Genomic DNA, 115,343 nt, shown 5'->3' with positions numbered 1-115,343 from the left:
TCGGCGATCGCCGTGACCGCTTCCATGAGGCCGTCGACCCCTGCGACGAGTACGTCTTCTCGGCCGCTCTCGCGAAGCACCTGAAGCGCACCGAGCGCCATGTCATCGTTGTGCGCGTAGACGACCTTCACATCGGGGTTCGCCTGCAGCAGATCCTGCATCGCGGTGACCGCATTCGCGCGGATGTACTCGGCATACGGGCCGGCCACGATCTGCACGGCGTCGTTGCCCTCGAAGGCGCGGTGGAATCCTTCGGAGCGATCCATCGCCACCGTTCCGCCGGCGTCGCCCTGGATCTCGATGATCTTGCCACCGGCGTCGCCGAGCGCGTCGCTCACGGCTTCGCCCACAAGCTCGCCCATGGCGACGTTGTCGCGGCCCACATGAGCCGCGGCGCCTTCGGCCGAGCGGTCGACCGTGACCACGGGAATGCCTGCGGCCTTCGCCGAGGCGATGCTCGGCGCGATGCCCTGCGGATCGACCGGATTGATGAGGAGCACGTCGACCCCACGGGTGATGAGGTCTTCGATGTCGTTGTTCTGCTTCGTGACATCGCCGTTGGCATCGACGTATTCGAGCGATGCACCGCTGCTCTCAGCGGCGTTCTTCACGCCCTCGCCGAGTTCGACGTAGAACGGCGACTGCTGCGTCGCCTGGCTGAAGCCGATCGAGAGCTCGTCACTCGACGAACCCGCCTCGTTCCCGCTGCCGCCTCCCGGGGTGGTCGAAACCGAGCAGCCCGACAGCATGAGTGCCGCCGCAGCGAAGCCCGCCACGAGCAGACCTGTTTTCCGAAGTTTCACCTGAGCCTCCTTGATCAGTAACTGGTGTCCCTCGGGAAGCGTAGGTGCGGTTACGAGCGTGTTACAACTTATGAGCACCGCTTTGCTCACATGAGCAGAAAGTGTGTTTGTAAGTGCTCGTACGAGCAGTCGGAGATGGTCCCTCACTCACTCCAGCGACTCTCGGCTCCAGCGGCGCCCCAGTGTCGACACCAGTGCGCGCCGGTAGACTGACCCGGTACTCCGACCGCCGCACGCCGAGAGAGGCTCGTTCCCGATGCCGACCATTCTGCAGAACGTTGTGTTCCCCGTTGCCAAGGACCCCGACGTCCTGCCGCTCTACGCCGACGCCGAGACGTGGACGACCGTGCGAAGCAAGCCGGTGCGCCTCAGCGAGAACGCGCACATCGACAACGTGCTCTCGCGCGAGAGCACTCGAGTACGGTCGGGCAATCGCGTCTCGTTCGCCAGCTACTTCAATGCGTTCCCGGCGTCGTACTGGCAGCGGTGGACGGTCGTCGACCAGGTGCAGCTCGAGCTGCGCACCACCGGCCCGGGCACCATCATCGTCTACCGCTCGAACGCATCTGGCGTGCAGCAGCGCGTCGACTCCCGCAGCGTGACCGGCGAAGCCACGTCGACATTCGATTTGTCGCTGCGTTCATTCAGCGACGGCGGCTGGTACTGGTTCGACCTCATCGCCAGCACGGAGGATTTGGTGCTCGACGGCGGCAGCTGGTCGACGGAGGCCGAAGCCGTGGAGACCGGCAAGCTGAGCCTCGGCATGACGACGTACAACAAGCCCGACTACTGCGTCGGCACCCTGCGCAACATCTCCGAGAACCCGGAGCTGCTCGAGGGCATCGATCGCATCTTCCTCGTCGATCAGGGCACGCAGAAGGTGCGCGACGAGCAGGGGTACGACGACGTCGCGGCTGCGTTGGGCGAAAAACTGCAGGTCATTGAGCAGGGCAACCTCGGCGGCTCGGGCGGCTTCGCTCGTTCGATGGCCGAGACGCTGGAGCGCGAAGACACCGACTTCCTCCTGCTGCTCGACGACGACGTCGAGTTCGAGACCGAGAGCGCCCTCCGCGCCCTCCAGTTCGGCCGGTTCAGCCGCACCCCGGTCATCGTCGGCGGGCACATGTTCGACCTGCTCGACAAGCCCGTGCTGCACGCGTGGTCGGAGGTCGTGCGTCCCGGCCCGTTCATGTGGGGCCCGTCGTTCGAAGAGCAGTTCCGCCACGACTTCCGCAAGCGCAACCTGCGACAGACGAAGTGGATGCATGCGCGCCTCGACGCCGATTACAACGGCTGGTGGATGTGCATGATCCCGAAGAAGATCATCGCGGAGATCGGGCTCTCCCTCCCCGTCTTCATCAAGTGGGACGACGCTGAGTATGGGCTTCGTGCGCGCGACGCCGGGTACCGCACGGTATCGCTGCCGGGCGTCGCACTCTGGCATATCTCGTGGCTCGACAAAGACGACTCGCAAGACTGGCAGGCCTATTTCCACACGCGCAACCGCATCATCGCTGGGCTGTTGCACTCCGACCAGCAGGGCGGTGGCAAGCTCTTGCAGAACAGCGGCCGCCAAGACATCAAGAAGCTGCTCAACATGCAGTACTACGCGACGCAACTCGCCGTCGATGGCATGCGTTCGGTGCTGCGCGGGCCGGAGGGGCTCCACGACGACCTCTCCAGGGTGATGCCCGACGCCCGCGCCCGAGCCGCAGAGTTCCCCGAGACGAAGGTGTACCGACCGGGCGACCCCGAAACGCCGCACGCCCGCGGCGGGCGCGCATTGCCACTCCTCGAGAAGCCGAAGGACTACCCGACCGGAGTGCGCCTCGCGGCCTTCACCGCACGCATGCTGCCGAAGCATTGGCGTCGCACGGTCAACGAAGCCGACGCGCAGACCCCGGAACTCGAGTACGCGAAGGCCGACGCGCTGTGGTGGCGCATCCCGTATCACTCCAGCGTGATCGTCGGCGCCGCCGACGGCAGCGGCAAGATGTGGTACCGGCACGACCGCGCGAAGTTCCGCCGTCTCCTCAAGGAGTCGCGCGCGCTCACCCGCGAGATCGGAAAGAACTGGGATCGGCTGGCAGCGGAATACCGCGCCGCTCTTCCGCAGATCACCTCGGTCGACGAGTGGAAGCGCACGTTCGAGGGGCGCTGACCCCGGGTCTTTCGAAACGCTCGGCCACACCATGCAGATGGCCCCGGTTCTCCAGTCGGAGAACCGGGGCCATCTGCATGGTCGCAGCGAACTCTACGAACGGGACGAATCGGCCAAGAGCGATTCGAGCTTGTTGCTGTACATCGACAGCGCGGAACCGATCGCCATGTGCATATCGAGGTACTGATACGTGCCGAGACGACCGCCGAAAAGCACCCGGTCTTCGCCCTCGGTCAATCCGCGGTAAGCCAACAGGCGCTCACGGTCTTCGGGAGTATTGACTGGGTAGTAAGGCTCGTCTTCGCGGGTAGCGAAGCGCGAGAACTCGCGCATGATGACGGTCTTGTCGTTCGGGTATTCGCGCTCAGGGTGGAAGTGGCGGAACTCGTGAATGCGCGTGTAGGGCACGTCTGAGCCCGCGTAGTTCATGACGCTGGTGCCTTGGAAGTCGCCGGTGGGAAGCACCTCTTGCTCGAAATCGAGCGTGCGCCAGGCGAGCTCGCCCTCTGCATAATCGAAGTAACGGTCGACCGGGCCGGTGTAGACGACGGGCACGGTGCCGACAACGGCGTTCTTGTTGAGCGGCTGGCTCTCGTCGAAGAAGTCGGTGTTGAGGCGCACCTCGATATTCGGGTGATCAGCCATGCGTTCGAGCCACGCGGTGTAGCCGTCGGTCGGCAGCCCCTCATGCGTGTCGTTGAAGTACCGGTTGTCGTACGTGTAGCGCACGGGTAGGCGGCTGATGATCTCGGCGGGCAACTCCGTCGTGGGCGTCTGCCACTGCTTCGCCGTGTAATCGCGAATGAACGCTTCGTACAGCGGGCGCCCGATCAACGAGATGCCCTTCTCCTCGAGGTTCTGCGCCGACTTCGTGTCGAACTCGCCGGCCTGCTCGGCGATCAGATCGCGCGCCTCTTGCGGGCCGTGTGCGGCACGGAAGAACTGGTTGATGGTGCCGAGGTTGATGGGCAGCGGGTACACCTCGCCCTTGAAGTTCGAATACACCTTGTGCACGTAGTTCGTGAACGTGGTGAACCGGTTCACGTACTCCCACACGGTCTCGTTCGACGTGTGGAAGAGGTGCGCCCCGTAGCGGTGCACTTCAATGCCCGTTTCGGGCTCGGCCTCGGAATAGGCGTTGCCGCCGATGTGCGAACGGCGATCGATCACGACGACGCGCTTACCCGCTGATGCGGCGCGCTCGGCAATGGTCAGCCCGAAGAAACCTGACCCGACGACAAGAAGATCCATGCATTCAAGCTTACCGAGTCACTTGGATTCCCCTGCACGTCGACTCGCATGGCGACTACTCGCGCGCGCTCTGCCCGGCTTCTCGGAGCTCGCAATACACTTAACTCATACCCCGCGCAAAGGAGCGACAATGTCAGAGAATGTGAAGCATGCCCTCGGCTTATTGTTCGCCGGAGTCATCGCGTTCGGTGGCGTCGGGGCGGCAGCGGCGCTGAGCCCAACGACCGCCGCTCCCGCTCACCACGACAGCGATGCCGATTCCACCGCGGAGCCGACCGAGCTCTCGACCGCACTTCTCGGGCGTTGGCAGGCTCCCGCTCCCGCCAACCCAGACGCGTTCGTCGAGTTCACGCAATACGGCCTGTGGTTCGCCTCCGACGGGTGCAACGGTCTCGATGGCACGTGGATCGTCGATGACGACGGAGCGCTGCAGGTTCAAGGGTCGAAGGTGATGACGCAGGTGTGGTGCGACAACGTCAACATTCCGATGGTGGTGTCCGATGCCGTCTCGGCGGAGGTCGGAAACGATCAGGTCACGCTCACGACGTCCTCGGGCGACGACATGGTGCTCGACCGCACTCGCACCGAGAGCGTCTCGCTCGTCGGTACGTGGGCACCCGAAGACGGCGCGAGCGGACCGGAGGTCACGTTTTCATCCGAGAACGAGGTGACCGCGACTGACGGCTGCAACGGCTCGTTCGGCGAGTGGTCGCTCAGCCCCGAACTGGAGTACGGGTCGACGAGCTCGATGGCGCCGCTCCTGCAGGGTCGCTTCTCGGCTGGGCTCCTGGGGTACACGCAGGTGGGATGCCCAGGGAACGCCGAGCGCGACTTCCTCGGGATTCTGGGTGATGCCACACAACTGGGTTTCATCGACCCAGACCGGGTGCTGATCGCCCACCCATCCACGAAGACCGACGACCCGTTCGGCACCGACTCGTCGGTGATCCTCAAGCGCCAGTCATAGCGGCGGCACTCGCTCGGTGCGGGCTCGCCCTACGCGAGCGCGGCGGCGATGATGCGGTGAGCCGGCAGAATACTGCGACGCTCCTCGTCGGCGTCGATCTTACCCTCGACGAGGTCGACGAAGTGGTCGAACTGCGCGGCGAGCGGCTCGAGCCCGGAGACCTCGGGGACCTCCATCTCGGTCATCTGCTTGAACCCGGCGCGCCCGTCAGTCCCCTCGATGTTCGCGTGACGGTACTTCGTCACGCCGCGGAGCAGCAGGTCGACCTCCACCATCGAGTCGAGTGACTGGATCGTGAGGCGACGCACCTTGCGCTGACCGATGCGGCTGGCCGAGGCCGAAGCGATCCCGTTGCCCGGGAACCGCAGGGTGAGGTCGATCACGTCTTCCGCACCCTCCAGCGACTCGGGGTGGAAGTAGCCGAGCTCGGCGTTGACGCGCTCGGGCGTCTGCGAGCCGAACATGCGCGAGATGAGGTCGGCGTCGTGCACGAGCACGTCCCAGGCCACACCGGTCTTGATGCGCGACCAGTAAGGCGAGTGGCGCTCGGCCCGCACGTACACCGGCTCCGACTCGATCAGCGACTGCGCCGCGATGACGCCGGCATTGAAGCGCTCGAGGAAGCCGCACTGCACCGGCACGCCGCGCTGCTCGGCCGTCGCAAGGATCTCCTCGGTTTGCTCGAGCGAGGGACAGATCGGCTTTTCGATGAGCACCGGAAGCCCCGCATCGAGAATTTCTCGCGCGATGTCGTAGTGGTATTCCGTCGACGCGGCGACGACGACCGCGTCGGCGTGCTTCAGCGCGTCTTCGGCGGCGGCGTACCATTCGCCGCCGTACTGCTCGGTCGCCGCCCGTCCGTTCGCTTCGAACGGATCGACAATGCCGACGAGGTTGGCACGCGCTGACGTCGAGATGATACGCGCGTGATTGCGCCCCATCGTGCCAGCACCGAACAGGACCACATTGGGTTGCGCCACGGAATCATCCTCCAAGTCGACTGCGTTTCGTACGGCTCGCCAGAGGCGAACCCTCACAGTTTACGGGGCAGGCGCCGACAACCAGGGTTTTGGCGCCAGAGCTCGCACTCCCAACTCACCTGACGTGTGCTCTGATACCCGCAGGCGCCCCAGCCTGCAGACAATTAAGATGGAGAGCATGCAGTTGCGGCGCGGTGGGAGTGACGAGTGGTGAACCGCAACCGGTTGCCGCGCTGGGTGAACTGGGCGATTGATCGACTCGCAGATGCGCCGATGAGTCCGCTTGGCCGGATCGCCGCTCGCCGGCTCGGTCGGCCCGCGCCGCGAGGCAGCGTTCTCGCGACCGAGTTCGCTCCGAAGCCGATCCGGGTACTCATTGCCCCGGTGAACTATTCGGCCCAGGGCATCGCGTGGGCGCGCGCGCTCGAACGCACCGAAAGCGACATCTCCGCGCGGAACATGGCGATCGATGTGCCCGGCGGGTTCTCGTTCGATGCCGATCTCGTGGTTCCGCAGGGCACGTATCACAATGATCCCGACTGGCAGCGACGCCAGTTCGCGGCCGCCACGCAGGCGACCCACGTGCTCATCGAAGCCGAGGAGCCACCGTTCGGCCGCCTGATGCGTCGCTCGGTCGTCGCGCAGGCACGGGCGCTCGAGGAAGCGGGGGTGAGTGTCGCCTTCTTGGCGCACGGCACCGATGCGCGGCTTCCCTCGCGCCACATCGCGCACAACCCGTTGTCGTATTACGCGGACGATGCGGTGTACCTGCCCCGCGCGGAGCAGTTGGCCGCGCGCAACATCGCGCTCGTCGAAGCGAGCGGACGCCCGGCCTTCGTGTCGACCCCTGATCTACTCGTGGATCTGCCCGGCGCGACCTGGTGCCCGGTGACCGTAGACCCCGAGAGATGGGCCGCGCCGACCCGCACCGAGCGGCAGCCCGGTGCGCCACTGCACGTCGTGCACGCGCCATCGGTCGCTGCCTACAAGGGCACGCCGTTGATCGTCCCCGTGCTGGAACGCCTGCGCGACGCCGGCATCATCTCATTCGAGCTGATCCAGGGCGTCCCGTCGCGCGAAATGCCTGCGAAGTTCGCGACCGCCGACGTGATGCTCGATCAGTTTCGCGCGGGCTCCTACGGGGTCGCGGCGTGCGAAGCCCTGGCGGCGGGCTGCGTGGTCATCGGGCAGGTCTCAGAACAGGTGCGAACGGCCGTGCGCGACGCTGCCGGGAGCGAGCTCCCGATCACCGAGGCGACACCGGATACCCTTGAGGCGGCGCTTCGGAGCCTCGCCCAAGATCTCGATCTCCGAGCCGCTCGAGCCCGTGGCATCGCATTCGTGCGGCACGTGCACGACGGCGCATTCGCAGCACGTGCGCTCTTGGACCACTGGATTTCGCTGCCCGACCGAAAGGATGGCTGAAGTGCACCCCGTCGCTGAGCGTCTCTGGAAGATCTCCCCGAAGTTCGCGCAAGACGCCATTGCATCCGCGGTCGATCGCGCGCAGGGCATCGTTCCCCCGGCTCCCCCGGTTCCTGACACGGCGCGGCCCACTCGGATGCTCGTCGGACCGGTCAACTACGCGGGTCAGGGATACCAGTGGTCTCGTGCCGTCGAGACGACCGGACGGGTATCGGCTCGGAACTACGTGCACGAGGCCAACAACCCTCTAGGTTACGCGGCCGACTACACAGTCTCTTGGCGAACGGCGGAGCACTCTCGTGCCTGGCAGCGCGCGATGATCGAAGCGCTGCGAAAGAACTACACGCACGTACTCGTCGAAGCGTGCTTCCCGGTGCTCGGTGGGCTGTACTCCGGCGACATGCGCAAGCAGATCTCGCTCATGCAGGATGCCGGCCTGAAGATCGCTTTCGTGGGTCACGGCACCGATGTGCGGCTGCCGTCTCGGCACGCGGAACTCGAGCAGTGGTCGTTCTTCCGCGACGACGAGTGGGTGGCGCCCGAACTCGTCGAAAAGGTGGTCGCTGAGAACCTGCAGCTCATCGACGAGCTCGCCCTCCCCACCTTCGTGTCGACGGCGGGGCTCCTGCTCGACCTGCCAGCTGCGCACTTCCTCGGTGTCATCATCGACCCCGAGAAATGGGCCAACACGGCACCCCTGCTCGAACGTCCGAGGCTGAAGGTGGTGCACGCACCGACCAACCCGATCGTCAAGGGCACGGGATTCATCGAGCCGATTGCGCGCAAACTGCACGATGAAGGCCTGATCGAGTACGTCGAGCTGCGGGGCATTCCGAACGATCAGATGCCGAGTGTGTTCGCCGACGCCGACATTGTGCTCGACCAGTTCCGTATCGGCGACTACGGGGTCGCGGCCTGCGAGACGATGGCGTCCGGGCGCATCGTGCTCGCGCACGTGAGCGACCAGGTCAGATCCACGGTCGAGGCTGCCGCAGGCATGCCGTTGCCCATTCCCGAGGCCACGGTCGAGAATCTGGAGTCGGTCATCCGCGACATCGCCGCCCGTCGCGATCACTACCGCGAAGTTGCGACCCAAGGCCCGGAGTTCGTGCGCCGCGTGCACACCGGGGAGTTCTCGCGCGAGGTACTGATGCGCGAATTCTTGGACCTCGACTGATGCGCATCACGATCGCGAGCCGCATCTACCGGCCCGAGCCTTCTGCCGCCTCACTATTTCTGGGCGGCGTGGCAGATTCGCTTCTCGCGCAGGGACACGAAGTCGACGTCCTGACGGCGCGGCCGCTTCCGGGGCAGGGCAGTGGCTCCCGTGGAGAACGTGTGCGCACCTTTCCCGTGCTGCGCGATCGCACCGGCTACGTTCGCGGATACCTGCAGTATCTGAGCTTCGATGCGCCCCTGGCGTTCCGTCTGCTGTTCTCTCGGCGATCCGATGCCGTCTTCGTCGAGCCCCCGCCCACCACAGGAGCGGTCGTGCGCGTCGTCTGCGCGCTGCGCCGCATGCCGTACGTGTACGACGCTGCAGATGTGTGGTCGGATGCCGCGTCCGGCGCCACCGGATCGCAAGTCGTGGTGAACGTGCTGCGCGCGTTCGAGCGGTTCGCGATGCGCGGTGCCGCTCGCATGGTGACGATTTCCGATGGGGTCGTCGAACGCGCACGCGCGCTCGGAGTGCGAACGCCGATGGCGGTGACGGGTTTCGGTGCCGATACCGAATCGTTCGTCTATGAGGAGCGGCCCATTGAGCGCACCTTCGTGTATGCCGGCACCTTCAGTGACCTGCACGGCGCGGTCGTGCTCGTCGATGCATTCGCGGAGTTCTCGCGCACGCACCCCGGGTTTACGCTGCGATTCATCGGCAACGGCACGGAACGGCAGGCGATTGAGGATCGCGCGCACGACCTCGGGGTCGCCGCGCAGGTCGAGATGCGCGATTCCGTACTCCCGGAGGCGCTCCGCCCTGAGCTCGCGGCGGCAACCGCCAGTCTGGCCACGCTGCTGCCCGGAGGCGGGTACGAGTACGCGTTCACGTCGAAAATCTACTCGTCGCTGGCGTCCGGATGCCCCGTGATCTTCGCCGGCCCCGGCCCCACCGCAGCGTTTCTCGATCACGCCGCCACCGACGTGGCTGTGGGCCGGGCCGTAGCCTACGAACCGTCGGCAATCGCCGAGGCGATGCGTCGGGCGGCTGACCGACCACCGACCGCGCAGCAGCGGCGAGAACTCGCCGACTGGACAGCCGCGCACCATTCGATGCAAGCGGTGACGGATCGGGTCGCACGCGAGATCGTCGCCGTCGCCGCCGAGCGGAGCACCTCGTGAGCGGCTGGTTCGCGCGAGCCGCGGGCTGGGCGGTTTCGCACCGCACCAAGCTCCCCCGATGGACGCAACGGCTCATGGAGTCCGCGGCCCGCAACCCGGACGGCTTCGTAGGTCGTATCGCGGGTCGTCTGCTCGGCGGGGGCGGCCCGGCGCCCACCACGAGCGTGCCTGATGCCGGCACCCGCGTGTACATCGCACCGACGAACTACGCCGGCCAGGGCTTCCGCTGGGCCCGAGCGCTTGAAGAGTTCGGCACCGATATCGCTGCGCGCAATGCCGCGATCGAGCTGCCGGGCGGGTTCGCGTTCCCTGCCGACACCCTCGTGCCCATCGCCTCGGTCAACGCGTCGGGCGAGTGGGCCGAGGCCGAGTGGGAGGCCGCACGGCAGTTCACGCACGTGCTGGTCGAGGCCGAACGGCCGATGTTCGGCAAACGTTTCCAGCGCGATCTCGCCGCCGAGATTGCGGCGCTGGGCGACGCCGGCGTGAGCGTCGCGTTCCTCTGCCACGGCACCGACATACGCGACCCCGAGCGGCACGCGGAGCTCACCCCGTGGTCGATGTACCCGGAGGACCCGCGGACCGCCCAGCTTCAAGCCGACGCCCGCGCGAACGCCGCACTCATTGCCAGTTTCGACGTACCGGTCTTCATCTCGACTCCGGACCTCGTCGCCGACGTGCCCAATGCGCACTGGTGCCCGGTTGTCGTCGATGTCGAACGCTTCCGCGCACCCGTGTCTCCGAGCTTCTCCGGTCGACCGTTGCGGATCGCCCATGCGCCGAGTGATCCGCTCGTGAAGGGCAGCAACTACATCGAGCCCGCCCTCGCCCCGTTGATCGCATCGGGCGCGGTCGAGTACACGCTCATCACCGGCACCCCGTCGGCGCTCATGCCCGCAGCGTTTGCGGCGGCGGACGTCGTGATCGATCAGTTCCGAGCCGGGTCTTACGGCGTAGCCGCCTGCGAGGCGATGGCGGCCGGTCGCGTCGTGATCGGGCACGTCATGCCGTTTGCGCGCGAGTACGTCCGGGCACAGTCCGGGCTTGAGCTCCCCATCGTGGAAGCCACCCCCGATACTCTGCTCGCCGTGGTCGAAGAGCTCCTCGCCGACCCGGTGCGCGCGCAGCGGATCGCCGCTGACGGACCCGAGTTCGTGGAGGGCGTGCATTCGGGGCGCTTGAGCGCCGGAACCCTGATCGAGCACTGGATCACGGACACCGGCACCGCCGAATAACGACCGGCTACCAGGTCAGCACGAGCCCGCCCCAGGAGAGGCCGACGCCGAACCCGAGCAGCATGACGCGCATGCCCGGGCGCAGCGCCCCCGCTGATGCGGCATCGGCGAGCGCTATGGGAATCGACGATGAGACCGTGTTACCGGTCTCCGCAAGTGACACGAAGAACTTCTCCTGCGGCACCGCGAGCTTCTTGCGCAGGTGTTCAAGCATGAACGCGTTGGCCTGGTGGAAGACGAAGAGATCGATGTCGTCGAGGCCGGCCTGCGCCTTCGCGAGCACGGCGTCCACGGACTCGGGAACGACGCGCAGTGTGAAGTTGAAGATCTCGGGGCCGTCCATGTAGAGGTCGTACCCGTTGCTCTCCAGCTCACGCGCTGCGGCGGTCGACCGAGGCTCGAGATCGGCACCGCCGCGGAGTCCACCGTGGGGCACGACGAGACGCCCGGCGCCGCTGCCATCCGTGCCGTACGTCATCGCAGTGATGCGCTCCACGGCCTCGTCGGCCGCATCAGCCTCGACGAGGGTCGCTGCGGCACCGTCACCGAAGATCGTGCGCACACTCTTGTCACGCGGATTGACAAGCTTCGTGTAGGTGTCGGCGGTGATGAGCAGCACGCGCGACGCCTGGCCCGACTCGATCAGCCCTTTAGCCTGGCCCAGACCGTACACGTACCCGGAGCAACCGAGATTGATGTCGGCAGCGCCCGCCGAGGAGCGGAGCCCGAGCCCCTCGTGCACGATGCAGGCCGTCGTCGGCAGCAGATAGTCGGGCGTCTGGGTGACCACGAGCACGTAGTCGATCGATTCGGGGTCGATGCCGTCGCGTTCGATCAGTCGGCGGCCAGCAGCTACCGCGAGATCCGAAGAGTACTCGTCAGGCCCGGCGATATGTCGCTGATGAATGCCGGTCTTGGCCGCGATCTTATCGACGCTCCACTCGGGAAACTCCTCGGAGAGGTCTGCATTGGTGAGCACCCGCTCGGGCAAATGATAATCAACGGCGGTGACGCGCGCGTACACTCCGGGCTCCGGCCGAGGATCGGGGCTTATGCGCGCTGCACGAGAGCGAACAGATCCTCCACCGTCTGAGCGTCTGCCAGCTCATCGGCATTGATCTCGATGCCCGCGCGCATGTCGGCTTCCGCGATGAACGACAGGTTCGCCAGCGAGTCCCAGCCCTGATTCTCCAGGTTCTCCGTCTCAGACACGGCATCGACCTCGAGGATCTCCGCGACGAGCTGCAGCAGGCTTTCTTTTTCCATGAGAATGAGACTAGCAAGCCCAGCCCGGGCCACCGAACCACCGTGAATCGCCTCGCGAATCGCCGCTACCATCGACGCATGAGCCACGCCCTCGTCGACGTCATCGTTCCCGTGCACACGCCGACGCGCCCCATCGCGCGCGCGGTCGCCTCAGTGCTCGACCACACGGCGGCCGAGGTGCGCGTGCTCGTGATCGCGCACAACACCCCGGTCGCGGGCATTCGCGAGGCACTCGGGGGCGCGGCTGACGACCCCAGCGTCGAACTGCACGAACTCGGTGACGGCGTCGCCTCGCCGTCGGGGCCCCGCAATCACGGTCTCGGTCTCGTGTCGGCTCCGTGGTTCAGCCTGCTCGACTCCGATGACTGGCTCGCACCCGGCGCTCTCGATTCGTGGCTGCGTCTCGCGTCGTCGAGCATCTCCGACGCGGTGCTCGCACGCATCGAGCGCCAGGGCTCAGACACGCCCGACCCGCTGCCGCCGACACGCCCCGGCCGCACCCAGCGCCTTGATGCGGTGCGGGACCGCCTGCCCTATCGCTCCGAACCCGTGGGGCTGCTCTCTCGCGACCGCTTCGGCGATCTGCGATATACCCCGTCGTTGCGCTCCGGCGAAGACCTCGAGGTCTCGGCGCGCATCGCCTACAGCGGGGCGTCTCTCGCCTACGACCGCACCGGCCCCGCATACGTCTTCGGAGCCGATGCCGGTGACCGCGTCACCGCGGAACGTCGCCCGCTCGCCGACGACTTCGCCTTTCTCGAAGCGATCGTCGCGAGCGACTGGTTCCGCGCACTCTCGCGGAGCCAGCGACTGGTATTCGGGGCGAAAGTGTTTCGTCTGCACTTCTTCGATGCGGTGCTCGCGCGCCTCGACACCGATGGCGGGCTCGCGGCGCACCGCGGCGAGTTCGCGGCTCTGGTGCAGCGCATTCGGCGTACTGCGCCGGGCGCGATCTCAGTCCTCTCGCGCCGCGACCGGGCGGCTATCGACGCCGTACTCGATCCCTCCGGCGACGCCTCGACGGTGCGGCACTTGCTGGATCTGCGCTGGGCCGGCGGCATCGACTCCCAGCTAACGCGCAATCCGCTGCTCTCGCTGCACCGCCAGGGGCCTCGGCGCACCCTGCGCGATATGACGGTCTAGCATCGAAACATGACCGAGCCGCTCGTCGACCTCACCATCGCCGTCCATTCAGCCTCGCGGCCGATCGCCCGGGCTGCGGCCTCAGTGCTCGATCACACACGGGCGGCCGTGCGCGTGAACGTGGTCGCGCACAACATCGACCCCGAGATCATCCGAACGAACCTGGGCGCGTACGCCAATGATCCCCGGCTGCGGCTGCTCGAACTGCGCGACGGCATCAAGTCGCCCGCTGGGCCGATGAACCACGGCTTCGCGAGTTCTACCGCTCCCTACATCTCGGTGATGGGGTCTGATGACGAACTCGCACCGGGCGCCATCGATTCGTGGCTCGCAATCGCGCAGCGCACAGGCGCCGAAGCGGTGCTCGCCAAGATCCAGCTCGACACCGGTCGCACCGATCCGTATCCGCCCGTGCGACTCGGCCGGCGTACCGAGCGCCTGCACCCCCGCAAAGATCGCCTCGCCTACCGCAGCGCTCCCCTGGGTTTGATCAGTCGCGCACGGTTCGGCGAGCTGCGTCTCACCGAGGGACTGCCATCGGGTGAGGATCTCACGTATTCGCTCACCGTCTGGTACACCGCACACGCCCTCGCGTACGATTTGCACGGCCCGGCATACGTGATCAATGCCGACGCCGGTGATCGCGTCACTTTCGCGCCGCGACCGGTCGCCCAGGATTTCGCGTTCCTCGACGAACTCGAATCGCTTCCCTGGTTCGTGAGTGCCGCAGCCGCGGATCGGCTCGCCATCGTCGTGAAGCTCGTGCGCATCCACGTGTTCGACGCGATTCTCGCCCGAGCACGCTCGATCGAAGATGTGCGAGCCAATCGCGCGCCGCTGCTGTCGCTCATCGATCGACTTCTGGGGCTCGCTCCGGGCGCCGCAGAGTACTTGTCGCTGGCGGATCGCGCGGTCTTCGACGGTCTTCGTGACCCGGGGGCCACGCCCGAATCGATCGCCGCGCTGCTCGAGGTGCGTCACCGGTACCTGTCGATACCGACTCTGCTCACACGCAGTCCCCTCCGCGCACTCCACGCCCAGGCGCCGTTCCGCACGCTCTTCGCGGGCTACCGCATCATGCGGGGCTGAGCCCTCTCCAGACCCGCCTCGGCGTCGCCCACACCTGCACCGGGCGAGCTCACGCTCGCTAGCGCGTGGGCAACGTCAGGATCTCAGCGCCGTTCTCCGTGATCGCGACGGTGTGTTCGGAGTGCGCGGTGCGGCTCCCGGTCGCGCTGCGCAGCGTCCACCCGTCGGCGTCGAAGACGAGCTTGTCGGTGTCGGCCATGACCCAGGGCTCGATGGCGAGCAGCAGGCCAGGTCGCAGGCGATACCCGCGACCGGCGCGGCCGCTGTTCGCGATATGCGGATCCTGGTGCATGGTCGACCCGATGCCGTGTCCGCCGAACTCCATGTTCACGGAGTACCCGGCACCCTTGAGCACTTTGCCGATCGCGTTCGAGATATCGCCGATGCGTGCGTCGGCCTTCGCAGCTGCGATGCCCGCGCGCAAAGCCTCCTCGGTCGCGGCGATCAACGCCTCGTCTGCGGGGTCGCGTCGCTCGCCGACGATGAAGCTGATCGCGGCGTCAGCCGCGATCCCGTCCACGGTCACCGCGAGATCGAGGGTCAGCAGGTCGCCGTCGGCGAGTGCGTAGTCGTGCGGCATGCCGTGCAGCACTGCGTCGTTCACCGCGGTGCACACGTAGTGCCCGAAGGGGCCGTTGCCGAACGACGGCGCGTAGTCGACGTAGCACGAGACCCCGCCGCCCTCACGAATGAGCTCACCGGTGAGACGGTCGAGTTCGAGCAGGTTCACCCCGACGGCGGCGCGCTCGCGCAGCGCTTGGAGGATGTTACCGACGAGCGCCCCCGCGCGTCGGGCTCGGCTCAACTGGTCGTCATTCAGGATCTCAATCATCGGGGTCCATCGTACTCTCCGCTGTCGCCCCCGGGATCCTGAGATTCGTCCGATGTTACTAGAGACACAGGCGGCAGCGGCGCTACGGTGAGACAGTGAATGAATCCGCTCCCCGCCGTCGCGGCGGCCCCGCTCGTGTTCTGACCGTCGACCGGACCGAGCGCATCAGCCCGCACCTGGTACGCGTGCACCTCGGAGGCGAGAACTTCGCGGCTTTCCTCGGTGAGGCCGACCCCGAGCGGCTCGCCCAGACCGATAAGTACGTGAAGCTGCTGTTCGCGAAGCCCGAGCTCGGCCTGGAACCGCCCTACGATCTCGAAGAGCTGCGCGAACGCCTCCCGCTCGAAGATCTGCCGGTGCGCCGCACCTACACGATCCGATCGATCGACACGGCGACCGACACCCTCGCGATCGACTTCGTCGTGCACGGCGACGAGGGCATCGCCGGCCCCTGGGCGGCCGCCGCGCAGCCGGGCGACCTGGTCACCTTCTCGGGCCCGGGCGGGCAGTTCGCGCCGACGCTCGATGCACAGGTGCCCCGTCTGTACGTGGGTGACGACTCAGCGATTCCTGCGATCGCGGCGGCGCTCGAAGAAGTGCCGGCGAGCGCACACGGGCTCGTGCTCATCGAGGTGGGGAACGCCGACGACGAGATCGAGCTGCGGCACCCGCACGGCATCGAGGTGCGCTGGCTGTACCGCGAGCAGCCTGACGGGACGCACGCGACGCACGGCACCGTGCTCGTCGCGGCCGCACAGGCTCTGCCGGTGCCCGAGGTACTCCCCGAGGTCTTCGCGCACGGCGAGCGCGGGGCGATGAAGGAGCTCCGCGTGCTGCTGCACAACGGTTGGGGCATCGAGCGCCGCGCGCTCTCGCTCTCCGCATACTGGGCGCTGGGCCGCGCGGAAGACGGGTTCCAAGCGGAGAAGCGCGAGGCGGTCGGCCAGATCTTCGAGGCCGCCGAGTAACGCACCCGATACGTCGAGAGTCGCCCTGCTGCATCACAGGGCGACTCTCGACGTCATCGCCTAGGCGCCGGGGCCTGCGGGTGGTTCGCTATTGCGCAGCAGCGAGCCGAGCCCAGCGAGCGCGACCTGTTCGCCGAACGGCGGGTGCGCTTTCGCGACCTCGGCGAACGTACCCTGCGCCACAATGATGCCCTCATCGAGGTAGCAGATGCGGTCGTAGTCCTTGATCGTCGACAGGCGATGCGCCACCGAGATCAGCGTCACCTCACCCTGCAGGCTGCGAATCGACTTCGTGACCTCGTCTTCGGTCTTCGTGTCGAGTGAGCTGGTCGCTTCGTCGAGCACGAGCACGAGCGGGTCGGTGTACAGCGCGCGAGCGATGCCCAGGCGCTGCTGCTGGCCGCCCGAGAGCGACATACCGCGCTCGCCGATGCGCTCATCGATGCCGCCGGCGCGGTCGGCGATGAGCGAACCGAGCTGCGCGCGCTCCAGCGCGTGGATCACCCGGTCGCGATCGATCTCTTCGCCCCAGGTGAGCGCCACGTTCTGAGCGATGGTGCCGTCGAACAGCGCCACGCGCTGCGGCACGTACCCGACCCGGCCGCGCCACTGCCGCAGCACGGACTGCATGGGGTCGCCGTCGATTTCGATCGCGCCCTGCGAGGGCTGGCTGAGCCCGAGCAGCAGATCGATCAGCGTCGATTTGCCGGCACCCGACGGGCCGACGATGCCGACGGAGCTTCCAAGCGGCACATCGAGCGACATGCCGCGAATCACGTCGGCGTCCGCCGACGGGTAGCGGAACTGCACATCGTCGAGGCGCAGCAAGCGCGGGTTCTCAGCAAGCTCGGCGGTGTCGGCCGGAGTCTGCGAGGTCTGCACGTCGCGCTCCGAGGCGATCAGGTCACCGACCACGTCGCGGGCACCCGGCAGACTCGCGGTCGCCTGAACGATGCCGCCCTGCAGCGCGGTGAGCGCCGGAATCAGTCGGAAGCCCGTCGTGGCGAAGAGCGCGACCGACGAGAGCGCACCCTGCACACCACCCTGGAAGAAGTACGCGCTGACACCGATGAGCGCGATGCCGCCGAGCAGCGCCATCTCGAACGCGAAGCCGGGCAGCACGCCGAGAAACGAGCCGTTCGCGCGCGCACGAGTGCCGTGACGTCGGTTGTCGGTCACGAGGTCGGCGACCTCGCCCAGCCGGTTGCGCAGGCTGAGTTCTTTGAGTGCGTCGATCATCTCGGTCATGAGATTCGCGACGCGGTAGCTGTAGTCGCGGTTCACCTGGCCGGCCTCGAGTGAGCGGTTCGTGACCACGAAGTGCACGAGGAGCATGACGAGCGAGAGGTAGACGAACGCGATGACCGAGGTCGCCGGATCCGAGACCACGAGCACGCCGAGCACCAGGATGAAGGTGAAGAAGGCGCTCGGCACCCGCATGAGCGGCAGCACGAACCCGGCCATCGCGTTCGCGATGCCAGCGTCGGCGATTCTCGTGATCTCCGCGACCGTGCGCTTCGAGCGCTCCTCCCAGCTCGCCCCGATGTACGCGCGGAACAGGCGGTCGCCCACCTCGAGCTCGTACTTCGCGAAGCGGCGCGTGGCGAACCACTGCAGAATGACGTTGAGCAACGACTTCAGCATCATGAGCGCGAGCGCGATGAGCACGAGCAGCGGCGCCGACTCGACGCCGATCTTGCCGAGCACGGGCACGGTGATCGCGTTGCCGGCGAGCATCGGGCCGATGGTCACGGCGAGGATCGCCATGCCGATCGCGTCGAGCGCCGTGATGAGGCTCGTCGCGACGATGTAGCCGACAAAGTAGCGCTGCGCGCCATCCGGCAGCAGCGGCAGCAGTTGACGGAGAGTGGTCCAGATGTGTTTCATGATGCTGTCAGGCGACCCGCGAGCGCGGGCGTACCCGGCTTAGGCTCCGGCTCGCAGTACCGCGGTCACGCCGGCGATGATGCGCTCGAGGTCGCCCTCGGTCAGCGAGGGGTGCACGGGCAGCGAGAGCACCTCGGTGGCGGCGCGCTCGGTCTCGGGCAGGTCGAGACCCGGGGCGAAGTGTGCGAGCGACGGCAGGCGGTGGTTCGGGATCGGGTAGTACACGCCCGAGCCCACCTGATGCTCCTCCTTCAACGCGTCGCGCAGACGGTCGCGCTCGTCGGCATCGACACGGATCGTGTACTGGTGGTAGACGTGCACCGCACCGTCGGCGACGATCGGAGTGGTGACACCGTCGAGGCCCGCAAGACCCGCGTTGAGCGCCGCGGCGTTCGCCTGACGCTGCGCCGTCCAGGCGTCGACCTTGGTCAGCTGCACGCGGCCGATCGCGGCATGCACATCGGTCATGCGCGCGTTGAACCCGATGACCTCGTTCGCGTACTGGGTCTCCATGCCCTGGTTGCGCAGCAGGCGCACTCCACGAGCGAGTTCCTCTGTGGCGCACGTGACCATGCCGCCCTCACCCGAGGTCATGTTCTTCGTCGGGTACAGGCTGAACATGGCGAAGTCGCCGATGGTGCCGACCGGGCGTCCCTTCCAGGAGGCGCCGTGAGCCTGCGCAGCATCTTCGTAGATTGCGAGGCCGTGCTCCTGCGCGATCGCTTCGATCTGGTCGACCAGGAACGGGTGACCGTAGAGGTGCACCGGCATGATGCCCTTGGTACGCGGCGTGATCGCAGCACGCACCGACTCGGGGTCGAGCGTGAACGAGTCGGGCTCGATATCGGCGAAGACCGGGGTGGCCCCGGTCAGCGCGACGGAGTTGCCGGTCGCGGCGAAGGTGAATGACGGCACGATGACTTCGTCGCCCGCACCGACGCCCGCAGCGAGCAGGCCGAGGTGCTGACCGCTCGTACCCGAGTTCACGGCCACCGTGGGGCGGCCCTCGGCAAAGTGCGCACCGAATTCCTGCTCGAATGTCGCGACTTCGGGTCCCTGCGCGATCATTCCGGAACGCAGCACCCGGTCGACCGCCTCGCGCTCCTCGTCACCGATCAGGGGCTTGGCAGCAGGAATGAAGTCAGACATAGAAGTATCACCTTTCGCGCACGGTTATGCGGATCGTCAGCTGCCAGGATACCGGCACCGCCGCGCTGCGCCCTGTTAGCCTGGTCCGATCGACTCCCAGCACGCACCACTGCAGACCACCCCGCGACACGATCCTGCCCCGGCAGCGGCCTCGTCCCAGCGGGGCAAACGGCGCGACATCCAGGGTCTCCGCGCACTCGCTGTTGCGCTCGTCGTCGCTTTCCATCTCTTCCCAGACCGGCTCCCCGGCGGCTACATCGGCGTCGATGTCTTCTTCGTGATCAGCGGCTTCCTCATCACTGGGCACCTGCTGCGTGAAGCAGAGCGCACCGGCCGCGTGCGAGTCGTGGAGTTCTGGGCCCGGCGAGTGCGGCGGCTGCTGCCCGCGGCGCTCCTGGTGCTGGCGGTCTCCGCGATCCTGACCCTGACCGTCATGCCCTCGATCAGCCGGACGCAGAATCTGGGCGACATCGGGTTCGCGGCCGGCTACATCGTGAACTGGCACCTCGCGGCCGACGCGGTCGACTATCTGAACGCCGCGAACCCGCCGTCGCTTGCGCAGCACTACTGGTCGCTCTCGGTCGAAGAGCAGTTCTACCTCGTGATGCCGATTCTCATCGCCATGGCCGCGAGTCTCGCGTTGATCGCGGCGAAGCGCGGCGGCCCGCGCCTGCGCACCATCGTGCTCGCACTCCTGCTCGTCGTATTCGTCGCCTCGCTCGCGTACTCAATGATCGAAACCGCACGTTCGCAGCAGACGGCCTACTTCTTCACCACGACCCGGGCCTGGGAATTCGTGCTCGGCGGGTTGATCGCGCTCATTCCGGCGTCGCGCTGGGCTCCGGGGATGAAGCTCGTCGGCAGTTGGATCGCACTCGTCGTCATCGTCGGGTCGGCGGTCGCGTTCGACGCGGCGACCGCCTTTCCGGGATGGATCGCGCTGCTGCCGGTCGGCGCGACCGCCGCACTCATCTGGCTCGGCGATCGCTCCCCCGGCGAGGCGGCATTCACCGGGAGCCCGCAGCGCTTCATGCATCTGCGACCCGTGCAGTTCATCGGCGACACGTCGTACGCCATCTACCTCTGGCACTGGCCGTTGATCGTCGCCGTGCCGGCGCTGCTCGGTGATACCACCGGCGCGATGGCACACTGGCGGCTCGCAGTCATCGTGCTGCCGATCACGATCGTGCTCGCGTGGCTCACGCAACGCTTCGTCGAAGAACCCGTTCGCCGAGCCCCCGGGCTGCTGCGCACGCGGTGGGCGACATTCGGCGGCATGACGATCGCGGTGCTCGCCATCATCGGCCTCGTGGTCGGGCAGACCGCGGCGATCAACGCTGACGTGGACCATCGGCGCGCGCAGATCCAGGCACTCATCGAAGGCGAGCCGCTCGACGGAACAGGAACGTCGACCTGCGTGGGCGCCTCGGCGTTCATCGACGACTGCGCAAACCCCCATGAGTACACCGCCGCGATCGATCCGGCGTTCGCCGAGCAAGATCTGCCCTGGTACTGGTTCGTCGACGGAGCCGGCAAAGACCATTGCACGTGGCAGACCGTGGGGACGTGGACCGAGCGATCCTGCGACTTCCCCGCACCGTCCGCGCGCGACGGAGCGCCGGGGGTCATCGTCGTTGGCGATTCGCATGCCGAGCAGATCTTCGCACCGCTGCAACGCGTCGCCGCGGCGAACGACTGGTCGCTCCGGCTCGAAAGTCGAGCATCGTGCGGGCTGTTCACCACGCCCGCCGACAGCGATGACGAGAACACTGCCCGCTGCGCGGAGTGGGGCTCCGCCCTGCGATCCGACATCGCGAATGACCCGAACCTCACGACGGTGCTCATCAGCCTGCGCACCAATCTCTATGAGCTCGGCGACGAGGCCCGACTCGGTATGCAGCAGCTCGTCGACGCAGGCAAGCAGGTCATCGTGATCCGCGACCTGCCCTCGGTCGGCGCCCGCGACGTCAACGGCGACGCGTTCACCGGCCCCGCCTGCGTGCTCGCGTTCCCCGCTGCCGACGACATCTGCGCCTGGCAAGACCCCCAATTCGACGACTGGCTGGTCGACGACGCCAATGCCATCGAGGTACCGGTCATCGACACCTATGCCGTCAGTTGCCCCGACGGCACCTGCCATATGATCACCGGCGATCTCATCATGTACACCGACGACAATCACCTCACAGGGATGTACGCGCTCTCGCTCGCGAGATGGTTTGACGCGCAACTCGCACCACTCGTCGCCCCGGGTGCGGCCTGATTGCAGCGCCGGTCTGTCAGAATGGACGCATGACGCTCGACCCCGCGCTCTCAGGCGCGACCGCCAACACCGACACGTGGGTCGTCATCCCACTCTTCAACGAGGCGACGGTGATCGGCGGAGTCGTTTCCGAACTGCTCCCCGTCTTCCCGAACGTCGTCTGCATCGACGACGGCTCGCGCGACGGTTCAGCCGACGTCGCGCGCGATGCCGGAGCCCGCATTGTGACGCACCCCATCAACCTCGGTCAGGGAGCAGCGCTGCAGACCGGCTTCCGCTACGCGCTCGAGCGCGGTGCGCAGTACATCGTGACCTTCGACGCCGACGGCCAGCACCGCGTGGTCGACGCCTCGGCGATGCTGCAGGTGTCGCGCGACGAAGACATGGCGATCGTATTCGGTTCGCGGTTTCTCGACGACCGCACCAACCCTGGAATCCTGAAGAAGATCGTACTCAAAACGGCGGTGTGGGTGACGAACGTCACGACCCGTACGCGCCTCACCGATGCCCACAATGGGTTGCGCGTCATTCGCGCCGATGCGGCATCGCGCATCAAGTTGCGGCAGGATCGCATGGCGCACGGCACCGAGATCGTCGTGCAGCTCGGCAAGACCGGCTTGCCGTACACCGAGTTCCCCGTCGAAGTCATCTATACCGACTACTCGAAGGCCAAGGGGCAGTCGCTGCTCAACTCCGTGAACATCCTCGTGGACCTCATCATTCGTTAGGCGCCCATGTCTATCTTCCAAGTTCTACTCATTGCGGTTGTCGTGGTCGCCGCGTCGCTCGCGGTGCGGTTTCTGCCCGGCGAACGTTCGCTGGCGCTCAAGCGCATCTTCGCAATCCTCTTCGTGCTGGCCGCCGCCGCCGCGATCCTCTTCCCGGGTGTGCTCACCGCGATCGCGATCTTCTTCGGCATCGGCCGCGGTACTGATCTGCTCCTCTATCTCTTCATTGTCGCCATGCTCATCTTCGCCGCGACGGTCGTCCGCGCGAAGGCTCGCAGTGACGCCCGGGTGACGGAGCTCGCTCGGTCAGTTGCGCTGATGGAAGCGCGTATTCTCGAGGATCAGTCGGCTCGGGATGCCGCTGCCTCGACACCCCCAGGGCCCGGAACACCCGGCACGGACGGGGCACCGCGAGCATGACCGCTTGGCTCGCATTCGGCATTCCGATCGCGACTGCGCTCGCGATCATCGCTGTTTTGGGACTGCCGGCAGCGTTTGCGCTGCGCCTGCGCGGCTTCGCGCTCGTCATCGTGGCCATTCCCGCTGCATTTGCGGTCATGGCGCTCGCTTCGATCGCCACCCCGTTCGTCGGGATCCGATGGACACTCCTCCCGCCCCTGATCTTGGCGGTCGTGCTCGCCGCCGTGCTGTTCGTGCTGCGGCGCTGGATCGGGGCAAGACCCGGAGTTCGAGGAACACGGCCGCGCGCGCGACGGGAGCTCTGGGTCGCTCTGGCCGCAGCCGCGATCGGCGGGCTCGTGGTCGCGATCTCGCTCGTGTCGTCGATCAAGCAGCCCGGCGCCATTTCGCAGACCTTCGATGCGAACTTCCACCTCAACGCGGTGCGGTACATTCTCGACGGCGGCTCGGCGTCACCGCTGACCATGGATCTCACCTCACCCGGCAATCCGGTCTTCTACCCCACGCTGTGGCACGCGTTCGTCGCCCTGGTCGTGCAGATCACCGGCGTCGGTATTCCCGTGGCGACGAACGCCGTGCTCTTCGTCGCATCGTGCGTCGTCTGGCCGATCGGGGCGGTCGCGCTCGGCCGCGCTATTGCCGGGCCGAGTATCGCCGCGACGCTGATCTCGGGCGCTGCCGCAGCCGCGTTCCCGAACTTCCCGCTCTTCCTCGCGGGGTACGGCGTGCTGTACCCGAATATCCTCGCGTTGACCCTGATGCCGTTCGCACTGGTCGCAGGTCTGCAGCTCCTCAACCTCGGGCCATCGCGTCGTGCCGATCCGCTGTCTGTCGGCTCACGCTGGCTGCTGTTCGTGGGAGCGCTCGGAGGTGCGGTGCTCGCGCACCCCAACGTCGTGCACGCGATCCTCGTTTGGGCCGCGTTCCCCGTTCTCTTCACCGCGATCCGAGCGATCCGCGGAGGCACCGTGCCCGGCCGCGACGGCCTGCGCGTCGTTCCTAGGGCCTCCCGTGAAGTGCGTGGGGTCCTCGCCCTCATCGGGCTCGGGATCTTCGCTGCGGCCGTCGTGGCGGCATGGGTGGGTGGCCGCACGACCGACAACTCCTGGCAGGGGTTCTTCCTTCCCCATGACGCCGTGCTGCAGTTGCTCGGCGGCACACCGCACATCACCGGGCACGCCTGGGGAGTCTCGCTGCTCATCTTGCTCGGTGCGATCATGGCCTGGCGCTTCCGGTCGATGCGATGGGTGATCGGCAGTGCTGCGGCACTCGCGCTCTTCTACGTGATCGCCGACGGCTTCCCGACCTCGACCTGGCGCACGATGTTCGTGGGCCCCTGGTACAACGATCCGCGTCGTCTTGCCGCTCTGGTGCCGTTCGGTGCGCTGCCGCTCCTCGTGCTCGGGGCGCGTGCCGGATGGGCTCTGCTGCGACCGACGCTGCGTCGAGCAGCTCGTGCGTTCAGCCGTTCGCCGGGGCGCGCGATCCGGGTGCTTTCGGCCATCGCCGTGCTGATGCTCGTCGCGATCGGGCAGTCCGGTGCCTTCCGTTTCCTGCAGATCGTGCAAGAGAGCTACGACCAGAATCGCGGCATGCTGGTGAGCAAAGACGAGGTCGCGCTGCTCGACCGCCTGGACGACGAAGTGCCCGAGGGCGAGGTCATCGCGAACAACCCGTTGAACGGCAGTTCGTTGAGTTACGCCCTCGCCGACCGCCAGGTACTCTTCCCGCACTCCGGAGGAATCTACGACCCCCGCGACTACGCCCTGGTGCAGTCGCTCGTGAAGCACCCGGAACAGGCCTGCCAGGTGTCGCACGAGCTCGACGTGCACTACGTGCTCGATTTCGGAACCAATTTCGTTCTTCCCGACCCCGCAGAGCGAGGCATTCCGTTCAAGGACATGCAGCATCTCGACAAGTCACCGGTACTCACCGAGGTCGATCGGCAGGGCAACGCCGTGCTGTATCGCATCACGGGCTGCTGAACCCCGGACCCTCAGGAGAATCATGAACGACATCAGCCCGCTCGCATTCATCGGCGAGGGCGTCTCACTCGGCACCAACGTCACAGTCGGGCCGGGTGCTGTACTGCTCGGACCCTGCGTCGTCGGCGATAACGTATGGATCGGACCCGGCGCGCAGATCGGTGCACCTCCCGAGATGTCGAGCCTGCCGCAGAACACAGCCTGGAACGGCGATCTGCAGCATGCGGGAGTGCGCATCGAAGACGGCGCCGTCATTCGAGAGGGCGCAGTCGTGCATCAGGGCACCTACCGCGAGACCACTGTCGGGGCGCGCAGCTGGGTGCTGAATCGCGCGTACCTCGCGCACGACGTGCTGCTCGGAGCCGACGCGACGGTGTCGGCGGGGGTCTCGATCGGGGGCCACTGCGTCATCGGAGATCGGGTCAACATCGGCATGAACGCAGTGGTGCACCAGCGACGCGTCATTTCCTCGGGGGCGATGGTCGGTATGGGCACGCCGGTCACCCGCGACGTACCGCCGTTCGCGAAGGTGTACGGCACTCCCCCCAGACTCACGGGCGTGAACGCGGTCGGCATCGAGCGCGCCGGCCACGATGCCGCTCTCGCCGAGGCGCTCATCGCTCACTACTCGAACGGTGAGTTCTTTACCGGCGACGCCGCACTGCCCGAAGATCTCGGGACGCTGCACAGCGCGGTGACCTGGTGGCGCGCACAGGGCGAACTGCGACCGGTGAGCTCGGCGCTCTGAAGCAGGGAGCATGGTGTCGTCCGGCGAACGACCAGTGCCGTGCGCCCGTCCGCGCCACGATGCTTACGGGTGGTAGATACCGCGCAGTGTCTTCCACTCTTCGCGACTGATCATCGCCTCCGTCGACCCGAAGCGGTTCGCGAACTCAGCGGCCTGACGCCCTTTCTCGTCTCCCGTGAAGTGCACGAGAAAGTGCTCATCGAGCTTCCGCTCGAAGTGGAACGGGCGGGCATTGAATGCATCGTAGGGCAGACGTTCGACGAAGCCACGCTTCTGGTACTTCGGATTGGTGTTCAGGTGGTAGACGAACGCGTCCTGATCACCGTGGGTGTAGTACCCAAAGCGCTCGGCATCCCACCACTCGCGGATGCGCTCATCGCGATAGCTCTCAGCCACTGAACGCAGCACCTCGAATGCTTTCGGAGTGTTCCGTACGAAGAAGTTTCCCGAAGAGATCCACGTCTGCTTGCCTGCATTCACCGGGCTCTCGCAGAAGATGAACCCGGCGCGCTCTCGGCGTTCGAGAAACTCAGTGAGCTCGGATTCGGGTCGCGTGAAGAACGCGTCATCGTCGATCCAGAACACCCAGTCGAAATGGGGAAGGAATTTCAGAATCTTCTCAATCTTCGCATTGTGGCGATACGACTCGACCGGCGCGATATCAAAGATGTATGTGTAGTCGTGGCGTCGAGCGTAGGTCTCGTGGTTGAGGTGCGCGTACGTACGAAGATGATCGCAGTAGCTGATGATGGCAATGCGCGGGCGGCGTCGAGTGAGCGGCACGGATTCTCTCATTCTTTCAAGACTGCGGCAGATATGCTTCCTCACGAACGTACCATCAGGTATTCGACCTCGCCCGATCAGGTGCTGATCCATCGCGCTGAGTGCTCGCCGTCAGCTGTTCCAGCACAACGGGCTATTCTTGTCGTTCGTGACTTCTGTGCGACCACGTGCCAATGTTCGGCTCGACATCCAAGGGCTGCGAGCTCTCGCGGTCATCCTCGTGATCGTCAATCATGCTTCGGAATCATGGCTCCCCGGGGGGTTCATCGGTGTCGATGTCTTCTTCGTGATTTCAGGGTTCATCATCACGTCGACGCTCGTTCGGGAGTGGGATGCGACCAAGCGCATTTCCTTCACGAACTTCTACATCCGCAGAATCAAGCGGATTCTCCCCGCCGGCCTGTTGGTGATCGCGGTGACCGTTGCGGTCGCGGCGCTACTGCTGCCGGCTGAGCGCGCGCAATCGACGGCGGTGGACGGGATTTGGGCAGCACTCTTCGCCGGAAACTGGCATCTCATCATCGAGTCCACGGACTATTTCGCCGGAGGGCTGACCCCGTCTCCCCTCCAGCACTACTGGTCGTTGTCGATCGAGGAGCAGTTCTACTTCATCTGGCCCTGGTTGATGCTGGCGGTGCTGCAGATCGCCGGACATCGCACCCGTGCGGCGGAGGAACGCGGCCGCCGTAGCCTGATAGTGATCATCGGTGCCGTCATTTTGCTGTCATTCATCTGGGCGTTGCTGCAGACCGCGACGAACCCTTCAGCGGCATATTTCTCATCCTTTACGCGGTTCTGGGAACTCGGCGCCGGCGCACTCGCCGCCATCGCCTTGAGCCCGATAACGCGAGGGTTGCGGCCAACCGTTGCCGCTGCTTCGACCTTCGCGGGTATTGGGATCATTCTCGGGTCAGCTTTCGCACTTTCAAGTTCAACTCCGTTCCCCGGCTGGGCAGCCCTATTGCCGGTAACCGGCGCCCTTCTCGTCGTCGTCGGTGGACATGCGCAGGGCGAGACGTATGTGAACTCCGTACTCCCGTTGACGAACCGTGTCTCGGTGTACCTCGGCAATATTTCGTACAGCCTGTATCTGTGGCACTTCCCCGTACTCATCTTGCTCTACGCGGTGCTCCCCGTTGGCCGCCGGTATTACGCCCTCGCATTTGGCGCGACCTTGCTCCTCTCCGCGCTGTCGTATCGGTTCGTTGAAACACCATTCCGCCGACTCCCCTGGGGAACGGCCGCTCCGCGGAACGCGAGACCCGTGTGGGAGAAGGGCGCCGTGCTCGCCACAACCGCAGCTCTGGTCGCATGCTGCGTCGCAGCTCCAGTCGCCCTCGCTTCGCGAGCGGCGGGCACGCAGACTGCTGCAACGGGCACGGTCTCAGAAGCCACGCAGGCCATGATTGACCGCTGCAGAGGCGCTGGCTCATTGGACACCGCGAATCAGCCCTGCGACCCCGCCGAGATTCCGCTGGCCCCTTCACTCGATGCGTTTCAGAACGACGTGGGAAGCGACGAAGACCTCGCCTGCAGACGCGGCGAGCACGATGGCCCCGTTGTCTGCAACATCGGTGACCCGGCTGCGGACTACCGCATCGCGATCGTCGGTGACAGCCACATGGGGAACTACCTGGGGATGCTCCGTGCTCTCGCACTCAAGAACGATTGGTCGGTGACGACCTACATCGGCTGGAGCTGTCAGTGGACGCCGCACCCTGCACAAGACTGCGGCACCCAAATCGAACAGGCGAATGCTGACTTCACCGATGGGACGCCGTATGACGTCATCATCAGCACTTCCGCGAGACAGGCGATGGCGAAGGTTTCCGACGCCACACTGCGAGGGAGCCAGGAGATGATGTCGGCAGCGGTTGCCGCTGGAAACCGAGTCGTGCAGATCGAGGACGTGCCCATCCCGTCTGAGGAGTCGCTCCTGTGCCTCCAACGCCCGGGAATCGACCCCCAGAATGCCGAATGCAGCACTCCCCGAGACGCCGCGTTCTCGACTCCGGACGTGCTCACCGATGCCGCGCGTGAGGTCGACGGCGTCGAGATCGTATCTTTCAACGATCTCGTATGCCCGGAGGGCAGCTCATGCCCGGCCATATCCGGGGGTACTGTGGTGTTCCGCGATACCGTGGGGCACCTCACGGTGACGTACACGAACACGCTTGAGTCCGCTTTTGTCTCCCGTATTCTCCCCGACGCCCCGGTTCTCGGCGACTGAGATCGCTCACGCCGGCGGCGCTCCGGTCAGAAGTCCGGCCTAACGACCCGAACCCGTGTATCGGCGCACTGCCTGTTTGAGCAAGCGGGGAGCACGCTTTGCCGCGCGCAGCACGAGCGGATATCGGCGACGAATAATGATTCGCCCCGGGGCGAGTTCGAAGAGCACGGCATCGGTTGGCCGGAATAGCGGCGTCGGCGCCTGAGATGGGAGAGAGGCGATCGTTTTCGCCTGTTGGGCAAACCGCATCCCCGGGGTCCATCGACGGTGACGGGTCAAGTCACTGATTCGGAACTCTGCGGTCCATGACGCACGCTCTCCGCTGGCAGTGTCCCAAGTTACCGAGACGGGCGCGATGACGTCGCTCGTCTCGCCACCGGCAGCATGCAACACCGGCTCGAATCCGGTCACCTCGCCCGTACTCTCGCCATGAACGACGAGACTCGCTCCGCGCTGGAACAGACCGGTGACCCGCGCTGCTGCCTCTGCTTTACGCTGCATCACGTCGCGGAGTTCCGGTTTCGCCGCCCGCGACTCGGGGAGGAACGCGAGCGCCTCGTCGCTCACACGATGCGAGAGGGAGTCCACAAGAGCTTTCCACCCGCGCTGGTGCTCCGGTTCGATCTCGAGTGTCAGCGCGGCAACCAAGAGGTCTGCAATGCGGTGCTGCAAACGTGGTTTCAGGAGTCCGCGCTCATGCAGCACCTCAATCGCATGGCGAGATTCCGCGAGGTCGTGTCCGTCGAGTACTCGTTCACCTGCGGATTCCCAGCGCGTCATCGACCGAGCCGCGCGCAGCTCGCCCAGTCCGGCGAGCCGCACGATCGCGTGTTTCAGGGGGCTCACCCACTTCGGCGGTCGCGGTGTTGCACGCACCAGCTGATCGATCGCCGCGCAGACCGCCTCGTCGGCATCAGTCGGCTCTTCCCATGCTGCGAGGTACTTGACCACTTGCACATAGGTGTCTCGGTCGTACACCAGTGACGCGTACACATTGTTGAGTTGTTGATGGTGCGCAGTCACGATGAGTTGCGCGCACTCTCGCTCCTGCGACAAATAGCTGAGCATTGATGTCGTGCTCGCAGACTGCGAGGTCATTGACGACCCACCTGGTCGCTCGCGATAGACATAGACGACTTCCGGGATGAAGTCGATGCGTCGCGCGAGGAGATACGCCTGCACCATCGGCACGATGTCGTTCGACCGGGGCACATCAGGGAATCTGATGTGCCTGGATTCCCACCAGCCGCGCGAGAACGCTTTATTCCAGCAGGGCCGGCTGTAGAGCAGCGACGGTTCTTTCGTGAGATAGGTGCGCTGCTGGGGGCGGTTGAATGCCGCCATGCGCTCCGTCGGACGCCACGTGTCAACGGGGCGGAACTTGAGATAGTCACCGACCGCAATATCAGATCCACTGTCCTCGAGGCTCTTCACCAGTGCCCGATAGGCGCCGTCCGGGATGATGTCGTCACCATCGCTGAACACGAGATACTTGCCCCTCGCGTGATCGACTCCGACATTGCGCGCCGTGCCCCCTCCACGACTCAGACTCCGAATGAGGGTCACGCGCGCATCGCGCTGCACGTACTCGGCGACGATATCCGTCGTTCGGTCAGCGGAATGATCATCGACGACGATGACTTCCATTCCTTCGACGTCCTGCACCAGAATGCTGTCGAGTGTTTCGGCGATCCAGGGTTCCACGTTATGCGTGGGAACCACGACCGAAAGCATGACATCCGGCGAGGTCACGAAGGATTCAAGATGCGGCAGATTCAGCCCGAGAACGCGGGCCTCTTCGCGGGTGATGCCTGACTCGATCGGTTCGCTCGAGAGCAGCTGTTGCGCGCGCATCAGTGCATCGACCGAACTGCCGGCTCCCGCCTGGGCAGCAACTCGAGCGAACTCGTCTCGGAGTTGTGCGCTGCGCACCAGCAACTCCGAGTACCGTTTCGCCTTCGGCGGCGTCGACAGCGGCGCCTTCGGCAAGTCCCAGAGGTCCCCCGGGAAAGAGGCTTCCAATACGTCGAGATCGACACGCGCGGGCCTCGTCGCGCCGAGTGCAAGCGCTTCGCCGGCATCGGCAGCGAACGACACCTCAGGCCGACCGGTGCCAGCGTAGTAGTCGAAGTACTTGAAGGAGTGCTCGATGCGGGGAACCACCGGACGCGCGGGCACACCGTAGGCATCGGCAACGATCAGCCCGTGCAACGATGACGCCGCAACGAAGCTCGCACGCGCGATTCGACGTACGATTTCGAGAGGATCGCCGTAGGGATCAACGGTCACGAAGCCGTCGGGCGCAGATGCGTGTTCATCCCATTCATTGAGGTTCGGAATCCAGAGGTGCTCGCCACTCCCCTCCTGCTCGCCGAATTCGGGGAAGAGCCGGGCGAGCAGGAGTGCGGGGTCTCCGTACACTTCAGGAGCATCGATTCCGTACGACATCAGCACCGCGGCGCTCAGCGGCCCCCGAACCGATCGGACATCGAGAGCCTCGGGAACCTCCATCGCTCGCTGTTTGCCGTTGATGCCGCTGCCCCAGACGACGTCTCCGCGTCGCGCGAAATGCATGATGCTCCCCACGGAGAGCAGACGTGTTCCTGAAATCGTCGCTCGCGAGCCTTCGACTCCGCGGCGAGCGAGCATCGCACGGATGATCAGCGGTCCGAGTTCGTCTCCGAAGTTCATACGCTCTTCGCTTTCCGAGTGCGCGGCTGGCCGCCAGCGAAAGCAGGGGACGCCCGATAAGTCAGTCGTAAAGCTCACCAGTCCATCCTAACCGGGGCGACTTGGCCGCTCCCGATCCGGCGCGTGCCCCGGCGCACCCGGCGGAGCACTCGAGCGAGTTGAATCGGTGGACGTTCATTCCCAAGTCATAGGGGTACACTTTCCTGTCGTGACTCAACACCTCGCCCTTTCAGACCCGGAGTTCGATACTCCCGGGAAGAGCAAGGGGCTCTTTGACGTCTTCCGTCATCGATATCTGCTCAGCCTGCTGCTTCGCAAGGGCATCTCGACCCGCTACCACGGCTCGGTGCTCGGGTGGGTCTGGTCGTATGTGCGACCGGGTGCTCAATTCTTGATGTACTACCTGGTCGTCGGCATCGTCATGGGTGTGAACCGCGGATTCGAGTTCTACCCCGTGTATCTGTTCTCCGGGATCGTAGCCGTGAACCTCTTTAGCGAGGCGCTGCGCAACACGACGAGCGCGATCACCGACAACGGTTCGCTGATCAAGAAGATCTTCCTTCCGCGGGAACTCTTCCCCGTATCCGCTCTCGGGGTCGCACTTGTGCATTTTCTGCCGCAGGCTGGGCTTCTGCTCGCCGTCGCGCTCTTTTGCGGTTGGACCGTGGGATGGTTGCAGGTCGTCGGTTTCCTTGTCGGTGTCCTGCTCATTCTCTGCTTCGCGCTCGGGCTGGGCTTGTTCTTCGGATCCATCAACGTTGCCTATCGCGACGCTCGTAACTTCGTCGACCTCATTCTCATGTTTGCAACGTGGGCTTCGCCGGTGCTCTACTCCTGGACAATGGTCCACGATCGCGCCGCGAGCTGGTTCTTCCACCTTTACATGATCAATCCGATGACCGCCGCCGTCGAAATGTTCCACGACGCGTTCTGGTTGCCGCTCGAGCCCGACTCCGCGCGTCCTGGCAATCTGCTCCTCTACATTCTCATCGCCGCCGGCATCGCACTCGTGACCTTGCTCATTGGGCAGATCACCTTCAATCGCCAGGAGAAGACCTTTGCCCAAAACCTCTGATGGAGTGACGGCGAAGCCCGCCATTGTCGTTCACGACGCGCGTAAGACCTTCACCATCAAGCACACTCACTCGTTCAAAGAGACGTTCATCTCTCGTCTGAAGCGTAAAGAGACTTCGACGAAGTTCAATGCGCTCGAAGGGGTGTCCTTCGAGGTCCCCGAGGGTCAGTCGGTTGCGCTCCTCGGGTTGAACGGTTCAGGTAAGTCGACGACCCTCAAGCTGCTGTCAGGCGTGCTGCAACCCGATCAGGGGTGGGTGCGCACGAGAGGCCGCATTGCGGGGCTTCTCGAAGTCGGGGCGGGCTTCCACCCTGACTTGACCGGGCGCGAGAACGTGTATCTGAACGCTGCGATCCTGGGCATGTCCAAAGAGGAAACCGACCAGCGCTTCGATGAGATCGTCGAGTTCTCGGAAATTGGGGAGTTCATCGATACCGAGGTCAAGCGCTATTCGTCCGGCATGTATTCGCGACTGGGATTCTCTGTCGCGGTGCACACGAAAGTGGACACGCTGCTGGTAGACGAGGTTCTGTCGGTCGGAGATGCGCCGTTCCGCGAGAAGTGCAACGCCAAGATGCTCGACATGCGAGCGAGTGGCACCACCATGTTCATTGTGAGCCACAATGCGGCTCAGGTGAAAAAGATTTGCGAGCGCGGCATCGTACTGAACCGTGGAAAGGTCGTATTCGATGGCGATATCAATGAAGCCGTCGATGTCTTGAGCCGCTGACGCCGGCAGGGGCTGAACCCGCATCGACGCAGCAGCGAAAGCGAAAGCGCCTACCGGCGAAGCTTGCGCTTGATGCGGTTCAATGCGCTCTGCTGACGCACTTCGTGGCGCACTCCCGCCTCGACCTCAACGAGACGCTGATCGATGAACTTGGTGAGGTAGAGCACCAATCCGGGTCCGTGCTCCTGCACGTGTTCACGCAGCGCCGCATCACGGATGAGAGCGTCGTATTTGGCGTGATCACCGCTCGCGGAGATCACGCTGTTCCCTGCGCTCCCCGATGCATCGGCGCGCTGATGCCAGTACGCATACGGGATGTCGCCGAGATACTCGAGCGGGCCGCGCGCGAGTACCTTGAGATTGAAATTCCAGTCACCGACGACAGGAAGGCTCTCGTCGTACAGTCCAAGTTCTGCGTGCAGTGCGCGACGGTACAGAAAACCAATCGGCACGAAACGGTTGTACAGCAGCATGTCGCTCAACAGCGGCGCAACGAGGTGCGACTGAAACTGCTCGCGCCCAGTCTCGACAAAGGCTTCACCCTGAGATTCTTCCCAAATGATCTCAATGCGAGAAACCACGGCGCTCCGATCCGCATGGGCGTCGAGATAGTCGACGCCCGCGCGCAGAAACTCCGGGTGCCAAGAATCATCATCATCGTGAAGCACAAGATACGGAGCGCTGGTTTCGAGCACGCCCGCGTTGGCGCTCACCCATCGTCCACGAGATTGTGGTGCGTGGACAGCTCTGACGCGCGGACGAATTGAGTCGGGAAGCTCCGCGAGCAACGACTCCACGACAGCTTCGTCGCCGCCGTCGTTGACAACAGCGACTTCCCAATCGGTAAACGTTTGAGCCGAAATGCTCTCCAGTGCGCGCCGGAGGAAATCCGGGCGATCTTTCGTCCGCACGACGATCGCAACACGAGGGGTTTCAGTCATGCTGTTATCGCCCCATCGAGCGGAAGTTCCAGCCCGCGGCCCGCCATGCCTCTGGTTCGAGCACATTGCGGCCGTCGATGAAATTCTTGGCCGAAACGAGTTCGCCGATCGCAACCGGGTCGAGCGACTTGAATTCTTGCCACTCGGTCGCGAGTACCACGGCTTCGGCCCCGGTTACGGCCGATTCGACCGATTCGGCATACGCCAGATCGTCGAAGCGCCGGCGAGCGTTGGCGTTCGCTTCAGGGTCGTACGCGACCACATCGGCGCCGACCGCGGCAAGCGAGCGAGCGACATCGATGGCCGGAGAATCTCGGATGTCGTCGGAATTGGGCTTGAACGCCAGACCGAGAATCGCGACTCGTTTGCCGGCCGCGCTTCCGCCGACGGCTTCAATCGTGAGCTGCACCGCGCGCTGACGTCGCCGCAGGTTGATCTCATCGACATTGCGCAGGAAATCGAGCGAGCCGCCGGTACCGAGCTCATCAGCGCGGGCGACGAACGCACGAATATCCTTCGGCAAACATCCTCCGCCGAAGCCGAGGCCCGCTCCCAGGAACTTGCGGCCGATGCGATCATCGTGACCAATCGCGTCCGCAAGCTCTACGACGTTGGCGCCGACGATTTCCGATATCTCTGCCATTGCATTGATGAAGCTGATCTTTGTCGCAAGAAACGCGTTAGCCGCGACTTTGACGAGTTCGGCGGTCGCAAAGTCCGTGGTCAGACGCGGGGTTCCCGTCGCGAGCGCCGCGGAATACACCTCGTCGAGGATCGCCCGGTCGCGATCGCGGGATTCGGGGTCCAATCCGTAGACAATACGGTCAGGCGCGATCGTGTCCTGGACCGCGAAGCCTTCCCTGAGGAACTCGGGGTTCCAGGCCAGCGTCGCTCCGCGCTCGCGTACGACGTCTGCAAGGCGGGCCGCCGTCCCCACAGGGACCGTCGACTTTCCGACCACAAGATCACCCGGTTTCAGGATGGGCATCAGATCGGCGATGGCGGAATCGACGAATGCGAGGTCTGCACCGAGTCCATCGGACCGCTGCGGGGTTCCGACAGCGATGAAGTGAACGGTCGCGTCTTTCGCGGCCTCGGTGTCGGTGCTGAAGGAGAGCAGCCCTGAGGCGAGTGACTCGCGCAAGAGATCTCCGAGGCCTGGCTCGAAGAACGGGGTCTCACCTGCCGAAAGTGCGGCGATCTTCTGCACATCCGGATCGATACCGACGACCTCGTGGCCCAACGATGCCATTGCTGCAGCGTGCACCGCACCGAGATATCCGCATCCCTTGACGCTCAGCTTCATGTCATGGACCTCCGATGCCTGCGAACGTGATCGCCGCGAATGCATTCCGCCGCGACTCTCAAAGACTCAATTATCCCATATCTCTCTGGGGAAGTTTGGAATCAGGATGCGAGGGACGCCGTCAGGGCGCCTCCTGAGACCTCATCCAGCAGCTCCCGGTACATGCGTGCCACCCGCCACGGTGAAATCTCACGGGTAAATGCGTCGAAGTCCGCGTCCGTGACTCCGGCGAAGAGATCCGCATCGCTCAGCAACTCCGCAATGGACTCCGCAGGGCGGTCGATGTCGAAGTACGCGATCCAGGGCTGCCCCGCAAACTGCTCACGCAGGTGCGATTCGCCCGGCAGCAGAACCGGTACGTGGAACGTTGCCGCGAGATGCAAGCTGCCTGAGTTCAGAATTGCGCGATACGGGAAGACCGCGATATCCGCAGCCGTGAACCACCGCGCCAGATCGCCATCGGGCACGAAGCCGAACTCCGTGACACGCTTGAGGTCTGGGCGCAGCGTCGCAAGAAACTCCTCAAGTGGAACGTCTTTCACGGCTCCCGCAAGCATCAGTGCCAGCTCGCGCCCGTCGTCGCGGCGAGCCAGACCCGCACCGGCCACCAGGGCGTCGACGCCCTTGTACGGGCGAATCTGACCGAGGAACAACACACCGACGTCGGAGTCTTCGAGCGCAAAACTATTCCGGGCCTGCGCTCGGGTAATGCCACTGTCATACACACCCGCATAGCTCGGATGCGCGATGACGCGTGTTTTTTCCGGACTGAGACGCACAACGTCGGCAACGACCTCGGCCGATTGCGGCGACATCACGTGCACGGCGTCCGACGCCGATTCGAGCACACGATACAGCGCGATCTCGGCTTCGCGGTACGCCAATTCGTGGGGCAGCCGGTTATGAAGTGTCCAGATGACACGCACCCCCCGCGACTTCGCCTCGGTGAGAATGCGTTCGAATTCAGCGACACGTTCCACTGCCTCGTCTTCCGAACCAGCCGCCTGCACGATCGGGGTGGTCCAGTGCACGTGCACGATGTCATTCGGCAGCAATCGGGCAATCTGCTCGATGAGCCCCGAATAGCTTGTGGAGCGGAGAAACTGATAGCCGGCTGCTCGAGCGTTGAGCTCGAGCAGATTGAGAAACGGATTGTCCCGCCATGCGGGGAAGACGAGTACCTGGTGGCCGAGTTTCATAGTGCTTAATTCTCCCATGCAAGCTGACGCACGCTGTGCTGCACTGGTAAAGGCGTGCGTACGAGAGTTCTGGTCTCACTCGTGACGCGAAGTTCCGGTGAGCCCGGCCGGAGAACCATCTGCACTCCGCTCGGGTTCATTGCTTGGCTGCTCGACCTCCGGCGAAATCGCGTCCGCCGTTGCGCTCGCATCCGGTTCGGAGTTCGCAGCATCGGCAGACGTCGAACCTTCTGGGGTCACGTTCTCGTCTGAGTTTCCAGCACCGCTGGCGTCACTCGCTGAAACTTCCGACGCATCGGTATCGGTGAGCTCGGAACGCGGTACCTCCGTTTCAGGGGCGGGAACTGCATGAGCAGAGGTGGAGTAGGTCACTTGTCCTCCGACGCCTGACGTCCAGGTAATGACTCCAAACTGGAACTGCTGCACCGTCTTGCCGCCGCCGAGCTTCTGCTCCGCTCCAAGTGGGCTGCCGAGTCGACCTGTATTTCCGCCTGCCTGCAGATACGTGGCCAGAATGCCACCGCGCACGACTTGCGCACCAGTGGTTGAGGTCCAGAAGATGTCACCGCCAAGGAAGCTCTGACGTTCAACGGTATCGCCCGCTCGTGTTCCCTTGATTCCGTCAGACGTTGGCACCCCCAGTGCTCCGGTGAAATCGCCGAGGCTCGAGTAGGCATCGGCGATCGGTCCGGGCTGAATCGTCGAAGCCCCGTGCTGACGCGACCAGTAAATACTGCCTCGTTCGAACGGCTGCTTGGCGGCACCTGACGCAGATTTCTGCTCCGCCGAGGTCGGCACTCCGAGATAGGCGGCGTCTGCGAGGTCACCCCCGTCGCGATACTTCGCGAGAATCGCGCCGCTCAGAGTCTGCACACCGTGGGATGAACTCCAGAAGAACTGGCCGCCCTCGAACTCGCGATAGGCGACGCCGCTCCTGGGTTTGATCTCGTCGCTTACTGGTACTCCAAATTTTCCAGTGGTCTCGCCCAAACTGATGTATTTAGAAAGCATCGAACCGTTCGTCATCGAGAACGCCCCCTGCTTCGACCAGTAGATCGCTCCCTTCGCGAACTGCTGCTTCGCAGCACCCGTGCGAGGCTTTGTCTCCCAGGATGTGGGAGATCCGAGCGCTCCGCTTGTACCGCCGACGCTCCGATACGCCGTCAGCATCGCTCCGCTCTTCACCACATATGTGCCGATGTTCTTTGTCCAGATCATGACTCCGCCACGGAACTCTTGACGCGCCATGCCCGGGGCACTTGATGAGGAGCCACTCAGCGGCGCGCCGAGATACCCGGCGATTCCGCCCGCGTTCAGGAACACGCTGTGGAACCCAGACTCGATCGCTTGCGCGCCAGCCTCGCGCGACCACGCGAGCGTTCCGTTGCGGAAGCGCTGCCCCACGTCGCCGTTCGCGAGCACGACTGCCTGACCGGTCACCTCACCGAGACTGCCCTGCGGTCCACCCATCTGCTGATAGAGGGCAGTCAGTTTGGCATGCACTGTAAATACCGGCGATCCGAACCACGTCTTGTAGAAATTGTAGAAGTTTCGATTGCCATAGCTCGAGCAGCTGTCGCCCGTTCCCCATCCGGCGTTCAGCGCAGCCTGATTGGGTCGATACGGCGTGTAGATGTAGAGCGCAGCAGTGGCGTTGTTCTCGATGTACACCTGCGAGGTACCGCATCCAGCGTTGGGATGCCATTGGATGGTGTTCGTGCGGTACGCGCGGTAATTGTAGTTACCCGGGTTCGCCCGGTACACGTTGAGTTGCCACGCTGCTCGATACACCTGCGCGGGGAATCCCCCGGCACCGCTATTGCAGTTCGCACTGTTTCCCGGCCCGGAGTCGGGGCAGTCGTAGCCCATGGCGAAGTCGAACTGGCGGATGGTCGGCCAGGTATCCGAGATCAGGCTCTGTTCTTTTTCAAGCATCACCAGGAGCACTCGCGGGCTGATACCGCAGGCCTGAGCAACCTTGACGATGATCGCTGCAGAGGATTCGTTCGAACCTCCGGGATACGTCTTGCAGTAGGCGTTGGCGGGTCGCGATGCCGTCGACCAGATCGCCCCGTTGAGGCACGACCACGCGAGTGTCGTGCTGCCCCATGTCGATCCCGGCGCGCGCCCTGGGTCGCCGATCGTGCAGCGCCCGATCTTCTGGTTCAGGAAGCTTTGCACCTGCGATGTCGACATCGATCCACCGTTGTAGAAGTTCTCATCGGAAACGATGTTGCCCGGTTGGAATCCTTCGACCGGAGCAGCTTCTGCAGCACTCGGGCCGAGCGCGCCGGCCCCCAGTACGAGAAACGCGACAGCGAGACAGGAGAGCAGACGCCGAACACCCTGACGCATCACTCCAGCGTCGGGCGCTGCGTCGTTCGAACGCGTGCGCAATCGGAGCCCCATGACATCCTCATCCCCTGATCGAAAGCTGCGTTCAGCTTACGTGCATGTTCCGGCACCGTCCGAGCGACACGGGCACCGCCGCCACTGATCGGTGCGAGAACCAACGTGCCAAATCCGTCCGGTAAAGTTCCATTCGGTAGACCCCCTCCTTTCGAGAACAGGCCATTCACCCGAATATGCAGCCGCACACAGAGTCGAGCACCGCCGTGCAAGGTGCAGATGCGGTGACCTATCGTCACGATGTCGATGGGTTGCGAGCGGTCGCGGTGCTCCTGGTCGTCATCTACCACGTTTGGTTGGGGCGCGTCTCGGGTGGCGTCGACGCCTTCCTCATGATTTCCGCGTTCCTCCTCACCGGGTCGCTGATGCGTCGGCTCGAAACCCGGTGGCAAGTGGGCGTGTTGTCTCAGTGGGTGCGGAACTTCAAGCGCATGCTTCCAGCGGCCGCAATCACGATCGTCGCCACAGTGCTCGTCGGCCTCGCACTGCTCCCCGCATCTACTCACGCATCCCTCTGGAAAAATGCCTGGGCATCGGTGCTGTACGTGGAGAACTGGTTGCTGGCCGTGGAATCGGTCGATTACTACGCGGACACCTCTCTGGCGAGCCCGATGCAGCATTTCTGGTCGCTGTCGGTCCAAGGTCAGGTCTTCATCCTCTGGCCGCTCCTATTCCTGCTCATCGCTGTGCTGTACCGCGTGTTCGGTGGCGGCCTTCGACCGCGCCGCATCGCATTCGCCCTCTTCGCGCTGATCTTCGCGGTCTCACTCACGTATTCCATCGTGTCGACGGCTTCGGACCAGTCCTTTGCCTATTTCAATACCGGTGCGCGGCTCTGGGAGTTTGCGGCCGGATCCATGCTCGCCCTCGTGGTGCCGAAGCTGCATGTCGGGGTGACGTTTCGCGCGGTCATCGGCTGGATCGGAATGGTGGCACTTGTAGCGTGCGGCATGGTGCTCGACGTCGAAGGTGGTTTTCCGGGATATCTGGCGCTGTGGCCGGTCCTCAGCGTTGCGGCTGTGATCATTTCGGGCAACGGATCGGATCGTCGTGGAGGGCCGGCCATGCTGCTGGAGAAGCCCCCAGTACTCGCCATCGGCAAGAGCTCATACGCGCTCTATCTCGTGCACTGGCCGATTCTCGTCTTCGTGCTGGTCGTACGCAATGGTGAGCCGTTGAACTTCGTCGAGGGACTGATCGTTATCCTGCTGTCTCTCGTGCTCGCGATGCTCGTGACGAAACTCGTCGATGCCCCGCTTCGGCAGAATTCTTGGATCGGACGATCGACATGGCGTGGATTCGGAGTGATCACGGTTTCGATTGCGCTCGTCGCGAGTGTGGTGACGCCGCTGCAAGCGCAGTCCGAGCAGCGAGCAGCGGCCGAGCTCGCAGCGATCGAAGCTTCGTCCGCAAATGTGCTTGACCTCCGTAATCCGGGCGCCGCAGTCCTTTTCGACGAGGGGGTGTCGAGCGAGAGCGAGAGCGGGGCCGATGCGCCGCGCCGCCCGCTCCCCTCTGAAGTGCCTACCCAATGGGGCAGCCTGCGACATGACTGCTCCGATGGCAGTCTCATTGATCTGCCCCGCACCGTCGAGATCTGCTGGGACAACGGCATGAATTCGACAGACGCTCAGAAGACCGTCGTTGTTGTGGGAAACTCGCACGCGCAGCAGTTGCTGGAGCCGATGCAAGTGGTTGCCGATGCGCGAGGTTGGCAGCTCGTGTCATTCCTCTACGCTGCCTGCGCTTTCGGGGTGCGCGAGGTCGATGAGGATCGCGGCGTCTTCTACAGCGAAGAATGCCGCGACTGGAATGAGGATGTCCTCGATCTCATCGAAGAAATTCGACCGGCGGCGGTGATCTCGATCGGGAGCGAAACGGTCGCTGCCGATTCTGACAGCTCGGCGGTCGCCGGTCGCCGAGAACGTGTACTCCCCGGCGTCGCGCAGTCGGTCGAGCGGCTCGAAAGCGACGGCATTCCCGTGGTGCTCGTGCGCGACAATCCTCGATTCGAATTCAATTCCTACCAGTGCACCGAGCGTTCGGATGACCCCGCCCAGGAATGCTCAACGACACAGTCGCAGGCGCTTGCGCCATCGAATCCGATCGAACGGCTGGTGCGTCGTGGCGTCGCCACGATCGATCTCAGCGAGTACTTCTGCCCCGACGAGCAGTGTCTGCCAGTGATCGGAAATGTCAATGTCTACATCGATGACAATCACATCAGTCTGGTCTACGCGAAGTCGCTCGCACCCGTGCTCGGCGAAGCACTCGATGATGTGTTCTTGCGGATGCAACGGGGTCAGTGACTCACGTGCCGACTCGACTACCCGCGCGTTTCCATGCGGTAGAGGAAGGCCGCCATCTCTCCCCGGCTCACCGTTGCTTTCGGCGCGAATAACGTTGTGCCGTTCGACTGTTTGAAGCCGGAAGATATACCCGACGCGTGCATCCAGGATATCTCGCGATAGAACGGATGTGTGGTCGGCACATCGGCGAACGGCGACTGCTTCGGCGGTGTGAAGTTCTGAGGCGCGTCCAGCCGGTACAGGAATGCGGAGAGCTGTTCTCGAGTGACTACCGCATCCTTGGTGAACACGTATCCGTCTGCTGTGCGTGAACCGCTCGCCAGGCCCGCAGTATTCATCCAGGCGATCTCGGTGTAGTACTTCATTGAAGTCGGAACGTCGACGAACGGGCTCTTCGCAGGCGGTGCCTCGCTCTTCACCGCGGCCAGCCGATAGAGGAACAGCGCCGTCTCCCAGCGCGAGACCGCAGCATCGGGCAGGTATTTCGGCTTCCCTGTCGACTGCTTCACGCCCTGCGTCATCCCGGAGGTGAACATCCAGTTGATTTCACGAGAGAACTTGTGCGTCTTGGGTACGTCGGCGAATGGAGGCACCGTCGGCACCACTGGCGCACCTGCGACCTTGATGCTTGCCGAGCTCCGCGACGCGGTCGTGTACCCGGGGGCCGCCCCGGTGACCGTCACCGCGATGCGATGTGCGACATCCCCGGGCTCGAGGCGATACGTGGCTCGTGTCGCTCCGGAGATCGGGTTCCCATTGCGCAACCACTGATAGCTGAGCTTCGTCGATCCCGGAGCCCAAGTTCCCGCGGTCGCCTGCAGTGTTGTGCCCGCCTTCGGCGTACCGGTGATCTTCGGAACCTCTGCGCGAAGTTGCCCAGCTGCCACCACGGTTGCCGCGGAAGTGCGAACCGCGGTTGCGTAGCCCGACTTCGCGCCAGAGACTCGGAATGACACCTGCGTGCCAGCATCTTCTGCCGTCAACGTGTAGGTGGTCGCCGTCGCCCCCGCGATCGCTTTTCCGTTCCGGAGCCACTGGAACGTTTGCGCAACCGGACGGGGCTGCCACGCTGACACACTCGCCGTGAGCTTCTCACCGACGCGCACCTGCCCTGCGACCGTCGGCACCTTGACCGACGAGAGCGACTGAACGCTGACCGAACGCGGGTGAGATTCGACCCTCCAGCCCCCTGCGGAATACCCCATTGTCGCGAGTTGCAACTGAGACGCGTTGAACCGGCTGCCCGAGCTGAGCGCCACACGCACTCCCCCCGTATCGAACGCGACGATATCTGCTTTACCGTCGCCATTCGCATCGGTCACGATGCGTGGTTGGCGATCGGCCCGCCAGGTCGAAGAAGCGAACTCGCTCGACCATCGGGCCCCAGCCGAGAACCCCGATCCGGTACTCATCGCGACGGTCACTCCCGCGTCATCGAAACCGACGACATCGGCCCGACCGTCTCCGTTGATGTCAGCGAGCACTCGCGGGTGCTGTCCGACCTTCCATCCATTCGTGGTACCGAACCCGCCCACCCAACGCTGCATCTGTTGGAACGACGACCCCGTATTCACGGACACATAGACCCCATCGCCGGCGAATCCGACGACGTCGGGCAGACCGTCACCGGTGACGTCAGCGATCATGCGAGGGTGACTTTTCGCGGTCCATCCTCCGGCCAGGCCGAATCCGGTGCCCCATCGTCGCATCGACGAAAAGCTGTTGCCGGTACTCAACGAAACATACAGACCGTCCGACGCGATACCGACCACGTCGTCCTTGCCGTCGCCGTTCACGTCCTCGAGCCAGCGCGGATTCTCTGCAGTACTCCACCCCATGATCGTCCCGTACCCGGTGCTCCACCGCACCGGGTCGCGAAACCCCGACCCCGTATTGACCGCGACGTAGACACCGTCAGACGCGAACCCGACGACATCGGGCAGTCCGTCGCCTGTCACATCGGCGAGCGTGCGCGGATGCGATTGCACGGTCCATCCTGCGTTCTGACTCATGCCGACGAGCCATCGGGAGGCCGTGTTGAACTTCGTGCCGGTGCTCGTCGCGACGTAAACACCGTCATTCGCGAACCCCACAACATCCGCTTTGCCGTCACCGTTGACGTCGATGAGCGAGCGGGGATTCGTGCTCGTCGACCAGCCCAGCGCCGTGCCGAACCCGTTGACCCACGTCTTCGCCGCGCCGAATCCCGTCTTCGACCCGAGCGAGACGGTCACCCCGTTCGCCGCGAACCCTACGGCGTCGGGAAACCCGTCACCATTCACGTCGGAATTCCACGGCAGAAGCTGCTGAGAATCGTCGATTCCGTCGCCGTTGACGTCACTCATCAGTACTGCAGCCGTGGAACTCGAGATCGCCGACGATGCGCGATACTGCGATCGGTTTCCGGTCACCTCGACGGAGATCTTGTTGCCGAGGTCGGCGAGCGTCGGCTGATACGTCGCACTCTTGGCCCCTGCGATCACCGTGCCGTTTCTCATCCAGCGGTAGGTATAGCTGGTCGCTGCCGGCGACCAGCCGGACGCGGAAGCCGTCAGTGTGCCGTTCACCATCGCGACACCGCTGATCGAGGCCGTTCCCGTTTTGGTGAACGGCTTCACGATGTCGGCGATGTGAATGTACCCCTGGAACTGCGAGCGCGACACGGTTCGCGTGCTGTAGGCGCCCGCCCATCCGGCGTTGTACTCCTCGATCACGACGCGGCCGTCGCTCAGTACATCAGCGACCCACCCCACATGACCGAACGCAGAGGCGTCGCCGTAGTACGGTCCGCTCCACGCGACGGCGCCGACCTCGGGCGTCGTATCGACGCGAATGTTCAAACTGCGAGCGGTCGCCGCCCACTGCCCCGCGTCGCCCCAGCGCGTCACCCCGCCGTATTGATTCGAGAACGGAATGCCGTTGGCCGAGTTCAACCGCCACGAGACGAACGAGGTGCACTGACGGTAGGCAAAATTCCACTCATCCCAGATGTTGTTCGTCTGGTACGGCCACGGCAGATTCTTGTACTTCGCGGGGTAGTTGTCACCGATCAGTGCCGTCGTCGCAGCGGCGAACGCGCGCATGCCCTGCTGCTCAGTACCATCGGGCGTCTGCTGATTTTCGGGTCCCGGCGAGTTCGATGCCAGGCCGCCGTTCGGGCCGCGCGGTGCTCCATCGTCGGGTTCATTCTGCGCAGCAGCGTCAGTGCTGGCTTCGGTATCGCTCGGGATCGCTGGGCCCCCACCAGCCGCACCGGCCCCGCTGTCGGCGCCCGCTGATCCCGCATCTGCTGCGCCGGAATCCGCGCCGGTCGCCGCAGCATCGCTCCCGGCCGCAGCAGTCGCATCGACAACGACGCCGTCAGCGGCGCTTGAGGCGTCGCTCGCCGCACCGGCGTTTGCGCTCGCAGTGCCTGCGGCATCAGCAGATGCATCGGCCGCTGGTGTCGTCGGCGTGACCGGGGTCGTCGGGTCGGCGTTGGCGGTCGCGTCTGCCTCGGCACGCACGACACCCGGGCCGACGGCAGCGGCCGGAGCCGCGGAAACCGCGGGGGTCAGCGACGGCAGCGAGAGGGCGAGAGCCGCAGCGATGCCCAGCACGCAGGCGCGACGAAGGTGCACGAAACGTCGTGTACCCCGTGCAGTGCGGCCTGCACTCCCCATCGTCCCTCCTGACGCGAGCGATCCACTCACGGAATCGCTCAGTCGCCGAGCCCCCACCCGGCAGGGCTAATGTAACATCTCAGGTTTCCGCGGCGTACACCGCGCGCCGTGCTACGCCCGGTCGCCCGGCAAACCACCGCTGATGAGTCCTCGGAAGAGCACCCGCTTCACGCCGGCCGGCAGCAGCCGGTACACCCCCTTGATGACGACGTTGCGCAGGTACTGCCCGCGAGTCACGAACCCCATGCGCAGCAGTTCACGCTGCAGGCGCCATTCGGTGCGGGCCTCGGTCCAGCCTCCGCGACGAGCGAATGCGCCCGCGCCGACCCGGTAGCGCAGCAGCGGCTCCGGAATGTTGTCGACCTTTGCCCCTGCGGCGATGAGCCGCACCCCGAGCCAGTAATCTTCCATCTTGCCGAACGGCTGGTAGCGGCCGACCCGATCGAGGGCTGCGACGCGGTACATCATCGTCGGATGGTTGAACGGGTTATGGGTGCGCGCGTGCTCGCGAATGCGCTCGCTGCCCACCGGCGGGGTGCGCACAGAGATGGGGCGATCCGGATCGGACTCGAACTCTGCCATGCCCGTTCCCACCAGGTCGAGGCCGGACTCGATGCGCGCCCACTGCCGTTCGAAGCGCTCGGGAACCGAGACGTCGTCGGCGTCCATGCGCGCCACGACGGGGGTGCTCACAGCGTCAAGCCCCTGGTTCAGCGCCTCGGTGAGGCCGCGATTCTCGGGGAGCTGCACGAGCCTCACCGGGATCGGGCTCTCGATCACGATCCGCGCGAACTCGGCCGCGAGCGCGTCGGACACCGGGCCGTCTTGCACGATCACTGCCTCGGTCGGGCGCAGCGTCTGGCGGTCGACTGAGCTCTCGAACGCGGCGCGCAAGTGTGCCGGATCATCACCCGCGTAGACCGGCAGCAGCAATGAGAATTCGGGGGTCGTCACGGAGCCAGCCTAGCGTTGTGCGCGCACAGCGTTCCCCGTGCTCCACATCTCGATGGCACTCCACAGATCACGTCGTTCGGTCTGGCTCGGGGCTCGGGTACCCGCAGCATGGGACCATGTCTCGCCCGTTCGCCCCACTCCCAGACGTGCTCGGAGCAACGTTCACGGCGGCCGCGGCGCGAGCTGCTGGTGTCAGCTCTCGGCGACTGCAGGCGCCCGACGTGGAGCGCGTGCTGCGCGGGGTGTACCGGCGCGTCGGCGCGCACCGCCCGCCCGCACCCACGACCCACCCCTCCGAGAGGTGGCGTATCGACCAGGTCGCGCGGGCACATGCACTGGCTGCGGGGCTCGGGCCCAGCGAGTACTTGAGCCACCGTACCGCAGCAGCACTCCTCGGTCTCCCGGTGCCAATGCCGGCAGATCGCAACGACGCACTCGACGTAGCGGCAACACCGCCCGCGCGGGTCTCACGACGCAACGGCATTCGCGGCCATCATCTGCGAGCTGGACTTGCCAAGGTGCAGACCCTCAATGGCATTCGCGTTGCATCTGCTGCCAGCGTGTGGGCGATGCTCGCCGGAGATCTCACCCCACCCGATCTGGTAGCCCTCGGAGATGCGGTGATCCACCGCGCCCGGATACCCGGCACCCATCGGCTCACGCACCCACCACTCGCTGCACTCGAAGAGCTCGGAGCGCACGTGGCTCGCGGACAGCGGCACGGCATTGCCGCGTTACGTCGAGCGTTTCGCTTGCTTTCCACAGCGAGCGCTTCGGCTCCAGAAAGCCACCTGCGTCTGAAGGTTGCCGAGTGGGGGTTTCCCCCACCGGCGCTCGACTATGACGTGTACGACCACCACGGCGCTCTGCTCGGCGCGAGCGAGATCGCGTTTCCCGAGTATCGAGTAGCGCTCGAATATGAAGGAGACCATCACCGAATCGAACAACGTCAGTGGAACCGCGACATCGCAAAGTACGAAGCGTACGCACGTGCGGGCTGGCATCCGATCCGCGTCACCGCGTCATTGCTCTATCGGCCGTCTTCGCCACTTCGCAGCACCATCGCCACGACCCTGCGCCAGCGCGGCTGGCGCCCTCGCCCCTAACGCAGATTTGGTGGCAGTTTGGTGTCGCAAAATCGCGAATACAACACCAAACTGCCACCAAATCTTGTCAGGGCACGGGCAGCGCGGCGCGGGCGCTACTTGGCCGCGGCGCGCTCAGCGCGGAGGCGCGCGATCTCGTAGAGCGAGACACTCGCCGCGATACCCGCGTTCAGCGACTCGGTGGCCGAGGAGATCGGGATCGACACGACCGCGTCGCAGGTCTCGGTGACGAGGCGCGAGAGCCCCTTGCCCTCGCTGCCGACCACGACGAGCAGCGGGCGATCCGCGAGGTCGAGCCCGGGCAGCGAGACGTCGCCGTCGCCGTCAAGACCGACCACGAACACGCCCTGCTTCTTGAACTCCTTGAGCGTGCTCGTCAGGTTCGAGGCCATGGCGACGGGGATGCGTGCGGCGGCTCCGGCCGACGTCTTCCAGGCGGCCGAGTTCAGGCCGGCCGAACGACGCTGGGGCACGATGACGGCCTGGCCGCCGAACGCCGCGACCGAGCGAATGATCGCGCCCAGGTTGCGCGGGTCGGTGACGCCGTCAAGGGCCACGATCAGCGGGTTGTCGCCGCGAGCGATGACCTCGTCGAGCACCTCGAGCGGGTGCGCGTATTCCATCGGCGGCACCTTGAGCACGATGCCCTGGTGCACGGTGTCGCGCTCGAGCATGCGGTCCATCTCGGGGCGCATGATCTCGAGCACCGGCACGCGGCGGTTCGTCGCGAGGCGCAGAATCTCGCGCATGCGATCGTCCATCTCGACGCGCGCCGCGATGTAGAGCGTCGTCGCGGGGATCTTCGCACGCAGCGCCTCGAGCACGGCGTTGCGGCCGGTCACGAGCTCCGACTCGTCTTTCTTCGCCGGCCGTCCGCCTGCGGGGCGTCCACCCGTGGGGCGACCGCCGGCGGCACCACCGGTGCGCTCGGCGTATCGAGCCTTCGCAGCGTCGTAGCGCTCGCGGGCCTTCTTCTCCTTGTACTTGGCGTGGTACTCGCGGTCTTCGGCCTTGGGCGTCGGGCCGCGGCCCTCGAGCGCCTGGCGCCCCTGACCGCCCGAGCCGACGGCCTTGCCGAGGCCCTTCTTGCGTACGGCGCCGGTGCGGCTCTTCTTGTTCGTCATGTCAGGCTCCAGCGGGGTCCAGTTGGGGTGTCTTCGAGCGCGATGCCGGCTGCCAGCAGTCGGTCGCGGATCGCGTCGCTCGTAGCGAAGTCTTTGTCTGCGCGCGCTTGGGTGCGCTGCGCGAGGAGGTCGTCGACCAGGGAACCGAGTGCCGCATCCGCAGCACTCGAGTCTGCGCCGCTCGCGGCCCAGTGCGGGTCGCGGGGGTTCAGGCCGAGAACGTCAAGCATCAAGGATACCTCAGCGACGACGCGCGCAGTTTCGAACTCATCGGCACCGGCGTCGAGCAGCGCGTTGCCGGCACGTACGGTGCTGTGCAGCACGGCGAGCGCCTGCGGGATCGCGAAGTCGTCATGCATCGCAGCCACGAAGGCAGCGGGGAGCTGCTGCAGGCGTTCGTGCCAGTCGTACGAGATCACGACCGGCAGCGCACGCTCCCCCGCGCGCTCCAAGAACCCTTCGATCCGCGAGAACGCGGCCTCGGCCTCGGCGAGCGAGGTCTCGGAGAATTCGAGCACGGAGCGATAGTGCGCCGATCCGAGGAAGTAGCGGAGCACGATCGGCCGTGCTTGCGCGAGCAGGTCGTGTGCGAAGAGCGAGTTGCCGAGCGACTTCGACATCTTCTGGCCGCCCGTGTTCACGAGGCCATTGTGGATCCAGTGCCGCGCGAAGGGGTGGCCGGCGGCCTGCGACTGCGCCAGCTCGTTCTCGTGGTGCGGAAAGCGCAGGTCGAGACCGCCGCCGTGGATGTCGAACTCAGTGCCGAGGTAACGCGTGGCCATGGCCGAGCACTCGATGTGCCAGCCGGGGCGGCCGAGGCCCCAGGGCGACGGCCAGGCGGCGGTCGCGGGCTCGCCCGCGCGGTGCGCCTTCCAGAGCGCGAAGTCGCGGGGGTCTCGCTTGCCGACCGGCTCGGAGTCGGTCGCGTCTTCCATCTGGTCGCGCTGCTGACGCGTCAGTGCGCCGTATTCGGGCCAGCTCGCGGTGTCGAAGTACACGCTCGCCGATCCGTCGGCCGCGGGGTACGCGTGTCCGCGCGAAATGAGCAGCTCGATGAGCTCGACCATTTCGCGAATGTTCGCCGTGGCCCGGGGCTCGTAGGTTGGCGCCTGTACGCCGATCGCGTCGTACGCGGCGGTGAAGTCGCGTTCGACCCGATACGCCAGCGCCCACCACTCTTCGGTCGATCCTGCCGACTCGCGAGCGACGCGCGCGTTGTCGAGAATCTTGTCGTCGATGTCGGTGACGTTGCGGATCAGCGTGACGTCGTGCCCGGTCGCTTCGAACCAGCGCCGCATCTGGTCGTAGACCAACGCGCTGCGGAGATGCCCGATGTGGGGAGCCGACTGCACCGTGGGACCGCACACGTAGAGGCCGACCTTGCCCGGTTCGAGGGGACGGAAGTCGACGACCTCTTGCGCGCGCGAGTCGTAGATGCGTTGGTTCACGGGCACCAGCCTACCGTCGGCGGGCGGGGGCGGGCTGGTGAGGTGATCCGCTACGAAATCGAGTGCGAACGGGGTCGGCATTGCACGCAGCACAGCGCCCCGCCTGGCGAGAAGCCGAACGGGGCGCTGTGCGCGACCGAAGCCGCAAGAGATCAGGGACTAGTCGAGCGAGCCGCTGATGAAGTACTGGATCTGGCGGGCGATGCCGACCGCGTGATCGCCGAAACGCTCGTGGTAGCGGCTCGCGAGCGTCGAATCGACGACGTTCGCGGGGGTCTCGGCGAGGTTGTCGCTGAGCACCTTCTCAAACACCTTGGCGTGCAGCTCATCGAGGTCTTCGTCGAGGTCGCGCACCTCGGCGATGATGCGGGGCTCCTGCGTGCGCAGCAGCTCGACGATCTTCTTCGCCATCTCGACGTCGAGTGCACCCATGCGGGCGAACGTCTTGGTGAGACCGGCCGGAATCGCGCTCTCGGGGTAGCGGTAGCGGGCGAGCTGCGCGATGTGCTGCGCCAGGTCGGCCATGCGCTCGAGCGACGCGCTCATGCGCAGCGAACCGACCATCAGGCGGAGGTCGGACGCGACCGGCTGCTGGCGGGCCAGAATGTCGATGGTGAGCTGATCGAGCTCTGCGGCCAGTACTTCGATCTCATCGACGCGGTCGATGACCTTCTCCGCGATCGACACATCCGACGTGCCGAATGCGGTCGTCGCCTCGGTGATGGCCTGCTCGACCAACTCGGCGATCAGTACCAACCGATCCTGCACATCGCGAAGCGACTGCTGAAAGACCTCACGCATGGGGTTTCCTCTCCTCTGTCTGCGCCGACGCGCAACCTCAACCAGTTTGGGCGCGGCCGATGAACCGTGTCGCACCAATAGGTAAACAACAGTTGAACTCTGGGGTCCCGAGTGATGGCGCGGCTCTACGATGAGAGACATGGATCCGACTCTGCTCGTTCTCGCAGCGACAGCACTCGGCATACTCATCGGCGTAGGCACCACGATAGCAATCGTCGGGGCCCGCGCGGCTGGGGTACGCCGCTCGAAAGAGATGCGGCCCGAGCTGCCAGAGGTCGCGACGTCGATTCTCGATGAAGTGGACACCTTTGCGGTGATTCTCGACTCGGCACTCGCTCCGGTCTACGTGAACCCGGTCGCGCGGCATGAGCGCCATCTGAGCGATGAAGAACTGCAAGACACGGATTTTCTCGCTCGCGTGCGCCGCGTGATGTCGTCGGGCATCCCCGATACGCATGAGCCGGATCCTGCCGATCCCACCGACACCGTGCGCATTCACATCGTGCGGCTGCAGCAGCGCTTCGTGGTCATTCTCGCGGAGGATCTGGGCGAGGAGCAGCGCGTGAACGCGATGCGCCGCGACTTCATCGCGAACGTCAGCCACGAGCTCAAGACCCCGATCGCGGCGATCGGGCTGCTTTCGGAGGCCGTGCAGGAGGCCGCCGACGAGCCGACGCTCGTGCGCGACTTCGCGAAGAGCCTGGTCAAGGAGTCGCGTCGCCTCGGTGAGCTCTCTCGCGACATCATCCAGCTCTCGGAGGCGCAGTCGACACTGCGGCCTGAGGATCGCGAATCCGTCTCTCTCCGCGACCTCGTGCGCGCGGAAGTCGAGACGCACCGCGCATTCGCCGAACAGCATCACGTCGACCTGGTCGTCACCACTGACGCCGGCAAGGAGCGGGAGACCACGATTCTGGGTCGACCGACCTCGCTGAGCTCCGCGATCGCGAACCTGCTGAGCAACGCCATTCGGCATTCGCCCGAGGGCGGCCGCGTCGGTGTCGGCATGCAACGCGAGAAGAACCGTTTCGTCGTCACGGTGACCGATCAGGGCGAGGGCATCGCACCCGAACACCTACCGCGCATCTTCGAGCGCTTCTACCGGGTCGACGGCGCGCGTACCCGCGTCGAGGGCGGCACGGGGCTCGGGCTCAGCATCGCCCGCCACACCATGCGCGCCCACGGCGGCGACGTTGACGTGTGGTCGCAGCAGGGCGTCGGTTCGAGCTTCACCCTGACCTTTCCGCTGCAGCTCGAGAACGAGCCCGGCAAGAACGCGAAACGCGTGAAAAAGGCCAAACGCGCGGTGCAGGCCGCCGAGCGCTCGACGCGTGCGTCGCGCTCGCCGATCACCGCGCCCACGAAACTCCCGACGTCGCAGACATCGGACCACCAGAAGGGATCCCACTAGTGGCACAGCACATCCTGCTTGTCGAGGACGAGGAGTCGATCTCCCGGCCGCTGTCGTTCCTGCTCGAGCGCGAAGGCTACCGGGTGACCGTGGTCGACGACGGCGCTGAAGCGGTGACGACGTTCGCTGCCGTGCAGCCCGATCTGGTGCTGCTCGACCTCATGCTGCCGAGCCTGCCGGGCACGGAAGTCTGCCGTGCGATTCGCCAGACCTCGCAGGCCCCCGTCATCATGCTGACCGCGAAAGACAGCGAAATCGACATCGTGGTGGGCCTCGAACTCGGCGCCGACGACTACATCACGAAGCCGTACTCGACGCGCGAACTGCTCGCCCGGGTGCGCGCTGCCCTGCGTCGATCGGGGTCGACCGAAGAGGAGCGCGTCGACGATTTCGATGCGCTCGTGCTCGACGAGCTCGGGATCCGCCTGGACTCCGAGCGCCACGCCGTCGCCGTCCGCGGCGACGAGATCGCCATGCCGCTGCGCGAGTTCGAGCTGCTCGAGATGCTGATGCGTCACGCCGGGCGCGTACTCACCCGCGGCCAGCTCATCGACCGTGTCTGGGGCAGCAATTACTACGGCGACACCAAGACCCTCGACGTGCACATCAAGCGCATCCGTGCGCGCATCGAGGAGGAGCCATCGAAGCCGAAGCTCATCTCGACCGTGCGCGGCGTCGGCTACCGCTTCGGGTAGGCCGAGCGCCTGCGCGACGCACGCGCCGGCGCCGACACCGGCGCTGAACGACGAAGCCCCCGCGATCCTGATCGGATGCGGGGGCTTCGTCGTGTGGCGCTGTGCGCCGAGTGCGCTGCCTACTCGGCTGCCTCCGTGGCTTCGGTATCGGTGACGTCGTCGCCGATCTTCGACTGGTCGGCTGCTTCGTCTTCGGCAGTCGTGGCGTCGCCCGACTTCGAGGTGTCGGCTGACTTGCTGAAGTCTGCGGGGAGCACGTAGTCGCGGTACTCCTTCAGCGTGCCGTCGAGCACGGGAATGTGGTACGGAACTTCGGCTTCACCTGGGATCTGGAAGTACGCGCTCACCGTCGAGCCAACACGGAGGTTCTCGAGCGTCACGAGCACGGGGGTCTCGTCGCCCTCGGGGTTGCCGAAGAGCGTGTTGCCGGTCGGAATGGTGAAGTCGGCCTCTGCGGACTGCGACTCGGTGCCGGTGAACGAGATCGTCAGGTCCTGTTCCTCGCCCGAGCGGTTCGCTGCACCGAAGACAACGTTGAAGTTCTCACCCGACTCGTCGGCCACGAGCATGATGTTGCGCACGTCGATGCTGCCGACGTTCACATCGACGCCGTCGCTGGGAGCGTAGGGCGTCAGCGTAGCCTGCGGAGCGATCAGGGTGCAGCCGGTGGCGCCGAGCGCGAGGGCCGCCGCAAGCGCGACAGACGATGCGATCCGAATCTTCAAGGTGGTCCTCCGAGTCGGTGGGTGATCCGAGAAGCGCGCAGCACCGAAGTGCACGCACATACGTGCCTCCATAATAGCCGCCAGCACAGGGCACTTGCAGCTTAGGCAACCCTAAGTCAGTGCGCGACGCCGTGGTATTCTGGAGGAGATCGCGAAGGAGTCGCTCGATGCAATTTGAGGTCGGAGAAACAGTCGTCTTTCCCCATCACGGTGCGGCGAAGATCATCGAGGTCAAGCAGCGCAAGATCGGTGGAGCAGAGAAGCTCTTCCTGAAGCTGCACGTCACCGATGGCGACCTCGTCATCGAGGTGCCCGCCGAGAATGTCGACCTCGTCGGGGTGCGCGACGTGATCGGGCACGACGGCCTCGAGCAGGTGTTCGACGTGCTGCGCGCCCCGTTCACCGAGGAACCGACGAACTGGTCACGGCGCTACAAAGCCAATCTCGAGAAGCTCGCCTCAGGCGACGTCATCAAGGTCTCCGAGGTCGTGCGCGACCTCTGGCGCCGAGACCAAGAAATCAAGTCGTTGTCTGCCGGCGAGAAGCGCATGCTCGCGAAGGCCCGCCAGGTGCTGATCTCGGAGCTCGCGCTGGCCGAGCAGACCGACGAGGAGCAGGCCGGGTCAATGCTCGATGGAGTGCTCGCCTCTGATGCGCCTCCCTCTGGTGCGAGTAGCCTGACCCCATGAGCAGCTCACCCTTCGTGTCGGGCGCCGTCGACACCGCACCGCACGCCCTCCCCGATATCGGTGTCGTGCTGGTCGGGGCCGGCCGCGGCGAACGTCTTGGCGCCGGCGCACCGAAGGCTTTCGTCGAGCTGCACGGGCGGCCGCTCATCGAGTTCGGCATCGGCGTCGTCACCTCCCTTCCCCACGCCGGGCATCTGGTGCTTGTCGTCCCCGAGGAGCGCGCAGCACAGGCGCTTGACATCGTCGACGCCGTCTTGCCCGAGCGGTCGCGCTGGGAGGTGTCCGTGGTACCTGGCGGGCGCGAACGGCATGAGTCGGTGCGGTTCGGGATCGCTGCGCTCCCCGCCTCGATCGACACCGTACTCGTGCACGACGCCGCCCGCCCGTTCGCGACCATTGACCTCTTCGAGCGCGTGCTCGCCGAGGTGCGTCGCACCGGGGACGGCGTCGTTCCCGCGCTGCGCATCGCAGACACGTTGAAGCGGGTCGATGTCGACGGTCTCGTGCACGAAACCGTCGATCGTGCACCGCTCGTCGGGGTGCAGACCCCGCAAGGATTCCCACGTGAACTGCTCGCAGCCGCCTACGACGACGCGGAGCTCGCCGAGACACCGCCGACCGACGACGCCGAGGTGGTGCAGCGCGCCGGCGGGCGCGTGCGCACCGTCACCGGCGAGCTGCGCGCCCACAAGCTCACGACCCCCGACGACCTGCCGGTGCTCGAGTACTTCCTCGCGGCGAACGCGGCCGGGCTCGAGGCGGCGCAGTGATCCGCATCGGCACCGGCGTCGACGTGCATGCGTACGCGGCTCCCACAGCGCGGTCCACTGATGTGCGGCCCGAAAAGGCACTGCCCGAACGTCCCCTGCGCCTCGCCGGCATCGACTGGCCCGGCGAGCCCACCCTCTCCGGGCACAGCGACGGCGACGCCGTCTGCCACGCGATCGTCGATGCACTGCTCTCGGCGGCCGGGCTGGGCGACATCGGTGAGCTCGTCGGCGTCGACCGCCCCGAGACCGCCGACGCGGCGAGCACCGGGTTCGTGAGTGAGGCGCTCGGGCGCCTCACGGCCGAGGGCTGGGCCCCCGTGAACGTCTCGGTGCAGATCGTGGGCAATCGCCCGCGGTTCTCAACGCGCCGCGACGAGGCTCAGCTGGTCATGTCCGAGCTCGTCGGTGCGCCCGTCTCGCTCGCGGCGACGACCACGGATCACCTCGGCTTCACGGGTCGAGGCGAGGGGCTCGCGGTGATCGCGACGGCGCTGATCGAGCGCACCGCGAGCTGAGGGCGCCTGCACGCGCGAGCCGAAGCCCGCGCCCGCACGCCCGCTCCCCTTAGTTCGCGAACTCGCCGACGAGGCGCACTGCCCCGCCCTGCACGCCCTTGGCGCCCTGCTCGAACCCGGTGAAATCGCGCGCGGTCGACTGCACCGTGCCGGCGACCCACGTGTCGAGCCCTTCCGCGGTCAGCGCTGCAGCGACCTGATGCGCCTGTCCGCCGTCGACCACTGCGAACATGCCGACACCCAGGTTCCAGGCACCCTCGACCGACTCGAGCGAGTGGCCGCCGAGTTCGGCGAGGTGGCGGAACACGGGCAGCGGCGACCAGGTGCTGCGGTCGACCTCGACCCAGGTGCCGACGGGCAGCACGCGGGCGAGGTTCGCGGCGATACCCCCGCCGGTGACGTGCGAGAGCGCGTGGATCGCCCCGTCGAGCGCGGGGTCGTCGATAACGCGCAGCAGCGGCGAGGTGTAGAGCGCGGTCGGCACGAGCAGCGCCTCGCCGTAGCTGGTGCCGAGATCGGCGCTCGCGTCGGTGTACGAGACACCGGCATCGGCGAGGATGCGGCGCACCAGCGAGAAGCCGTTGGAGTGCAGACCCGAAGCGCCGAGCGCGAGCACGACGTCTCCGTCTGAGACGCGCTCCGGCCCGAGCACGCGGTCGGCCTCGACCACGCCCACCGCGGCACCCGCCACGTCGTAGTCGTCGACGCCGAGCAGACCCGGGTGTTCTGCGGTCTCGCCGCCGACCAGCGCGGTACCGGTGGCTTCACAGGCCTCGGCGATCCCGCGCACGATATCGGCGATGCGCTGCGGCACGACCTTGCCGCAGGCGATGTAGTCGGTCATCGCCAGCGGCTTGGCACCGACCACGACGATGTCGTCGACGATCATCGCGACGAGGTCTTGGCCGATCGTGTGGTGAATGTCCATGGCCTGCGCAATCGCGACTTTAGTGCCCACCCCATCGGTGGCGCTCGCGAGCAGCGGGCGGCGGTACTCTTTGAGCGCCGACACGTCGAAGAGCCCGGCGAAGCCACCGACCCCGCCGACCACCTCGGGGCCGTGCGTCCGCGAGACTGCGGACTTCATCAGTTCGACGGCCAGGTCACCGGCTGCGGTGTCGACTCCGGACTGGGCATAGATCGACGCGTTTTCGCTCACCCGATAAGCGTACCTTGCGCATGCGCGCCCTCGGCCACACGGTGATCATCACCCGTTCGCGTGTGGGACACTAGACGGTGCGTCCCTCCGACGCACCACCCACCTCGCAGGGAGTATTCACTACAGCATGTGCGGCATCGTCGGTATCGTCTCGTCCGAACCCGTCAACCAGCAGGTCTATGACAGCCTGCTCCTGCTCCAGCACCGTGGTCAGGATTCCACGGGCATCGCCACGCTCGACGGCGACTTCTTCCACATGGTGAAGGCGAAGGGCCAGGTGCGCGAGGCGTACCGCACCCGCGACATGCGCAGCCTCACCGGCAACGTGGGCCTCGGCCACGTGCGATACGCGACCCGCGGGTCGGCCGCCGCCGAAGACGAAGCGCAGCCCTTCTACGTGGGCGCGCCGTACGGCATCATCCTGGTGCACAACGGCAACCTGACGAATACGCGTGAGCTCACCGCAGATCTCTACAACGTCGATCGCCGTCACCTCAACACCCACTCGGACACCGAGCTGCTGCTCAACGTGCTCGCAAACGAGCTGCAGGCCGGCATCACCAGCCTGTCGCTCACGGCCGAGCAGGTCTTCGCCGCCGTCTCCCGAGTGCACGAGCGCGTTGAGGGCTCGTACGCCACCATCGCGATGATCGCCGGGTACGGCCTGCTGGCCTTCCGCGATCCGTTCGGCATCCGCCCGCTCGTACTCGGTCGTCGCACCAGCGCCGGCGGCAGCGACGAATGGGTCGTCGCCTCCGAATCGCTTGTGCTCGAATCGGGCGGCTACGAGTTCGTGCGCGACGTCGAACCGGGCGAAGCGATCCTCATCTCCCCCGACGGCACGATGCAGTCGCAGCAGTGCGCCGCCGAAACCGAGCTCGTGCCCTGCGCGTTCGAGTACATCTACCTGGCCCGCCCCGACTCCGTGCTCAGCGGCATCTCGGTGTACGAAGCCCGTCTGCGCCTCGGCGATGTACTCGCCGAGCAGGTGCGGGCCGAACTCCCCGACGTCGAGATCGACGTTGTCATGCCGATTCCTGACTCCGGCCGCCCGAGCGCCATGCAGCTCGCCCAGAAGCTCGGCGTGCAGTACCGCGAGGGGTTCTTCAAGAACCACTACGTGGGCCGCACATTCATCATGCCCGGGCAGGCGGTGCGCAAGCGCAGCGTGCGCCAGAAGCTGAACGCGATGAGCTCGGAGTTCAAGGGCAAGAACGTGCTGCTCGTCGACGACTCGATCGTGCGCGGCACGACCTCGCGCGAGATCGTCGAGATGGCCCGGGCCGCCGGCGCGAAGTCGGTGATCTTCGCCTCTGCCGCGCCCCCCGTACTCTTCCCGCACGTCTACGGCATCAACATGCCCTCGCGCAAGGAACTCATCGCGCACGGGCGCACGCCGGCAGAGATCGCGGAAGAGCTCGGGGCCGACCATCTCGTCTACATGAGCGTCGACGGCATGAATCGCGCCATTCTCGCGGGGCAGGATCGCGTCACGTCGCTGGAGCAGAGCTGCTTCACGGGCGAGTACATCGCCGGCAACGTCGATGCCGAGTACCTCGCCTGGGTCGAGGCGACACAGGAGAGCTGAGGATCGGCGGTTCGCCGCCCTCCCCACGCGCATCATGCCGCACACCGCATTCGACCACTACGTCACGCACGCGCTCGCACCGACCGCGCGGGTGACGACCGTCGTACCCGAAGAGCAGAACAGTGACTACGAAGCCGGGCTGGCCGTGATCGACGGGGAGCGCTGGCACATTCGCACCGCGCGCATCACCCCGACGAAGCCGGGCGCGTTCGTGGCGCTCTGGCGCCGCGACGCCGACGGCGATACCGTGCCGCTGCCGCACGACGACGACGCGCAGGGCGCACTGATCTTCGTCATGGAAGGCGAGCGCCGCGGCGTCTTCCGCTTCACCGCGGAGCACCTGCACGGGCTCGGCGTCACCTCATCCGAACGACGACCGGGCAAACGAGGGTTTCGGGTCTATCCGGCCTGGTGCGACGATCTGAATGCGCGAGCCACCGCGAGCCAGACCGCACAGGCCTCGGCCTTCACCGAGCTCGTCTGAGTCGGTCGCCGAGTCGGTCGCCGCGCCTCGACTGCACGCAGAAGCCCCCGAGCGCGACGCGCGTCGGGGGCTTCTGCATGATCGACTGCTTACGCGCCGGGCTTCTCGCTGGCGCCGGGCGCCTGAGGATCAACCGGGCTCTGCGGCACCGCGGGCGGGGCCTGCGGTGTGGCAGGTTCGTCGGGGTGCACGGGGCTCTGCGGCACCGCTGGTGACGCCGGAGCGGGCGCTGCCGGCTCAGCCGGCGACGCGGGAACGGCCGGGGCTGCCGGAGGCGTCGCGGGCTGCTCGGGTGCGACCGGGCTCGCCGGCACCGCAGGCGACTGCGGTTCGGCCGCCTGCGACTGCACGGTGTTCGGCGCTGCCTGAGGCGCTGCCGCATCGGAATCGCCGCTGGAGCTCACTTCCTTGCGCAGAATCTTCATCGACTGGCCCAGGCTCTTCGCCAGAGCTGGCAGCTTCGGCGCACCGAACAACAGCAGCACGATGAACAGGATGACGATCAACGTCGGTCCCGAGAGATTTCCGAGCATTGGGTGGTGTCTCCGTTCGTTACCGCGAAAGAATCAGGACGCGTCGGGTTTCTGCGGCGCGGGCTGCTGCACCTCAGTGGTTGCAGCGGGCGTCGTCGCAGCGGACGTCGTCGCGTCCGAGTCGCCGCTGACCTCCTTGCGGAGAATCTTCATCGACTGGCCCAGGCTCTTGGCGAGCGCGGGAAGCTTCGGCGCACCGAACATGAGAAGAATGACGAAGAGGATGGCGATGAGGTGCCAGCCGCTGAGGTTTCCGAGCATGACTGCTTCTTTCGAATCGTAGGTGTCTGGATTATCGCACGTCGTGCTGGATGGCGACACCGGTGCCCTGCTGGCGCCTCACGATCAGCCCCAGTACCAGCGCGACGATGCCACCGACCCCAGCTCCGATCGCAGCACCGATGAGCGCCATGAAACCGGCCACCTGCGCCAGGGTGTACTCGGCGCCCTCCACGATCGGGAAGAAGAAGCACGCGATCATCGCGACCACCGCTCCGATCACCAGACCCGCGACCAGCAGGCGCGTCACGCGCACCGAGCGCTGCAGCGTGACCTCTTGCTGCACCTCGTGCACGACCGGCTCGTGCACGGTGGGATCGGCAGGTGCGGCCACAGCAGCGGCCTCGTCGTCTGCGGGTGAAGCTGGTGTCGCCGCAGGGGCGGCGGGTTCGACGGGCTGCTGTGCGGCAGGCCCCGACGACGGATCGGACTGACTCATGCCTCCATTGTCTCAGCCCCGGCTGGGTGCGAGCGCACGAGCGGCAGCAGTCCGTGCAGCGCGGCGCGCGATCCCGATGCGATGACGAGCGCCTCGGCGATCGCGGTCTCCCAGTCGAGATCACCACAGGCGAGGCCGATCCAGGTCTGCGCATCAGTTTCGATGACGTTCGGCGGCGTGCCGCGCGTGTGCCTCGGGCCGGCGACGCACTGCGTTGCACCGTAGGGGGGCACGCGCACCTCAACCGAGTTTCCGGGCGCCCGTTCGGCAAGTTCTTCGAGGAGGTATCGCACCGTCGTCGCGAGGTCACTACGCGCCGTGCCACCCGCGCGCACCGCCGCAAGAGCTGCACGCCCGTCTTCGATCGAGATCTTCCGTTTCGCCACGTGAGCAGCCTATCCGCGCTTCGGTAGTCTGGACCGCGTGAAGATCCTCGTCTTGGGCCCCGGCGCCCGCGAACACGCCATCGTCCTCGCCCTGCTCGCCGAGAGCGGCGCACATGAGATCGTCTGCGCTCCGGGCAACGCGGGCATCGCCGCCAGCGGCGTCGAGACGCCCGAGCTCGCCTACTCCGATCCGGCTGCGGTTGCCGAGTTCGTGCAGCAGCGCGGCTTCGACCTCGTGGTCATCGGGCCAGAGGCCCCGCTCGTCGCAGGGGTCGCCGACCCGCTGCGTGCGGCGGGAATTCCCGTGTTCGGCCCCGACCAGGCCGCCGCACAGCTCGAGGGGTCGAAGGCGTTCGCGAAGCGCGTCATGGATGCCGCCGAGGTGCCGACCGGACGCGCCGCGCGGGTCACGTCGGTGGAAGAAGCCGGCGCGGTGCTCGACGAGTTCGGAGCCCCGTACGTCGTGAAGGCCGACGGCCTCGCCGCCGGCAAGGGGGTGCTCGTCACCGAAGATCGGGACGCTGCGATCGCCCACGTCGCCACCTGGGCTCCGCACGGCGAGGTGCTCGTCGAGGAGTTCTTGGACGGCCAGGAGGTCTCGCTCTTCTTCTTCGCCGACGGGCACGACGTGCTGCCGCTCAGCCCGGCGCAAGACTACAAGCGCATCTTCGACGGAGATGCCGGCCCGAACACGGGCGGCATGGGCGCCTACTCGCCGCTCCCCTGGGTGGCCGATGATTTTGTCGACGAGATCACCCGCACCGTCGCGCTGCCGACCGTGCGCCAGCTCGAATCCGAGGGCACGCCGTTCATCGGCCTGCTCTACTGCGGTTTGATCGTCACCTCGAAGGGCGTACGCGTCATCGAGTTCAACGCGCGATTCGGCGACCCCGAGACGCAGGTCGTGCTCGCGCGGCTCGAATCACCGCTCAGCCAGTATCTGCTCGCGGCTGCGAACGGCGAACTCGCGGCGCAGCCCGAGCCCGTGTTCTCGCCCGACCCTGCCGTGATCGTGGTCGTGGCGAGTGAGGGGTACCCCGGCGACGTCGTGACGGGTCGTGAGATCACCGGCATCGCCGACGCCGAAGCGCTCGAGGGTGTGCACGTGGTGCACGCGGCCACGGCGCGCACCGAAGACGGCGGGTGGATCGCCACCGGCGGTCGTGTGCTCGGCGTCGTGGCGCGCGGGGGCGATTTCACCGAGGCCCGCTCACGCGCCTACGCCGGTGTCGCGCAGATCGGGCTCGACGGCGGGCAGTCGCGCACCGACATCGCCGCACGCGTCGCAGAGTAGCTCGGCGCCGGTCGCATCAGCGCCGAAGGCCCCTGAAATCGCCGAACGCCCCTCATCTGCGCGCGCAGGTGAGGGGCGTTCGGCGATTTCAGGGGCGTTCGCGGGGCGGGCGGCCGTGGGCCGGGCGCTGTGCCGGGCCGCCGCGGCCGTGGGTGGGGCCGGGCCGCCCGCGGCTAGTTGCCTCGGATCAGCGCGTCAAAGTCGGGATCGCCCGACGAGTCATCATCATGCTCGTCATCGTTTTCGGCGGCGTCGTTCGCAGTCGCGTCAGCGATCTCGGTCGCGTCCGCAACGTCGGCTACTTCCGCTTCACCTGCGGCGAGCGCCGCATCAAGCTCTGAACGATCGATACGAATCGTCTGGTCGAGATTCACCTCTGCGGTATCCGCCGCATCCGTCTCGACCGCACCGTCGCTCACGACCTCGATCGGGCCGGTCTCGAGCTCGGGGTGATCCCCCACCTGCGGTTCGGCTTCGACCTCGATCTCGGCGACGGACTCGGCGTCGTTCGCGGCGTCGATCTCGCCGTCGATCTCAGGTTCGACAAGCTCCAATTCGGCACCGAGCTCCAGCTCGGCACCGGACTCAAGTTCGGCACCGGGCTGCTCGGAATCGCCGTCACCCTCCGCCTCGAGCGCGGCACCCGCGCCGCTCCCGGCGACAGCGGCAGCGAAGCTCAGCGTCTCTCGCTCGCCGAACGCTCCGGCCGCCTGCGCCGCTTCCAGCGCCACTGTGAGGTCGCGCAACAGCACCTGCCATCCCTCTTGCGACGCCGCCGCCCGCTCGGCCGGAGCCGGCAGCGCGTCGAATCCGGTCTCGGTCACCGTGATACCCGTGTCGAGGCCCTGCGTGCGCAGCGTCACCAGCACGGCCGTGTCGCGCTCGTCGCCGGCCTCGCGCCAGGTGAACCCCACCGCGTGCCCCTCGACCCAGACGTCGACCGTGCCCGAGGCATCACGGCTCACCGCGTCGTCGCCTTCGCCCTCAGACCACCGCTCGGCGACTTCACCGCCGACGCGCGCATCAAGCCGCAGCTCGGGCCACCACTCGGCACGGCGTTCGGGTTCCACGAGATACGACCAGGCTGCAGCTCGGGCGACGCCCACTCGACTTCGCGCCACTACCGGACCCAGCGGGATCATAGCTCTCCTCCGAACTCACGCACCGACCGCCTCGATCGGGCTTCCATTGCAGCGCACAGACGCGCGGCATCGGCCTCTTGAGACGAGCGTAACCGGCTCCCCTGACATCCGGGTTCCCAACACGTGGAATTTCGGAGCTTTTCAGGCATTTCCCCCGTAATGATGCGCGATTCGCAATGTGTGGCATGCCACACACGGGGATGTGCGTAGACACACCCGATGGCCGCCCGAGAGGGTGGAGAGCGAAGGGGAGTAGTTCCTCGCGGCCCAGCCCTCGCGGCTCGGCCCGAGCGGCACGTCGACATACTGGCCATCACGGAGATGCGCCCGGCGTGGCACCTCACTCGATTGAGTTGAGGCGAACGAGACCTTCGGCCGTTTGCCGTGGCCGGAGTCTCTCCGGCGCGGCGTGTTGTCAGGAGCTCACATGCCAGCCGCACTGATTCGCAGACTCGTGCTGTGCCTCACCATTGCCGCCCCAGCCCTCGTGCTTCGATTCAGCGGGATTCATCTTCCCGCCGTGCTCGAACTGCTGGTCTACGGGGCCGCCGTGGTCGCCGCCGCGTTCATCCTTGCGTGGGCCGCTGAGGCCGCGCAGAAAGACATTTCGGGGGCGCTCGCCATCGCGCTGCTCGCTCTCATCGCGGTACTGCCCGAGTACGCCGTCGATCTCTACTACGCGTTCCGTTCGGGATCCGACGCCGAGTACCTCCACTACGCCGCTGCGAACATGACCGGTTCGAACCGATTGCTGCTCGGCTTCGGCTGGCCGCTTGTCGTCATCGTGGCCCTGTTCGTCGCCCGTCGCATCGCGAAGCGCTCGGGCGGTCGTGCGACCGGCTTCCTGACGCTGCCGAAAGAGAATCGCCTCGATATCGGGTTCCTGGCGATCCTCGCCGTGATCGCCTTCGCGATTCCGCTGATGGGGAGCATTCCGATCTGGTTCGGCGCCGTGCTGATCGTCATCTTCGGCCTGTTCCTGTGGCGCGCGGGGCAGACGCACTCCGATGACGCGGAAGAAGAGTTCGTCGGTGCGGCCGCGATCATCGCGGACATGCCGCAGCGCCCCCGCCGCATCACGGTCGTCTCGCTGTTCGTGGTGTCGGCGGCGATCATTCTGCTTTCGGCGGAGCCGTTCGCCGAAGCGCTCGTCGAGTCGGGCACCGCGCTCGGCATCGACAGCTACTTCCTCGTGCAGTGGCTCGCCCCACTCGCTTCGGAGGCCCCGGAGTTCATCATCGCCGTCATGTTCGCGCTGCGCGGCATGGGTGCGGCCGCCATCGGCACGCTGATCGCGTCGAAGGTGAACCAGTGGAGCCTGCTCGTCGGATCGCTGCCGATCGCCCACTTCGCCGGCGGTGGCCCCGCAGCGCTCGCGCTCGATGCGCGTCAGGTCGAGGAGTTCACCCTGACGGCGACGCAGACACTGCTCGGTGTCGCGATCATTCTGGCGTTGCGATTCCACTGGTTCTCGGCGATCGGGCTCGCGGCGCTCTTCGCCTTGCAGTTCTTCGTCACCGACACCTCAGGGCGCTATGTACTGAGCGCGATCCAGGCTGTGCTGGCCATCGCATTCCTCGTGGTGCACCGTCGTGCGATCCTGCCCACGCTTGCGGCCCCGTTCCGCAGAGCACAGCCATCGAATTCTGTGAAGCATGACTCGGACGACGACCCGGTCTCTCGCGAGCCGGTCGGGGCGAACTCCTAGAATGGGGCGCGTGCCCCGCCCCGTCGTCACCCGCATGGTCGAGGATTACCTCACGCTCGTCTGGAAGGCGTACGAGTGGCCCGGCGGCGAGCCGTCGACCACCGACCTCGCCGAACAGCTCGGAGTGACCCCCTCGACTGTCTCAGCGAACCTCAAGAAGCTCGCGCGCGATGGATTCCTCGCCTACGAGCCCTACGGTCGTATCGAGCTCACGGATGCGGGGCGCGAGGTTGCCGTCGCGATCGTGCGTCGGCATCGCCTCATCGAGACCTACCTCGTGCAGCAGCTCGGACTGGGGTGGGACGAGGTGCACGACGAGGCCGACAGCCTGGAGCACGCGGTCTCCGATCTCGTGCTGGCGCGCATGGACGCGGTGCTCGGGCATCCGGTGGCGGATCCGCACGGCGACCCCATCCCCGCACCCGACGGCAGCCTGCCCGCCGACGACACGGTGTCGCTCGTGGATGCGGAGGCCGGTGCCCTCGCGTCGGTCGCGCGGGTGTCGGATCGCTCGCCCGAGCTGCTGCGGCACCTCGAGAGCCGAGGGATCGTCGTCGGCGTTCCCCTGCGCGTCGTGTCCGTGGCGCCGGCCGCGGGCACCGTCGAGGTGCTCGTGTGGGGCGGCACCGATGCGGCCGCATCGGGCGGGGAGCGGGTCGAGCTCAGCCTGGTCGCCGCGGCGGCGATCCGCCTGCGGGCGCGCGAGGCGTGAGCGGCACGGCGATCCCGCACGAAATGCGAGAATGATTGGGTGACCCATCTCCCCGCACCCACGCAGCTCGACGGCTGGACCCACATCTACTCGGGCAAGGTTCGCGACCTGTACACCCCCGCCGACGGCTCGGACGCGACACTGCTCGTCGTCGCGAGCAACCGGGTGAGCGCGTTCGACCACGTGCTCGAGCCGCCGATCCCGGGCAAGGGTGCGCTGCTGACGGCGCTGTCGAACTGGTGGTTCGAACGCATCGAGCTGCCCAACCATCTCGTCTCCGATGAGAGCACCGCCCCCGAGGTTCCCGCGGAAGTGCGCGACCGGGCGATGCTGACGCGCAAGCTCGAGATGTACCCGATCGAGTGCGTGGTGCGCGGCGCGCTCACCGGCTCGGGGTTCGCCGAGTACCAGCGCACGGGCGCCGTGTGCGGCATCGAGCTGCCCGCCGGGCTCAGCGACGGCGACCTGCTCGACGAGCCGATCTACACCCCGGCCTACAAGGCCCCGCTCGGCGAGCACGACGAGAACATCACGTTCGAACGCAGTGTCGAGCTCGTCGGCCTCGAGATCGCGACCGCCCTGCGCGACGCCTCGCTGCAGATCTTCACGGCCGCGCGCGAGCTCGCCGCCGCCCGCGGCGTCGTGCTCGCCGACACCAAGTTCGAGTTCGGCCGCGACCGCGAGACTGGCGAGCTCGTACTCGCCGACGAAGTGCTCACGAGCGACTCCTCGCGGTACTGGGACGCCGCGGTGTACCACGACGAGTCGCTTGCCGCGCAGGATCGCCTCGCCTCCTTCGACAAACAGATCGTGCGCAACTGGCTGTCTGCGAACTGGGACAAGACCGGTGAGCCTCCCGTGCTGCCCGAGGAGATCGTCACACAGACCTACGAGCGGTACCGCGAGCTGTACGTGCGCCTCACCGGCGGCGAGCCGCCCTACGCCCCCGTCGCGGTCTGACGCCGGGCGCCTGGACAGCGTGCCGGGCCCCTGCGCGATCCGTGCGAGAATATTCAGAGCTTCACCACGAGAAATTGGAGACCGGGTGCCCACGATTGTCGTTGATGTCATGCCCAAGGCCGAGCTGCTCGACCCGCAGGGTAAGGCCACCACGGGGGCGCTCGCTCGTCTCGGCCACGAGAAGTTCGAGAACGTGCGCATCGGCAAGCGCTTCGAATTCCAGGTCGCCGATGCCACCGCTGAGGTGCTCGACGAGGTGCGTCAGGTCGCCGCCGATATCCTGTCGAACGACGTGATCGAAGACGTCGTCGCGATCAGCGTCGACGGTGCACCCGTCGACGTGGTCGTCGGCGAGGCTCGCTGATGCCGAAGATCGGGGTCGTCACCTTCCCCGGGTCGCTCGACGACCGCGACGCACAGCGCGCGATCCGCATCGCCGGGGCTGAGCCCGTGGCGCTGTGGCACGCGGATCACGATCTGCAGGGCGTCGACGCGATCGTGCTGCCCGGCGGCTTCAGCTACGGCGACTACCTGCGCCCCGGCGCGATCGCCGCGGTCTCGCCGATCATGACCGAGGTCGTGGCCGCCGCGAACCAGGGGCTGCCCGTGCTCGGCATCTGCAACGGCTTCCAGGTGCTCGTCGAGTCGCACCTGCTGCCCGGCGGACTCATTCGCAACGCGCACCAGCAGTTCATTCGCCGCGATCAGAAGCTGATCGTCGAGAACGCCGACACCGCGTGGACGCACCGCTTCGCCCCCGGTGAAGAGATCGTCATCCCGCTCAAGAACGGCGACGGCGGCTACATCGCGAACGACGAGACGCTCAAGTACCTCGAGGGCGAAGGTCTCGTGGCGTTCCGCTACGCGGAGGTCAACCCGAACGGTTCGCTCAACGACATCGCCGGCCTCACCAACGAGCGCGGCAACGTGGTCGGCCTCATGCCGCACCCCGAGCACGCGGTCGAGGCCGGGTTCGGCCCCGATACGACCGAGGCCATGCGCTCGGGCATCGACGGCCTGCGCTTCTTCGAGAGCGCCGTCGAAGCTCTGGTGGCGCGCGCCGCGTAACCGGCACTGCTGTACTGCAGAGAGTGGCGGGCGACCTTCGGGGTCGCCCGCCACTCATGCGTTCGGGGTGCGGCAGCGGGTGGGTTCAGGCCGCCGCTCCGCCTTCCGCGGGCTGCAGGTCGAGGCCGTACGCGAAGATGCGGCGCGACCCCGTGGGGGTGGGAATGTCGAACTCGCGGTCGGGAATGCGTGTGTATCCGAGGCGCTCGTAGAGGCGCTGCGCCGCGCGCATCTGCTCGCCGGTGTGCAGCACGATTCGACCGAGACCGCGCGACCGCGCGATACCGGCCGAATGCTGCATGATCGCTTCGCCGACGCCGCGACCCCGCGCCGCGTGCGCGACGCCGAGCAGGCGGACGTCGAGTTCTCCGTCGACGGTGTCGTCCATGAGTGCGCGACCGGCGAGTGGAATGGTGATCGTGCCGAGCACGTCTCCGGTCGCGCGGTCGGCGGCGACGAGTACCTCGGAGTCGACATCGCGCGCGGCGACATCTTCGATCTCGGCGAGGTACTCCGGGCTCAGCGTGTAGTCTCCCTCGTACGCCGCCCGCACCAGCGCACCCACGGCGGGGTACTCCTCGGGGCGCACGCGACGGATATCGATCGTTTCATGCACCCCGGAAGCCTACTCCTGGCCGGCGAAGCCCCGACAGTCGGGCGCTCAACCTGCCGTAACAGCCGCGGCGGCGCGGGCCGCATCGGGCAGCGCCTCCACGATGCGGGCGAGCGCCGCGTCGTCGTGCGCGGCCGTCACGAACCACGCCTCGAACGCGCTCGGCGGCAGGTTGACCCCGCGATCGAGCATCGCGTGGAAGAAGGCGCGGTGCGCCGCGACGTTCTGCTGCTGCACCTCCGCGTACCCTCGAGGCGCCTCGGGAAAGTCGCCGAACAGCACGCTGAAGAGGGTGCCGGCGCGCTGCACGCGGTGCGCGACACCGGCATCGGTCAGCGCGGCCGAGACCGCACCCGTGAGCACGTCGGCCGCGTGGCCGAGACGCTCATACGCGGCGGCATCAGCGTGACGCAGGGTGGTGAGCCCGGCCGCAACGGCGAGCGGATTGCCCGACAGCGTGCCGGCCTGGTACACGGGGCCGAGGGGCGCGAGCAGGTCCATGAGTTCGGCGCGGCCACCCAGTGCCGCGAGCGGCAGCCCCCCGCCGACGACCTTGCCGAACGTCAACAGGTCGGGCGTGACGCCCCCTGAGATGCGCGACTGCTCGATGCCCCAGAACCCTGACGGGCCCGCACGGAACCCGGTGAGCACCTCGTCAAGAATGACCAGCGCACCGTGGCGATGCGCGATCTCGATGAGCGCCTCCGTAAAGCCGGGCAGCGGGGGCAGCACGCCCATATTCGCGGCAGCGGCCTCGGCGATCACTGCAGCGATGCGGTCGCCGTGCTCGGCGAACGCGGCCTCGAGCGCGGCCAGGTCGTTGTATGGCAGCACGAGCGTCTGCCCGGCGGTCTCGGCGGTGACGCCGGCCGATCCGGGCATCGCGAGCGTGGCGAGCCCGGAGCCGGCTTCCGCAAGCAACCCGTCGGAGTGGCCGTGGTAGTGCCCGGCGAACTTGATGATCAGCGGGCGCTGGGTGGCGCCGCGGGCGATGCGAATCGCCGTCATCGTCGCCTCGGTACCGGTCGAGACGAGACGCAGGCGCTCGATAAGCGGCACGCGCGCGATGATTTCTTCGGCCAGCTCGGCCTCCTGCGGCACGGAGGCGCCGAAGCCGAGGCCGCGCGCCGCTGCCTCTTGCACCGCTTCCACGACCGCGGGGTGCGCGTGACCGAGCAGCGCGGGCCCCCACGAGGCGACGAGGTCGACGTACTCGTTGCCGTCGACGTCGGTGACAAGCGGGCCTCGACCCGATACGAGGAAGCGGGGGGTGCCGCCGACCGAGCCGTAGGCGCGCACCGGCGAGTTCACGCCGCCGGGAATCACGCGCGAGGCGCGCTCGGAGAGGGCCGCGCTGCCAGCGGCCTCGGGGTGGGGAATCAGCGGTGCGGTCATCGGTTCCATCCTGCGATCTCGGTGGCGAAGTAGGTGAGTACGGCGTCGGCGCCCGCACGCTTGATGCTGACCACCGACTCCTCGATGGCACGCTCGCGGTCGATCCACCCGTTGGCTGCGGCCGCTTCGATCATCGCAGCCTCCCCCGACACCTGGTAAGCCCAGACCGGCACGGGGCTCACGGCGGCGACGTCGGCGAGCACGTCGAGGTAGCTCATGGCCGGCTTCACCATCACGATGTCGGCGCCCTCGGCGAGATCGAGTTCGGCCTCGCGCAGCCCCTCGCGGCGGTTCGCCGGATCTTGCTGGTACGTGCGGCGATCGCCGACGAGCTGCGAGTCGACGGCCTCGCGGAACGGCCCGTAGAACGCCGACGCGTACTTCGCGGAGTAGGCGAGGATCGCGGTGTCTTGGAACCCCTCCGCGTCGAGGGCCTCGCGCACGGAGGCGACCTGGCCGTCCATCATGCCCGAGAGCCCCAGCAGCGCGGAGCCCGCGGAGGCCTGTGCCAACGCCATGGCCCGGTACCGCTCGAGCGTCGCGTCGTTGTCGACCACGAGGTCGTCGCTACGATCGGCGTTCACGCGGAGCACGCCGCAGTGGCCATGATCGGTGAACTCGTCGAGACACAGGTCGGTCTGTAAGACGAGCGCGTCGCCGACCTCGTCGGCCAGCGCACGCGTGGCGACGTTGAGGATGCCCTGCGGATCGTCTGCAGCGCTGCCGACCGCGTCACGCACTTCGGGTACGCCGAACAGCATCACGCCGCCGATGCCGAGTTCCGCGGCCTCGGTTGCGGCGCGTCGCAGCGAGTCGACGGTGTGCTGGTACACGCCGGGCATCGAGGTGATGGCCTGCGGTTCCGAGATGCCCTCGCGCACGAAGAGCGGCAGCACCAGCTCGGCGGGGTGGATGCGGGTCTCTGCGGTCAGCCGGCGCATCGCGGCGCTGGTGCGCAATCGGCGCGGGCGAACAGTGGGGATCATGCGGGGGCACCTCCGAGGTGGGGCAGGGGGAATTCGCGGGCGTGAGCAACGCGGGCGAGCAGATTTGAAACGGTGTGCGGGTCGGCGACGACGTCTGCGGCGAGTCCGTGCTCGGCGAGAGCGCGTGCGGTCGGTCCGCCGATCGCGGCGATGAGCGGCCGGGGCGCCGTCGCGGCTGGACCGGCGGGGTCCGCGAGTTCGGGCACCCGTCGCGCCAGCTCGCGCGCCGCGGCGCCGCTGAGCACGAGCACGACGTCGATCTCTCCGGCGGTGATGAGCTGAGGGATCACCTCGCCGGCGGCAGCGACAACACTGCGGTAGGCCGTCACTCGCGTCACCGAGTGCCCGGCCGCCTCGAGCGCCGACTCGACGGTGCGATCGGCGATCTCCGAGACCGGCAGCAATACGCGTGCACCGCGAGGTGCTGCGGAGCTGGTGTGCGACTCGGCAGCGATGCGATCGATGACGGCGGCCGCGATGCCGGCTCCGGAGTAATCGGTGGTTGGGACGAGCGCGGGATCGAGGCCGTGCGCCGCGAGCGCCTCCGCCGTGGCGGGGCCGACCGCCGCGATCTGGCCGGCGCTGCGTGATGCCGACGCACCGGCCTCCGCGAATGCGTCGGCGGCGTTCGCGCTCGTCACGATCACCCAGTCGTAGTCGCCCCGGTTCCAAGCCGCCGCCGCATCGGTCAGCGCCTCGGGGTCGGATAGCGGCGCGATCTCGGTCAGGGTGGCCGCAATCGCCGCACCGCCGAGCTCCGCGATCGCTTTCGCGTCGCGCTCCCCCGCAGCACCGCCGCGAGTGACCAGAACGCGCGCGCCCGAGAGCGACGCGCGGTACGCGGGCGCGGCCGCGGCCTGCGAGGTTGCGCGGGGGTCGGGGATACCGGCCGCGGTCGCGCCGGGCTCAGTTGCGTCGCGTTCCGTCACGCGGGGCTCCCGAGCGGGGCGAGCCGAGCGGCACCGCTGGCGAGCAGCTCGCCCGCGACCAGTCGCCCGAGTTCCGTCGCGGCGTCGGGGTCGGCAGCGCTCCACGGCAGCTCCGCTTCCGCCGCGAGCTGCTCAGTGCCATCGACGCGGTAAACGACGGCGCGCAATCGAAGGGTCTCGCCCGCGAGTTCAGCACACGCACCGATCGGGGCCGCGCAACCGGCTTCCAGCGTGGCGAGCAGTGCGCGCTCGGCGATGGCCGTGGCCCGCGACTCGGCATGGTCGAGTGCGGAGAGCGCGGCCGCGTAGGGCTCGGAGTGCACGTCGCTTTCTCGCACCTCGATGGCGAGGGCTCCTTGGCCCGGAGCCGCCGGTGCGTCGGTGAGCGGGAAGCGCTCGGTAATCGCTTCGGCACGGCCGATGCGATCGAGGCCGGCGGCGGCGAGCACCACGGCGTCCAGGTCGACGCCGACCCGGCCGAGTCGGGTATCGACGTTGCCACGCAGATCTTGGACCTCGAGGTCGGGCCGGCGCGAGCGGATCTGGGCGACGCGGCGCGGCGATCCGGTGCCGACACGGGCCCCGGCCGGCAGTTCGGCCAGTGTGAGTCCGTCGCGCGCGCAGAAGGCGTCGCGCGCATCGGCGCGCACAGGAACGGCGCCCAGGGCGATGCCGGGGCACGCCCCCGTGGGCAGATCTTTGAGCGAGTGCACCGCGAGATCGCATTCCCCGCCCAGCAGCGCATCGCGCAGCGCGCTGACGAAGACGCCGGTGCCGCCGAGCTGCGACAGCGGTGCGCGACTCACGTCGCCGTGCGTGGTGATGATGACGAGCGCGACGTCGAGGCCGGTCGCCTCGGCAATCTGCTCGGCGACCGTCGTGGTCTGAGACACCGCCAGCGCGCTGCCCCGCGTGCCCACGCGCAGCAGCCCGGGGGCGGCGGCGAGCGGCGCGTCCGAGCGGAAGACTCGGCCGGAGCTGGCGGGAAGGATGGCGTTCATGTCGGTGGACCTTTCGGGGTGATGCGGGTGAAGCTGATGATACGGATGCGGAGGCGGTGGCGGTGTGTGTCGAACTACTGCGACGAGCCGGGCGCAGCGGCGAGCGCCTCGGCCGCCGCCGCTCGGGCACCCTGCACGATCGCGGCCAAGCCGGTGCCGCTCACCCAGTCGCCGGCGAGTGTGACCCCTGCGGGCGCGTCGAGGAGGCGGGAATCACGAGACCCGGGCGGGCGACCCATGCGCCAGGTGCATCGGGCCAGGTCGACAATCGCGTCAGCCCGCAGGTCGATGCCGAGAATGCGCGACGCGTCGTATCGAGCGATGCTGCGGACCTCGGCGTCGTCGAGCCCGACGGTCTCAGGCGCCGAGCCCGCGCGGCCGTACGACAGTCTGATGAGATGACGGCCGGGGCCGGCCTCGCGGGCGCGCTCCGGCCACTTCGCGGTGACGTGGGTGAGTGCTTTGGCGAGGATCGGCGCCGCACCGGTCTGGGTGGGTGCGCGGCGCGATCCCGCGCTGGCACCGCCCGACCCCACTGCGTCGCGCGACACGAGCGCACCGGTGCCGCGCGGCGCGGCGTCCAAGCGCGCGTCGTCGATCGCAAGAGCGACGACCTCGACGCGGTCGGTCGGCGTGCCCGTCACGTCGTCAGCAAGGAGTCGTCGCGCCACACCCTCCGGCACCGCGAGAATGACGCCGTCGACCGTCGCGATCGTCGCGCCCTCGGCGTCGAAGATCTGCCAAGCGCTGCCGGCGCCCGCTGCGGCGGTGTCTGCGGGCGCGGGGGCGATCCGGCGCACCTTCTCGCCCGTGCGCACCGCGACACCGAGCCGATCGAGCTCGCGAGCGAGCCCCGCAATGAGCGAGGTCATGCCGCCGCGCAGCCCGGCGACCGCGCCGCCCGCCGCGGCCTGGCTGTCGCGCAGTTGTTTCGCGGCCGTAATCAGTGAGCCGCGCTCGGCGAATGCCGCGGCCAGGCCGGGCACCGAGGCGACACCGAGGCGCGCCGGGTCGGCGGAGTGCACGCCCAGTGATACCGGCCGCACCAGACGATCGAGCACGCGTGAGCCCAGGCGGCTGCGCACCAGCGCGGCGAGCGAGTCGGCGTCGCGCCCGACCGAGCGCGGCAGCGCAGGCTCGATCGCGGCGCGCACGGCGCCGGTGATGCCGAGGGCGCGAACGGTCGCGGCCGAGAGCGGGGTCGCCGGAATACCCAGCGTGCCTGCAGCGGGCAGCGGCAGGGCGCGCGGGCCGTCGATCACCCATGAGCCGAGGCCCGACGGACGCACGATCTCATCGCCCATCCCGATCTCGTGAATCAGTTCGGCGACCGTGCCACCGCGAGTCGCAAACGACTCCGCACCGATGTCGATGGTGACGCCCCCGAGTTCGGCACCGCGGATGCGGCCTCCTAAGTGCGCGGCGCCCTCGATGACTTCTACTCGGGCGCCGGCGAGCGCAAGTTCACGTGCCGCCGTCAGCCCCGAGACCCCGCCGCCGACGACCGCGAAGCGCGGCCGCGGGCGATCAGTAGGCATGGGCGAGCGAAACGATGCGGGTGAGCACCTCAGGATCGGTCTCAGGCGGTACGCCGTGGCCAAGATTGAGCACGTGCGCCGGCGCCTGCTGTCCGCGCTGCAACACGTCGTGCAGGTGCGCTTCGAGCACCTCGGGGGACGCCCCCAGGTAGGCCGGGTCGAGGTTGCCCTGCAGCGGGATCGCGTGATCGAATCGGCGACTCGCATCGTCGAGCGGGGTGCGCCAGTCGACGCCGAGCGTGTCGATCCCAACGTCGACCAGCGCCTCCAGTAGGTGACCCGACCCAACGGCGAAGTGGATGACCGGCACCGAGCGGGTCTCAGACGAGTACCCCTCATCGACGGTGTAGCTCAGGTCGCGCACGCGCTCGAGCGTACGCCGCGACGCGGGCGCCACGTGGGCGCGATAGTCGGCGACTGAGAGGGATCCGGCCCACGAATCGAAGAGCTGCACAGCACTCGCGCCTGCTTCGACCTGGGCTTCCAAGAAGACGCCGCAGAGATCCGCGACCCATTCGAGCAGTGATGCCCACGTTTCAGGGTCGGAGTGCATCAGCGTGCGGGCCCGCAGGTGGTCGCGCGACGGGCCGCCCTCGACCAGGTATGCGGCGAGCGTGAACGGAGCTCCGGTGAACCCAATGAGTGGCGTCGAGCCGAGTGCTTCCGTCGTGAGTCGCACGCCGTCGCGCACCGGGTCGAGCGCGGCATGCAAGCGCTCGGGCGTGAACTCGGCGCGGACGCGAGCCACATCTTCGGCCGTACGCACGGGGTTCGCGAACACCGGCCCGCGGCCGGCGACGAGATCGACATCAATGCCGACCAGCTTCATCGGCACCACGATGTCGCTGAAGAACACCGCCGCGTCGACGCCGTGTCGCCGCACCGGCTGCAGCGTGATCTCGCTCGCGAGCTCGGGGTTCAGGCAGGCGTCGAGCATGCGGTGATCTGCTCGGATCTCGCGGTACTCGGGCAGCGAGCGCCCGGCCTGCCGCATGAACCAAACAGGCGTAAACTGAGGGCGGTCTCCGCGCAGAGCACGGATGAATGGCGAATCGACCGTTCGACCGTCGATCAGCGGATGCGAAGCTGGGAGGAAGTTCATCGGTCGAGATGCTAGCTTATAGATCTGATGTGACACATCTGATGTGTTCAGGTTCGGGCGAAACCCTGCTCGATTTCTCCACAAAATCCCGATCAGAAAACGTATCGAGAAACTATGTTGCTGTGCCTCTCCTTCGACCACCGAGGGTGTTCTTTCCCACTGCTCGAGCGGCTGACCGCTCGCACCACGGAAATCACTGAGGCGTTGACCGAAGATGCAGGTGTTGATGGGGCCGTCGTGCTCTCCACCTGCAACCGATTCGAGGTCTACCTGCAGTCGCCGCACGACATCGCCGACGCGGTCATCGAGCAGATTTCAGAGACTGCCGGCGTACCCGTCTCATCACTCTCGACTGCCGTCGATGTCGAAACCGAGCACCGCGCCGCCGAGCACCTCTTCGCTGTCGCCTCAGGGCTCAAGTCAGCCGTGGTCGGCGAAGAGGAGATCGCGGGCCAGGTGCGCCGGGCTCACAGCGACGCCGTCGAACGCGGCACCATCACGAACGACCTCGAGCGTCTCTTCCAGACCGCGACCCGCACCTCGCGCACCGTCAAGCACCGCACCGAAATCCACTCGCAGGGCCGCTCCCTCGTGCGGCTCGCGCTGCGCCTCGCCGAGCACCGCGTGCCGTCGTGGGAGGGCACCCGCGTGCTCCTCATCGGCACCGGCGCCTACGCGGGCGCGACCGTTGCGGCCCTTCGGTCGCGCGGCGCCGAGCACATCAGCGTCCACTCCCCCTCAGGCCGTGCCGCCGCCTACGCCGCAAGCCACGACCTCACCGCGATCGACCCCACCTCGCTGCGCGACGCACTCGATGCCGCCGACGTCATCATCGCCTGCAGCCGCACGGAAGAGCCGCTGCTCACCGCAGCCGACGTCACCCCGCTCACGGGTATGGCTCCGCGCGGACCCCGACTGCTCATCGACCTCGGCATGCCGCGCAACATCGACCCCGGGGTCACCCAGATCGACGGCATCGAACTGCTCGACCTCGAGACCATCGCGAAGCACGCACCGGTCACCGAACTCGGCGCCGAGCACGAGGCTCTCGAAATCGTGCACGACGCCGCCGTCGAATTCGGCGCCTCCCAAGCCGAACGAGACACGCTGCCGGTGCTGCTCGCGCTGCGCGGTCACGTGAACGCGATCCTCGAAGAGGAGCTTTGCCGCGCGCGCCGCACCGACGGCGAACTCGCAGACGCCGATTCCGTTGCCGACGTCGAAGCCGCCCTGCGTCGCCTCACCGGCCGCCTGCTGCACGCTCCCACCACGCGCATCCGCTCGCTTGGGCGCGAGGGTCGCGCGAACGAGGCCTCTGAGGCGCTGTCAGCGCTCTTCGGGCTCGAATCCGCCGAGCGGGCGTAGTCGGCGCCGCGCAGGCTGACTGCGCACGCTGGGCTCCGCACACGGCACCCGTGCGCCTGCACTCTGGCGCGTCCACGAACCTGTGAGCGGAGATTCACCGGATCGCGGACCTATTTCGAGGTTTCGGTCCGCAATCCGGTGAATCTCCGCTGATTGGGGGGGGTGAGACCCGCCCCGCGCGCAGCGCAGAAACAGTTCTGCCCCGCGACCCTGACGGGAAGCGGGGCAGAACTGCGATCGGACGGCGTTACTGCTGGTGCGGCGGAAGCGGGGCCCCCGGCACCGAGAAATCGGGCTGGCCGTCGGCGCCCGCCGGGATCGGCCGTCCGTCTGCAAAGGTCGGCCACGGGAGCAGCGGCGCCTGGCCCGCAGCGGGCGCCGGTGCCGCGAACGGCTGGGCAGGCTGCTGCTGCTGCGACTGCGGCGCCGGGTGCACTCCGGTCTGCGTCTGCAGCTGCTGCGCACGGTGCTGCGTCGGCTGCGCCTGGCCGCCCTCAGCACGGTAAGCCGCAGCCGCCGCGTGCTGCTCGAGCCGGCGCGCACGTGCCGCGTCGCGCTCATCAGCGCCGTAGAACCAGCGCAGCAGCAGGGTGATCGACAGACCGAGCGCGGTCAAGATGAGGATCGCCGTCGCGATCTTCCAGTACATGTCGGGGATGTGCAGGTCGAAGGCGTCGATGCCCACGGGAGCCGTGAACAGAATGCCCGACAGCACGGCAAGCACGCTCGTCACGAAGGCGAACTTCGTGATCGTGTCGGAGTGGCGGGTGCCGACCCTGAGCAGCAGCTGCGCGCAGAGAATGACCAGGCGCGTCACCAAGATCACGAAGATCGACTTCCAGAAGATCTCCCACAGCAGGGAGAAGGAGTCGTAGGGCGTCATCCAGATCACGATGAGCAGCAGGCCGAGAATGTACGCGTTGGCGATGAGCGCGACCGGTGCGTACCACTCCGACTTCTGCTCGCGGCGCGTATCGAGCGCAGTGAAGAGTACAAACACAGCGAAGAGGGCGAACGTCGAGAAGACCCGCTCGAACTTGCCCTCGAAGTCGCCGATGAACAGCAACGAGATCGACGCGATCGTCAAGCCGGCGAGCAGGATGATGCTGACCTTCAAGAAGGTCGAGAGCTTGCGCTGCGGTGCGGCGGCGTGCGGCGCCGCCTGCTGCGGCAGGGTCGGCGCGGAGACCTGCGCGTGCTGCTGATCCGGCACCGCCCCCGGCACCGATGCAGCGGGGCCGCCGTCTGGCAGCTGCGGATGTGGCGTCGGATCGGCCGGATGCGTATTCGGATCGCTCATGGTTTCAGTCTCCCCTGATCTCCTGACAAACTCCACCCTAGACCGTCACTTCGCGACACCGCCGGGGCCTGAAATTGCGCCGCACAACCGACCCGCAGCACCGGCGTCGAGCGCCGCCGCGAACGCGTAGACTGGGCGGGTACGTTCGGCGTCTTTCTGCCGCCGATTCCGATACCGAACCCCGGAGCACATCGAGCGTGACTGATTTCGACGCCACCCAGAGCGGCCCCCGCCCCGACACCGTCGCAGACGCGATCGCGACGCCCGAGAAGGAGCAGCCCTACGGCGCCCTTGGGTTGAAGCCCGACGAGTACGAGCAGATCCGCGAGATCCTCGGCCGCCGCCCCACCTCGGGCGAGCTGGCGATGTACTCCGTCATGTGGTCGGAGCACTGCTCGTACAAGTCGTCGAAGATCTACCTGCGCCAGTTCGGCAAGAAGGTCAACGACAAGATGAAGGAGCGCCTGCTCGTCGGCATGGGCGAGAACGCGGGAGTCATCGACATCGGCGAGGGCTGGGCCGTGACCTTCAAGGTCGAGAGCCACAACCACCCCTCGTACATCGAGCCGTTCCAGGGCGCCGCGACCGGCGTCGGCGGCATCATCCGCGACATCATCTCGATGGGCGCCCGCCCGGTGGCCGTCATGGACCAGCTGCGCTTCGGCGCGATCGACGACCCCGACACCGCTCGCGTGGTGCACGGCGTCGTCTCGGGCATCTCGTCCTACGCGAACTGCCTCGGTCTGCCGAACCTCGGCGGCGAGACCGTATTCGATGGCGTCTACCAAGCCAACCCACTCGTCAACGCCCTTGGCGTGGGCGTGCTGCGCCACGAAGACCTGCACCTCGCGAACGCCTCGGGCACCGGCAACAAGGTCGTGCTCTTCGGTGCGCGCACCGGTGGCGACGGCATCGGCGGCGCCTCGATTCTCGCCTCCGACAGCTTCAGCGAGGGCGGCCCCACCAAGCGCCCCGCCGTGCAGGTCGGCGACCCGTTCGCCGAGAAGGTGCTCATCGAGTGCTGCCTCGAGCTGTTCCGCGGCGACCTGGTCGAGGGCATCCAAGACCTCGGTGCGGCCGGCATCTCGTGCGCGACCTCCGAGCTCGCGGCCAACGGTGACGGCGGCATGTTCATCGAGCTCGACAGCGTGCTGCTGCGTGACCCCTCGCTCACGGCTGAAGAGATCCTCATGTCCGAGAGCCAGGAGCGCATGATGGCCGTCGTGCACCCCGACAAGCTCGATGCGTTCCTCGCGGTCACCGCGAAGTGGGACGTCGAGACCAGCGTGCTCGGCGAGGTCACCGACACCGGCCGCCTCGTCATCAACTGGCGCGGCGAAGAGATCGTCAACGTCGACCCGTCGACCGTGGCCGTCGACGGGCCCGTGTACGAGCGCCCCGTCGCCTACCCCGCCTGGATCGACGAGCTGCAGGCCTCAGGCGTCAACGCGTCGGGCCTCGAGCGCTCGGCAGCCGGCGACGATCTGCGCGCGCAGATGATCGCCGTCGCGGCGTCACCGAACCAGGCCGACGTGTCGTGGGTCACCAACCAGTACGACAAGTACGTGCTCGGCAACACCGCGCTCGCGTTCCCCGACGGCGCCGGCATGATCCGCGTCGACGAAGAGAGCGGCCTCGGCGTCGCCATCGCCACCGACGCGAACGGCCGCTACTGCCAGCTCGATCCGTTCGTCGGATCGCAGCTCGCCCTCGCCGAGGCGTACCGCAACGTGGCGACTTCGGGTGCCGTGCCCACCGCCGTCACCGACTGCCTGAACTTCGGCAGCCCTGAGAACCCCGAGGTCATGTGGCAGTTCTCGCAGGCCGTCGAGGGCCTCTCTGACGCCTGCCTCGCGCTCGAGGTGCCCGTCACCGGCGGCAACGTGTCGCTGTACAACCAGACGGGCGACACCCCGATCTACCCGACCCCGGTGGTCGGCGTGCTCGGCATCATCGACGACGTCGCGCGTCGCGTGCCGAGCGGCTGGCAAGATCAGGGCGAGCACCTCTACCTCCTCGGCACCACCCGCGACGAGCTCGACGGCTCAGCCTGGGCCGAAACCGTGCACGATCACCTCGGCGGTCGCCCGCCGGTGGCCGTGCTCGACGACGAGCGTGCACTCGCTGAGCTGCTGCACGCCGGCGCACAGGGCGGACTCATCTCGGGTGCCGTCGACCTCTCTGAGGGCGGCCTGGCGCAGGCGCTCACCGACGGTGCGCTGCGCTTCGGTGTCGGTGCCCGCGTGTGGATCGAAGAGATCATCTCGCGCGACGGCGTCGACGCGACCGCGGCGCTCTTCTCGGAGTCGCAGGCCCGCGTGCTCGTCGCCGTGCCGCACGAAGAAGAAGTCAAGTTCCGCGGGCTGTGCTCGGGGCGCGACTTCCCCGTGCTGCGCATCGGCGTGACCGATGGTGCGGGTGCAGATGCGACGATCGAGGTGCAGGATCGCTTCACCCTGCCGCTCTCGGAGCTCGGAGCAGCATCGCGCGCCACGCTCCCCGACCGCTTTGGCGCCGTTATCGGCTAAACGCATCGCGTTTCGCCGGCAACGGCACTACAGCGCCGGCATACACACTCTCCAACCGCCGCTTCGGTAGGAGATTCGGCTTCGGTAGGACGTTTCCTCGGAATTCGTCCTACCGAAGCCGTTTTTACGTCCCAGATTGCGGCATCGGCCAAGTGCGTTGGCGCCGGCTGGCCTCGGCTCCCCGTGGGATGATCTCTCTATGAGCTTCACCCGAGTGGTCACGGAACGGCTGGTGCTGCGCCGCCCCGTCGACGCCGACATCGATGCGCTGCACACGATCAACGCTGACCCCGAGGGGTGGCGGTTCTTTTCGGTGTCCGAGTTCGCGCGTCGCGCGGAGACCGAGGCACAACTAGAACGCTGGGCTGCGAGCTGGCACGAAACCGAACTCGGAACATGGATCGCGGAAACCGTCGATAGCGCGGAAGTCGTCGGTTACGGAGGCTGCACCCGTCTTCTAGGCGACCCCACGGCGAATGAGACGCGGAATCATGCGGGCGACGTATGGAACTTGGGGTATCGCTTTGCGGTCGATCATCGTGGCCGTGGATTCGCTACGGAGATGTCTCGCGCAGCAGTGGCCGCGGCGATCGCTGCTAACCCGACGCTCCCCGTGGTGGCGTTCCTCCTGGAGGGAAATCACGCGTCAGCAACGGTGGCCGAAAAGGTCGGGCTCACACTGCGTCATCGAGCACACGACGCGGGCAACCCTGACCCGGATGCGGTACGTCGGGTGTACGCCGACCGCGCACTGACCTCCAAGCAACTCGCGACGGTGCTCCGCTGAACTTCGCGCACCGGACTACCCTGGGTGCGGCGATTACCCTCTGATCGCCGCAGCGCAGGAAACCGAAACGAGCGGTTACCGAGTCACGAGTGGCGCGAGTCGGGCGATGATCTGCGTGTGGATTTGATCGACCGGCTGCGACGCATCGACGACGAGGTAGCGGTGCGGGTCGGCCTTCGCGAGCGCACGGAAGCCGTCGCGCACCGCGGCGTGGAACTCGATCGCTTCGGCCTCGAGCCGATCGGCTGTCCCCCCACGCGCACGTCGTCGCTCGGCACCGGTCGACGGATCGAGGTCGAGCAGGATCGTCAGATCGGGCCAGAGCCCACCCGCCGCCCACTCGCTGATGCTGCGAATCTCTGAAACATCGAGCACTCGCCCGGCGCCCTGATAAGCAAGCGAAGAGTCGATGTACCGGTCTTGCACCACCGCCGCATCGCGGTCGAGCGCCGGGCGCACGACCTTGGCGACGTGCTGCGCGCGATCCGCTGCGTAGAGCAGGGCCTCGGCGCGGGCGTCGACCTCACCGATCTCGTCACCACCGTGCAGCAGCACGCGTCGCAGCTCGGCTCCGAGACGCGTGCCGCCCGGCTCGCGGGTGCGCACGACCTCTTGGCCGCGCTCCTCGAGCCAGTGGCCAAGCAGTTCGGCTTGGGTGCTCTTCCCCGCGCCGTCTCCTCCTTCGAGGGTGATGAAGATTCCGGTCATGCGCTCTGCAATGGTTGTTCGATCGCGATCACTATTCGGCCTGGGCTGCGGCTTCGGCTGCGGCACGGTTGGCGGCGCGCGTTGCGGCCGCTTTCTTCGCCGCAGCGGAACGAGCCGGGTCGACAGCCGTTTTCGCGGTCGATGTCTTCGCAGCCGTTTTCTTGGCCGCGGGCTTCTTCGCAGTTGCTTTCTTCGCTGCAGGCTTGCGCGCCGGCGCCTTCTTCTTCGCGGGGCCCTTCGCACGTTTGATGGCGAGGAGCTCGACGGCGCGTTCAAAGGTGATGTCTTCGACCGCGTCTCCGCGGGGAATCGTCGCGTTCGTCTCGCCGTCGGTGACGTACGGCCCAAAGCGTCCGTCTTTCACCTTGATCGGCTTGCCGCTCACGGGGTCGGCGTCGAATTCTTTCAACGCACTTGACGCGCGCTTGGCACCGTACTTGGGCTGAGCGAAGAGTTCTTGCGCCCCTGCGAGGTCGATTGAGAAGATCGCATCTTCACTCGGCAGTGAGCGCGTATCCGTGCCTTTCTTGAGGTACGGACCGTAACGACCGTTCTGCGCCGTGATCTCAGCATCGGACTCGGGGTCGATTCCGACGGTGCGCGGCAGGTCGAGGAGTGCCACGGCCGAGTCAAGTTCGATGGTCGCCGGGTCCATGCTCTTGAAGAGCGACGCCGTACGAGGCTTTTGCCCCTTCGGCAGCTCCTCACCCTCGTCCAGCAGCTCCGTGACGTACGGCCCGAATCGGCCGTTCTTCGCCACGATGCGCTTGTTCGTCGTCGGATGGAGCCCGACCACGCGGTCTTCGGCGGGCTCGGCATCGGCCAGTTCGTGCGCCCGCGCGGGGGTCAACTCGTCGGGCGCGAGGCCATCGGGGATATTGACGCTGCGCGGCTTGAGCACGCCGTCTTCGCCGACCTCGCTCTTCTCATCGAAGACTTCGAGGTACGGCCCGTATTTGCCATTGCGCAGCGAGATCTGGTCGTCGATTTTGATCGTGTTGATCGCTCGCGCGTCGATCTCTCCGAGGTTGTCGACGACTCCGCGCAGGCCCGGGTGGGTGTCGGTACCGAAGTAGAACTCGCCGAGCCACTTGCTGCGGTCGGCGTCACCGGCCGCAATGCGGTCGAGATCGTTTTCCATCTCAGCGGTGAAGTCGTAGTCGACAAGCGCCGAGAAGTGTTCTTCGAGCAGGCGCACCACCGAGAACGCGATCCAACTGGGAACGAGCGCCTGGCCCTTCTTCGTGACGTATCCGCGGTCCATGATGGTGCTGATGATCGCCGCGTACGTCGAGGGTCGGCCGATACCCAGCTCTTCGAGACGCTTCGTCAGGCTGGCCTCGGTGTAGCGCGGGGGTGGGCTGGTCTCGTGCCCCTTGGCTTCGGGCTCTTCAACGGTCAGTGGCTGACCTGCGGAGAGCTGCGGCAATGCGACGTTCTGATCGCCCGACTTGTCGCCACGCTTCTCGTCTTTGCCCTCTTCATAGGCGAGGAGGAAGCCGGGGAACGTGATGACCGTGCCGCTCGTCGTGAATTCTGCCGCTGTCGCCTGTGCTGAGCCTGCTTCATTCACCTGAACGGCGAGGGTCACGGTGTCGGTCGAGCCCTTTGCGTCGGCCATCTGGCTGGCGACTGTGCGCTTCCAGATCAGCTCGTACAGCGCGAACTCGCCCTGCGTGAGTTTGCCCTTCAGCGAGCTGGGCCGCTGGAACGTATCGCCGGCCGGACGAATGGCCTCGTGCGCCTCCTGCGCGCCCTTGGCCTTGCCGGTGTAGACGCGCGGCTTCTCGGGCAGGGTCTGCGCGCCGTACAGCTCGGCCGCTTGCGACCGGGCCGCCTGAATCGCCTGCTGCGACAGCGTGGGCGAATCGGTTCGCATATAGGTGATGTAGCCGTTCTCGTAGAGCGACTGCGCGAACGACATCGTCTGACGCGAGCTGTAGCGCAACTTGCGAGACGCTTCTTGCTGCAGCGTCGACGTCGTGAACGGCGCAGCCGGGCGGCGAGTGTGCGGCTTGGTCTCGACCGAGAGCACCTCGGCACGGCTGCCCGCTGCGAGAAGCGTCGCAAGCTGCTCGGCGCGCTGCTGGCCCAGAGAAATCACTCCGGCTTTCGACGCACGTGCGGTCAGCGCGCCGTCGTCACCGAAGTCGCCGCCGGTCGCGATGCGCTGCGCATCCAATCGCACGAGTCGGGCTTCGAACGCTGTGAGGTCGGGTGCGCCGGCATCAGGGCGGAAGGTGGCCGTGAGGTCCCAGTACTCGGCTGAATTGAAGGCCTGCCGCTCGCGCTCGCGGTCGACGACCAGCCGCGTCGCTGCAGACTGCACACGGCCTGCCGAGAGCTTCGGCGCGACCTTGCGCCAGAGGACGGGTGAGATGTCGTACCCGTAGAGTCGGTCAAGAATGCGACGGGTCTCTTGCGCATCGACGAGCGCGATATCGAGGTCTCGAGTGTTGCGCTTGGCCGCTTCAATGGCCTCTTGCGTGATCTCGTGGAACACCATGCGGTGCACCGGAACCTTCGGCTGCAGAACCTCGAGCAGGTGCCACGCGATGGCTTCACCTTCGCGGTCCTCATCAGTGGCGAGCCACAGCTCGTCCGCTCCTTTGAGTGCCCGCTTGAGCTCGGAAACCGTCTTCCGCTTGTTGTCGTTGACAACGTAGTAGGGCTGGAAGTTGTTGTCGACGTCGACGGCGAACTTGCCGAACGCGCCCTTCTTGAGATCCGCAGGCAGGGCCGACGGCTCCGCAAGATCGCGCACGTGGCCGACCGACGCGATGACCTCGTAATCGTCGCCGAGGTATCCGCCGATCGTCTTCGCCTTGGTCGGTGACTCGACGATCACGAGTTTCTTCGTACCCTTCACGGGTCTCCATTCGTTGCTTCACGCAGTGTGCGGGGCGCCCGCTCGCCTTGACGATGGGCTCTGCTCCGACACGATACACAGTCTCTCGTGGGAATCCACCTCCGGAATTCTCCGCGAGTTCACTTCATATTATGTCTGTCACTCGCGGGAACGTTCGCATCGGACTGCGCTCGATCTCAGAAGCTGCGTCGTCACTGCCCGTGTTCCTCGCCTATATAGAGGTATGGATTCACGTCGGGATGCGTGTTCCTGGCCGTTGTCGCGAGTGTGAAATGCGTGTGGGGGCCGGAGGTGCATCCGCTCATACCGGCGAGCGCCACGGCTTGCCCCGCGGTGACGCGCACTCCCGGAGCCAGACCGAGCGCTTCCGATGACCCGGGAGCCACGTGATTGTGCGAGCTGTAGAGCACTTCCCCGCGGTACTCGTGTCGGATGACCACCGCATGATTCGGACCGCGCCACCAGTCGGGCTGCGCCGCACACGCCTCCGGGATCCCACCGCCGTCAGCACCGACTCGAACCACGATGCCCGCGTACGGCGCGTAGAGCGGCGCCCCTTCGGTCGACTGCACATCGATGGCGTACCCGTCGTGAAACCCCTGCGTGACGCCGGGTGCCGAGCTGGGCCACGCCCAGCCGTTTTCGCCAACGGACCCGCCAGGGAGCGTAGAGACCGGCGGCAATCCGGCGTGGGCCGAGGCGATGAGCGCACCGAACGGTCCCGAAACCGCCGCACTGACTCGCACGTCAGCTCGGCCCGGCTCGAGATCGCATCGCGTCATCGAGCCGTGCGCAGCTTCAACGGTCTGCTGCGCGAGCGCGCACGGCTCCTCGACTGCGGCCGCGCCGCCGTACCCTGCGGCCACGTCGGCGGCGGCGAGCGCTGCGGCATCAGCTGCCGCTGCCGCACGGTGCGCGGCCTCGACATGTGCCGAGGCCGCGATCACCGGTACTCCGAGACAGAGTGCGACCACCGCGCACGCGAACGTAGCTGACGAACTCATGCAGTCGCTCCCATTCCGGTGAGAGCCGCACAGGACCGCGCAGTGATCTGCACCACCGCGAGGGGGCCACGGCCTGGACGGTCGCGAGCGGTCAGACATAGGATCTGCCCCGATGTGTCACGTTCGATGCGTGCTCGATCACTGAGCTGCGCGAGTACGCCGGCCGCGGCATCGGTATCGCCGCGAGCCTCCAGCCGTGTTGCATCGGCAACGATCGACACGAGGGCGATACGTTGCGCAGCGATCGATACTGCACCGATCACGAGACCGAGTACGACGAGCACCGCAGGAATGACGATTGCGAACTCGGCGGTGACCGTGCCGCGCTCATCATTCCGCAGCGCCGGCCGCATCAATTCACCGAGCCGAGCGCATTTTGCACCAGCTGCACCAGCATTTCTCGGATCTCGCCTGACCGCATGATCGCGACGAGCAGCCCGGCAAACGCTACCGCCGCCAAAATGACAATCGCATATTCCGCCGTGACCGCTCCTCGCTCGTCGGCGAGGAGTTCGCGGGCCGCGGCCCGGTCGCGCCGGCGGTGCATGCGTCGTCGGTGCACGAGAAACGGCGCCAGACCGATCATTCCTGCGACCGCGGGTTCACGCGTCGTCTCGCGATGGTCGGCGCCGCTCTCGAGCTCGGGGCGCGTCTCATCCGCGGAATGGCATTCCGCGTCAACTGTCTGCGTCGAGCGATCGGACACCAGGTGAAGGGTGGATTGCATGGGATTTCTCCTTGGCCTCGCACGGCCCCGGCGGCTGCCGGTGCGTCAATCCTCGCGCTCTCCGTAATGCCGGTCTGTCCGGTTCGCCATGATTGGGGATATCTCGCTGAAATGCGCCCGGTGTCCGTCTCTGTGTACAACACGCACCAGTTTGGAACCTTCACGGACCAGAATCGCCCCGTGCCCAACTTGCGTTTACACCGCACCGAACATCGAGAGCAGCACCGGCACCACACCGAGCACGATGAATGCCGGCAGAATGCAGACCCCGAGCGGAATCAGGATGCGCACCCCCAGCCGTTCGGCGTCGCGCTCGAGATCAGCGAGTGCCACTGCCCGCACGGCGCTCCCCTGTTCGAGCAGCAACGGTCCGATCGCGATACCGGCTCGCGCAGCGGCCGCAATCGAGGTCGTCAGCGCACCGCCTTCTCGGAAGGCGGCGAACGACACCCACTCGGCCCCGAAACGATCCACCATTCCGATGACCTTGCGACAGGCCTGCTCTGCCGGCGCGCCACCGCCGAGCGCGGTCCAGACCAGCTCGTACTCAAGCCCTGCCACGTGATCGAGCGCGGCGACGCGACGCTGCAGTGCTCGTGACCACGCGATTCCCCCAGCGAGCAGACCGAGCCCCAGACTGCCGAGCAGCGCACCCACCGGGCTCACCAGCACCGGAATCGGATCGAATCCCAGCACCAGGCTGAGCACGAGGGCCAACCCGGGCAGCGCGGTGACCATCTTGACGGTCGCGCGGGGCCCGGCGAGCAGAACGCTGCGTCGTTCGCGCATCCGAGCGAGCTCACGGAGGGCCGACGCCATACGATGCAGCGCGGGTGCGATCGGAGACCCGCTGGCCTCGGCGAGACACCAGGTGACCGCTACGACGCGCCAAGCGGCAGTATCTGCGTGGGCGATCGCTTCACCGCTCGGCGCCCCGGCCGCAGCTTCACCTGCGATCCTCGCCAATCCGGGGTCAACTGCGGCCCCCTCCGCGTCGCACGCATCCGCCATGACGATACCGATGACGCGCGCGGGTGGCACGCCGCCCCCGAGGAGCGCAGCAAGTCGCTCCACGATTGGGGCAGGGTCCGCTGCGGGGGCATCAACCGCACGTCGCAGCATTCGCTGCCACACTGTTCTGACCTGATCAACGACCGATTGCGCACCGGCGTGAGTGCGACCGCTGCTGCTCATGTGGGCAGTCTCTGCATGGTCAAGAGACGGTCGTCATCGAGTGCGAGCGTTCCCAGGGCACGTATCTGCGGCCCCGCGCAGCCTCGCGATATGTGCACGATGAGGTGCAACGCGCCGACGGCCTGGCGCGCCAGCGCCTCGGCGCTCCACCCGGCGAGTGCTCCCAGCGCTTCGAGGCGCATGGGTACATCTTCGAGTCGACTCGCATGCAACGTACCTGCTCCCCCGTCATGGCCGGTGTTCAACGCGGCAAGCAGCGTCGCGATCTCGGCGCCGCGGCACTCCCCCAACACGATGCGATCGGGACGCATGCGCAACGCCTCCCGCAGCAACCGATCGAGCGCGACCTCACCGACGCCCTCTGCGCTCGCCTGCCTCGCCTCCAGCGACACCACATGCGGGTGATTCAAACGGAGCTCCGCGACATCCTCAATCGTCAAGATTCGCTCCTCCGGTGCCGCAAGGTCGAGCAGCGCGGCGAGAAGCGTCGTCTTTCCACTGCCGGTACCCCCGGTGATGAGCAGATTGCGACGTTGCGCGATCGCCTCGCGCAACGTCTGCAGTGCCCGACTCGATGCGAGCCCGTGAGCTGCGAGGTTCTCGAAGCTCACGGGCGTCACTCGCGGCAGGCGGATGGACACCGCCGCCCCGCCCACGGCGATCGGCGGAAGCATCGCATGGACGCGAATGCCATCACCGAGCCGCACATCCGTACACGGGTGCAACTCGTCGATGTGCCTCCCGCCCGCCGCGATCAATGCGGTCGCGAGTCGGTGGACGGCGTCAGGCCCGGCTTCCCATCCCGGTACACGCTGCAACGCGCCCGAGCGGTCGAGCCAGAGTTGTGCTGCGCCGTCGCGCACGTGCACCACGAGATCCCTGAGCTCAGGGTCGTCGAGCAGTGGGAGCAACCCGCCCAGCGCGCGTTTTGCCGCTCGGGTCAGCGCGCCGCTTCGCGGGGCCGCACGATCCGCAGGGTGCACAGCTTCCACGCCCCCAAACACCCCCGGCGGTGCGCCGTTCGGCGCTCGGTGATCCGGCATCTGCACCTCGGTCGACATGCGCCCATCTCAGCAGCGCACGAGCACCTCAACGCCCGCGTGGTTCGGAATTGGGTGCAACTGGTGCGCAACGTCATCATGCCGCGAAGTGTGAGCGGACCATCGCACACGGTATAGCCTGGTGCTGCATTTCCGGAGTGTTTCACCGCGGAAACGAATTGGCACTGTCGCCTGCGGGCGCAGCAATCGATCAAGGATAAGGGCGTCAATGAGCGATCAGCACGGCAATATCGAGACCCATCACCTCCCCGAGGGCGAGCACCCAACGACATACCCACCCACCCCCGAGTTTCGGGCGCAGGCCAACCAGCACGACCCGTCCGTGTACTGGAAAGCGGCAGAGGATCCGGAAGCGTATTGGGCCGAGCAGGCCCGCACCCTGACGTGGACGAAACCGTTCACCGAGACACTGGACTGGTCGAACCCGCCGTTCGCGAAGTGGTTTCACGACGGCGAACTCAACGTTGCTCAGAACTGCCTCGACCGACATGTGTCTGCGGGCAATGGTGACCGTGTCGCGCTCCACTTCGAGGGCGAGCCGGGCGATACCCGGTCGCTGACGTATGCGGAACTCACGCACGAGGTGAAGCGGGCCGCGAACCTGCTCACGAGCCTGGGGGTCGCTCAGGGCGACCGGGTTGCGATCTACATGCCGATGATCCCGGAGACCGTGATCGCGATGCTCGCCGTCGCACGTCTCGGTGCCGCGCACTCGGTCGTGTTCGGTGGGTTCAGCGCGGAAAGCCTGCGCGCCCGCATCGATGACGCCCAGGCCCGCCTCGTGATCACCGCGGATGGCGGATACCGCAAGGGCCGCGTGTCGGCGTTGAAGCCGACCGTGGACGACGCGCTCGCCCTGGGCGACGGCGGCTCGAGCGTGGAACGCGTACTCGTGGTCAAGCGCACCGGCAACGAGGTCGCGTTCGACGCGTCACGGGATCTGTGGTGGCACGACGAGATCACCGCGTTCGACGGCGATCACGAACCGCAGGGCTTCCCGGCGGAGAACCCGCTGTTCATCCTGTACACCTCGGGCACGACCGGGAAGCCCAAGGGCATCCTGCACACTTCCGGCGGATACCTCACGCAGGTGTCGACCACGCACCGCAACGTGTTCGATCTCAAACCCGAGACCGACGTGTACTGGTGCACCGCCGACATCGGGTGGATTACCGGGCACAGTTACGTCGTCTATGGTCCGCTCGCGAACGGTGCGACCCAGGTCATCTACGAGGGCACCCCGGATACCCCTGATTGGGGGCGCTGGTGGTCGTTGATTCAGAAGTACGGGGTCACGATCTTCTACACCGCCCCGACCGCGATCCGGTCGTGCATGAAAGTCGGACGGCAGGTGCCGGAGCAGTACGACCTGTCATCGATTCGGGTGCTCGGTTCGGTCGGTGAACCCATCAACCCCGAGGCCTGGCGCTGGTACCGGGACGTCATCGGTGCGGGGACGGCCCCGATCGTCGACACGTGGTGGCAGACCGAGACGGGCGCGATCATGATCTCCCCGCTGCCCGGGCTCACGAGTCTGAAGCCGGGCAGCGCGCAGGTGCCGCAGCCGGGCATCGCGGCGACAGTCGTGAACGAGGCGGGCGAACCCGTCGACAACGGGGAGGGCGGCCTGCTGGTGATCCAGCGCCCCTGGCCGTCGATGGTGCGCACGATCTGGGGCGACGATGACCGATTCGTGGAAACGTACTGGTCGAAATTCGGGGATCGGTACTTCGCCGGTGACGGGGCGCGCCTCGATGACGACGGCGACGTGTGGCTGCTCGGCCGCGTCGATGACGTAATGAACGTGTCGGGGCACCGGTTGTCGACCGCGGAGATCGAGTCCGCGCTCGTCGAACATCACGCGGTCGCAGAGTCCGCGGTGGTCGGCGCGGATGATGAGACCACGGGTCAGGCGGTTGTGGCGTTCGTGATCCTGAAATCGCAGCAGACACTGCTCACGGTCGAGGATGCCGAGGTCGAACTGAAGAAGCATGTCGCGGGGCAGATCGGTGCGATCGCGCGGCCGCGTCAGATCTTCATCGTGTCGGAGCTGCCGAAGACGCGATCGGGCAAGATCATGCGGCGTCTGTTGAAGGACGCGGCCGAGGGGCGTGAGATCGGGGACACGACCACGCTCGCGGACACTGCGGTGATGCAGACGATCTCGGAACGTGTGCGCAGCGAACGCGGCGCATAGTTTCCCGTGAAACGGCGTGAGGCCGGGATCGCATCAGCGAATCCCGGCCTCACGTATGCGAGCGGTGAACGGTCAGTCTTCGACCTTGAACACGAACTCGATCTCGACCGGAGCGTCGAGCGGCAGCACTGCGACGCCGACCGCCGAACGCACGTGGATGCCGAGGTCGCCGAAGACGCGACCCAGGAACACCGACGCGCCGTTGGCCACGCCGGGCTGACCGGTGAACGAGGGATCAGACGCCACGAACGCAGTGACCTTCACGACCTGGGTGATTTTGTCGAGCGACCCGACGACGCCGCGCACTGCGGCGAGGGCGTTCAACGCGCACAGACGCGCGAGTTCTTCGGCCTGCTCAGCGGAGACGAGACCGTCGCCGTCGCCCACCTTGCCGGTCGCGGGAAGCGCTCCGTTGACAAACGGAAGCTGCCCCGCCGTGTACACGTAGTTGCCGTCGCGCAGCGCCGGCACATACGCGGCCACCGCTGCGGCCACCTCGGGAATCTCGTAGCCGAGTTCGCTCAGTCGATCTTCAATCACCGATGCCATGTCAGGCCTTCCTCTTCATGTATGCGACATTGCCGCCTGCCGGTCCCTCGATGATCTGCACGAGCTCCCACCCCTGCGCACCCCAGTTGTTCAGGATCTGCGCCTCGTTGTGCAGCAGCAGCGGTGTGACGAAGTACTCCCACTGCGTTGCGGTTTCGGCGGATTCACTCACGTGCGGATCTCCCTCGGTTGACGGTCGCCTGCGTCGAGATCACGGGGTATTCCCGCGTGCGCAAGCGGGCGCGTTGCTGTTTTGTCAGCAACGTCGCTTACCCTAGATTCTATGACCCGTCAGACATCACCTTCTTCGCGCGTGCGCTCGCAGAAGCCCCGCACCGCAGGAGGCGCCCTCGGGGGCATCATCGGAGCGGTCGCCATGAGCGTCATCGCCGGTGTGCTCGTCACCGCCGCGGTGACCCCGGTCGTCGCGTTGAGCGGCACCGCCACGAAGTCAGCCGTCACGATCTTCGAGAACCTGCCCGACCACATCGACCCGGGCAAGCTCGCTGAGCCGTCGACGATCTACGCAACCGGCGCGGACACCACGGTGTATAAGATCGCGACCTTCTACGATCAGGATCGCGAGACGGTCAAGTGGGATCAGATCTCGCAGTTCGTGAAAGACGCCGCTGTTGCAGAGGAAGATCCGCGCTTCTACACCCACGGCGGAGTCGACGTGATCGCCACCGCCCGCGCCGTGCTGCAGAACGCGGCCGGCCAGAACCTCTCGGGCGCGTCGACCATCACCATGCAGTACGTGCGCAACGTGCTGATTCAGGACGCAATTGCGATTCCCGACAAGGAAGAGCAAAAGAAGGCGTACGAGAATGCGATGCGGCAAGACACCGACCGCAAGCTCAAGGAGATGAAGTATGCGATCTCGATCGAGAAGAAGTACCCCAAGGACGACATTCTGCTCGGGTACCTCAACATCGCCCTCTACGGTCGGCAGATCTACGGCATCGAGTCTGCCGCGCAGTACTACTACGGGAAGTCGGCATCTGATGTGACGCTTGCCGAGGCCGCCAGCCTCGTCGCGATCGTGAACAATCCGTCGCAGCTGCAGATCGACGTGCCCGAGAACATTCCGGCGAACAAGGAGCGTCGAGACAAGATTCTCGGCAGCATGCTCAATCACGGCAAGATCACTCAGGCGCAATACGACGAAGCCGTTGCTTCAGAGATCGTGACGAAGATCACGCCGAGAATCGCCGGATGCAACATTGCCGAACAAAACTTCGGGCTCGGTCACTTCTGCGACTACGTGCAGCGCTACATCAAGGCCGACCCCAGCTTCGGTGATACGCCGGAAGAGCGGGAATTCAACTTCAGCCGCGGTGGGTACCAGATCTACACCACGATCGATCTCGATATGCAGGCTGCCGGAAACGCGGCGACCCGCGACACGGTGCCAGCGCTGATGGACGGCATCGACGTCGGTTCGGCGTCGAGCAGCGTCGAAGTCGGCACCGGCAAGGTCAGAAGCATGGTGCAGAACAAGCCGTTCAACAACGCGGAGGACTTTCTCTCGTCGAACCCCGACTACACCACGGTGAATTACAACACCGACTACGAGATGGGCGGGTCGAGCGGTTTCCAAGTCGGATCGACGTTCAAGCCGATCACGCTAGCCGAGTGGATCAAAGAAGGTCACTCGGTCAACGAAACCGTGAACGTCAACAGCCGCAAGGGTGTTCCGCTGCAGTCCTTCCCCGCGTCGTGTCTGACCGATGGCGTGTACGGGTACGGCACCTTCGATTTCTCGAACGATAACGAGGGCATCAGGGGCAACCAGTCCGTCATGACGGTCATCGCGAACTCGATCAACGGTGGCATCGTGTCGATGCAGCAGAAGCTTGACCTCTGCGGCACCTTCGAGACCGCACAGGCGCTCGGCATTCACCGTGCTTCCGATCTGCCGAAGGACGAGAATGGGAACTTCAGCGTACCGACGCTGACGGGCAACCCGCGAGACCTGTCGATGGTCCCTTCGAACACCTATGGCGGCGTCGACGAGATTGCACCGATCACGATGGCCGCTGCCTACGCTGCCTTCGCCGGTGACGGAACGGTGTGCACCCCCGTGCCGATCGAGCAGATTCTCGATGACGACGGCAACCAGGTGCCGTTCACGAAGAGCAAGTGCTCCCAGGCGATCGACCCTTCGGTCGCTTCCGGTGTGGCGTACGCACTGCAGAACGCGGTCGAGCGCGGCCTCGCCCGGCACGCAATCTCGGCGTATGGGATTCCGCACCTCGCAAAGACCGGCACGACAGATGACGTCGTTGACAACTGGACCGTGGGCGGAAGCTCGAAGGTCACCACCGCGACTTGGGTAGGCAATGCCGGCCCAGTGCAGCTCGCCGATGGTTCATATGGTCGCGTCTCGACAATGGGCTTCGGCAACCTGATGTATGCCGATCAGACGATCTGGCCCGCCATCATGAATGCGGCGGATGCCCGCTACGGCGGCGACGCGTTCCCCACCCCCGATGCATCGGCAACCCGCGTCACCATGCAGACCGTGCCGGATCTGAAGGGCAAGTCGTTTGACGAGACCAGTTCCGCTCTGAGCCAGCTCGGCTTCAATGTGAGCGACGGCGGCGAGGTCGACTCGTCGGTGGCACAGGGCATGGTTGCGAGCACGGACCCTGCGGGTGGCTCGTCCGTACAGGCAGGCTCGAACGTGACCATCTTCCGCAGCAATGGCAAGGCAGCGAAGATTCCAGACGGCATCGTCGGGGCCTCCGGCAATGATGCTGAGTCCGCATTGAAGTCCGCTGGATTCTCGAATATCGACTTCACCTGTGCAACAGGCGACAAGGTCGACAAGAAGAAGAAGGTGACATCGGTCAGTCCGGACAGCGGCTCCGAGGCGAACACCGGTGGCACCGTCACCGTGGCACTCGAGTGCGCGACCGATAAGAAGAAGGACGACTGACCTTCATGTCACGCTCCACCCGCACGGCGGCTGCTCTCGGAGCAGCCGCCGTCGGCGTAATCACCTGGTCAACGCTCGTTGAGCGACGGCTCTTCACCGTGCGACGCCACACGCTGCCGGTGCTCGCAGCGGGTCACGCGCCGATTCGCGTGCTGCAGTTGTCCGATCTGCACCTCGCACCCTGGCAGGCACGCAAGATCGACTGGATACGGTCACTCGCTGATCTACGCCCTGATCTCGTCGTGCTCACCGGCGACCTCATGGGACATCTCGACGCTCGACCCGGCCTCCTGCACGCACTGCGGCCGCTGACCGAGACCGCCCAGACTGTCTTCGTGCACGGCTCAAACGACTACTACGGCCCCAAATTCAAGAACCCGGTCAAGTACCTCCTCGAGCCCAGTCGCAAGAGCACGCGGGAACCCGACGTTGACAATGTCGCACTCACGCAGGGCCTCGAAGCGCTGGGGGCCATCAATCTCAACAATGCGGCCACCCGCGTCGAGTTGCGCGGTACCACGGTCGAACTGCTCGGTTTGAACGACCCCCACATTCGCTACGACGACATCGACCGCATGCGAGCGGCCGCGACAACCCTGCGGGGTGCGGCGCACGACCTCAGCGATGAGGAACGTGCAGCAGACGATGTGCTTCGCCTTGGCGTCGTACATGCGCCCTACCAGGAGCCACTCGGCGCGCTGCTGCGCGAAGGGGCCGACGTGTTGCTCGCCGGGCACACCCACGGCGGCCAGGTGCGCGTGCCGGGCGTTGGAGCGCTCACCTCGAATTGCGACCTGCCGGTCGGGCAAGCCCGTGGCCTGAGCGTCTGGTACGACGCGCACCATGCCGCGTTCTTGAACGTCAGTGCCGGTCTCGGCAACTCGATCTACGCGCCGGTGCGATTCGCCTGTCGCCCCGAGGCTTCACTGCTGACGCTCGAAGCGGTCTGAGATACATCGAAGACAGCGTCACGGGCGGCGGAGTCACGCAGAACGCCCCGGGTTCCATGAGGAGCCCGGGGCGTTCTGCGTGGTGCGAAGAAGTGCTTACGCTGAACGCTTCGCAGCGATGAGTTCAGCGATCTGCACCGCGTTGAGTGCAGCACCCTTGCGGAGGTTGTCGTTCGAGATGAAGAGCGACAGGCCGCGGCCGGCGGGAGCCGACTGGTCGGCGCGAATACGGCCGACGAACGACGGATCTTTGCCGGCGGCTTCGAGCGGCGTCGGAACATCGCTCAGCTCGACGCCAGGAGCCTCGGCAAGCACCTCGCGTGCACGGTCGGCGGAGATCTCACGAGCAAATTCCGCGTTGATCGAGAGCGAGTGCCCCGTGAACACGGGAACACGCACGCAGGTGCCGGCGACGAGCAGCTCGGGCAGTTCCAGAATCTTGCGGCTCTCGTTGCGGAGCTTCTTCTCTTCGTCGGTCTCGCCCTCACCGTCGTCGACGATGGAACCTGCCAGCGGCAGCACGTCAAACGCGATGGTCTTGGTGTAGACCTCGGGTGCGGGAAAGTCGACCGCGGTGCCGTCGTGCACGAGCTGCTCAAGGCTGCCCGATTCGACGGCCGCAGCTGCCTGGCCCGCGAGTTCACGCGCGCCGACAAGGCCCGAGCCCGAGACCGCTTGGAAGGTGGTCACGATGAGTCGCTCCAGGCCGGCTTCGGCGTCGAGCGCCTTCATCACGGGCATGGCCGCCATCGTGGTGCAGTTCGGGTTCGCGATGATGCCCTTGCGCGCCTCATCGATCGCGTGCGGGTTCACCTCGCTGACGACCAGCGGTACGTCGGGGTCGAGGCGCCACGCACTGGAGTTGTCGATGACGATGGCCCCGGCGGCCGCGAATTCGGGCGAGTACTGCTTCGAGGCGGTGCCGCCGGCGGAGAAGAGCGCGATGTCGATGCCGCTCTTGTCAGCGGTCGCGACGTCTTCGACGACGACGTCTGCACCGCGGAACTCGAGGGTGGAGCCTGCCGAGCGGGCGCTCGAGAAGAAGCGGATGCTGGAAATCGGGAAATCGCGCTCGTCGAGCAGTCGGCGCATCACTGCGCCGACCTGGCCGGTGGCGCCGACGACGGCGACCGAGAGTCCCTGCTGTGCAGCCATGTGTTTCGAAATCCTGTCTGTCAAACGGTGTCGGAAAAGTTGGAGTTAGCGGCCAGTGCCCGCGTAGACCGTCGCCTCGGTATCGGCGTCGAGGCCGAACGCCGTGTGCAGTACACGCACGGCCTTGTCGAGCAGGTCGGCGCGCGTCACGACGGAGATGCGAATCTCTGAGGTCGAGATCATTTCGATGTTGATGTCTGCCTCGTACAGGGCACGGAAGAGCTGCGCAGAGACGCCCGTGCTCGTGCGCATGCCTGCGCCGACGACCGCGAGCTTCGCGATCTGATCGTCGTACTGCAGGTTCTCGAACCCGAGCGCCTCGCGCTCCGCTTCGAGCGCCTCGATGACCCGACGGCCTTCGCCGAGCGGCACGGTGAACGAGATATCGGTGCGGTTGGTCTGCGCCGCCGAGACGTTCTGCACGATCATGTCGATGTTGGCATTGGCCTTGGCCACGATCTCGAAGATCTGCGCGGCTTTGCCGGGAATGTCTGGCACTCCCCCGACGGTGACCTTTGCTTCGCTCTTCTCTGCAGCGATACCAGTGATGATCGGCTCTTCCACCTGATCTCCCTTCGGATGCCCCTGCTCGGGGTTGTAAACGATGGTGCCCGGCGCATCGGAGAACGATGAGCGGACGTGCAGCACGACGCCGTGCCGGCGGGCGTACTCGACGGCACGCAGGTGCAGCACCTTGGCGCCGGATGCCGCGAGCTCGAGCATTTCTTCCGCGGTAATCGCGTCGATCTTGCGCGCGAGCGGCACGACGCGAGGGTCCATGGTGAAGATGCCGTCAACGTCGGTGTAGATCTCGCAGACGTCGGCGCCGAGGGCGGCGGCGAGGGCAACTGCGGTCGTGTCGGATCCACCGCGACCCAGTGTGGTGATGTCACGGGAGTCACGGCTGAAGCCCTGGAAACCAGCGACGATGGCGACCGCACCCTGGTCGAGTGCCTCACGTACGCGGCCCGGGGTCACGTCGACAATCTTCGCCGAACCGTGCTCGGCGGTGGTGATCATGCCCGCCTGGCTGCCGGTGAACGACAGCGCTTCGATACCCATGCCCTTGATGGTCATGGCGAGCAGCGCCATCGAGATGCGCTCACCCGCGGTGAGGAGCATGTCGAGCTCGCGCGGCGCAGGGATCGGCGTGCACTCGGCGGCGAGATCAAGCAGTTCATCGGTGGTGTCGCCCATCGCGCTCACGGCGACGACGACCTCGTTACCCGCGCGACGCGCTTCGACGATGCGCTTCGCAACACGCTTGATGCTCTCGGCATCAGCAACTGACGAGCCCCCGAACTTCTGCACAATCAATGCCACGCGGGTTCCTCCTGAATATCCGAGCCGAATGCTCAGTCTACCGGAACCGCCCGGCGTGTTGCGCGTGTGGCCCCTCCGCTACTCGACGGTACGGCGGCCCTCGAATGCGCGGCCGAGCGTGACCTCATCGGCGAATTCGAGGTCGCCGCCGACCGGAAGCCCCGATGCGAGGCGCGAGACCGGCACCTCGATGCTCTTGAGCAGGCGTGACAGGTAGGCGGCCGTCGCCTCCCCCTCGAGGTTCGGATCGGTCGCGATGATGACCTCGTGCACGTCGCCCTCGCCCAGGCGTCGCATGAGCGACGGAATGCTGAGATCGTCAGGGCCGACGCCATCGATCGGGCTGATGGCACCACCGAGCACGTGGTAGAGCCCACGGTACTGACGGGTGCGTTCGATCGCGACGACGTCTTTGGGCTCTTCGACCACACAAATGAGTGATGCATCGCGACGCGGGTCGCGGCAGATCGAACACTGCTCTTGCTCGCTGATGTTGCCGCAGATGTCGCAGAAGCGCACCTTCTCACGAATATCGGAGAGCAGTTCGGCAAGCCGTGTGACATCAAAATTCTGCGTCTGCAGAATGTGGAAGGCGATGCGCTGGGCCGACTTCGGGCCGATGCCGGGGAGACGCCCGAACTCGTCGATCAGATCTTGAACGATGCCGTCGTACACGGTGCTGCCTCCTCATGATGCGGCGACGCGAACGCCGCTCTGCACACACCCTAGTCGTGATCAGGGCGAGTGGGTGGGTATGGGGTGAGTCGTCGACTACCGCGGGGGCAGCGGACGCTCCTCGACGAATCGTGCCCCGAGCACTTCGCGCACCACCGCTTCGCCGTACCGGGTGAAAGCGGGCTTCGCGGCCTTCGGCGCATCTGGCGTCCCCGCGGGTGCCGCGGAAGTAGCGATCGCAGCGGACTCAGTCGTCACCGCAGCGGCGCCGGTCGGCTCCCCAGACGCCACCCCGTCTGACGCAACGGACGGTGCCGGTGCGGTGCGGGGAGCGGCCGGTCGCGAAACCACGGATCGCGGCGCGGCATACGGGTCGCCCTCGTCATCGTCTGGAGCTTCACCCGCATCGTCGGCGTACGGATCACCGAAGTCTGCCGGGTCGGCATACGGCGTCGCCGAAGCTTCGGGTTCGCGAGTGGTCGCGGCAGAAGGTGCGGGATCACCGCTCGCCGGGGGCTCGGAGCTTGACGCCGAATTCGCCTCTGTGGTGGCAGCTGCGCTTTCGGCCATCACCTCTGCCGCCGATGGAACCGGGCCCGCGCTGACCGCTGCGGCCTGCGCCGGAGTGCCAGGCTGCGGGTCGGCCCAGGCCGGTGCGGCGAGCGCCGGCCCGAGCCCACTCAATCGGGCCGCGGCGCGGGCCATCGGGTCGTCGGCCTCTGGTTCGGAGGGTGCAGCGGGAGCATTCGGGAGGTCGGTTGACCCCGCCCGATGAGGCTCCTCTGCGTCAGCGGCGGAGCCGGGTTCCCGTGCCCCACCCTGCGCGCCCGGAGCCGACCCGGCGGGCATGCGCTTCGGCTGGTACTTCACGCTGATGCCGACCGACGAAAGGATCGCTTCTCGAAGCGGACCCGCACCCGACGTTTTGAACGCCGCAAGATCGGATTCCGACGCAAGCCCCACAGTGAGCACGTCATCGACGAGGTCGAGCGGCGCGATGACCCGCACGGCATTCCAGGCATCTCGATCGCGCTCGAGAATCTCTTCGAGCAGGTCGGGCCAGAGCTCGAGCAGATCATCGTATCCGCCGGACTCGGCAACCGGCGCCCCTGGTTCGGCACCATCGGTGTCTGCCGCTTCGGACTCGGCAGTGACCGACTTGGCGGACCCGGCGGCGGGAGCGGAAACGGACTCCGCAGGGTGCTGCACGACCGATGCGTTTGAGGCGTCGGTCGCAGCCAACTCTGCAGGTGCCGCGGGCTGCGCGACCGGCTGGGTCGGTGCAGACGATGCGGCGGGCGGCGCCGTCGGCTCCGAACCGATGCTGGCAATCTGAGCGGCGCTCAGCACCGCAGAAATCGGCCGACCGAATGTCGCTGCGGCCTCGTTCGGGTGCGGTGCATCCCCGTCGGCGTTGCCGGGCACGGATGCCGGCGTACCAGGTGCCGGTGCCGTCGCCGCAGGAGCCGGCGCCGCGGGTGTCTGTTCCTGTTCCGGCGCAGCAGCGGGTGCGGGCGCAGCAGCGGGTGCCGGCGCAGCAATCGGCTCAGCAGCGGGCGCTGCCGCTGGAGCGTCGTCGGACTCGTTCAAGAACTCGCGAATCGATGCCGCCGTCTGCGCTGCATTCGGTGCGGGCGCCGCAGCGGGTACCGGCGCAGCCTGGGCAGCTTGCGGCGTACGAGCGGGCACTTCCGGTGCAGTTGCCGCGCTGCGCGCCGCGGCGAGAGCCGCCAACGGGTCGGGCTTCGGCTCGGGCGGCGTCTGCGGCGCAACCGATCGTGGTGCCGATGCGCCTGGGCGTTGACCGTTGCCCTGAGCCACGGGCTGCTGACCGAACTGCTGCTGCGTCTGCGGGGCGCCTGCCGACGGTGCACCAGCTACGGGCACCGACTGCTGAGGCTGGGCAGCACTCTGCACGAGCGCGCGCGCGATCATCAGTTCGAGTTGCAGCCGGGGCGCGGTCGCTCCGGCCATCTTGTCGAGTGCGGCGCTCACCACGTCGGCGATGCGCGAGACCTCGCCGGGGCCGAACGACTGGGCCTGCGCGAACATGCGGGTGAGTTGATCTTGGGGCACTCCGCGGAACACTGCCGCGGCGCCGTCGACGGTGGTCGCGTTGACCACGATGAGGTCGCGGAGTCGCTCGAGCAGGTCTTCGACGAAGCGGCGCGGATCTTGGCCCGTCTGCACCACTCGGTCGGTGGCGCGGAACGCGGCCGCGGGGTCATGTGCACCGAAGGCGGCCACCACGTCGTCGAGCAGTTCGGCGTGGGTGAAGCCGAGCAGCCCTGCGGCGCGCTCTGCCGTCACGAGATCGCCCTCGGAGCCGGCGATGAGCTGGTCGAGGATCGACAGGGTGTCGCGAGCCGACCCGCCACCGGCACGCACGACGAGCGGCAATACGCCCGGCTCGACCTTGACTCCCTCGCTGTCGCAGAGCGACTGCACGTAATCGATGAGCGTGCCCGGCGCGATGAGGCGGAACGGGTAGTGATGGGTGCGCGAGCGGATCGTGCCGATGACCTTGTCGGGCTCCGTGGTGGCGAACACGAACTTCACGTGCGGCGGCGGTTCTTCGACGATCTTGAGCAGTGCGTTGAACCCGCCGGGCGTCACCATGTGCGCCTCGTCGATGATGAAGATCTTGAAACGATCGCGGGCAGGGGCGAACACTGCGCGCTCCCGCAGGTCGCGTGCGTCGTCAACGCCGCCGTGGCTCGCGGCGTCGATCTCGACGACGTCCAGTGATCCGCCGCCGTCTCGACTCAGTTCGATGCAGCTCGGGCACACCCCGCACGGAGTGTCAGTGGGGCCCTCGGCGCAGTTCAGGCAGCGCGCCAGAATACGGGCCGAGGTCGTCTTGCCGCAGCCGCGCGGGCCGCTGAACAAATAGGCGTGACCGATGCGACCGGTGCGCAGGGCCGTCATCAGGGGTTCGGTCACCTGCGACTGCCCGATCATCTCGGAAAAAGCGTCTGGCCGATAACGGCGATAAAGAGCGGCAACCACGGGTCCATGCTACCCGCGGACCACCGACATTTCGCCGTCTCCGTCTTCCATCACGAGGTTAGACTGACTTCATGGACGTGGCCGCCGGAGGAGATGACCAGCTGCTTGATGACGCGGATCGCGACATCATCGATCAGCTCCGCGTCGACGGCCGAATGTCGTTTTCCGAGATTGGTCGGCGTCTCGGCTACTCCGAGCCGACGATCCGTCAGCGCTACAATCGGCTGGTCTCACTGGGCATCATCTACGTTGCCGGGATGTACGACGAGACGAAGATCGGCGGCATCGCGGCGCACGTCGGTTTGCGCGTCGCCGAAGTACCCGTTGCGCGCGTGGCCGAGCAGCTGGCGGATCACCCGCAGATCAAGTACGTCGCCTGCGCGCTCGGGTACTACGACATCATTCTGGATGTGGTCGCGGAGGATGCCCAGGCGCTCGGGCGCATCGTGCTGCAAGATCTCCGCCGCATCCGGGGCATCTCAGAGGTCGAAACCCTGACGGTGCTCGAGGTGCAGAAAGACACCTACCTCTGGCAAGGATTCCGTGAGCCGTCCCCGCGCAGCGCCGCACGAGGCGTTGCCGGCTGAGTTTCCACGAACCGCTCAGCCGTTCGGATCGCTGATGCTTTGCCCGGCGGTGCCGCGCAGGCCCTCCCAGGTGTAATCCTTCGCCAGCGAGGTCACGATGATGGGCTGGATCGAGGCGACTCCCGGGTGCCGGCGAATCTCGTCCATCAGGTCGATCAGTCGCGGTTGGTCGCGACACGTCGCCTCGAGGTAGATGTCGTGCGAGCCGGCGACCAGCGCGATGTGATTGATCTGGTTGATGCCCGACAGGCTGTCGGCGACCGAACGCGGAGTCAGATTGCGGACGCGCAGGAGCAGACGCACGACCTGATGCCCGAGCAGCAGCGCGTTGCAGAGCGCCACGATCGTGATGACGTCATCGTCCTCGAGCTTCGCGAGGCGCGTGCGCACCGTGGACTGCGCGATCCCGAGCTCCTCGGAGAGTGATGCGAATGAGCGTCGCCCGTCGCGTGCAAGCAGCTCGATCAGTCGCCGATCCAGATCATCTACCACGCGCGCACCTCCGGGTTCCTCTTCGAGGGTAGCGCGCCACCCTCTCCGCACACGGCGAACGTCCCGAGAAGCTCTCCCGGGACGTTCGTCTGGAGCGGCGGAGCGCTCGAGCACGCGAAGACGCGTCAGGCCGCTTCGAGGGCCCGCACCGCGCGCACGAGCTCCGCGTTGTCGATGGGCGCCGACCCGTCGGGGAGCGTCACACCGTCTTCGAACCCGATGCGGGTCTCGCACCCGTCGGCGATCGCCGCTTCCACGACTGGCCAGACGGTGTCGTCATAGCCGTGATAGAGAATCGGCGCCGTGACGCCGGCCTCGCGCAGCACCTCAGAGATCTCGCGGCACTGGGCCACCGCGAGCTCCGGGTCTTCGGTCTCGGGTTCGATCAGCACGCGAACGTTGCGGTGCAGCGTCGACGAAGCAAGCAGCGCGGGCACGTCATCCATCGACCACACGGCTGACTCGAGAATCATGCCGCGTTCGAGCACGAGCTCGGCGGCCTCGGCCGCACCCTCCTCGCAGAACGCCACAGAAGCGAAATCGGGCAGCGCATCGGCCGGCCATGCCGCAACATGCGCCATGCGCTCGGCGTGGGACTCGACGGTCCAGAGCCCAGTCGTCGTGCCGATGACGAGCTCGGGGCGTGCGGCGCGCACCGCGCGCACCCACTCGCCGATAGCATCGGGGTGGATGGTCTGCCCACCCTCGGCCGTGATGACGTGCGCGTGCACGACGTCGGCACCGGCGTCGACAGCGGCAATCGATGCCGCGACGATCTCTGCGGTGGTCTGGGGCACCGCGGGGTGCTCGGTGCGGGGTCGCCCGCCGTTGATCGCTGCTTTCAGGAGCATGGAAGAAGTGCCTTTCGTTGAGATTTTGGGCGCGCTCGACCACGCCGACGGGGATCGCCGGCAAGGTCGAGCGCGAGTGACGAGCCCGGGGGCTACTGCGGGGTGTCGCTCGCGAGCAGTGCGGCGGCCGTCTCGCTCGCGCCGGTCAGGTCGCCGAGGCGCTTCCCTCCGCGCAGATCATCGACGAGCTCGGGCTCCTCCGCGTCGTCGGCGAGCGCGATGTCCACGATGCGTTCGAGTGTCTCGAGCGGCACCACGAGCACGCCGTTGGCATCGGCGAGCACGACATCGCCGGGGTGCACCACGGCACCTCCGCAGGTGACGGGCAGGTTGACGCCGCCGGCGTCGATCCCGTGCAACTTGGTCGTGAGCATGCTCGTGCCCCGCGCGTGCACCGCGAGCCCCAGCTCGGCGATCTCGTCAGTATCGGTGACGACACCATCGACGACGGCGCCCGCCGCGCCGCGCACCACGAGCTGCGCGGCGACGATCTCGCCGAGCGGCGCGTGGCGAGCGTCGCCACCGGTGTCGAGCACGAGCACGTGCCCGGGCTCGACCAGACCTGCCGCGTGGTGCAGCGCGGTCGAGTCGGTTGCGGTGGTGCGCACGGTGAACGCGGTGCCGATGGTGCGGGAGCCGGAATCGACGATGCGGCGCACAGCGGGCTCGACAAAGCCCTCCTCAAGGTAGTGGCCGAGCGTCGGGAAGCTCAGACGTTCGAGCTTCTCGCGCAGCTCTGCGCTCAGTACGGGGGGCACCTGACCGGTCTGGAAGAACATGGATTCTCTCTCTAGCTGATGGCGTATTCGAGGACGATGCGACGGTTGTCGAGCGCGGGGAGCATCTGACGGGCGCGCGCGAGGCGCACCGCGTCGATGTCAGCGATGAGCAGCGACTCGTCATGGGCATTGGATTCGGCGACGACGACGCCGAGGGGATCGATCACCCGGCTGAGCCCCACGGAGTCGTCGCCGACCGTTCCGGCCGCGAGGAACCAGCTCACGTTCTCAATTGCGCGTGCCTGGGTGAGCACCGACCAGTGCTGTTCCTTGCCCTTGCCCGAGACCCAGGCCGCCGACAGCGAGATGATGTCGACACCGCGATCGGCGAAGCTGCGGAAGAGTTCGGGAAAACGCACGTCATAACAGTTCGCGATGCCCACCCGCAGCCCGTCGACCTCGATGATCGGCGGCAGCAGCGATCCGCGGGTCACGTACGCGCTCTCCTGATATGCGAAGGCGTCGTACGTGTGCACCTTGTGGTAGCGAGCAAGTTCGGATCCCTCAGAGCTCACCGCGAGGATCGTGTTGTAGGGCAGCGCCGACCCGTTCGGCTCATAGCCCCCCGCGATCACCGTGACGCCGTGCTCACGGGCGAGGTCAGCCAACAGGGCCTCGAACTTCGGCCAGATCTCGCTGAGGAGTTCCGGGAAACGGGGCTTGATCGCGTCATCCGCGAGCAGCATCGCCTCTTCCGGGAAGACGATGAGCCGGGCCCCGGCTGCGGCGGCCTGCGCGGTGTAAGTCGAGATGGTCTCGAAGTTGACGGCGGGGTCGATGCCCGGTGAGGTCTGCGCGACGGCGACTTTCATGTGCGGTTCCTTGTCTCGCGACGAGCGGTGTTCAGCGGATGACGATCCGGGCATCCTGCGGACGCCAGGAGATACGGAGGGTCTCACCGGTGGTGAGGCCGGGGAGGTCGCGCTCACGGGCGAGGCTCGGAATCGAGACTTTGACGACGTGGTCGCCCACGCGCAGATGCGCCTGCCACTCCTCACCCAGGAAGGTGAGGGTCTCGAGCACTCCGCTGATGCCGTCACCGTCACGGCGAACCTCGACGCGCTCGGGGCGCAGGAGGAGGGTGCCGGCGCGCGCGCTCGGCACTTCCTCTGCCAGCACGCCCGACACGGCGCCGACACCGGGCACCTCCACCGAGGCCACGGCACCCGCGGCTCCCGCCGGAACCGTGACGTCGATGAGGTTGCAACTGCCGATGAACCCCGCGACGAAGCGGGTCTCGGGCTCGTTGTAGATCGCTTCGGGCGGCGCCACCTGCTGCACCACGCCCTCCGACATCACGGCGATGCGATCCGACATCGTCAGCGCTTCCTCCTGATCATGCGTCACGTAGATGAACGTGATGCCGATCTCGCGCTGCATGCGCTTGAGCTCGAACTGCATCTCCTTGCGCAACTGCTGATCCAGCGCTCCCAGCGGTTCGTCGAGCAGCACGACCTTCGGACCGGAGACGACGGCGCGGGCGAGGGCGACGCGCTGGCGCTGGCCCCCCGAGAGCTGATCGGGTTTGCGGTCGCCGAGATGCGCGAGCTTCACGAGCTCGAGCGCCTCCTGCGCGCGGCGGTTGGCTTCCGCCTTGGGTGTGCGACGCACACGCAACTCGAACACCACGTTGTCGAACACCGTGAGGTGCGGAAACAGCGCGTAGCTCTGGAAGAGCATGTTCAGGTCGCGATTGCGCGTCGGCACACCCGTGACGTCGGCACCGTCGAGCAGCACCCGACCGTCGGTCGGCGTCTCGAAGCCCGTGATCATGCGCATGAGCGTCGTCTTGCCGCATCCCGAAGGGCCGAGGATCGAGAAGAACTCGTTGTCCCCGATCGACAGGTCAAGCGGGTGCACCGCGAGGTTGCCGTTGAAGCTCTTCGTGAGCCCCCGGATCTCGACGGCGGGATGGACTGCGGTGTGGTCGTTCATGCTCGTGATCTCGCTTGTCGTTCGTGTCGGGCCGGGGGTCAGGAAGCCTTCACCCGCGTCCAGCCGTCCTGGTAGAACGACATGGCGGATCCGGGGTCGACGATGAAGTCGGCGTTCGCGACCTGCTCGTCTGAGGCGTAGACGGCCGCGTTGGAGAGCAAGCCCTGATCATCGACGTGCTCCTGCGCATCGGCGTTGGCGCTCGCGAGACCGCCGTCGTTCGTCGCCATGGCCGCGATGTCGGGGCGCAGCAGGAAGTTGATGAAGGCGTACGCGGCGTCGCTGTGCGGAGCACCCTTGGCGATCGACAGGCCGTCGACCCAGAGGCTGCCGCCCTCCTCGGGAAGCACGTAGTGCACATCGTCGTTCTCGGCGACGATCTTCGCAGTGCTCGTGCCACCCCATGCTTCGGAGATGCACACGTCGCCGTTCGCGACCAGCTCGCCGTAGTTCGTCGAGTTGTATCCGGCGAGCAGCGGCTTCTGCGCGATGAGCGAATCCGTCGCCTCGCCGATCTCGGCCTCATCGGTGCTGTCGGCGTCGAAACCGTTCACCTGCAGACCGGCAATGTAGGAGGCCAGCATGTTGTCGAGCATGTTGATCTTGCCCGACCACTTCTTGTCGAACAGCGACTTCCAGCTAGTGATCTCTTCGCCGCCGGTGCAGGTCGAGTTGTAGAGCAGGCCCGTGGTACCCCAGACCCACGGCACGGAGTAGGCGTTGTCGGGGTCGTAGCTCGGGTTCACGAACTTGTCGGCGATACCGTCGAAGCCTTCGATCTGGTCGTGGTCGAGGGGCTCCAGCAGCTCCTGGCCGACGAGCTGTTGCACGGCGTACTGACTCGGCTCGACGATGTCGTACCCCGAGTTGCCTGCGGCCAGCTTCGAGATCATCGTCTCGTTGCTGTCGAAGTTGTCGACGTTGACCTTGATACCGGTCTCCTCGGTGAAGGCGTCGAAGACCGACTGAGGAATCTCGTCGGCCCACGCGTAGACGTTGAGCTCGGTGGAAGGGCCGTCGTTGCCGGATGCGCTGCAGGAGGTGAGTGCGAGTGCGGCAACAATGCCGACCGCGGCGAGGGTGATCTTCTTCGTCATGGAAGGATCCTTTCGATGTGGGGAACTGCGAATGTGAGGTGGGATCGCGCCGGCGTTCAGCCGCGCGACTCCACGAGGATGCGTCGCATCTGGGTGACGCCGACGGCGAGCACGATGACGAGCGTGAGCAGGATCAGCAGCGCGCCGAGGGCGTTGATGCTGGGGGTCAAGCCGGTCTTCAGGCTCGAGTAGATCTTCAGCGGGAGCGTGGTCGACCCCACACCGCTCAAGAACGTCGACATCACGATGTTGCTGAAGGAGGTGGTGAAGCTCAGCAGCCAGGCCGCGACGACTGCGGGCCGGAGCAGCGGGAGATACACGCGGGTGAAGGTCTGCCACGGGTTGCACCCGAGGTCGGTGGCGGCTTCGGGGAGGCTCGGGTCGAGCATCGCCGCCGAGCTCATGATCACGAGCGTGGCCAGGGGCAGGGACACGATGAGGTGCCCGAGCACGAGGGTGACGATGCCGAGCGGCAGGTGCGTCGCGCTGAATACGCTGAGCAGAGCAACGCCGAGCACGATCTCGGGGACGATGAGGGGCAGCGCGATCATGCCGATCAGCGCCGTCTTTCCGCGGCCGCGGTAGCGGGAGATCCCGAGTGAGAACAGGATGCCGATGATCGCGGCGACGGTTGCCGTGATGACCGCGACGATGGCACTGGTGCGAAGCGTCTGCATGAGCGCCGCGTCCTGGAACAGGTCGATGTACCACTGGAGGGTGAGCCCCTCGAAACGGGTGTTGGTGCCCGCTGCATTGAACGAGTACACGATCACCGCGATGATCGGGATGTAGAGGAAGACGAACACCGCTCGGGCGATGTTGTTCACGAGCCGATCCATGAGATCACGCCCCCTTCGGCTTGCTCGGGCGACGGCGCATCGCGAGTCCGACGAGCGCCATGGAGATCAGCATCAGCACGAGCAGCACCATCGAGACTGCCGCACCCATCGGCTGATTGCGGAACTCGGTGTACAGCGTCACGATCAAGTTGCCGACGAGCGGATCCTTGCCGCCGCCGAGCAGCACCGGGATCACGAATACACCCATCGTGGGAATGAAGGTGAGCAGTGCGGCGCCCAGGATGCCCGGGCTGCTCAGAGGCAGGATCACCCGACGGTGCACGCCCCACCAGCTGCAGCCGAGGTCCGTCGCGGCCTCTTTGAGCGAACCGTCGATCGAACGCATAGAGGCGTAGATCGGGAAGATCGCGGTGGGCAGGAACGAGTAGAGGAGACCGAGCACCACCGCCACGTTGCTGGGGATCATCGAGAATCCGGCGATCCCGAATATGCCGAGGATGCCGGCGATCGGGCCGCCAGAACTCAGGATCGTGATCCAGGCGAACGTGCGCACGAGGAAATCCGTCCAGAACGGGATGATGATCAACAGCAGCAGCAGGCCTTGACGCCCCTCCGGACGCGACACGATGTAGTACGACGTGAGATACCCGATGATGAGGCAGACGACCGTGTTCAGGAGCCCCAACCCAATGGAGTAGAGCATCGTCTTGGAGTAGACGGGGTCGAACAGCTTGATGTAGTTGTCGAACGTGAACCCGCCGACGATACCGCCGTAGTTGTCAGCGAGCGCGAAGCTGTTTCGCGCCACGATGAAGAGCGGCAGAATGCCGAGCAGCACCACGGTCGCAATTCCGGGTACGAGCAGCAGTAGCGCGCCCCGCTTGGGCCGCTCCTTGCGGCCGGTGTGGATCACCCGTGTCGTCGATGTCACGTCGCTCCTTCGCAATCGCCTCTGGCTGGTGTCTGCATTCATCTTCGCCTTCCCCGATCGTCGAGATCGGTGCTCGCGCCGCCGAATCCGTCGTGCTCCGAACCAATACCCACGCACATCGCAGAGGGTCATCGGTGCGCGGGCGAATGCTCCCGGAATCTCCACGGTGCAATCGGCATGCGCGGGCGAAGCGCGACCGAGCCACCCTACCGACGAGAGGTTTCGCGGACGTGTCGTGTACGGGGAAACCCGCGCAGGGTCAGCCGTGCAGCCCGAGCTCGGGCGCGGGCAGGCCGAATTCGTGGCGCAGCGCCGACTGCGCCGCGTACCAGCCCGACAGACCGTGGACGCCGGGGCCGGGTGGCGCCGAAGACGAGGCGAGGTAGATTCCCCGCGACGGGGTGCGCCACGGATCGGTCGAGAGCGTCGGGCGCGCCACGAGCTGCGGCAGCGTGATGGCTCCGGCGCTGAAGTCGCCGCCGTGGTAATTGCGGTTGTAGCGCGACAGCTCTTCGGCGGTGGTGACGCGCACCGCGCGGATGCGATCACGGAACCCGGGGGCGAAGCGCTCGATCTGCGCGATCACCTGCCGCGACACATCGACCGTCGAGCCGCTCGGCACGTGCGTGTAGCTCCAGATCGCGTGCACGCCAGGGGCGTTGCGACTCGGATCGAACTCAGTGGTCTGCGCGAGCAGCACGTAGGGGCACTCGGGGTGCAGACCGCGCGAGACCTCGCGCTCCGATGCCGCGACCTCGCGCCGGCTCCCGCCCACGTGCACCGTCGGCGCCTGGGCCACGCGCGGGTCGCGCCACGGGATCGGGCCATCGAGCACGAAATCGACCTTGGTGGCGGCGTCGCCGTACGAGAACCGGCGCAGCGCGCGACGGTAGCGCGCGGGCAGCACGGAGCCGGCGATGCGCTCAAGACCGCGGGCCGACGTGTCGAAGAGCTTCACCCGGTGCTCGGCGAGCTCGCGCACGTCGTCGATCGCGTGTGACGTCTCGATGCGCCCGCCGTGCGCGAGCAGGTCGGCCGCGAGCGCATCGGTGATGGCGCGGGATCCTCCCACCGGTACCGGCCACCCGGCTGCGTGGGCGAGCGCGCCGAGCACCACGCCGACGCCCGCCGTCGCAAGGTTCGGCAGCGTGCCGATGCTGTGGGCCGCAACTCCACCGAGGAGTGCCGGGGCAGCAGCCTCGCGGAATCTCAGATTCCAGAGCGGCGTGCCCTGTTCGAGCACGCGCAGCCCGGTGACGAGCGCCGCGAGCGGATCACCCGGCCACCGCAGCATCCCTCCCCCGAGCGAGAAATCGACGACACCGTCGAGGCGCTGCAGCAACGGCCGGAAATAGCGCCCGTAGGCGGTGCCGTCGCGGCCGAGTTCGGAGACCGTGCGCTCGAGGTCGCGGTAGGCGATGGCCGCGCGATCCGGCGCAGCACCGCGCCCCAGTGACGCGGCGGCACCGTCGAGCGGATTCGCATACGACGCCTCGGGAATCACGAACTCCATGCGACGCTCGATCTCGAACGCCCGGAAGAACCCGGTCGCGAGCGCCATGGGGTGAATCGCGGAGCACACATCGTGCAGCACGCCCGGCTCGACGAGTTCGGTCGTGCGCGTGCCGCCGCCGATCGTCTCTGCGGCCTCGTAGACCGTGACCGGCACACCGGCGCGCGCCAGCGTCACCGCTGCGGCAAGCCCGTTGGGCCCCGCTCCGATGACCGCTGCACCGTCGGAAGACTGCATACTGCGATGGTAGCGGCGAAGCCCGCTCCCCCGCTCGGGCATGAAAATACTCCCCACGCACCCGCTAGAGCCCGAGTACCCTTGCTTCGTTTCCGACCTGGGGGAGTTCCTCGAGATAGCGCCACGTGGGGAGCCAGACCAGCCTACCGGACGTTTGCACCCGCTGCGACCACGGCCGCGTCGGCGCACCAGCCGTCGAGTCGCTGCTGCCCCTCGGTGCGCCCCAGCTCCCAGCGCGCCTCGGGGTGCGCGCAGTACCAGCGCAGCGCGGAGTACAGCGCCGACGTCGGCACCGTGTACCGCTCGGCGGGAATGATCTGCAGGCGATTCGATGCCCCGCTCTGCGGGACGAGTTGGATGAGGATCACCGCGACGTGCTCGCGCCGCCCCAACCGAGAGACCTGCGCGCGCACGCTCACCACGTCGTTCCACGCGAACTCCGCGTCGCGACCCGGCACGCGCACGCTGAGCGTCTCCGGGCCGAACACCACACCACTCGGCCGCGCCCCGAACCTGCCGTTGCGCACGCTGCGCCAGACCAGGAGCCATGCGACCCCGGCCGTCACCAGGCCGAGGGCGCCCATCGCGAGCATGCCGAGAAAGAGGCCGCCATCGCTCGCAGTTGCACTCACAATCGGCACTGCGCCGAACGCCTGCAGACCCGCAAACACCGACATGCTGAGGAAGCCGATCGCGGCGATGACCGTTGCCGAGACGAACTGCCAGCGGTATGCCCGCGTCGGCGCCACGTGCACCCACGAATCGATCGGCGCGCGCTCGGCGCGGGTCATCACCACGTGGTTCAGCAGGCGGAAGCGCGCACGCGGCGGGGCCTGCGGCGCCAAGCCGAAGCAGGTGAGCGCCAGCACCCCGCCGAACAACACGGTGAGCACCGCCTGCAGCGTCTCCCCCGCGCGAGCATTCGAGACGCCCACGTACAGCGCGGCGAGGGCGATAAGCGAACCCGACGCGATCGCGCCGGCCCGGCTCATGCCCCCGCGGACTCCCTTGGGGAACGGGTAGGGTTCGAACCCCGCGCTGCTCACGCGGTCGGCGGTGCTTCCGGCTGCCCGCCAGACCCGGCCGCGGCGTCGCCCGCGGCCGCACCGGGCAGGGTCACCGCACCGGTTTCGGCAGGAGCTCCCCCGGCGAAGATCTCTTCGGCGTGCGCCTCCGCATCCTCGCCGGCGAACTGCGCCTGGTAGAGCGTGTAATAGGCACCCCGACGAGCCAACAACGCTTCGTGCGAGCCCTGCTCGACGATACGGCCGCTCTCCATCATCAAGATGGTGTCGGCGTCGCGGATCGTCGAGAGCCGGTGCGCAATCACGAACGACGTGCGGTCGGAGCGCAGCGCGCGCATGGCCTGCTGCACGAGCACCTCGGTGCGGGTATCGACCGAGGAGGTCGCTTCGTCGAGAATCAGCAGCGACGGATTCGCGATGAACGCGCGCGCGATCGTCAGCAGCTGTCGCTCGCCGGCGGAGAGCGACGAGCCGTTCTCGCTGATGACTGTGTCGTACCCCTCGGGCAGCTGGCGCACGAAGCGATCGACCATCGTCGCCTCGGCGGCCGCGATCACTTCCTCATCGGTCGCGTCGAGGCGGCCGTACCGAATGTTCTCGCGGATCGATCCGTCGAAGAGCCAGGCGTCTTGCAACACCATGCCGACCTGGCTGCGGAGTTCAGCTCGCGTCAGGTGCGTGATGTCGACATCATCGAGCAGAATACGTCCACCGCTCAGCTCGTAGAACCGCATGACGAGGTTCACGAGCGTCGTCTTGCCGGCGCCCGTCGGCCCGACGATCGCGACCGTGTGCCCGGGGCGAGCTTCGAGCGAGAGGTCCGCGATGAGCGGCTGATCCGGATCGTAACTGAACGACACGTTATCGAACTCGACGTGGCCGTTCGTGCGCGCGGGGAGCTGCTCCGTGGCCGAATCGGCCTGCTGCTCTTCGGCGTCGAGCAGCTCGAACGTACGCTCGGCAGACGCGACACCCGACTGCAGCATGTTGGCCATGCCCGCCATCTGCCCGATCGGCTGCGAGAACTCGCGCGAGTACTGGATGAACGCGGTGACATCGCCGAGGGTCATCTGGCCCGCGGTAACGCGCAGCGCGCCCGCGACAGCGATGAGCACGTAGCTGAGGTACTGCACGAACTGCATCGCCGGCATGATGGTGCCCGAGAGCGCCTGCGCGCGGTAAGAGGCGTCGAAGAGTCCCTCGTTGCGGCGGTCGAACTCCTCGACCATTTCGGCGTCGCGGTTGAAGATGCGCACCAGCTCGTGGCCGGTGAACGACTCCTCGATGTGCCCGTTGAGATCGCCCGTGTTCTTCCACTGCGCGACGAACAGCTTCTGCGCACGCGAACCCACCACGCCCGCGATGATGCCCGAGAGCGGCAGTGCAATGAGCGCGATCAGGGCGAGCTGCCACGACACGATGAACATCATCGCGGCGATGCCAATCACCGTGAGGAGCGATTGCACGAGTTGCGAAAGCGCCTGCTGCAGTGCCTGCTGAATGTTGTCGACATCATTCGTGACGCGCGACAGCACGTCGCCGCGCTGCCGGCCATCGAAGTAGCTCAGCGGTAGACGGTTGATCTTCGCCTCGATGTCGGCGCGCAAATCGAAGACCACGTCCATGACGAGCCGGTTCAAGATGAATCCCTGCAGCCACATGAGCACAGAGGCCACGAGGTAGAGGGAGAGCACGATGAGGATCAGCCGACCGAGCAGACCGAAGTCGATCCCTTCACCCGGAACGATCTTCGAGCCCGAGAGCACATCGGCGAACTGGTCATTGCCCGAGTCGCGGGCCGCCTGCACGGCCTGCTCGAGCGTCACGCCCTTGGGCAGCTGCTGGCCGAGGATGCCGTTGAAGATGACATCCATCGCCTGGCCGAGAATCTTCGGCGCGATGACCGTGAGCACCACGGACGCCACCACGAGCACCACGACGAACGAGAACTGCCACTTGTGCGGCGCGAGCAGGCCCACCAGTCGCTTCGCCGAGGGCCAGAAGTGCTTGGCCTTCTTCGTCGCCTGACCGCCGAACCAGTCGTCGCCGTCGGGCTGGTAGTCATCGGGCAGCTCGAACTCCGCCGTGTCGGTCGAAGCCACGGCCCCGCGCTTTCCGCGCTGTTTCTCGCGTGCCATTACGCCGCCTCCGCCTCTTCGAGCTGCGACCGCACGATCTCGCGGTACACCTCGCTCGTTTCCAGCAATGTGTCATGGGTGCCGCGGTCGACGATCTCGCCGTCTTCCACGACCAGAATCTGATCAGCCTCAGTAATCGTCGAGACGCGTTGCGCAACGATGATGGTGGTCGCGCCCGCCGTCGCGCTCGGCAACGCCGCACGCAGTCGAGCGTCGGTCGCCACGTCGAGTGCCGAGAACGAGTCGTCGAACAGGTAGACGCGCGGCTTCGCCACGAGGGCGCGCGCGATCGAGAGCCGCTGTCGCTGACCGCCCGACACGCTCGTGCCGCCCTGGGAAACGGGCTCGTCGAGTCCCTTCTCCTTCTCGCGCACGAAGTCCTCGCCCTGGGCGACGCGGAGCGCCTCCCACAGTTCCGCTTCGGTGGCGTCGGATCGGCCGAACCGCAGATTCGAACCGATCGTGCCCGAGAACAGGTACGGGCGCTGCGGCACCAGGCTCAGCGTCTCGGAGAGCTGCTCGCGCGTCAGGTGCGACACTTCCGCGCCGTCGACCGTGATGGAGCCCGACTGCGGGTCGTACAGACGCAGCATCAGATTGAGGAGTACGGTCTTGCCGGCGCCGGTCGATCCGATAATTGCCGTCGTCTTGCCGGGCTCGGCGACAAAACTCGCGTCGCGAATGACGGGCTTCTCAGCACCCGGGAATCCGAAGGTGACCCCCGAGAACTCGACGCGGCCCGCGTGCGGGGTCGGAGCCGACGCCTGCTCCGGGAACGCCAGCGTCGACTCCGTATCGAGCAGCTCGCGGATGCGCTCCGCGCACACCACGGCGCGCGGAATCATCATGGTCATGAAGACGCCCATCATCACGGCCATCAGAATCTGCAGCAGGTACTGCAGGAAGGCGGTGAGCGATCCGACCTCGACAAGCCCCTCGTCGACGCGGTGCCCGCCGAACCACAGCACGGCGGCGGTCGCGAAGTGCAGCACCATCATGATGACGGGGAACATGAGCACGAAGACCTGGCCGACCTTGACCGAAACCTCGGTGATGTTGCGGTTGGCGACCTCATAGCGATCGCTCTCGAAGTCTTCGCGCACGAATGCGCGCACGACACGGATGCCCATGATCTGCTCACGCAGCACACTGTTGATCGCATCCACGCGGGTCTGCATCGTGCGGAAGAGCGGGAGCAGGAACCACACGAGGAAGCTCACGATGACGGCGAGCACCGCGACCGACGCCCACACGAGCCATGACATTCCGGCGTCTTCGCGCAGCGCCATGATGATGCCGCCGATCGCCATGATGGGAGCGGTGACCATGAAGTTTAGGGTCATGAGCACGAGCATCTGGATCTGCTGCACGTCGTTCGTGCCGCGCGTGATCAGCGTGCCCGCGCCGAACTTCGTCGCTTCGAGCGTGCTCAGCGAGTCGACCTTGCGGTACACCTCGCGACGCAGGTCACGGCCGATGCCCATCGACGTGCGCGCCCCGAAGTACACGGCGGCGATCGCCGTGATGACCTGGCCGAGCGACACGATCAGCATCATGCCGCCGGTGCTCCAGATGAATGCGGTATCGCCCTGGGCGATACCTTGATCGATGATCTGCGCGTTCAGGCTCGGAAGCGCGAGCGCGGCGATGGTCGACAGCAACTGCAACACCAGCACCGCGGCGACGAACGGCCAGTACCGTTTCGCGTGTCGGAGTGTCAGAGCGATGAGGGCCACGAGGATCCTTTCTCCACTTTGCACCGAATTTCCGGGCACGCGGAGCATGCTCGACGGAACGGCGCAGCCGAAACACAGTACCAAGCGCAGTGCAGAAGCGCTAGTATACCGACCCTAACTTCGGTCTGCTGACCTCGCATTTGGGGTCAGCAGCACCCGCGCGCCCACCAGCGCCCCCTCCCAGGAACTCTCGCGGCACCCCCGAACACATCCTTTGACGTCGAACGCACCCCCTCGCTTCGAGCGCACCAGAGAATCACACGCGATCTCGCGCTAAACCGGTGCACTCGGGGGGGGGGGGGTGGCGGCTGAGCTGGGGGGCGGGGGCGGGGAGGGGGCGGGCGCACAAAA

Annotated in this window: 98 protein-coding genes and 1 other RNA gene (1 of these 99 running past the window's edge); 39 read left to right on the top strand and 60 right to left on the bottom strand. The window is 66.5% G+C overall.

Annotation, left to right across the window (positions count from 1 at the left end):
• Positions 1–803: the 5' portion of a substrate-binding domain-containing protein gene (locus AMS67_RS07545; RefSeq protein ID WP_241488019.1), read on the bottom strand. The gene continues 187 nt to the left of window position 1, outside the view; only the first 803 of its 990 coding nucleotides appear in the window; it begins with the start codon at positions 801–803; its stop codon lies beyond the left edge, outside the window.
• A gap of 256 nt (positions 804–1,059) precedes the next feature.
• Here AMS67_RS07545 and AMS67_RS07540 point away from each other — a divergent pair, with 256 nt between their 5' ends.
• A complete protein-coding gene (locus tag AMS67_RS07540; protein WP_053386842.1) occupies positions 1,060–2,964 on the top strand; it encodes a glycosyltransferase in 1,905 nt (634 codons plus the stop codon).
• Between the two features lie 93 nt (positions 2,965–3,057).
• Here the strand turns inward: AMS67_RS07540 and glf are convergent, their stop codons facing one another.
• A complete protein-coding gene (gene glf / locus AMS67_RS07535) occupies positions 3,058–4,215 on the bottom strand; it encodes a UDP-galactopyranose mutase (protein WP_053386841.1) in 1,158 nt (385 codons plus the stop codon).
• Between the two features lie 130 nt (positions 4,216–4,345).
• On the opposite strand from glf, the gene AMS67_RS07530 reads away from it, so the two are divergent.
• Complete coding sequence (locus AMS67_RS07530; protein WP_053386840.1) at positions 4,346–5,182, top strand: META domain-containing protein; 837 nt, start codon at positions 4,346–4,348, stop codon at positions 5,180–5,182.
• 29 nt (positions 5,183–5,211) lie between these two features.
• Here the strand turns inward: AMS67_RS07530 and AMS67_RS07525 are convergent, their stop codons facing one another.
• Positions 5,212–6,162, bottom strand: a complete 951-nt coding sequence (locus tag AMS67_RS07525) for a Gfo/Idh/MocA family protein (RefSeq protein WP_075201272.1) — start codon at positions 6,160–6,162, stop codon at positions 5,212–5,214.
• A 207-nt stretch (positions 6,163–6,369) separates the two neighbouring features.
• Between AMS67_RS07525 and AMS67_RS07520 the strand changes: the two genes are divergently transcribed.
• Genes AMS67_RS07520 through AMS67_RS07505 form a run of 4 tightly spaced genes read left to right on the top strand, consistent with a single transcriptional unit; the run spans position 6,370 to position 11,162 of the window.
• Entirely contained in the window at positions 6,370–7,587 is a 1,218-nt protein-coding gene (locus AMS67_RS07520; protein ID WP_053386839.1) for a glycosyltransferase family protein, read from the top strand.
• A 1-nt stretch (position 7,588) separates the two neighbouring features.
• Positions 7,589–8,764: a glycosyltransferase gene (locus tag AMS67_RS07515; RefSeq protein ID WP_156316571.1), complete on the top strand. Its 1,176-nt coding sequence runs from the start codon at positions 7,589–7,591 to the stop codon at positions 8,762–8,764.
• Complete coding sequence (locus tag AMS67_RS07510; protein ID WP_053386837.1) at positions 8,764–9,927, top strand: glycosyltransferase; 1,164 nt, start codon at positions 8,764–8,766, stop codon at positions 9,925–9,927. Before AMS67_RS07515 ends, AMS67_RS07510 begins: the two co-directional genes overlap by 1 nt.
• Positions 9,924–11,162 carry a glycosyltransferase gene (locus tag AMS67_RS07505; RefSeq protein WP_053386836.1) on the top strand — a complete coding sequence of 413 codons (1,239 nt, stop codon included), beginning with the start codon at positions 9,924–9,926 and terminating at the stop codon, positions 11,160–11,162. Before AMS67_RS07510 ends, AMS67_RS07505 begins: the two co-directional genes overlap by 4 nt.
• Before the next feature lie 7 nt (positions 11,163–11,169).
• Here AMS67_RS07505 and AMS67_RS07500 read toward each other — a convergent pair whose 3' ends face one another.
• Positions 11,170–12,186: a 3-oxoacyl-ACP synthase III family protein gene (locus tag AMS67_RS07500; protein ID WP_053386835.1), complete on the bottom strand. Its 1,017-nt coding sequence runs from the start codon at positions 12,184–12,186 to the stop codon at positions 11,170–11,172.
• Positions 12,187–12,212: 26 nt separating this feature from the next.
• Positions 12,213–12,428, bottom strand: coding sequence for an acyl carrier protein (locus tag AMS67_RS07495; protein ID WP_053386834.1), 216 nt, complete (start codon positions 12,426–12,428; stop codon positions 12,213–12,215).
• A gap of 78 nt (positions 12,429–12,506) precedes the next feature.
• Between AMS67_RS07495 and AMS67_RS07490 the strand changes: the two genes are divergently transcribed.
• Complete coding sequence (locus AMS67_RS07490) at positions 12,507–13,571, top strand: glycosyltransferase family 2 protein (RefSeq protein WP_075201276.1); 1,065 nt, start codon at positions 12,507–12,509, stop codon at positions 13,569–13,571.
• A gap of 9 nt (positions 13,572–13,580) precedes the next feature.
• A complete protein-coding gene (locus tag AMS67_RS07485; protein WP_053386832.1) occupies positions 13,581–14,660 on the top strand; it encodes a glycosyltransferase in 1,080 nt (359 codons plus the stop codon).
• Between the two features lie 58 nt (positions 14,661–14,718).
• Here the strand turns inward: AMS67_RS07485 and map are convergent, their stop codons facing one another.
• Positions 14,719–15,492: a type I methionyl aminopeptidase gene (gene map / locus AMS67_RS07480; protein ID WP_053386831.1), complete on the bottom strand. Its 774-nt coding sequence runs from the start codon at positions 15,490–15,492 to the stop codon at positions 14,719–14,721.
• Between the two features lie 95 nt (positions 15,493–15,587).
• Between map and AMS67_RS07475 the strand changes: the two genes are divergently transcribed.
• Complete coding sequence (locus AMS67_RS07475; protein ID WP_053386830.1) at positions 15,588–16,460, top strand: siderophore-interacting protein; 873 nt, start codon at positions 15,588–15,590, stop codon at positions 16,458–16,460.
• A gap of 60 nt (positions 16,461–16,520) precedes the next feature.
• On the opposite strand, the gene AMS67_RS07470 is transcribed toward AMS67_RS07475, so the two are convergent.
• Together AMS67_RS07470 and AMS67_RS07465 are read right to left on the bottom strand one after the other, a co-directional pair.
• On the bottom strand, positions 16,521–18,347 hold the full coding sequence (locus AMS67_RS07470; protein WP_053386829.1) for an ABC transporter ATP-binding protein: 1,827 nt from the start codon (positions 18,345–18,347) through the stop codon (positions 16,521–16,523).
• A 39-nt stretch (positions 18,348–18,386) separates the two neighbouring features.
• Positions 18,387–19,496, bottom strand: coding sequence for a DegT/DnrJ/EryC1/StrS family aminotransferase (locus AMS67_RS07465; RefSeq protein ID WP_053386828.1), 1,110 nt, complete (start codon positions 19,494–19,496; stop codon positions 18,387–18,389).
• An 88-nt stretch (positions 19,497–19,584) separates the two neighbouring features.
• Here AMS67_RS07465 and AMS67_RS07455 point away from each other — a divergent pair, with 88 nt between their 5' ends.
• From AMS67_RS07455 to AMS67_RS07435, 5 genes are read left to right on the top strand one after another with little or no spacing between them, the layout of a single operon-like run.
• Positions 19,585–21,759, top strand: coding sequence for an acyltransferase family protein (locus AMS67_RS07455; RefSeq protein ID WP_082305376.1), 2,175 nt, complete (start codon positions 19,585–19,587; stop codon positions 21,757–21,759).
• Positions 21,760–21,788: 29 nt separating this feature from the next.
• A complete protein-coding gene (locus AMS67_RS07450) occupies positions 21,789–22,487 on the top strand; it encodes a glycosyltransferase family 2 protein (protein WP_053386825.1) in 699 nt (232 codons plus the stop codon).
• Positions 22,488–22,493: 6 nt separating this feature from the next.
• Positions 22,494–22,907, top strand: a complete 414-nt coding sequence (locus AMS67_RS07445; RefSeq protein ID WP_082305375.1) for a DUF2304 domain-containing protein — start codon at positions 22,494–22,496, stop codon at positions 22,905–22,907.
• Positions 22,904–24,892: a DUF6541 family protein gene (locus AMS67_RS07440; protein ID WP_053386824.1), complete on the top strand. Its 1,989-nt coding sequence runs from the start codon at positions 22,904–22,906 to the stop codon at positions 24,890–24,892. The genes AMS67_RS07445 and AMS67_RS07440 overlap by 4 nt, the downstream gene beginning before the upstream one ends.
• 22 nt (positions 24,893–24,914) lie before the next feature.
• The gene (locus AMS67_RS07435; protein ID WP_053386823.1) at positions 24,915–25,640 is read left to right on the top strand and encodes a DapH/DapD/GlmU-related protein; all 726 of its coding nucleotides are present in this window, start codon (positions 24,915–24,917) and stop codon (positions 25,638–25,640) included.
• A 63-nt stretch (positions 25,641–25,703) separates the two neighbouring features.
• Here AMS67_RS07435 and AMS67_RS07430 read toward each other — a convergent pair whose 3' ends face one another.
• Positions 25,704–26,435: a glycosyltransferase family protein gene (locus AMS67_RS07430; RefSeq protein WP_053386822.1), complete on the bottom strand. Its 732-nt coding sequence runs from the start codon at positions 26,433–26,435 to the stop codon at positions 25,704–25,706.
• Between the two features lie 136 nt (positions 26,436–26,571).
• Between AMS67_RS07430 and AMS67_RS07425 the strand changes: the two genes are divergently transcribed.
• A complete protein-coding gene (locus tag AMS67_RS07425) occupies positions 26,572–28,653 on the top strand; it encodes an acyltransferase family protein (RefSeq protein WP_162230831.1) in 2,082 nt (693 codons plus the stop codon).
• Positions 28,654–28,692: 39 nt separating this feature from the next.
• On the opposite strand, the gene AMS67_RS07420 is transcribed toward AMS67_RS07425, so the two are convergent.
• A complete protein-coding gene (locus tag AMS67_RS07420) occupies positions 28,693–31,344 on the bottom strand; it encodes a glycosyltransferase (protein ID WP_053386820.1) in 2,652 nt (883 codons plus the stop codon).
• Between the two features lie 208 nt (positions 31,345–31,552).
• On the opposite strand from AMS67_RS07420, the gene AMS67_RS07415 reads away from it, so the two are divergent.
• Entirely contained in the window at positions 31,553–32,419 is an 867-nt protein-coding gene (locus tag AMS67_RS07415; RefSeq protein WP_053386819.1) for an ABC transporter permease, read from the top strand.
• Positions 32,420–32,423: 4 nt separating this feature from the next.
• A complete protein-coding gene (locus AMS67_RS07410; RefSeq protein ID WP_241488018.1) occupies positions 32,424–33,149 on the top strand; it encodes an ABC transporter ATP-binding protein in 726 nt (241 codons plus the stop codon).
• Positions 33,150–33,199: 50 nt separating this feature from the next.
• Here AMS67_RS07410 and AMS67_RS07405 read toward each other — a convergent pair whose 3' ends face one another.
• From AMS67_RS07405 to AMS67_RS07390, 4 genes are all read right to left on the bottom strand, one after another.
• Positions 33,200–34,156, bottom strand: a complete 957-nt coding sequence (locus tag AMS67_RS07405) for a glycosyltransferase family 2 protein (protein ID WP_082305373.1) — start codon at positions 34,154–34,156, stop codon at positions 33,200–33,202.
• Positions 34,095–35,396 carry a UDP-glucose dehydrogenase family protein gene (locus tag AMS67_RS07400; RefSeq protein ID WP_053386816.1) on the bottom strand — a complete coding sequence of 434 codons (1,302 nt, stop codon included), beginning with the start codon at positions 35,394–35,396 and terminating at the stop codon, positions 34,095–34,097. The genes AMS67_RS07405 and AMS67_RS07400 overlap by 62 nt, the downstream gene beginning before the upstream one ends.
• A gap of 101 nt (positions 35,397–35,497) precedes the next feature.
• The gene (locus tag AMS67_RS07395; RefSeq protein ID WP_053386815.1) at positions 35,498–36,595 is read right to left on the bottom strand and encodes a glycosyltransferase; all 1,098 of its coding nucleotides are present in this window, start codon (positions 36,593–36,595) and stop codon (positions 35,498–35,500) included.
• 75 nt (positions 36,596–36,670) lie between these two features.
• On the bottom strand, positions 36,671–39,004 hold the full coding sequence (locus AMS67_RS07390; RefSeq protein WP_053386814.1) for an LGFP repeat-containing protein: 2,334 nt from the start codon (positions 39,002–39,004) through the stop codon (positions 36,671–36,673).
• Positions 39,005–39,228: 224 nt separating this feature from the next.
• Here AMS67_RS07390 and AMS67_RS07385 point away from each other — a divergent pair, with 224 nt between their 5' ends.
• Positions 39,229–41,313: an acyltransferase family protein gene (locus tag AMS67_RS07385; RefSeq protein WP_162230830.1), complete on the top strand. Its 2,085-nt coding sequence runs from the start codon at positions 39,229–39,231 to the stop codon at positions 41,311–41,313.
• Positions 41,314–41,330: 17 nt separating this feature from the next.
• Here AMS67_RS07385 and AMS67_RS07380 read toward each other — a convergent pair whose 3' ends face one another.
• Positions 41,331–44,933 carry an FG-GAP-like repeat-containing protein gene (locus AMS67_RS07380; protein WP_156316570.1) on the bottom strand — a complete coding sequence of 1,201 codons (3,603 nt, stop codon included), beginning with the start codon at positions 44,931–44,933 and terminating at the stop codon, positions 41,331–41,333.
• A 153-nt stretch (positions 44,934–45,086) separates the two neighbouring features.
• Positions 45,087–45,929 (bottom strand): glycosyltransferase, encoded by an 843-nt coding sequence (locus AMS67_RS07375; RefSeq protein WP_053386811.1) that lies wholly within the window; start codon positions 45,927–45,929, stop codon positions 45,087–45,089.
• Positions 45,930–46,045: 116 nt separating this feature from the next.
• On the opposite strand from AMS67_RS07375, the gene AMS67_RS07370 reads away from it, so the two are divergent.
• Positions 46,046–47,035, top strand: coding sequence for a hypothetical protein (locus tag AMS67_RS07370; protein WP_053386810.1), 990 nt, complete (start codon positions 46,046–46,048; stop codon positions 47,033–47,035).
• A 95-nt stretch (positions 47,036–47,130) separates the two neighbouring features.
• On the opposite strand, the gene rlmB is transcribed toward AMS67_RS07370, so the two are convergent.
• The 3 genes from rlmB to phoU form a co-directional block, all read right to left on the bottom strand.
• Positions 47,131–48,159, bottom strand: coding sequence for a 23S rRNA (guanosine(2251)-2'-O)-methyltransferase RlmB (gene rlmB, locus AMS67_RS07365; RefSeq protein ID WP_053386809.1), 1,029 nt, complete (start codon positions 48,157–48,159; stop codon positions 47,131–47,133).
• Complete coding sequence (cysS, locus tag AMS67_RS07360) at positions 48,156–49,607, bottom strand: cysteine--tRNA ligase (protein ID WP_053386886.1); 1,452 nt, start codon at positions 49,605–49,607, stop codon at positions 48,156–48,158. The genes rlmB and cysS overlap by 4 nt, the downstream gene beginning before the upstream one ends.
• Before the next feature lie 159 nt (positions 49,608–49,766).
• Positions 49,767–50,408: a phosphate signaling complex protein PhoU gene (gene phoU / locus AMS67_RS07355; RefSeq protein WP_053386808.1), complete on the bottom strand. Its 642-nt coding sequence runs from the start codon at positions 50,406–50,408 to the stop codon at positions 49,767–49,769.
• 139 nt (positions 50,409–50,547) lie between these two features.
• Here phoU and AMS67_RS07350 point away from each other — a divergent pair, with 139 nt between their 5' ends.
• Together AMS67_RS07350 and AMS67_RS07345 are read left to right on the top strand one after the other, a co-directional pair.
• Entirely contained in the window at positions 50,548–51,819 is a 1,272-nt protein-coding gene (locus tag AMS67_RS07350; protein WP_053386807.1) for a sensor histidine kinase, read from the top strand.
• Positions 51,819–52,514 carry a winged helix-turn-helix domain-containing protein gene (locus tag AMS67_RS07345; protein ID WP_053386806.1) on the top strand — a complete coding sequence of 232 codons (696 nt, stop codon included), beginning with the start codon at positions 51,819–51,821 and terminating at the stop codon, positions 52,512–52,514. The genes AMS67_RS07350 and AMS67_RS07345 overlap by 1 nt, the downstream gene beginning before the upstream one ends.
• A 119-nt stretch (positions 52,515–52,633) precedes the next feature.
• On the opposite strand, the gene AMS67_RS07340 is transcribed toward AMS67_RS07345, so the two are convergent.
• Positions 52,634–53,239, bottom strand: coding sequence for a hypothetical protein (locus tag AMS67_RS07340; RefSeq protein WP_053386885.1), 606 nt, complete (start codon positions 53,237–53,239; stop codon positions 52,634–52,636).
• Between the two features lie 167 nt (positions 53,240–53,406).
• Here AMS67_RS07340 and AMS67_RS07335 point away from each other — a divergent pair, with 167 nt between their 5' ends.
• Genes AMS67_RS07335 through ispF form a run of 3 tightly spaced genes read left to right on the top strand, consistent with a single transcriptional unit; the run spans position 53,407 to position 55,213 of the window.
• Positions 53,407–53,928: a CarD family transcriptional regulator gene (locus AMS67_RS07335; protein WP_053386805.1), complete on the top strand. Its 522-nt coding sequence runs from the start codon at positions 53,407–53,409 to the stop codon at positions 53,926–53,928.
• Entirely contained in the window at positions 53,925–54,698 is a 774-nt protein-coding gene (gene ispD / locus AMS67_RS17725; RefSeq protein WP_053386804.1) for a 2-C-methyl-D-erythritol 4-phosphate cytidylyltransferase, read from the top strand. Before AMS67_RS07335 ends, ispD begins: the two co-directional genes overlap by 4 nt.
• Positions 54,695–55,213 (top strand): 2-C-methyl-D-erythritol 2,4-cyclodiphosphate synthase, encoded by a 519-nt coding sequence (gene ispF, locus AMS67_RS17720; RefSeq protein ID WP_053386803.1) that lies wholly within the window; start codon positions 54,695–54,697, stop codon positions 55,211–55,213. Before ispD ends, ispF begins: the two co-directional genes overlap by 4 nt.
• A gap of 49 nt (positions 55,214–55,262) precedes the next feature.
• Here ispF and purM read toward each other — a convergent pair whose 3' ends face one another.
• Complete coding sequence (gene purM, locus AMS67_RS07320; RefSeq protein WP_053386802.1) at positions 55,263–56,372, bottom strand: phosphoribosylformylglycinamidine cyclo-ligase; 1,110 nt, start codon at positions 56,370–56,372, stop codon at positions 55,263–55,265.
• Between the two features lie 127 nt (positions 56,373–56,499).
• On the opposite strand from purM, the gene purF reads away from it, so the two are divergent.
• Together purF and AMS67_RS07310 are read left to right on the top strand one after the other, a co-directional pair.
• Positions 56,500–57,960: an amidophosphoribosyltransferase gene (gene purF / locus AMS67_RS07315; protein ID WP_053386801.1), complete on the top strand. Its 1,461-nt coding sequence runs from the start codon at positions 56,500–56,502 to the stop codon at positions 57,958–57,960.
• A 34-nt stretch (positions 57,961–57,994) separates the two neighbouring features.
• Positions 57,995–58,444, top strand: a complete 450-nt coding sequence (locus AMS67_RS07310) for a MepB family protein (RefSeq protein WP_053386800.1) — start codon at positions 57,995–57,997, stop codon at positions 58,442–58,444.
• A gap of 89 nt (positions 58,445–58,533) precedes the next feature.
• Here the strand turns inward: AMS67_RS07310 and AMS67_RS18105 are convergent, their stop codons facing one another.
• From AMS67_RS18105 to AMS67_RS07290, 4 genes are read right to left on the bottom strand one after another with little or no spacing between them, the layout of a single operon-like run.
• A complete protein-coding gene (locus tag AMS67_RS18105) occupies positions 58,534–58,977 on the bottom strand; it encodes a Sec-independent protein translocase subunit TatA/TatB (RefSeq protein ID WP_053386799.1) in 444 nt (147 codons plus the stop codon).
• Positions 58,978–59,010: 33 nt separating this feature from the next.
• Positions 59,011–59,238 (bottom strand): twin-arginine translocase TatA/TatE family subunit, encoded by a 228-nt coding sequence (locus AMS67_RS07300; protein WP_053386798.1) that lies wholly within the window; start codon positions 59,236–59,238, stop codon positions 59,011–59,013.
• Positions 59,239–59,269: 31 nt separating this feature from the next.
• A complete protein-coding gene (locus AMS67_RS07295) occupies positions 59,270–59,695 on the bottom strand; it encodes a hypothetical protein (protein WP_053386797.1) in 426 nt (141 codons plus the stop codon).
• Complete coding sequence (locus tag AMS67_RS07290; RefSeq protein ID WP_053386796.1) at positions 59,692–60,081, bottom strand: sterol carrier family protein; 390 nt, start codon at positions 60,079–60,081, stop codon at positions 59,692–59,694. Before AMS67_RS07290 ends, AMS67_RS07295 begins: the two co-directional genes overlap by 4 nt.
• Before the next feature lie 37 nt (positions 60,082–60,118).
• Here AMS67_RS07290 and purD point away from each other — a divergent pair, with 37 nt between their 5' ends.
• Positions 60,119–61,375, top strand: a complete 1,257-nt coding sequence (purD, locus tag AMS67_RS07285; RefSeq protein ID WP_053386795.1) for a phosphoribosylamine--glycine ligase — start codon at positions 60,119–60,121, stop codon at positions 61,373–61,375.
• 173 nt (positions 61,376–61,548) lie between these two features.
• Here the strand turns inward: purD and AMS67_RS07280 are convergent, their stop codons facing one another.
• Positions 61,549–62,517 (bottom strand): SRPBCC family protein, encoded by a 969-nt coding sequence (locus AMS67_RS07280; protein WP_082305371.1) that lies wholly within the window; start codon positions 62,515–62,517, stop codon positions 61,549–61,551.
• A 427-nt stretch (positions 62,518–62,944) separates the two neighbouring features.
• Between AMS67_RS07280 and AMS67_RS07275 the strand changes: the two genes are divergently transcribed.
• From AMS67_RS07275 to purQ, 5 genes are all read left to right on the top strand, one after another.
• Positions 62,945–64,225 (top strand): calcium:cation antiporter family protein, encoded by a 1,281-nt coding sequence (locus AMS67_RS07275; protein WP_053386793.1) that lies wholly within the window; start codon positions 62,945–62,947, stop codon positions 64,223–64,225.
• Between the two features lies 1 nt (position 64,226).
• Positions 64,227–64,937, top strand: coding sequence for a metal-dependent transcriptional regulator (locus tag AMS67_RS07270; RefSeq protein WP_053386792.1), 711 nt, complete (start codon positions 64,227–64,229; stop codon positions 64,935–64,937).
• Between the two features lie 39 nt (positions 64,938–64,976).
• Positions 64,977–65,897: a phosphoribosylaminoimidazolesuccinocarboxamide synthase gene (locus AMS67_RS07265; RefSeq protein WP_053386791.1), complete on the top strand. Its 921-nt coding sequence runs from the start codon at positions 64,977–64,979 to the stop codon at positions 65,895–65,897.
• A gap of 85 nt (positions 65,898–65,982) precedes the next feature.
• Positions 65,983–66,261: a phosphoribosylformylglycinamidine synthase subunit PurS gene (gene purS, locus AMS67_RS07260; protein WP_053386790.1), complete on the top strand. Its 279-nt coding sequence runs from the start codon at positions 65,983–65,985 to the stop codon at positions 66,259–66,261.
• Positions 66,258–66,965: a phosphoribosylformylglycinamidine synthase subunit PurQ gene (gene purQ, locus AMS67_RS07255; protein WP_156316569.1), complete on the top strand. Its 708-nt coding sequence runs from the start codon at positions 66,258–66,260 to the stop codon at positions 66,963–66,965. Before purS ends, purQ begins: the two co-directional genes overlap by 4 nt.
• Positions 66,966–67,050: 85 nt before the next feature.
• Here the strand turns inward: purQ and AMS67_RS07250 are convergent, their stop codons facing one another.
• The 7 genes from AMS67_RS07250 to hemE all read right to left on the bottom strand — a co-directional run bounded on the left by AMS67_RS07250 (position 67,051) and on the right by hemE (position 74,529).
• Positions 67,051–67,581: a GNAT family N-acetyltransferase gene (locus AMS67_RS07250; RefSeq protein WP_053386789.1), complete on the bottom strand. Its 531-nt coding sequence runs from the start codon at positions 67,579–67,581 to the stop codon at positions 67,051–67,053.
• Between the two features lie 45 nt (positions 67,582–67,626).
• A complete protein-coding gene (gene hemL / locus AMS67_RS07245) occupies positions 67,627–68,973 on the bottom strand; it encodes a glutamate-1-semialdehyde 2,1-aminomutase (protein ID WP_053386788.1) in 1,347 nt (448 codons plus the stop codon).
• Entirely contained in the window at positions 68,970–69,959 is a 990-nt protein-coding gene (hemB, locus tag AMS67_RS07240) for a porphobilinogen synthase (RefSeq protein WP_075201270.1), read from the bottom strand. Before hemB ends, hemL begins: the two co-directional genes overlap by 4 nt.
• The gene (locus AMS67_RS07235) at positions 69,956–70,888 is read right to left on the bottom strand and encodes a uroporphyrinogen-III synthase (RefSeq protein WP_053386787.1); all 933 of its coding nucleotides are present in this window, start codon (positions 70,886–70,888) and stop codon (positions 69,956–69,958) included. The genes hemB and AMS67_RS07235 overlap by 4 nt, the downstream gene beginning before the upstream one ends.
• Positions 70,885–71,889, bottom strand: coding sequence for a hydroxymethylbilane synthase (gene hemC, locus AMS67_RS07230; protein WP_082305369.1), 1,005 nt, complete (start codon positions 71,887–71,889; stop codon positions 70,885–70,887). The genes AMS67_RS07235 and hemC overlap by 4 nt, the downstream gene beginning before the upstream one ends.
• A gap of 74 nt (positions 71,890–71,963) precedes the next feature.
• Positions 71,964–73,427 carry a protoporphyrinogen/coproporphyrinogen oxidase gene (locus tag AMS67_RS07225; RefSeq protein ID WP_053386786.1) on the bottom strand — a complete coding sequence of 488 codons (1,464 nt, stop codon included), beginning with the start codon at positions 73,425–73,427 and terminating at the stop codon, positions 71,964–71,966.
• Entirely contained in the window at positions 73,417–74,529 is a 1,113-nt protein-coding gene (gene hemE, locus AMS67_RS07220; RefSeq protein ID WP_053386785.1) for a uroporphyrinogen decarboxylase, read from the bottom strand. Before hemE ends, AMS67_RS07225 begins: the two co-directional genes overlap by 11 nt.
• 114 nt (positions 74,530–74,643) lie before the next feature.
• Between hemE and AMS67_RS07215 the strand changes: the two genes are divergently transcribed.
• Positions 74,644–75,894 carry a glutamyl-tRNA reductase gene (locus AMS67_RS07215; protein ID WP_053386784.1) on the top strand — a complete coding sequence of 417 codons (1,251 nt, stop codon included), beginning with the start codon at positions 74,644–74,646 and terminating at the stop codon, positions 75,892–75,894.
• Between the two features lie 247 nt (positions 75,895–76,141).
• Here the strand turns inward: AMS67_RS07215 and AMS67_RS07210 are convergent, their stop codons facing one another.
• Positions 76,142–77,194, bottom strand: coding sequence for a hypothetical protein (locus AMS67_RS07210; RefSeq protein ID WP_053386783.1), 1,053 nt, complete (start codon positions 77,192–77,194; stop codon positions 76,142–76,144).
• 197 nt (positions 77,195–77,391) lie between these two features.
• Here AMS67_RS07210 and purL point away from each other — a divergent pair, with 197 nt between their 5' ends.
• Together purL and AMS67_RS07200 are read left to right on the top strand one after the other, a co-directional pair.
• Complete coding sequence (purL, locus tag AMS67_RS07205) at positions 77,392–79,722, top strand: phosphoribosylformylglycinamidine synthase subunit PurL (RefSeq protein ID WP_053386782.1); 2,331 nt, start codon at positions 77,392–77,394, stop codon at positions 79,720–79,722.
• Positions 79,723–79,921: 199 nt separating this feature from the next.
• A complete protein-coding gene (locus AMS67_RS07200; protein ID WP_053386781.1) occupies positions 79,922–80,509 on the top strand; it encodes a GNAT family N-acetyltransferase in 588 nt (195 codons plus the stop codon).
• A 75-nt stretch (positions 80,510–80,584) separates the two neighbouring features.
• Here the strand turns inward: AMS67_RS07200 and tmk are convergent, their stop codons facing one another.
• The 7 genes from tmk to AMS67_RS07165 form a co-directional block, all read right to left on the bottom strand.
• Positions 80,585–81,217, bottom strand: coding sequence for a dTMP kinase (tmk, locus tag AMS67_RS07195; protein ID WP_053386780.1), 633 nt, complete (start codon positions 81,215–81,217; stop codon positions 80,585–80,587).
• A gap of 31 nt (positions 81,218–81,248) precedes the next feature.
• Complete coding sequence (gene topA, locus AMS67_RS07190; protein ID WP_053386779.1) at positions 81,249–84,086, bottom strand: type I DNA topoisomerase; 2,838 nt, start codon at positions 84,084–84,086, stop codon at positions 81,249–81,251.
• A 191-nt stretch (positions 84,087–84,277) separates the two neighbouring features.
• Positions 84,278–85,090: a M23 family metallopeptidase gene (locus AMS67_RS07185; protein ID WP_053386778.1), complete on the bottom strand. Its 813-nt coding sequence runs from the start codon at positions 85,088–85,090 to the stop codon at positions 84,278–84,280.
• Positions 85,087–85,443, bottom strand: coding sequence for a TadE/TadG family type IV pilus assembly protein (locus AMS67_RS07180; RefSeq protein ID WP_053386777.1), 357 nt, complete (start codon positions 85,441–85,443; stop codon positions 85,087–85,089). Before AMS67_RS07180 ends, AMS67_RS07185 begins: the two co-directional genes overlap by 4 nt.
• The gene (locus tag AMS67_RS18135) at positions 85,443–85,817 is read right to left on the bottom strand and encodes a DUF4244 domain-containing protein (RefSeq protein ID WP_306455245.1); all 375 of its coding nucleotides are present in this window, start codon (positions 85,815–85,817) and stop codon (positions 85,443–85,445) included. Before AMS67_RS18135 ends, AMS67_RS07180 begins: the two co-directional genes overlap by 1 nt.
• A 195-nt stretch (positions 85,818–86,012) precedes the next feature.
• Complete coding sequence (locus tag AMS67_RS07170; protein ID WP_053386776.1) at positions 86,013–87,011, bottom strand: type II secretion system F family protein; 999 nt, start codon at positions 87,009–87,011, stop codon at positions 86,013–86,015.
• On the bottom strand, positions 87,008–88,072 hold the full coding sequence (locus tag AMS67_RS07165) for a TadA family conjugal transfer-associated ATPase (RefSeq protein ID WP_082305368.1): 1,065 nt from the start codon (positions 88,070–88,072) through the stop codon (positions 87,008–87,010). The genes AMS67_RS07170 and AMS67_RS07165 overlap by 4 nt, the downstream gene beginning before the upstream one ends.
• A 208-nt stretch (positions 88,073–88,280) precedes the next feature.
• On the opposite strand from AMS67_RS07165, the gene acs reads away from it, so the two are divergent.
• Positions 88,281–90,269, top strand: a complete 1,989-nt coding sequence (gene acs, locus AMS67_RS07160; protein WP_053386775.1) for an acetate--CoA ligase — start codon at positions 88,281–88,283, stop codon at positions 90,267–90,269.
• Between the two features lie 72 nt (positions 90,270–90,341).
• On the opposite strand, the gene AMS67_RS07155 is transcribed toward acs, so the two are convergent.
• Entirely contained in the window at positions 90,342–90,818 is a 477-nt protein-coding gene (locus AMS67_RS07155; RefSeq protein WP_053386774.1) for a RidA family protein, read from the bottom strand.
• A 1-nt stretch (position 90,819) separates the two neighbouring features.
• Positions 90,820–90,990 carry a Sp36 family protein gene (gene sp36 / locus AMS67_RS17300; protein ID WP_075201269.1) on the bottom strand — a complete coding sequence of 57 codons (171 nt, stop codon included), beginning with the start codon at positions 90,988–90,990 and terminating at the stop codon, positions 90,820–90,822.
• A gap of 111 nt (positions 90,991–91,101) precedes the next feature.
• Here sp36 and AMS67_RS07150 point away from each other — a divergent pair, with 111 nt between their 5' ends.
• Together AMS67_RS07150 and AMS67_RS07145 are read left to right on the top strand one after the other, a co-directional pair.
• Complete coding sequence (locus tag AMS67_RS07150) at positions 91,102–93,759, top strand: transglycosylase domain-containing protein (protein WP_241488016.1); 2,658 nt, start codon at positions 91,102–91,104, stop codon at positions 93,757–93,759.
• Between the two features lie 5 nt (positions 93,760–93,764).
• A complete protein-coding gene (locus tag AMS67_RS07145) occupies positions 93,765–94,709 on the top strand; it encodes a metallophosphoesterase (protein WP_053386772.1) in 945 nt (314 codons plus the stop codon).
• Between the two features lie 96 nt (positions 94,710–94,805).
• Here the strand turns inward: AMS67_RS07145 and AMS67_RS07140 are convergent, their stop codons facing one another.
• The 4 genes from AMS67_RS07140 to AMS67_RS07125 form a co-directional block, all read right to left on the bottom strand.
• Positions 94,806–95,864 carry an aspartate-semialdehyde dehydrogenase gene (locus AMS67_RS07140; RefSeq protein ID WP_053386771.1) on the bottom strand — a complete coding sequence of 353 codons (1,059 nt, stop codon included), beginning with the start codon at positions 95,862–95,864 and terminating at the stop codon, positions 94,806–94,808.
• 45 nt (positions 95,865–95,909) lie between these two features.
• Positions 95,910–97,187, bottom strand: a complete 1,278-nt coding sequence (locus AMS67_RS07135; RefSeq protein WP_053352478.1) for an aspartate kinase — start codon at positions 97,185–97,187, stop codon at positions 95,910–95,912.
• A 78-nt stretch (positions 97,188–97,265) separates the two neighbouring features.
• Positions 97,266–97,862 (bottom strand): recombination mediator RecR, encoded by a 597-nt coding sequence (gene recR, locus AMS67_RS07130; RefSeq protein ID WP_053386770.1) that lies wholly within the window; start codon positions 97,860–97,862, stop codon positions 97,266–97,268.
• Between the two features lie 96 nt (positions 97,863–97,958).
• Positions 97,959–100,823 (bottom strand): DNA polymerase III subunit gamma and tau, encoded by a 2,865-nt coding sequence (locus AMS67_RS07125; protein WP_053386769.1) that lies wholly within the window; start codon positions 100,821–100,823, stop codon positions 97,959–97,961.
• Positions 100,824–100,942: 119 nt separating this feature from the next.
• Here AMS67_RS07125 and AMS67_RS07120 point away from each other — a divergent pair, with 119 nt between their 5' ends.
• On the top strand, positions 100,943–101,458 hold the full coding sequence (locus tag AMS67_RS07120) for an Lrp/AsnC family transcriptional regulator (protein ID WP_053352481.1): 516 nt from the start codon (positions 100,943–100,945) through the stop codon (positions 101,456–101,458).
• 15 nt (positions 101,459–101,473) lie between these two features.
• Here the strand turns inward: AMS67_RS07120 and AMS67_RS07115 are convergent, their stop codons facing one another.
• The 13 genes from AMS67_RS07115 to AMS67_RS07060 all read right to left on the bottom strand — a co-directional run bounded on the left by AMS67_RS07115 (position 101,474) and on the right by AMS67_RS07060 (position 114,992).
• Positions 101,474–101,950, bottom strand: a complete 477-nt coding sequence (locus AMS67_RS07115) for an Lrp/AsnC family transcriptional regulator (RefSeq protein ID WP_053352482.1) — start codon at positions 101,948–101,950, stop codon at positions 101,474–101,476.
• 125 nt (positions 101,951–102,075) lie between these two features.
• Entirely contained in the window at positions 102,076–102,801 is a 726-nt protein-coding gene (locus AMS67_RS07110) for a 3-keto-5-aminohexanoate cleavage protein (RefSeq protein WP_053386768.1), read from the bottom strand.
• Between the two features lie 92 nt (positions 102,802–102,893).
• The gene (locus AMS67_RS07105; RefSeq protein ID WP_053386767.1) at positions 102,894–103,580 is read right to left on the bottom strand and encodes an RraA family protein; all 687 of its coding nucleotides are present in this window, start codon (positions 103,578–103,580) and stop codon (positions 102,894–102,896) included.
• Positions 103,581–103,591: 11 nt separating this feature from the next.
• Positions 103,592–104,392 (bottom strand): nitrilase-related carbon-nitrogen hydrolase, encoded by an 801-nt coding sequence (locus AMS67_RS07100; RefSeq protein ID WP_053386766.1) that lies wholly within the window; start codon positions 104,390–104,392, stop codon positions 103,592–103,594.
• 31 nt (positions 104,393–104,423) lie between these two features.
• A complete protein-coding gene (locus tag AMS67_RS07095) occupies positions 104,424–105,515 on the bottom strand; it encodes an ABC transporter ATP-binding protein (protein WP_053386765.1) in 1,092 nt (363 codons plus the stop codon).
• Between the two features lie 38 nt (positions 105,516–105,553).
• Positions 105,554–106,612 carry an ABC transporter substrate-binding protein gene (locus AMS67_RS07090; RefSeq protein WP_053352487.1) on the bottom strand — a complete coding sequence of 353 codons (1,059 nt, stop codon included), beginning with the start codon at positions 106,610–106,612 and terminating at the stop codon, positions 105,554–105,556.
• A gap of 56 nt (positions 106,613–106,668) precedes the next feature.
• On the bottom strand, positions 106,669–107,439 hold the full coding sequence (locus AMS67_RS07085; RefSeq protein ID WP_241488015.1) for an ABC transporter permease: 771 nt from the start codon (positions 107,437–107,439) through the stop codon (positions 106,669–106,671).
• A gap of 16 nt (positions 107,440–107,455) precedes the next feature.
• Positions 107,456–108,343: an ABC transporter permease gene (locus AMS67_RS07080; RefSeq protein ID WP_239683976.1), complete on the bottom strand. Its 888-nt coding sequence runs from the start codon at positions 108,341–108,343 to the stop codon at positions 107,456–107,458.
• A 259-nt stretch (positions 108,344–108,602) separates the two neighbouring features.
• Positions 108,603–110,093, bottom strand: a complete 1,491-nt coding sequence (locus AMS67_RS07075) for a phytoene desaturase family protein (protein ID WP_053386764.1) — start codon at positions 110,091–110,093, stop codon at positions 108,603–108,605.
• Positions 110,094–110,134: 41 nt separating this feature from the next.
• Positions 110,135–110,231, bottom strand: an RNA gene (ffs, locus tag AMS67_RS16815) — signal recognition particle sRNA small type.
• A gap of 5 nt (positions 110,232–110,236) precedes the next feature.
• The gene (locus tag AMS67_RS07070) at positions 110,237–111,085 is read right to left on the bottom strand and encodes a hypothetical protein (RefSeq protein WP_053386763.1); all 849 of its coding nucleotides are present in this window, start codon (positions 111,083–111,085) and stop codon (positions 110,237–110,239) included.
• Positions 111,086–111,135: 50 nt separating this feature from the next.
• The gene (locus AMS67_RS07065) at positions 111,136–113,256 is read right to left on the bottom strand and encodes an ABC transporter ATP-binding protein (protein WP_053386762.1); all 2,121 of its coding nucleotides are present in this window, start codon (positions 113,254–113,256) and stop codon (positions 111,136–111,138) included.
• Positions 113,256–114,992 carry an ABC transporter ATP-binding protein gene (locus AMS67_RS07060; RefSeq protein WP_053386761.1) on the bottom strand — a complete coding sequence of 579 codons (1,737 nt, stop codon included), beginning with the start codon at positions 114,990–114,992 and terminating at the stop codon, positions 113,256–113,258. Before AMS67_RS07060 ends, AMS67_RS07065 begins: the two co-directional genes overlap by 1 nt.
• Positions 114,993–115,343 lie beyond the last annotated feature (351 nt).

The sequence above is a fragment of the Leucobacter japonicus genome (genome assembly GCF_001273855.1).
GTDB lineage: Bacteria > Actinomycetota > Actinomycetes > Actinomycetales > Microbacteriaceae > Leucobacter > Leucobacter japonicus.
This window is presented reverse-complemented; position numbering and strand designations above follow the sequence as displayed.

Bases quoted from the DNA above. Each gene is read 5' to 3' on its own strand.
- AMS67_RS07540 (WP_053386842.1), top strand. From the start codon at position 1,060: ATGCCGACCATTCTGCAGAACGTTGTGTTCCCCGTTGCCAAGGACCCC.
- glf (WP_053386841.1), bottom strand. From the start codon at position 4,215: ATGGATCTTCTTGTCGTCGGGTCAGGTTTCTTCGGGCTGACCATTGCC.
- AMS67_RS07530 (WP_053386840.1), top strand. From the start codon at position 4,346: ATGTCAGAGAATGTGAAGCATGCCCTCGGCTTATTGTTCGCCGGAGTC.
- AMS67_RS07510 (WP_053386837.1), top strand. From the start codon at position 8,764: ATGCGCATCACGATCGCGAGCCGCATCTACCGGCCCGAGCCTTCTGCC.
- AMS67_RS07495 (WP_053386834.1), bottom strand. From the start codon at position 12,428: ATGGAAAAAGAAAGCCTGCTGCAGCTCGTCGCGGAGATCCTCGAGGTC.
- AMS67_RS07490 (WP_075201276.1), top strand. From the start codon at position 12,507: ATGAGCCACGCCCTCGTCGACGTCATCGTTCCCGTGCACACGCCGACG.
- AMS67_RS07485 (WP_053386832.1), top strand. From the start codon at position 13,581: ATGACCGAGCCGCTCGTCGACCTCACCATCGCCGTCCATTCAGCCTCG.
- map (WP_053386831.1), bottom strand. From the start codon at position 15,492: ATGATTGAGATCCTGAATGACGACCAGTTGAGCCGAGCCCGACGCGCG.
- AMS67_RS07470 (WP_053386829.1), bottom strand. From the start codon at position 18,347: ATGAAACACATCTGGACCACTCTCCGTCAACTGCTGCCGCTGCTGCCG.
- AMS67_RS07465 (WP_053386828.1), bottom strand. From the start codon at position 19,496: ATGTCTGACTTCATTCCTGCTGCCAAGCCCCTGATCGGTGACGAGGAG.
- AMS67_RS07450 (WP_053386825.1), top strand. From the start codon at position 21,789: ATGACGCTCGACCCCGCGCTCTCAGGCGCGACCGCCAACACCGACACG.
- AMS67_RS07445 (WP_082305375.1), top strand. From the start codon at position 22,494: ATGTCTATCTTCCAAGTTCTACTCATTGCGGTTGTCGTGGTCGCCGCG.
- AMS67_RS07440 (WP_053386824.1), top strand. From the start codon at position 22,904: ATGACCGCTTGGCTCGCATTCGGCATTCCGATCGCGACTGCGCTCGCG.
- AMS67_RS07435 (WP_053386823.1), top strand. From the start codon at position 24,915: ATGAACGACATCAGCCCGCTCGCATTCATCGGCGAGGGCGTCTCACTC.
- AMS67_RS07430 (WP_053386822.1), bottom strand. From the start codon at position 26,435: ATGAGAGAATCCGTGCCGCTCACTCGACGCCGCCCGCGCATTGCCATC.
- AMS67_RS07420 (WP_053386820.1), bottom strand. From the start codon at position 31,344: ATGAACTTCGGAGACGAACTCGGACCGCTGATCATCCGTGCGATGCTC.
- AMS67_RS07405 (WP_082305373.1), bottom strand. From the start codon at position 34,156: ATGTGCTCGAACCAGAGGCATGGCGGGCCGCGGGCTGGAACTTCCGCT.
- AMS67_RS07400 (WP_053386816.1), bottom strand. From the start codon at position 35,396: ATGAAGCTGAGCGTCAAGGGATGCGGATATCTCGGTGCGGTGCACGCT.
- AMS67_RS07395 (WP_053386815.1), bottom strand. From the start codon at position 36,595: ATGAAACTCGGCCACCAGGTACTCGTCTTCCCCGCATGGCGGGACAAT.
- AMS67_RS07390 (WP_053386814.1), bottom strand. From the start codon at position 39,004: ATGGGGCTCCGATTGCGCACGCGTTCGAACGACGCAGCGCCCGACGCT.
- AMS67_RS07370 (WP_053386810.1), top strand. From the start codon at position 46,046: ATGTCTCGCCCGTTCGCCCCACTCCCAGACGTGCTCGGAGCAACGTTC.
- rlmB (WP_053386809.1), bottom strand. From the start codon at position 48,159: ATGACGAACAAGAAGAGCCGCACCGGCGCCGTACGCAAGAAGGGCCTC.
- phoU (WP_053386808.1), bottom strand. From the start codon at position 50,408: ATGCGTGAGGTCTTTCAGCAGTCGCTTCGCGATGTGCAGGATCGGTTG.
- AMS67_RS07350 (WP_053386807.1), top strand. From the start codon at position 50,548: ATGGATCCGACTCTGCTCGTTCTCGCAGCGACAGCACTCGGCATACTC.
- AMS67_RS07335 (WP_053386805.1), top strand. From the start codon at position 53,407: ATGCAATTTGAGGTCGGAGAAACAGTCGTCTTTCCCCATCACGGTGCG.
- ispD (WP_053386804.1), top strand. From the start codon at position 53,925: ATGAGCAGCTCACCCTTCGTGTCGGGCGCCGTCGACACCGCACCGCAC.
- purF (WP_053386801.1), top strand. From the start codon at position 56,500: ATGTGCGGCATCGTCGGTATCGTCTCGTCCGAACCCGTCAACCAGCAG.
- AMS67_RS07310 (WP_053386800.1), top strand. From the start codon at position 57,995: ATGCCGCACACCGCATTCGACCACTACGTCACGCACGCGCTCGCACCG.
- AMS67_RS18105 (WP_053386799.1), bottom strand. From the start codon at position 58,977: ATGCTCGGAAATCTCTCGGGACCGACGTTGATCGTCATCCTGTTCATC.
- AMS67_RS07300 (WP_053386798.1), bottom strand. From the start codon at position 59,238: ATGCTCGGAAACCTCAGCGGCTGGCACCTCATCGCCATCCTCTTCGTC.
- AMS67_RS07295 (WP_053386797.1), bottom strand. From the start codon at position 59,695: ATGAGTCAGTCCGATCCGTCGTCGGGGCCTGCCGCACAGCAGCCCGTC.
- AMS67_RS07280 (WP_082305371.1), bottom strand. From the start codon at position 62,517: ATGATCCCGCTGGGTCCGGTAGTGGCGCGAAGTCGAGTGGGCGTCGCC.
- AMS67_RS07275 (WP_053386793.1), top strand. From the start codon at position 62,945: ATGCCAGCCGCACTGATTCGCAGACTCGTGCTGTGCCTCACCATTGCC.
- AMS67_RS07270 (WP_053386792.1), top strand. From the start codon at position 64,227: ATGGGGCGCGTGCCCCGCCCCGTCGTCACCCGCATGGTCGAGGATTAC.
- hemL (WP_053386788.1), bottom strand. From the start codon at position 68,973: ATGACCGCACCGCTGATTCCCCACCCCGAGGCCGCTGGCAGCGCGGCC.
- hemB (WP_075201270.1), bottom strand. From the start codon at position 69,959: ATGATCCCCACTGTTCGCCCGCGCCGATTGCGCACCAGCGCCGCGATG.
- hemC (WP_082305369.1), bottom strand. From the start codon at position 71,889: ATGAACGCCATCCTTCCCGCCAGCTCCGGCCGAGTCTTCCGCTCGGAC.
- AMS67_RS07225 (WP_053386786.1), bottom strand. From the start codon at position 73,427: ATGCCTACTGATCGCCCGCGGCCGCGCTTCGCGGTCGTCGGCGGCGGG.
- hemE (WP_053386785.1), bottom strand. From the start codon at position 74,529: ATGAACTTCCTCCCAGCTTCGCATCCGCTGATCGACGGTCGAACGGTC.
- AMS67_RS07215 (WP_053386784.1), top strand. From the start codon at position 74,644: ATGTTGCTGTGCCTCTCCTTCGACCACCGAGGGTGTTCTTTCCCACTG.
- AMS67_RS07210 (WP_053386783.1), bottom strand. From the start codon at position 77,194: ATGAGCGATCCGAATACGCATCCGGCCGATCCGACGCCACATCCGCAG.
- AMS67_RS07200 (WP_053386781.1), top strand. From the start codon at position 79,922: ATGAGCTTCACCCGAGTGGTCACGGAACGGCTGGTGCTGCGCCGCCCC.
- tmk (WP_053386780.1), bottom strand. From the start codon at position 81,217: ATGACCGGAATCTTCATCACCCTCGAAGGAGGAGACGGCGCGGGGAAG.
- AMS67_RS07185 (WP_053386778.1), bottom strand. From the start codon at position 85,090: ATGAGTTCGTCAGCTACGTTCGCGTGCGCGGTGGTCGCACTCTGTCTC.
- AMS67_RS07180 (WP_053386777.1), bottom strand. From the start codon at position 85,443: ATGCGGCCGGCGCTGCGGAATGATGAGCGCGGCACGGTCACCGCCGAG.
- AMS67_RS18135 (WP_306455245.1), bottom strand. From the start codon at position 85,817: ATGCAATCCACCCTTCACCTGGTGTCCGATCGCTCGACGCAGACAGTT.
- AMS67_RS07170 (WP_053386776.1), bottom strand. From the start codon at position 87,011: ATGAGCAGCAGCGGTCGCACTCACGCCGGTGCGCAATCGGTCGTTGAT.
- AMS67_RS07165 (WP_082305368.1), bottom strand. From the start codon at position 88,072: ATGTCGACCGAGGTGCAGATGCCGGATCACCGAGCGCCGAACGGCGCA.
- acs (WP_053386775.1), top strand. From the start codon at position 88,281: ATGAGCGATCAGCACGGCAATATCGAGACCCATCACCTCCCCGAGGGC.
- AMS67_RS07155 (WP_053386774.1), bottom strand. From the start codon at position 90,818: ATGGCATCGGTGATTGAAGATCGACTGAGCGAACTCGGCTACGAGATT.
- AMS67_RS07150 (WP_241488016.1), top strand. From the start codon at position 91,102: ATGACCCGTCAGACATCACCTTCTTCGCGCGTGCGCTCGCAGAAGCCC.
- AMS67_RS07145 (WP_053386772.1), top strand. From the start codon at position 93,765: ATGTCACGCTCCACCCGCACGGCGGCTGCTCTCGGAGCAGCCGCCGTC.
- AMS67_RS07140 (WP_053386771.1), bottom strand. From the start codon at position 95,864: ATGGCTGCACAGCAGGGACTCTCGGTCGCCGTCGTCGGCGCCACCGGC.
- AMS67_RS07125 (WP_053386769.1), bottom strand. From the start codon at position 100,823: ATGATCGGGCAGTCGCAGGTGACCGAACCCCTGATGACGGCCCTGCGC.
- AMS67_RS07120 (WP_053352481.1), top strand. From the start codon at position 100,943: ATGGACGTGGCCGCCGGAGGAGATGACCAGCTGCTTGATGACGCGGAT.
- AMS67_RS07110 (WP_053386768.1), bottom strand. From the start codon at position 102,801: ATGCTCCTGAAAGCAGCGATCAACGGCGGGCGACCCCGCACCGAGCAC.
- AMS67_RS07105 (WP_053386767.1), bottom strand. From the start codon at position 103,580: ATGTTCTTCCAGACCGGTCAGGTGCCCCCCGTACTGAGCGCAGAGCTG.
- AMS67_RS07100 (WP_053386766.1), bottom strand. From the start codon at position 104,392: ATGAAAGTCGCCGTCGCGCAGACCTCACCGGGCATCGACCCCGCCGTC.
- AMS67_RS07095 (WP_053386765.1), bottom strand. From the start codon at position 105,515: ATGAACGACCACACCGCAGTCCATCCCGCCGTCGAGATCCGGGGGCTC.
- AMS67_RS07090 (WP_053352487.1), bottom strand. From the start codon at position 106,612: ATGACGAAGAAGATCACCCTCGCCGCGGTCGGCATTGTTGCCGCACTC.
- AMS67_RS07075 (WP_053386764.1), bottom strand. From the start codon at position 110,093: ATGCAGTCTTCCGACGGTGCAGCGGTCATCGGAGCGGGGCCCAACGGG.
- AMS67_RS07070 (WP_053386763.1), bottom strand. From the start codon at position 111,085: ATGAGCCGGGCCGGCGCGATCGCGTCGGGTTCGCTTATCGCCCTCGCC.
- AMS67_RS07065 (WP_053386762.1), bottom strand. From the start codon at position 113,256: ATGGCACGCGAGAAACAGCGCGGAAAGCGCGGGGCCGTGGCTTCGACC.